This is a genomic window from Nocardia sp. NPDC003183 (genome assembly GCF_053590715.1).
In genome coordinates this window covers 1-115,343 of sequence record NZ_JBSFTG010000013.1, presented here as the reverse complement: position 1 = coordinate 115,343, position 115,343 = coordinate 1, and the positions used below count along the sequence as shown (strand labels likewise).

Genomic DNA, 115,343 nt, shown 5'->3' with positions numbered 1-115,343 from the left:
GCGGCTTACGTCGAGGTAGCCATCGGCGACAAGGTCGTCTGGGGCGTCGGCATCGCCACCTCGATCACCACCGCCTCGCTGCGAGCCGTCGTCTCGGCCGTGAACCGCGCGGCGCAGTAGCTCGCTCTATGGCGGCCGGGACCTGAGGTCCCGGCCGCTTTTGTGCCTGTGGATAGATTCTCGGGCCTGTGGACAACTTCGGTTCGCCCGGTCGGCCTCGTTCCGGATATACCGGTTGAGCTGGGAGCATTCGAATTCGCTCTGGGGCATGGGAGTTACTGCCCCCGACGCGCGAAAATTGCCTCCGTGTTAGCGTTTTAGGGCATATTCAGCGCCGAGCTTTCCTGCTCGTTCAGCGAGCAAGTGGGGGAACTGTGACCAACAACGACCATAATCCGACCTCGCCGCCGTGGCTGCAGAGTCCGTCGGCTGACGTGTCCGAAGCTGCGTCCGGTCCCTCCGGTGTGCAGACCGCGACCGAGGACGACATCGAGCCCGCCGACACCGCTGCCGAGCCGACCGGTGACGCCGTCGAGCCGTCGACCGGTGACCAGCCCGTCGCCGAGCCCGGCGCGGCCGGCCTCGCCGACCAGACCGTGTACCAGCCCGCCGGTTTCGCGCCGCCGGGCCAGTTCGCGCAGGGCGCGCCGTACTCGGTGCCGGATCCGTACCAGAACAACGGCGGGCAGCCGCCGGTGAACGGCCCCGAGCAGCAGCCGTGGCCGGGTCAGCCGGGCGAGCAGCCGTGGCTTCCTGGTCAGCCGAGCGCCGAACAGCCTTACCCCGGTCCGCACGCGACGGGCGAGCAGCCGCAGCCCGGCGTGCCGCCGCAGTACCCCGGCGCGGAGGGTCAGCCGTACCCCGGTCCCGAACAGCAGCAGCAGTTCCCCGCCCAGGAGCAGGGCCCGCAGTCCGAGCCCATCTACAGCTGGGCGCCTCCGCCGCCGCCGATGTACCAGCAGCCGATGCAGGGTGGGATGCCGCCCGGTCAGCAGCCGGAACAGCCGGGGCAGTTTCCCGGCCAGCATCCCGATCAGGGACAGTTCCCCGGTCAGCACGGGCAGTTCCCCGGCCAGCTCGGCCAGCCTGGTCCCCCGCCGGGTCAGCAGTGGGGCGGCGGCCCGGCTCCCCAGCAGCAGCAGCCGTTCCAGCCGCAGCACATGCAGGCACCGGGCCAGCCCGGCCATTCGGTGAACGACCTGAACCTGCTCAAGCGCGCGCGGAAGTCGCCGCGCAGCGGGTGGCGCAAGGCTGTGCACAAGGTGTCCGGCGGTGTGATCAACCCGGGTGAGTCGGCGGCGGATGTCGTCTACCGCGATCTCGGCGAACGGGTCAACCAGCCCGTGCGCGGCGATTACCGGATCGCGATCCTCTCGCTCAAGGGCGGTGTCGGCAAGACCACCACCACGGTCGGTCTCGGCTCCACCTTCGCATCCCAGCGTGGTGACCGCGTCATCGCCATCGATGCCAACCCCGACCTGGGCACGCTCGCCCACCGGGTACCGCGCCAGACCCGTTCGACGGTGCGCAATCTGCTCGAAGACCAGCAGATCACCCGCTACTCGGATGTCCGCGCACACACCTCGCAGGCCCCGAGCCGACTGGAAGTGCTTGCCTCCGAACAGGATCCGGCCGTGTCGGAGGCCTTCAGCGAGGCCGACTACCGCAAGGCCATCGGCATCCTGCAGTCGTTCTACAACATCATCCTCACCGACTGCGGCACCGGCCTGATGCACTCGGCGATGTCGGGCGTGCTGGACATGGCGAGCTCGCTGGTGCTGGTCACCTCCCCCGCGATCGACGGTGCGCGCAGCGCGTCGGCGACACTGGACTGGCTCGATCACCACGGCTACTCCAAGCTGGTCGAACGCACCGTCGTCGTCGTGAACGCTTCTCGCCGTGGCGCTTCCACGGTCGACCTGGATCAGCTGCGCAAGCTGTTCCTCGACCGCACCCGCGCCGTGCAGATCGTCCCGTTCGACGATCACCTGGCCGAGGGCGCCGAGATCGACCTCGAACTGGTCAGCAAGCCGACCAGGCGGGCCCTGCTCGAACTGGCCGCGATGGTCGCCGACGACTTCAGCTACCACGGTCAGCAGCACCAGCAGCAGCAGCAGCCGTATCAGCCGGGCCAGCCCTACCCGGGTCAGCAGTACCAGCCGGGTCAGTTCTGAGGTAGCACCGTCAGCGCGCGATCACCTCGCGCGCCGCGGCCTCGAACGCGTCGAGCACCGTCGCGATGGCGGGGCTGCGGTGCGCCTGCGGGCGGGTGATGATCTCGTAGACCCTAGCCGCGCGGACTCCGGCCAGCGGTAGCACCGACAAGTCGGGGTGGGCTACGGCGTAGCGCGGCATCAGCGCGACGCCGTAGCCGGAGACCACGAGCGTTTCGATCACCCGGAACTCGTTGAGCCGCTGCGCGATCCGTGGCCGTACCCCGGTGACGGTGGCGATGGACTCGAGTACGTCGTCGACCGGGAACCCGCCGCGCACGCTCACCCAGGTCTCCTCGGCGAGTTCTTCCGGGCGCACCGACGAGCGCCCGGCCAGCGGATGATCCGGTGCGACAACGACATCGATGGGCTCACGCATCAGCACCCGAGCCGACAATCTCGGCCCGGTCAGCGACGGCGCGCGTTCGTCGCGATGGGTGAGCACGATGTCGTAGTCGGCCAGCAGTTTCGACGCCTCACTCGGCGGGAGGTCCTCGTCGCCCGCGACCAGTTCGACCCCGCTGGTGGCCAGCGTGGCGAGCACGAGCGGCAACAGCAGTGCCGCACCGGACGGGAACGACGCCACCCGCACCTGACCCCGCGGTGAGCCCCGGTAGTGGGCCATCTCGGCGGTGGCCCGGTCCATCGCGGCGAGCACGTCGTCGGCCCGGAGCACCAGCGCCTGCCCCGCGTCGGTGAGCCGCACCCGGCGTCCGTCCGGTTCGAGCAGCGCGACCCCGGCCTCTCTGGCCAGCACCTTCAACTGCTGCGAGACCGCCGACGGGGTCATCGACAGCACCTCGGCGACGGCGGCGACTGTGCCGCGGTCGGCCAGCTCGCGCAGAATGCGCAGTCGCTCGATCGAGAACATGAAGTAAAACTACGTTATCCCTCCACATTTATTCGATTGTGCTGATCTTTAGCGGCCCGCACGATAAGGGCGTGACCTCCCGTGATCGCCTGCTCGGACTGACTGTCGTTGTGCTCTGGGGCCTGAACTTCCTGGCCATCCGCATCGGCCTCGACCACTTCCCGCCCTTTTTCTTCGTCGCGCTGCGCTTCGCCGTCATCGCGATCCCCGTGCTGATCTTCATTCCACGTCCGGCCGTGCGCACCCGCTGGCTGCTGCTCTACGGCACCGGCTTCGGCATTCTGCAGTTCGCGTTCCTGTTCACGGCGATGCGCACCGGCATGCCGACCGGCCTCGCCTCACTGGTACTGCAGTCCTCGGCGCCGTTCACGGTGATGCTGGGCGCGGTGCTGTTGCGCGAGCGCTTGCGGCCGGTGCAGGTCGCCGGACTCGCGGTGGCCGTGTTCGGCATGGTCATCATCGGCGCCGACCGCTTGGCCAACGCCACCCTGCTGCCGGTCCTGCTGACGTTGGCGGGCGGCCTGGGCTGGGCGTTCGGCAATATCGGCGCCCGTCAGGCCGGTGCCGACTCCCCCGGCTACAACCCCCTGCACCTGACGCTGTGGATGTCGGTGGTTCCCGTCGTGCCGATGCTGGCGCTGTCGATGGCTGTCGAGGGGCCTGGCACCGGTTTCCGCGCGGTCGGCGCCGCGTTCTCCGCCGACGGCCTGCCCGCACTCGGCGCCGTCGCCTACATCGCCGTCCTCGCGACCGTGTGCGGTTCGGGCCTGTGGACCTATCTGATGAGCCGCTATCCGGCGGGCACCGTGGCGCCGTTGTCGCTGCTCGTGCCGGTCGTCGGCATCGCGGCGGCGTGGGTGGTCCTCGACGAACAGCCGTCGGTGGCCGCGCTGATCGGCGGGGCGATCGTGATCGCGGGCGCCTTCGCGGCAACCACCGGCCTGGGCCTTCCGAAGGCGCCATCGCCCGCCCCCACCCCGGAATTGGCCCGAGCCTGAACCCGAATTCAGCCCACGACCGCTCGAGCTCTGGCTAGCATGTGACCGGTCGCCCGATGTGTTTCCGTGCGACCGGTCGGTTTTGAGCTCGCGAACGACGCACAGGTCGATACAGCCAGGTCTTCGCCGCGCTCTAGAGTGGTAGCAAATCCCAGGCAATACTCGAGCAAGGCAGCTGAACAGCGTATGGCGGAACAGCGGTGGCCCGTTTCGCGAAGGAACCTTCTTCGTGGCACGGTCGCAGCGGGGGTGATAGCGGCGGGGGCCGTGGCGGGAGCGCCGGGATTCGCCGCGCCGCCGGGGCGCCGGGTAGCGGTTCTGGGCGGCGGTGTCGCCGGGCTCACGGCCGCGCACGAACTGGCCGAGCGCGGGTTCGAGGTCACCGTGTACGAGGCACGCGCGCTGGGTGGCAAGGCCCGCAGCGTGGGGGTGCCGGGTACCGGCCGCGACGGCAGACCCGATCTGCCCGGCGAGCACGGGTTCCGTTTCTTCCCCGGCTTCTATCAGAACCTGCCCGACACGATGCGCCGCATTCCGCATCCGGGCAATCCCGACGGCGTGTGGAACAACCTCATCGCCGTGCCGGAGGCCCGGTTCTCCCGCCGTGACAGCGACGACATCACCCTTGCCCTGCCCGACAGCTTCACCGCCGCGCAGGCGACGCCGGACTCGATCCGCGAAACCCTGGCCGGCACCATCGCCACGACCGCCAAGATGTCGGCGGCGGAAGGCCTGTTCTTCGCCAATCGGCTGATGGTGTTCAACACCAGCTGCGATGCCCGCCGTTTCGGCCAGTGGGAGCACACCTCCTGGTACGACTTCGTGCACGGGCACGAACGTTCGCACGAATTCCGCGCGGTCGTGTCCCGGTCGCTGACATCGATCATGGTCGCCGCCAAGGAGAACCTGGCCAGCACCCGCACCATCGGCAGCATGGGCGAACAGTTCCTCGGCAACCCGCTCGGCCTCGGCAACGACGGCGGCCTCGACCGCGTGCTCAACAACACGACCAACGCCGCCTGGATCGATCCGTGGGTGCGGCACCTGCGTGAGCTGGGCGTGCGTTTCGAACTCGGCGCACGGGTCAGCGAACTCGAGGTACGCGACCGGCGGATCCGGGCGGCCCGGATCACCGACGCCACAGGCGCGCGCACCGTCGACGCCGACTATTTCGTGGTGGCGCTGCCGGTGGAACACGCGAGAAAACTGTGGTCGTCGCAGGTACTCGCCGTGGCGCCCGAACTCGCCGCGACGGAGCGGCTCTTCGTCGACTGGATGAACGGAATACAGATCTATTTCCGTGCGCCCCTGCATATTTCGCGCGGACACACGGCCTATGTCGATTCGCCGTGGTCACTCACCTCGATCAGCCAGAATCAGCTGTGGACCGATAAACTGCCGTCCTTCGGCGACGGCACGGTGGCCGATTGCCTTTCGATCGATATCTCCGACTGGAATTCGCCGGGAATGCTGTACGGCAAACCCGCCACCGCGTGCACCCACGAGGAGATCTTCCGCGAAGTCTGGGCACAGTTGAGCAGCCATCTCAACGATCGTGAACAATTGCTCCGGCCCGCCGATGTGCATTCCTGGTTTCTCGATCCGGGAATCACCTGGCAGGGCAGTCACAACGCGAATGCCGACCCGTTGCTCATCAATACCGCCGGCTCGTGGGATGCCCGCCCCGAGGCGCACGGGTCGATCGAGAATCTCTTCCTCGCCGGTGACTACGTGCGCACCGATGTGGACCTGGCGACCATGGAGGGCGCCAACGAGTCGGCCCGTGCGGCGGTGAACGCGCTGCTCGACGTGGCGGGCTCGCCTGCGCCGCGCTGCCGTGGTTTCCGGCTGCGCCGCACCCCCGAACTCGAGCCGTTGCGCGTCATCGACGCCGACCGCTACGCCAAGGGCATGCCCAACCTTTTCGACGAACCGACCTGACCCGGACAAGCTCACACCGCTCCCGCACGCGCGCCCGGACGGCGCGCACATAGACTCGCGGCGTGGCAGACATCTCGGTGCGTGGGCGCTTGGCCTTGCGAGCAGCGGCGGCAGCGTCGTGGGCTTCGCAGAAGGCGGGTCGCGGCAAGGGTTCGATGATCGGCGGCCTGATCGCGTTGAAGATCGATCCGTCGATCATGACGCAGCTCGGGCGCGGTCGGCGAACGGTGCTGATCACCGGCACGAACGGTAAGTCGACCACCACCCGGATGACGACCGCCGCGCTCGGCACGCTCGGCGACGTCGCCACCCAGGCCGACGGCGCCAATATGGACGCGGGCATCGTGGCCGCGCTCAGCCTGCACCCGGGTGTGGCGCTGGCCGCGATCGAGGTCGACGAGCTGCACCTGCCGCACGTGAGCGACGCGCTGGATCCGGCCGCCGTGGTACTGCTCAACCTCAGCCGCGACCAGCTCGACCGGGTCGGCGAGATCAACATGATCGAACGCAAGCTGCGTGCCGGGCTCCTGCGTCATCCCGACACGGTCGTCATCGCCAACTGTGACGACGTGCTGGTGGCCTCCATCGCCTACGACCACCCGAATGTGGTGTGGGTGTCGGCGGGCAGCGGCTGGGCCGTCGACGCGACGAGTTGTCCGCGCAGCGGCGAGCCGATCGTCTGGGAGGGCGAGAACTGGCGCTCGACCGGTGCCGATTTCCATCGCCCGCAGCCGGTGTGGTGGCTCGAGGGCGAAGACCTGTGCGGCCCTGACGGTTTCCGCGCTCCGCTGCATCTGGCGCTGCCGGGTCGCGCGAATCGCGGCAATGCCGCGCAGGCGGTGGCCGCGGCGGTCGCGATGGGCGCCGAGCCCGCGAAGGCGACCGATGCCACCGGCACTGTGCGCGAGATCGCGGGCCGCTACCGCACCGTCACCGTCGGCGACCACGACGCGCGGTTGCTGCTGGCCAAGAACCCCGCGGGCTGGCAGGAAGCGCTGTCGATGATCGACCCGGCCTCGGCCGGTCTGGTGATCGCGGTGAACGGTCAGGTGCCCGACGGCGAGGACCTGTCGTGGCTGTGGGACGTGCGGTTCGAGCACTTCGAGGGCGTGCAGGTGGTCGCCTCGGGCGAGCGCGCCACCGATCTCGCCGTGCGCCTCACCTACGCGGGTGTCGAGCACACGCTCGTCCCGGATCCCGTGCGCGCCATCGCCTCCTGTCCCCCCGGACATGTCGAGGTGCTGGCCAACTACACCGCGTTCCGCGATCTCAACCGTGACCTGGAGGCCCGCAAGTGAGCGAGTCAACCCTTCGTATCGGCCTCGTGCTGCCCGACGTGATGGGCACCTACGGCGACGGCGGCAATGCCCTGGTCCTGCGCCAGCGCCTGCGGATGCGGGGCTACGACGCCGAGATCATCGACATCACCCTCGCCGATCCCGTCCCGGATTCCTTCGACATCTACACCCTCGGCGGCGCCGAGGACTCCGCGCAGCGCCTGGCCACCCGCCACCTGCAGAAGTACCCCGGCCTCCAGCAGGCCGCCGCCAAGGGCGCACCGGTGCTCGCGATCTGCGCCGCCATCCAGGTGCTCGGCAACTGGTACGAGACCTCGGCGGGCGAAAAGGTCGACGGCGTCAGCCTTTTCGACGTCACCACCTCGCCGCAGAAGGTGCGCGCCATCGGTGAGGTCACCACCACGCCGCTGGTTCCCGGCCTGAAAGCGCCCCTCACCGGCTTCGAGAACCACCGGGGCGGCACGACTCTCGGCTCCGATGCCACCCCGCTGGCCCGCGTGACCCGAGGTGTCGGCAACGGCGTGGGCGACGGCACCGAGGGCGTGGTCCAGGGCTCGGTCTTCGGCACCTATCTGCACGGTCCCGCGCTCGCCCGCAACCCCGAGCTGGCCGACCTCCTCATCGCCAAGGCCCTCGGTATCCCCGGCACCGACCTGGCTCCCCTCGACCTTCCCGAGGTCGATCGCCTCCGCAAGGAACGCCTGCGCGCCTGACCCGACAGCGGATCGACGCCGCCGCGCGGACTTCCGCTCATCGCGACTTTTAACCTCCCGTAACCGCTACCTGCGCCGATAGCGTCTCCCTTCGCAGTGCTGGACGAATCCGCCCGGCACCGGAGGTGAGGAGTGCCGAGGTGACCGCAGTGGTGTCGACCGTGGACGCCGACGAAGCGGCCGGTGCGAAACCGAGCACTGCGAAGGCACCTCGGCGGGGTGGTTCGGTGCTGGCCGCGGTGGTGGCGCTCGGCGTCGTGCTGGCCGGCTGGACGGTGGTGACGGCCGCCGGATTGGTCGACCCGCTGTATCTGCCGTCGCCGAAGGCGGTGTGGGATGCCTTCGTGCGCGCCAATTCCACGCATCGGATCGCCGACGGCGTGGATCGGTTCGTGGTCGGCGAGCAGAACTACTACCTGTGGGAACACCTGCTGGCCAGCCTCCAGCGGATCGCGATCGGGGTGGGTGCGGCGATCGTGGTCGGGCCGCTGGTCGGGTTCGTGATGGGGATGGTCGCGCCGGTGCGGTGGGTCACCGAGCCGATCCTGAACTTTCTGCGCGCCCTGCCGCCGCTGGGTTACATCGGTCTGCTCATCGTGTGGTTCGGCATCGGCGACACCGCCAAGATCTGGCTGCTGTTCCTCGCCGCGTTCCCGCCGATCGTCATCGCGACGCTCGATGGCGTACTGGGCGTGAAACAGGACTACCTCAACGCGGCGCGCTCACTGGGTGCCGGTCGCGCACAGGTCATTTCCCTCGTCGTACTCCCCGCGACCCTGCCCAACGTGATCAGCGGTATCCGCATCGCGACGGCTTTCGCCTGGACCACGGTCGTGGCCGCCGAACTCAACAACGGCATCCCCGGCATCGGCGGACTCGCGTATATCGCGGGCACGCAACTGAATACGCCGCTCACCATCGCCTGCATCATCGTGATCGGCGTGGCGGCGATGCTGCTGGACGCGGTGATCGTGTTCATCGGCGCCCGAGCTGTTCCCTGGAAAGGCAAAGTATGAAAACCGCACTGCGCAGGGTCGTCGCGACCTCGGCCGCATTCTCCGCCGTTGTCGCTGTCACCGCGGGCTGCGTGGAATCGGGGCGCGAGGACACCGGCGCGGCCGCGAGCTGCCCGTTCGCCGCCGATCCGAGCGTTACCAGCACCGTTCGCCTCGGCTTCCAAGCCATCCCCAACGGCGATCTGGTGGTGAAGGACCGCAACCTGCTGCAGGCGTGCCTGCCGAACGCGAAGATCACCTGGAGCCAGTTCTCCTCCGGCGCCGATGTGGTGCAGGCCTTCGGCGCGGGCGGACTCGATATCGGCACGCTCGGTTCGAGCCCGGCGACCAAGGCGCTGTCCGCACCGCTGAACCTGCCCGTGCAGGTGGTGTGGATCCACGATGTGATCGGCACCTCGGAATCGCTTGTCGTGCGGGACAAGTCGATCACCAGCTTGGCCGGGTTGGCGGGCAGGAAGGTCGCCACGCCCTTCGGCTCCACCTCCCACTACAGCTTGCTCGCCGCGCTGGACAAGGCCGGTCTCACCGGCAAGGTGGAGCTGATCAACCTCGCTCCCGATGCGATTCCCGGTGCGTGGCAAGGCAATCAGATCGATGCCGCCTGGGTCTGGGACCCGACGCTGTCCAAGCTCACCGCGGCGGGCGGCACGGTGCTGACCAGTAGTGCCGAGACCGCGGCGGGCGGTGCGCCGACCTTCGACGTCGCGATCGCCGACAAGAAATTCCTCGCCGACAACGCCGCGTTCGCGAAGACCTGGGCCAAGGTGCAGGACTACGCCGTCGGTCAGCTGAAGAACCAGCAGGCCGAGGCCGCGGTGTCGATCGGCGCGCAGCTCGGTATCGCCCCCGACAAGGTCGTTCCGCAGCTGGCGGGCTACCAGTACCTGCCCGCCGCCGAGCAGGCAGGCGCGAAGTACCTGGGTGGCGGCTTCGGCGCGGACCTCGCCGGTACCGCGCGATTCCTGTTGAGCCAGGGCGGCATCGCCGCGGTCGGCACCGATCAGCAGTACCGCGACGGCATCTCCGCCACTGCCGCGGCGGGCGCGGGCTCGTGACCGCGGGGCCGGTGGCCGCCGATGCCGAGCGGGTGACGTTGACCGGGGTGAGCAAGAGCTACCCCGGTCCCGACGGCGACGTCGTGGCGCTCGCGCCGACCGACCTCACCATCGAACCCGGCGAATTCGTCTGCGTCATCGGCCCTTCCGGCTGCGGCAAGTCCACCCTGCTCAACATCCTCGCCGGATTCCTCCCACCGACCTCGGGTGCGGTGCGGGTCGGCGATCGGGTGGTCGACGGACCCGATCCCGACCGCGGCGTGGTCTTCCAGCAGGCCAACCTCTACCCCTGGCTCTCGGTCCGCGGCAATGTCGAGTTCGGCCCGAAAGTCCGTGGGGTGTCGAAGCAGACGCGGCGGGCCGACGCGCAGCGGCTGCTGGAGCTGGTCGGACTCGACCAGCTCGGCGACCGCAAGCCCTACGAGCTCTCCGGCGGCCAGCAGCAGCGCGCGCAGATCGCCCGCGTGCTGATCAACGATCCCGGCATCGTGCTCATGGACGAGCCATTCGGCGCCCTCGACGCGTTGACCAGGGAACGACTCCAGCGCGAACTGCTCACCCTGTGGCGCGATCGCCGCAAGACGGTGCTGTTCGTCACCCACGGCATCGAGGAAGCCATCCTCCTCGGCACCCGAATCCTGGTGATGGGCACCGAGCCCGGCCGGATCGTGCACGATGTCACGCCCACCTTCGAGGCGGGCGCCGACTTCGCCACGATCCGTGCCGACCCCGAGTTCAGCGCCCTCCGAGACGAATTGGCTCGCCACATCTACGCGGCGCACGCCTGATCTAGACGGCGACGCTCACCTGCCGGCGGGTGATGAGCCAGCCGACGAGCGCGGCGAGCGGGAACATCAGCACGCCGTAGACCGCTGCGGGAACGGCCAGCTCGGTGCTGTCGAGCACGCTGATCGCGATGGTGATGGCGATGGTGCTGTTGTGGATACCGACCTCGAACGAGCAGGCGATGGCCTGGCGGTCGGCGACGCCGAGCAGGCGCGGCAGGTAGTAGCCGACCGACAGGCTGATCAGGCAGAACACGACGGTGATGGCGCCGACGTCGGCGAGCGAGTCGGTCAGGGTCTCCCGCTCGCTGACGATGGTGCCGACGATCACCAGCAGCAAGGTGATCGCCGACCCGATGCGGACCGGCTTGTCCATCCGGTCCGCGAACTCCGCCGACCAACGGCGCACCAGCATGCCGAGGCCGACCGGAACCAGCACGATGGCGAACACCTGGATCACCTTGCTCAGCTGCAAACCGACGGAACCGTCCTCGCCGCTCGGCTCGAAGTAGCCGATGGCGAAGTTGGTCACCAGCGGCACGGTGACGACCGCGATGATCGAATTGACCGCGGTCAGCGACACATTCAGCGCCACGTCACCACGGAAGAGATGGCTGAACAGGTTCGCTGTCGTCCCGCCGGGCGAGGCGGCGAGCAGCATCATGCCGACCGCCAGAATCGGCGTCAGGTCGAACAGCAGCACCAGGCCGAACGCGACCACCGGTAGCACCAGCAATTGGCAGACCAGCGCGATGGCGACGATGCGCGGCGTCTTCGCGATGCGGGCGAAGTCGGCGCCGGTGAGCGAGAGCCCGAGGCCGAACATGATCACCGCCAGCGCCAACGGCAGACCGACTGATACCAGTGGAGAGTTCATAGCCACACACTTCTCGTCGAGCAGTCCGGGTCGAGGTACCGACCGGATTGAGACGCTCCGGTCTCAATCTCGCAGCGTAGCCAGCTGTGACGTTCGTCGCAGCGAAATCGACAAGGTATTACCCCGTCGAGACGACAGCCTCCGGAGCGGCGGCATGACTGCCGGTGCACAGATCGTGGACGAAGCGCATCTTCTCCAGCACCCGCTCCGGCAACACGAAGGGGTACAGGTCGTCGCGGCCCATCGAGCGGTTGACCATGTTCAGCGACCAGGTCAGCGGCAGCCAGAGCTCGATGATCTTGTCGAACCCGGCGCGGCCGATCTGTGGGCGGTCCAGCGTCGCGCCCGCCGGGGCGAGTCCGAAGGCGGCCGCCGTGTCGAGGGTGTCGCGGATGTGCAGGTAGTGGGCGAAGGTCTCGGCCCAGTCCTCGGCGGCGTGCATCGTGGCGTAGGAGGAGACGTGGTCGCGTTTCCAGCCGCTGGGCGCACCCTGGGAATAGTGGCGGTCCAGTGCCGCCTGGTAGTCGGCGAAGGGATCGCCGAACAGGTCGCGAAAGCGTTGCAGGGCAGCGTCGTCGGCGACGAGCACGGAGAAGTAGTAGTGCCCGGTCTCGTGCCGGAAGTGGCCGAGCAACGTGCGGTACGGCTCGGCCATCTCGATGCGCAACTGCTCGCGGTGCGGGTCGTCGGCCTCGGCCAGGTCGAGGGTGACCACGCCGTCCATATGGCCGGTGAGCACGCCGTCGGTCCGGCTGGACAGCAGATCGAAGGCCAGCCCGTGTTCGGGATCCTCGTCGCGGCCGACGATCGGCAGCCCGAGCTCGACCAACTCGAAGATCAGTCGCCGTTTGGCCGTCTCGGCCTCGGCGAACGCGGCGAGGCCGTCGGTGTCGGTGTCGTTGGGCCTGGTCCTGGTGAGCTTGCACGACACGCACAGGCCAGGACCGGACGCGTCACCGTCGACCAGCCAATTGCACTGCGCCACATGCAGGTTGTCGCACAGGCGGAAGCGATCGCTGTCGACGACGCCGGCCACGTGGTCGATCGCCTCGTCGCTCGGCGGGTCACCGATCACCACCAGCGCCCGTTCCCCCAGGCTGAAACCCAGTGCGCTGCGGCACGACAGGCAGACAGAGTTCTCGAAAGCCAGCTGCTGGCCACAGTTCGGACAGACGAAATCACGCACGGACTACACCTCCACCGGGGCCACATCGACCGATACCTTGATTGTGGACTGCTTCGCGTCGGTGTAGATGATGCCACGCAGCGGCGGAACGTCCTGGTAATCGCGACCCCACGCCACGGTCACGTACCGCTCGTCGGCGAACTGGTCGTTGGTGGGGTCGAAGGCGATCCAGCGGCCGGTGCGATCGGTGTCGTCGGCGCCGGGCAACCAGACCGCGGCCCACGCGTGCGTGGCGTCGACGCCGACCATGCGTTCCTTGCCCGGCGGCGGGTCGGTGGCGAGATAGCCGGAGACGTAGCGTGCGGCCAGGCCCTGCGCGCGCAGGCACGCCGCGCCGATTCGGGCGAAGTCCTGGCACACGCCTTCGCGGGCGGCGAACACGTCGGCCACGCTGGTGCTCACCGTCGTGGACCCGGAACGGTACTGGAAGTCGTGGTGGATGCGCGTGTTCAGTTCGGTCACGGCTTCGAGCAGCGGCCTGCCCGGCGGAAAACTCTCCACGGCGTACGCGACGACGTCGGGGGTGATCTCGGGCGGGAGCAGATCGAGGGTGAACTCGACGGCCAGCGGGCCGGTGGCAGACGTAGGACGCGCCGACTCCCATGGCATGTCGGCACCCGGCAGCGCCGCCGGGTCTTCGCCGTCGACATCGATGAGGGACTCGCCGGTGACCTCGAGGTTGCGATGCTCGGAGGTCACGTGGAAATACGTCGTGGTGTTGCCGTAGACGTCGGTGCCCACCGAGCGGTCCGAGGGCACCGGGTCGATGTAGATTTCGTGCTCGAGCAGGCGCTGACCCGGATATTCGCGCGGGGTGAGATACGCGCGACCGTAGGAGCTGGTCACCTCGTCGGAGTAGCTGTAGGTGGTGCGGTGCACCACCATGTATCGCCGGGTCATCCGACCATCCTGGTATTGCCCCAGAGCGGCTGAATACCCAGCGGGACGGTGAGTTTGGTGGCCTCGAACGATTCGGCCAGCTTGCGCAGTCGCAAGTGCACCCCCTCCAGCAGTTCCACCAGTTCGGTGCGCACGCCGTCGTCGTCGGTGTGTTCCAGGTCGGCCGGGTCGACGCGGCGCAGCATGCGCTGGGCGTCGGCGAGCAGGCGCTGCGAACGCGAGGCGCCGGAACCACCGGGCAGCGCCTGGAAGTCGGCCTCGAGACGGTCGAGCTGATAGATCAGCGACCGCGGGTTGCCCGGGTCGAACAGCAGCAGTCCCGCGAGCGCGGCCACGTGCGCCGAACCACGATGGCGGCGACGGTAACTCACCGCCGACTCGGTGGCGGTGAGCACGGCCTCCGCGACCACCCCTTGTACTTCGGCCGAACTCCGTCGCCCCAGCGCGGCATTGATCAGCGACGTCACCGCCAGCCCGCGCTCGATCCGTTTACCGATATCCATGACGTACCAGCCGGTGTCGCGCACCAGCGACTCCGCGCCGATCCCCGACAGCGACAGCAGTGCCGCCAGCGCCAGCGAATGCACCGACGACAACGCCGTCTCCTGCTCGGTACTGGCACTGCGGAATTCGGCCAGTGCGCGGTCGACGGCGCCGATGATCATCCAGGTGTCACCGGACAATTGATCGCGCACCGCTCGCGCGGCGGATCCGTAGTGATCCACCGCGTACGACAGCGACCCGGCCAGCTCACGATCACCGGTCAACGAGGCCAGGTACCCGAACCCCTCAGCCGAAGCTCCGGCCACCGCCCGCCGCGCGGCCACGCCGTCCTGACCACTGGAATCCATGGCTCGGTGGGTGAACTGGCCCTGCGCCTGTCGCGACCGAGCGAGCACCGGCTCGGGCTCGGGGGCCGGCACCGGCTCCGAACCACGCTCGGGCGTGACACCGGTGGTGCGCAGCGCGCGGGCCAGCGCACTGGTGCCCGCCCGCTCCCACGGCGCCTCTGCCTCGGAATCGGGTTCGGGCTCGTCCGCTGTGGGCTGATCCCGACCAGCGGACCGGCTCTGCCCCGCCGACTGTGATGCCTTCGGTTCAGCAGGCGCGTCGTGCTCCACCGCCTCCGTTCCTGCATCTTCGCTGACCGAGGACCGCGATGACCGCGTCGCCACCGGGTCAGGCGCTTCGGCGCCTACCGAATCACGGTGCCCAGCATCGGGGTTCGGATCTTCGGTTGCGACATCGCCGGATCGCACGGCCACCAGCTGACCGATTCCGTTGGGCAGCACCGACTGTGGAGCGACGGTGCCCGTGGTGATCGACAGGGCACGCATGAGGATCGGCAAGGCTTCGGCGCCATCGAGCCATGGTCGGTAGCGATAGTCCTGATAGACGTCATGGGTGGCGGCGAGCAGGCGGACCACCGACTCGGCGCGTTCGCTGTAGCGGCCCATCCAGAACAGGTCGTTGAGCACGCGCGGCGAGCTGATCGCCTCGACGACCGGCACCGCCCTGCGCAACCGCTCCTCGTGCGGCGCTTCGGAACTCGCCGCGGGCACGGCGGCCGGAGCCGCGCGGACCCACACGTCCTTCGCGGCCACTTTGATCACGCTGCGGGTCGGTTCGAGCCGCATGCGCTGCTGACCCAGGCCTCCCGACATCGCCGTATAGCTGCCCCGCCTGGCCAGCGAGAACAATCGCATGCCCACCGGTGCCGGCGCCAGCCCCGCCGGGCCGTCGACCGCGGGCGCGACCGAGAACTCGGCGGGCTCCTGCCCCACCCACTTCCATCGCTCGACCTCGATCCGGGCGGCGAGATCGGCGCGCTCGGCCGCCGACAGGCTCGGTCCGAAGATCGTCGAGCCGTCGACAGCGGAGCGGATCACCAGGTCACCGACGTGCGACACCAAGTGCGCGCGCTCAGTGTCGTCGCCACCCCAGTAGGTGGGGGTGGCATCGAGCAGCAGATCCTCGCCGAGCACCGAGCGGGCGATGCGCGGCAGGAACGGGCTCAGCGCGGGCGATTCCAGCAACCCGCTACCGAGGGTGTTCACCACCGTCACCGCACCGCGACGCAGCACCTCGACCAACCCGACCACGCCGAGCCGCGAATCGGGGCGCAGATCCAGCGGGTCGGAGAACTCGGCGTCCACCCGCCGCAACACCACGTCGACCCGTTCCAAGCTGCCGAGCGAGCGCATCCACAGCGCACCGTCGCGCACCACCAGATCGGAACTCTCCACCAGCGGGAACCCGAGCATCTGCGCGAGATAAGCCTGGTCGAAGGCGGTTTCGGAATGCGAACCCGGGCTGAGTACGACGACGACCGGCTCTTCCCCATCGGCCAGTTCGGGCGCCGCCTCCTCGAGCATCAACCGCATGGCCCGCGCGAACGGGCTGAGTGGACGCGGTCCCGCGTGCTCGAAAGCCTCGGGAATGGCCGAAGCCACCACACGACGGTCGGCCAGCGCGTACCCGGCGCCCGAGGGTGCCTGCGCCCAGTCGGCGAGAACCCGGAACTGCCCGTCGCTCCACCGGCTGATGTCGCAGGCGTGCAGAAAGAGCTGGTGGGTGCCGGGGATCGTGATGCCGTGCGCGGCCCGCACATACCCGGTATTGCCGAACACCACCTCCGGCGGCAACAGGCCCGAACTCAGCAGCCTGCGCGGGCCGTAGACGTCGGTGAGCACCTCATCGAGAACCAGCGAGCGCTGCACGAGACCGGTTTCGAGGCGGGTCCAGTCCTCGGCGGACACCAGCAGCGGAATCGGGTCCAGCCGCCACGGTTGCGGTATCGCGGTGTCGTCGTCGCCGCCCAGGCCGACCTCGGTGTAGGTGACACCGTCGTCCTCGATCTGCCTGCGCACCCGGTGATCGATCCGGTCGATCCCGCCGATCCCCTGGTCGATGAAGTCGGCCGACAGCTCCGACCACATCGACCGCACCCGCCCACGCCCGTCGACCAACTCGTCGTAATAGCCCCTGGTCGGCCTGCCGCACTCGTCGAAGCGCGCCCCCGCCGAACTGTCAGCCCGATACCGCGCGAACTGCTCGGCAACCTGAGCGCGAACGCCCGATCCCGGCCGATTCCCGCCCCGTTGCGCTTCATCGCGCTGAGCCACCGAGCCTCCTGTAATTTTTGCGGCTGGCGCCGCGGGGTTTTGCGGCCCCGATTGTCCCGATTCTTCCCTCCTCCGGTCAGTCGCTGCGCTCCCTCCCTCCGTCAGTCCAGAATCGGGACGGCCGCAAAACCCAAAGCCGGTGACTTCCATCGACTGGTGACCAGATCGGTGTGCTGGTCGCCCCGGCGTTCTGTGGCGCGCCGGGCCTCCCCTTTCCTACTGGCCCCAGACTGTTCGCGCGCGGCGTAGGTCCAGGATGCCTGGTGCTCCCACATCGGTCGACTGTGCCGCGATCTTCGCACGGAGTTCGGCGGGATCGATCGGGTTCACCGTATGACCGGCGGCCTCGAAACGGCGGTTACGGCGCGATTGAGCGGCGACGGCGTTGACGGGTGCGTCGTCGTAGGCGCGGCCGCCGGGGTGCACGACGTGGTAGGTGCAGCCGCCACGGGAGATGCCTGTCGCGACGTCTATCAGGTCGAACACCAGGGGGGCGTCGACGGTGATCGAGGGGTGCAGGGAGTTCGGCGGCTGCCAGGCGCGGTAGCGCACGCCTGCCACCTGCACGTCGGATTTGTCGGTGGCCAGCAGCGGTACCGGCATGCCGTTGCAGGTGAGGACGTAGCGGCCACGGTCGGCGCCGACCAGCCGCACCTGCAACCGTTCCACCGAGGAGTCCACGTAGCGAGCGGTGCCCTGGCCGGTGGTCTGTTCACCGAGGGTGAGCCAGGGTTCGATCGCCCCGCGCAGTTCCAGCTCCGCCTCACCGATCATGGCGGTGCCGATACGGGGGAAGCGGAATTCGGTGAAGGGGTCGAGCCAGGCGGTGTCGAAGTCGACGCCCGCCGCGCGCAGGTCGGCGGCCACTTCGGCGATGTCGTTCATCAGGAAGTGCGGCAGCAGATAGCGGCCGTGCAGGTTGGACCCGTGGCGGATCAGCGGCGCGCGCAGCGGCTTGTCCCAGAACATCGCGACCAGGCCGCGCACCAGCAGCGATTGCACCATCGCCATCTGGAAATGCGGCGGCATCTCGAAGCCGCGCAGTTCGAGCAACCCGAGACGGCCGCGCGCGGAGTCGGGGCTGTACAGCTTGTCGATGCAGAACTCGGCACGGTGGGTGTTGCCGGTGAGATCGGTGAGCAGATGGCGCAGTGCGCGATCGATATGCCAAGGGGCCGACTGGATCTCGGACGGCGTCGGCCCGTGGGCTTGCTCGGCGGTGAGCCTGGCGACCTCGGCGAAGGCGATCTCGAGTTCGTAGAGCGCGCCTTCGCGACCCTCGTCCGCGCGGGGCGCCTGCGAGGTCGGGCCGACGAAACGACCCGCGAACAGGTACGACAGCGCGGGATGACGCTGCCAGTAGGTGAGCATGGAGACCAGCAGGTCGGGGCGGCGCAGCATCGGCGAACGCGCCGGGGTGACCCCGCCGAGGGTGATGTGGTTGCCGCCGCCGGTGCCGCCGTGCGTGCCGTCCACGTCGAACGACTCGGTGCTCAGCCGGGCGAACCTGGCCTGCTCGTAGAGGGTGTTCAGCACCTCGGCCTGCTCGGCGAACGAGCTGGTGGGCATGATGTTCACCTCGATCACGCCCGGGTCGGGCGTCACCGAAAACGTCTGTAGCCGTGCATCACTCGGCGGGGCGTAGCCCTCCAGCACCACCGGCTGCCCGATCGCCACCGCGGCCGCCTCGACCTTGGCGATCAGATCGAGGAAGTCGTCGAGCTCGGCGACCGGCGGCAGGAACACGTGCAGCCGCCCCTGTCTGACCTCGGCGACCAGCGCGGTCGTGGGGGTGAAATCGGCGGGCTCCACCGCTGCGGGCGGCTCGGCCCGTTCCGCGCGCAGCGGTTTCTGATAGAGCGGGTCGCTGTCGGGCAGGATCGGCGGCGCGTGCCAGGACACCGACCCGATCGGAAGGCGAAGTCCGGCAGGCGAATCACCATCGGCCAACACGATCCGGCCGCGGCCGCCCTCGGCACGCCCGCGACGCAGTTGCCAGTCGGCACTGGCCCAGCCCGCGCCGTCGGCCCGTCGATGAATCGGCAGCACATACGCCGACGGCTGATCGACCGACTCCTCCAGGCTCTCGAGCAGTACCCGCCGCACCTCGGGCGAGTCCTCGGCCGGGTCGATGTCGGCGGGCGGCGGATCGCCGTACGGCGCACTCACGGTCGCGGCCAACCGCGCCAGCGGATCCTCGAACGCGGGCCGCACCTGTCCATCGGGCAACCCCAGGGTGCCCGCGATCTCAGCGATCAGCGCCTTGGCCGCACCGATATCGGCAGCGGGCGCCCGGTCGGGGATCACCCCGGCGGCCGAATTGATCGGCTGCGAACGGGCGAGCTGGATGGGCGGGTAGGCCGACTGCGGCGCACTCGCCTTGCCCTTCTTCCCACGAAGTTTGCTCTTCCGCAGCACTTTTCGCAGTGGGTCCTCGGCCTTCTCCGCAGCCTTGACCGACTCCTCGGCTTCCTTCGTCGGCTCCGCGGCCTTCGTCGGCTCCTCGGCCTTCGTCGGCTCTCCGGCCCTCTTCGGCTCCTCGGCCCTCTTCGCAGGGCGAACGGAACCGCCGGCTTCAGCGCTGGCCTGCTGACTCTCCGCGGCCCGGCGGTGCTCGGCGGCGACGAACTCGACGGGCTCGTCGATCAGCGCCGGTCCGTCGTCGAACTCCACCACCTCCAGTTCCACGGCTTCGAGAGCAGGTTCCGCGGCTTCCGCGAGATCGGCCTCGTCGACCACGTCGATACCGACCGGCTCGCTGTCGCGCCGGTCATCGTCATCGTCGGCGAGCCCCAGCGCGACGACGGCGGCAGCGAGTTCGTCACCGCCGACCCGACGGCGCGCGTCGAAGACCGCGACCATGTCGACCGGGCCAACGGGGGGTAGCTGCGCATCGAGCACCGACACCGCGTCGACCGGCCCCGGCACGTCATCGGCCGCGTTCACGCCGGACTCGTCCGCCAGACCCAGCGCGACAACTGCGGTCGCGACCTCGGCACCGGCCGGGGCGTAGCCGTTCGAGTGCCCGCCGGTCTCGGCGACCGGCTTCACCGGCGTGTGCTGCGAAATCGGTGTCCACGGGTCGGTGAGCAGGTCCTGACGCTGCCAGACCGGCTCGCCATCGGGCCGCCACGCGATCGCGATCTCCCAGCGGGGCAACGGTTCTCCGGGATACCACTTGCCCTGGCGATACTGCACGATGCCGGTCGGCGCGTAGATCGCGCGGAGCCTGTCGGCCAGGTCGACGGCGCGCTCACGTTTGTGTCTGCCGTCGGCGTCGGTGGTCCACTGGGCGCTCATCTGGTCGTCGATGGAGACGAAGGTGGGCTCGCCGCCCATGGTGAGGCCCACATCGGCCGCGGCCATCCGCGCGTCGATCGCGGCACCGGAGGCGACGATGCGGTCCCACTGGGAATCGGTATAGGGCAGCGTGACTCGCGGATCCTCGTGGATACGCCGAACCACATTGCTGAAGTCGAGGGTGGCCTCGGTGATCCCGGTCGCCCCGGTGATCGGGGCGGCGGCGCCGGGATGCGGGGTGGCCGCGAGTGGGATGTGGCCCTCGCCCGCGAACAGTCCGGAGGTGGGATCCATGCCGACCCAGCCCGCGCCGGGCAGATACACCTCGGTCCAGGCGTGCAGGTCGGTGAAGTCGGCGGTCGGGCCCGACGGGCCGTCCAGCGAGGGCACGTCGGAGGTGAGCTGGACCAGGTAGCCGGAGACGAAGCGGGCGGCCAGCCCCAGCTCACGCAGCACGCCGACCAGCAGCCAGGCCGAGTCGCGGCAGGACCCGAGCGCGGTGCGCAAGGTGTGATCGGGTGTCTGCACACCCGCCTCCATGCGCACGGTGTAGTCGACCGAATTGCGCAGCGCGTAGTTGAGTTCCACGAGGTAGTCGATGGCACGGGTCCGGCCCTGCGGCCGGTGTACCCGCGCCCACTCCCGCAACAACTCGCCGGGACCGCTGCCCGGCTCCGCCTCGTCGACGCGCCGCAGATAGGGCGCGAGATCCTCGGCGAGTGCGGTGTCGTACTCGAACGGGAAGAACTCCGCGTAATCCTCGATGAAGAAGTCGAACGGGTTGACCACCTCGAGGTCGGCGATCAACCCCACGGTGATCGACAACTCCTTGGTCGGATTCGGAAACACCAGGCGCGCAACGAAATTGCCGAACGCGTCCTGCTGCCAGTTGACGAAGTGCTCGGCCGGCGACACCTCGAGCGAATACGCCTCGATCGGCGTCCGCGAGTGCGGCGCGGGGCGCAACCGCACTTCATGCGGATGCACCTCGACGAGACGATCGAAGGAGTATGCCGTGCGGTGCTCGAGTGACACCTTGATGCCCATCCACCAAGTGGACCACACACCCCCGACACCGCGCGGGTCGACGAAACCTGAGTTTCCCGACCGGCCCCCCTTTCGAAACACGCTGGTAATAGCGCGGGGCAGGGACCACATCGATTACCGCCGACTCCGCTCCCCGTAGGCTGGCCGGGTGAGCTACGACCACATCCTCCTGCCGTCCGGCGTCGCCAGCTCTGTCGACGAGATCGACGCGTACCTGGCCGCCCAGGAAGGCGTGACCGAGTCCGCATCGATCGCCGAGATCGCGGCCGAACTGAACGCGCGCAACGCCGAACTGCCGGTGGACGACTCGTTCCTCAGCGTCGAATCCGTCGGCGGTCCCAGCGGCGACACGCTCTACATCCCCTCGCCGTACGACGCCATCGGCTTCGTCCGCAATCTGCTCTTCGACCTGGCCACCCCGCGCGGCTACGCCGTCTACGATCCGCAGCTGACCTGGCTCATCGACCCGGCAGGCCACATCCCGATCAACGTCACGCACGGCGGCGCGGGCGAATTCCCCTATCTCACCGAGGAATTGGCCCACCACTGGGTGGCCGGGCTCGCCGCGCCCAACCCGTATCTCATCGTCGAGCAGGGCGAACAGCGCTACATCCAGACCTATCGCGACCCGAACGGGCCCTACACCCTCGAATATCGCGACGGCGGCCCCGACCGGCATTTCGGCACGACCCTCGACGACCCGGCGCAGGTCGCCCGCATCATCTGGGAGTGGGCCAACGGCAAGCCCGCCACCACCGACGGCGTCGCCTGGACCCGCGTCGAGCTCTGATCCCGGGACGGACGTGACCGGCGGCGACCAGCGCGCCGCCATCCGTCCTACAGCGTCCGCCTGCCGGACAGTGCCCGTCCGAGGGTCAATTCGTCGGCGAATTCCAGGTCGCCGCCCATCGGCAGCCCGGAGGCCAACCGGGTGACGGTGAGCCCGGGGAAATCGCGCAGCATCCGCACGAGATAGGTGGCCGTCGCCTCGCCCTCGGTATTCGGGTCGGTCGCGATGATCACCTCGCTCACATCGATGCCGTCCTCCTGATTGCCGATGCGGGTGAGCAGTTCCCTGATCCGCAGCTGATCCGGCCCGACGCCGCTGAGCGGATCGAGCGCACCACCGAGCACGTGGTAGCGACCACGGAACTCGCGGGTGCGCTCGATCGCCTGCACATCCTTGGGTTCCTCGACCACACAGATCATCGTGCGGTCGCGGCGTGGGTCGGCACAGATCCGGCACAGCTCACCATCGGCGACGGTGCCGCACGACACACAGAACTGGACGCCGTCGCGCACCTTCTGCAGAGCGGCTTGCAGCCTGTCGATATCCGGCGGCTCCACCTGCAGCAGATGAAAAGCGATGCGCTGTGCGCTCTTCGGACCGACGCCGGGCAGTTTGCCCAGCTCGTCGATCAAATCCTGAACCGGCCCCTCATACATCAGAAGTCGGGCAGACCGGGCATCGAGCCGCCGCCGAGACCCTGCGACAGCGGGCCGAGGCGCTCGGCCGCGAGCTGCTGCGCATTGGCCATCGCGTCGTTGATCGCACCGATCACCAGGTCCTGCAGTCCGTCGACATCCTCCGGATCGACCACCTTCGGGTCGATCGTCAGCGCGATCACCTCGCCGCTGACCTTGATTTTGGCCTGCACCAGACCGCCGCCGGCCTGACCCGCCACCTCGGTCTCGGCGAGCTCGGCCTGCGCCTGCATCACTGCCTGCTGCATCTGCTGAGCCTGGGCGAGCAGTGCCTGCATATCGAACTGACCATCACCGGGTTGCACAACACTCCTGTGTTTTTTGGCGGCTGGCGCCGCGGGGTTTTCGGCCCTGGGGGCCTCGCACCCGAGGGACGATACTGCGCCTTCGGCGTTTCCGTCTCGCCCCTCGGGTGCGAGGCGGCCGAAAACCGTGGGATACGTCGGGTGCGGGGCATGGCCGCGTGCGGTTGCCAGTTTAGTCGTGGGAAACGGTCACTGAAACGATGGTTCCGCAGACGATTCGCGCATACGATCAGCCTAGGTAGGGCAATGATTCAGCAATCTCTAGGAGATCCGATGAATGTGTCCCGTGCGCGCCTGGCTTCGATGATGGCCTTGGGCGTATCGTTCTCCAGCCTGCTTCTTCTCGCACCCGCCGCCGTATCGGCCGATTCCGGGACCGGGATCAACGACTACGGCAACGGCTGCGTTCTTGATTCCGGCAATCGGGCGGCGACCGTTGATTCGTTGCGTTTCCGGTGCAGTGTCACCCAGCAGGACCAGATCTACCGGGACTCGCAGGCGGGCGCGGTGCCGGTGGGCCTCACCAACGGGTGGGTGACACGCCCGCAGCAGTTCAGAGGGGCCGCCGAGTCGCTGTGGATCGGCAAGGTGTTCCGCACCGGGCCCGACGGCGGCACACTGACCAACCGGGTCACCGGGGCCGGGATCGAGGCGTTTCCCGCCGATGTCTATCGCGCACCGTCGATCCTCGACGGCGCCCCCACCTGGGCGCTGAACTACGCGCCGTCACCCACCCCGCAGGTCTACGACGAGATCCGCGAGGTCACCCCCGGCGTCTGGTTCGGCTATTCGTGGTGGCGCGAGGGCTCGTGGCCGCTGCTCGCCGCCTTCGTGCTGACGCCCGCCTGATCGGTTCTTGACCCTCCACCCGCTGGAGGGTGTTCCCTGGACTTCATGACATCAACCGTGGCGATCGGCGAGTTCGCCCGCCTCACCCATCTGAGCGTCAAGACGCTGCGGTACTACCACGAGATCGAGCTACTCGAGCCCGCCGCGGTGGACGCGGGCACCGGCTATCGCCGCTATTCCACCGACCAGGTGGAGCGGGCGCATCTGATCCGCCGCCTGCGCGACCTGGACATGCCGCTGCCGGAGATCCGCACCGTGCTCGCCACCGCGGATCCCGCCGAGCGTGACACCACCCTGCGGGCGCACCTCACCAGGATGGAGGCGGCGCTGCAACGCACCCGTGAGGTGGTGGTCTCGCTGCGCGCCCTGCTCACCGCGCCCCCGCTGCCGATCGAGGTCGACTACCGGATCGAGCCCGCGTTCACGGCGCTCACGGTCACCGAACAGGTCGAGCGCACCGACATCGCCGACTGGTGCGGCACGGCGTTCGAGCAGCTGTACATGATTCTGCTGGAGTCCGGTGTCGATCCGGGAGGCGTTGCGGGCGCGACGTATTCGACCGAGTTCTTCACCGAGGCCAACGGCGAGGTCACCGCGTACGTGCCGCTGCCGCCCGGGGCCGAGTTCATCCCCACCCGCGGCCTCGCCATCGTCGACTTTCCCGCCCGCCACTTCGCCGTGGCGGTGCACGACGGCCCGTTCGAAGACTTCGACCGCACCTATGGCGCCCTCGGCAGCCACGTCGCCGAGCACGGCGCCGCACTGCCCGACGAGCCGGTCCGCGAGCGCTACCTCGTGGGACCGGACATCACCGAAAACCCGGCCGACTACCGCACCGAAGTGTGCTGGCCGATCACCGAAGGAGAAATCTGATGACCATCGCCCTGGCGAACATCACCATGGACTGCCACAACGCCACGGCCCAGGCCGAGTTCTACGCGCAACTGCTCGACATACCCGTCGACCCGGAGGCCTCGCAGTTCTTCGCCACCGTCGGCAGATCCGCCGGTCTCGCCCCGATCCTGATGTTCATCCAGGTTCCCGACAAGACACCTGGCAAGAACGTGGTCCATCTGGATTTCCACACAGCCGAGTGGGCCGACTACATCGAACGCGCAGTCAGCCTGGGCGGCAAGCACATCGGCGACTTCGACGAGTACGGCCTCCAGTGGACCACCCTCGCCGACCCCGAAGGAAACCTCTTCGACATCGGCAAGGACTGACCCGTGAACTGAGCTCAGGCCAGTTCGCGCGAGAGGTTGCCCAGCACCTCGGCCTGGATCTTCTTCAGGCCGAGCGGGGCGAAGATGCCCTCGAAGATGCCCGAGATGCCGCCCGCACCCTTCCAGGTGGTCTCGACGGTGACCTTCGAGCCGGTGCCGTCGGGGGTGACGGTCCAGGTGTTGACCATGGTGGAGTTGGCGTCGCGCTCGGTGAGAACCGAATCGGCCACCGTCACGGTCGCGCGCACGTTGCGTGAGCGCTTCTCGGTGGCCTGCAGCGTCCACTCCACCACGGTGCCCGCGCCGTTGCCGCCCTCGACAACCTTGTAGTCGCGGTAGTGCGAGGAAAGAATGCGCGGCCGGATCGTCTCGTAGTCGCCGATCGCGGCGAGCGTGCGCTGCGGATCCGCGGCGACGACGATCGAACTGCTGGCGCTGACCTGTCCCACTGTTGACTCCTTGCTGGGGGTGTGGCGATATCTCGACCGGGTTACATCCTGCCCTGTCCCCGACCGCTTCACCCGACCAGGTTCGGGCGGTGCGGGAACATGTGCGTGACATTTTGTCGCGGCGCGCAAGTATCCGGTGGCCCGGCGGACACGGTCGTACTAGCGTCAAAGGGTGGCAGTGAGTCTTTTGGGTAGGGCTGGTCACGAACCGGCCACACGCGAGTCCGGATATGCCGCGCATCGAGCGGGAGTGGAGCGACTGCTGGAAAGCTATCGCGCCATCCCACCCGGCGCCGTCGTCCGGCTGGCGAAGAAGACATCGAACTTGTTCCGGGCCAGGGCGGCACCCACCGCGCCCGGTCTCGACGTGTCCGGCCTCGGGCAGGTGATCGCGGTAGACCCGCAGGCCCGCACGGCCGACGTCGCGGGCATGACCACCTATGAGGACCTGGTGGCGGCCACCCTCCCCTACGGGCTGGCGCCGCTGGTGGTGCCCCAGCTCAAGACCATCACCCTGGGCGGAGCGGTGACCGGCCTCGGCATCGAATCCACCTCGTTCCGCAACGGTCTACCCCACGAATCCGTGCTGGAAATGGACATTTTGACCGGGTCCGGGGAGATCGTCACCGCGACGCCGACCGGCGAGCACGCCGACCTGTTCCACGGCTTCCCCAACTCCTACGGCACTCTCGGATACTCCGTCCGGCTGAAGATCGAACTCGAACCCGTCCTGCCGTTCGTGGAATTACGCCACGTGCGATTCCACGACCTGCGCGAACTGGAAGCCGAACTCGATCGGATCGTCGTCGAACGCCGCTTCCAGGACGAAGCTGTCGACTACATCGACGGCGTGGTGTTCAGCGCGAACGAGAGCTACCTGACCCTGGGTCGCCAGACCGACGAGCCCGGCCCGGTCAGCGACTACACCGGCATGGACATCTTCTACCGCTCCCTGCAGCACCCCGACGGCGTGATCCGGGACCGGCTGACCATCCACGATTACCTGTGGCGCTGGGATACCGACTGGTTCTGGTGCTCGCGCGCGTTCGGCGCGCAGAACCCGAAGATCCGCAGACTCTGGCCGAAGTCGCGCCGCCGCAGCAGTTTCTACTGGAAACTGGTCGCGCTCGATCGCAAGTACCACATCGACGACCGCAGGCAGGCCCGCAAGGGCAACCCGCCGCAGGAACGCGTCGTACAGGACATCGAGGTGCCGGTCCAGCACACCGCCGACTTCGTCGAATGGTTCCTGCGGGAAATACCCATCGAGCCGATCTGGTTGTGCCCATTGCGCTTGCGTGCGCTCGACGACGCGCCGGCGACGGACGGTGCGCGTCCGTGGCCACTGTATCCGCTCGAGCCACAGCGCACCTACGTCAATGTCGGATTCTGGTCGGCGGTGCCGACAGAGCGAGGTCAACCGGAAGGGGCGGCCAACCGCGCCATCGAGAAGATCGTGTCCGCGTTCGACGGACACAAGTCGCTCTACTCGGACTCCTACTACGACGAGGCCGAGTTCGCCGAGCTCTACGGCGGCGACACCTACACCGAACTGAAGACCCGTTACGACCCGGACCAACGACTGCTGAATCTGTATTCGAAGGCGGTGCAACGCAAGTGACGACATTCAAGGACCGATCCGAGGTATTGGCCGAGCTGGGCACCCGGCTCAACATCGCCGAGGTCGTCGAGAGCCTCGTAGACGGCGAAATCCCCGTCCGCCTGACCGCCTACGACGGCAGCGCGACCGGCCCGGAGGACGCGCCCTACGCGCTCGAGATCAAGACCCCACGCGGCATCAACTACCTGGCAGGCGCCCCCGGCGACCTCGGCATGGCGCGGGCCTATATCGCCGGCGACATGATCGCCGAGGGAGTGCATCCCGGCGACCCGTACGACATCTTGAAGGCCATGCAGGACATGAAGTTCCATCGTCCTTCGGCATTGTCGCTGGTCACCATCGCGCGCTCGCTGGGCTGGGAGCGGCTCAAGCCGATCGCGCCCCCGCCGCAGGAAACGCTGCCGCGCTGGCGCCGGATCGCGCTGGAAGGCTTACGCCACTCCAAGACTCGCGATGCCGAGGCGATCCACCACCACTACGACGTCTCCAACAAGTTCTACGAGTACGTCCTCGGCCCGTCGATGACCTACACCTGCGCGGTGTACGGCGACGAGGACTGGACGCTCGAGCAGGCACAGGAGAACAAGTACCGGCTGATCTTCGACAAGCTGCGCCTGAAGGAAGGCGACCGGCTGCTCGATATCGGCTGTGGCTGGGGCGGCATGGTCCGCTATGCGGCGCGCCGTGGCGTGAAGGTGATCGGGGCGACGCTGTCGGCCGAACAGGCCGCCTGGGCACAGCAGAAGATCGCCGAGGAAGGTCTCAGCGAGCTCGCCGAGGTCCGGCACAGCGACTACCGCGACATCCCCGAGGGCGAATTCGACGCGGTCTCCTCGATCGGCCTCACCGAGCACATCGGCGTGCACAACTACCCGTTCTACTTCGGCTACATCAAGGACAAGCTGCGGGTGGGCGGCCTGTTCCTCAATCACTGCATCACCCGCCACGACAACACCCGCACCACCAAGGCGGGCGATTTCATCGACCGCTACGTGTTCCCCGACGGGGAGCTGATCGGCTCCGGACGCATCATCTCCGATATCCAGAACGTCGGCCTCGAGGTGCTGCACGAGGAGAATCTGCGCGAGCACTACGCGCTGACACTGCACGAGTGGTGCAAGAACCTGGTCGCCAATTGGGACGCGGCCGTCGCCGAGGTCGGCGAGGGCACCGCGAAGGTGTGGGGCCTGTACATGGCGGGATGCCGACTCGGCTTCCAGCGCAACGTGATCCAGCTGCACCATGTGCTCGGCGTGAAGCTCGACGCGAACGGCGCCTGGGACGTCCCGTTGCGCCCGTGGTGGCAGCCGTAGGTCGCTGATCGCGGCCCGGGCCACCGGGCCGCGATCAGACCAGTAGTTCGTCGAGGAAGTGACCGGGCAGGGCGCGCAGGATCGGATGATCCTGCCCGTCATGGGATTGCGTGCGCAGTACGTGGAGCAGGCCCACGACCCCCGGCCCCGCGTCCAGCAGCGGTCTGGTCCAGCCCAGTTCGGCGCAGGTGCGCAGGACCGGAAGCACCAGCCCGGTCGCCTCCCCGACCCATCCCGCCGATGCGAGACACTCCGCGAGCAGCAAGGTCGCGTCCAATTCCGCCCGGGGACGGCCCTGTTCGAGTGTTTTCGCGTAGATCACCCGCGCATGGCGGGCCGCGCGATCATCGGCACGCAGGCGCTGTTCGGCCAGTAGCCGCCGAATGTCGGCGATGGCCCGCGCCTCGGTGATCAGCGCGGCGGCGCCCTTCTTGCGCCGTGCGCCGTTACCGGAGCTGTCGGGGACGAAGGTGTCTTCGCCGGTGGGGAATCCGAGCCTGGCCCGCTCGGCCCGCACATGCGCGTCCAGGCGAGCCAAGCCGTTCTCCGCAGCCACTCGCGCGCCTTCGTCGAGGCGGGCCGAGGCGGTGTACTGATCGCCGAGAGCCGCCTTCACCCTGGCACCGACCACGAAGGTCGCGATCAGGAAGTCGACGGGACCGACCCGGGTAACCAGCTCGTGGCTCTCGTCGAGGAGCCGATCGGCCAGCGCCAGATCGCCACGGCGATACGCCACTTCGCCGAGCAGGGCCGCCGCGATCCGCGCGGCGTCCGAGCGCGGCCCCGCCTTGGTCCGCGCGGCTTCGTATGCCTGCTCGAAAGAGGTGGTAGCAGAGGCGATGTCGAGGTGCTCGTAGGCGGCGTCGCCCAGCGCGCACAGCCCGAATACCGGACCGAGTGGGTCCTTCGACTGGGTGTGATAGTCGGCGGCCCAATCCTGGAGCTCGGTCACCGCGCTGAAGTCGAACTCGCACAGCCGAACGAACGACATCAGATTCGCGGCGGTCGACACCGTCCAGGCGGGCAGGTCGCCGGGTTCGTCCAGAATGGGTACCAGACTGTCGGCTACCTCGGTGATGTCATCGTGGGCTACCCGGTCGGCAGCGTCCAGCACCGTTGCGACACATCGCTGTTCGGTCAGTTCCGGTTCGCCGGGCGAGCTGCGGGCCAGCAGATTCGAGAGTCGGCCGAGCGCGTTGCGGGCCGTCCCCGTCTGCTGCATGTTCATATTCGCCCTGGCCACCGCCATCAACAGCTTCGACCGTGAGGTCACCTGCTGCACAGGTAGTTTCGAGACGGTGCCGAGCAGGGTGGCGAGCCGGGATCCGTCGATCAGGTCCATGCCCCCGCTCTCGAGCAGGTCGGCGGCGAGTTTGAGATCGGTCGCGGCCAGCGCGTGATCCACCGACTTGCGCAGCAGTTGATGCTCGGCGTACCAGCGTGCGGCCTTGCGGTGCAGCGCTTTCGAGCGCCCGGGATGTTCGCGGTCGAGGCGGGCGCGCAGATGCTCGGCGAACAGCGGTTGCATGCGGTACCACTCCGGATCGTGCTGGATCCGATGCAGGAAGAGCTCACGCTGCTCGGCCTGCTCCAGCATCGCCGCACCATCGGAGACATCGGCGAGCACCCCGGCCAGCGACCCGTTCACCCGCTCGACCACCGAGATCGCCATCAGGAACTCCAGTTGCTCGGGCGCCAGCGCGTCGAGCACGTTCTCGGCCAGATACTCGCGCATCCCGTGCCCGCCCTCGGCGAGCGAGGCGAGCAACTGGGCCGGATCGGCCTTGTCGCGCAGTGTGAGGCTCACCAGCTGGATCGCGGCGGGCCAGCCGTCGGTCGCGAGGTGGATCTGTTCGACCTGCTCGTCGGTGAGCGCGAAACCGTTGCGCTCCACCAGGATCTGCCGGGTCTCCGATTCGGTGAGCCGCAGCGCGGCCGCGTCCAGCTCCACCAGTTCGTCGCGCACCCGCAACCTGCTGATCGGCAAGCCGGACTGATCGCGGCTGGTGATGACGAACCGCACGTGGTGGCAGCCGTTGTCGAGCAGGGTCGCCATCGCGCGTTGCACGCCGGGATCGCGTACCCGGTGCCAGTCGTCCACCACGACGACCACCGGGCGCCCGCTCGCGTGGATCTCGTCGATCAGGGTGGCGATCACATAGGCGACCGCGTCGGCGGGCCGCTCCTCCAGCACCTGCTCGAGACCCGCGCCGACGTCGGGGCGCACCCGGCGGATGGCCTCGATGAGGTGGGCGAGGAACCAGATCTCGCTGTCGTCGTCCTGGTCGACGCCCAGCCACGCCACCGGAATGTCGCGGGTGGCCAGGTCGGCGCGCCACTGCGTGGCGATGGTGCTCTTGCCGAAACCGGCGGGCGCGTGGATCAGGGCGAGTCGGCGCTCGCCGCCCGCACGCAGCACGTCGAGCAGGCGCTGGCGCGGGAAGGGTTCGCGCGCGGGCGTGGGTGGGCGGAATTTGGTGGCGGCGGTCGGCGGAAACGTGCCGGTCGTCGAACCCGGCATGGGCACCGAGGCGCCTGCGGCCTGCAGGGTCAGCGGCCAGCTGCGGCGGCCGGTGACCGACTTCAGGACCTCCGGGGCGTCGTCGGTGGTCTCCTCGGACTCGAGCAATGCCATTTCGTCGGGCATCTGGCCGTGCGCACGCTGCACTTCGCGGAGCAGTTCGCCGAACTCGTAGGCCGAGGCCGGGCGGTCGGCGGGCTCGGGGGACATGGCCCGTTCGATCACTTCCGCCACGTCGCCGGGGATGTCCTGAGCGCGCAGGTCGGGGACATGCTGGGTGGTGATGCGCAGGAATTGCGCGACCACCTTCTCCCCCGCCTGGCGTTCGAACGCGGCATGGCCGGTCAGCAGGGCGAACAGCGTCGCGCCGAGACCGTAGACATCAGACCGCACGGTCGGTTCACTGCCCTTGAGCAATTCCGGCGCGGTGAACGCGGGCGAACCGGTGATCAAGCTGCTCGACGTCTGGAATCCGCCGGGGATGCGGGCGATGCCGAAATCGGTGAGTTGCGGTTCGCCATACCCGCTGATCAGCACGTTCGCCGGTTTCACATCCCGGTGCAGGATGCCCGCCCGATGCGCCGATTCGATCGCCGCGGCCAGCTTCACCCCGGCGCGCAGAGTATCCGACCAGGTCAGCGGGCCACGATCGTGGATGAGGCGTTCGAGTGAACCGCGCGAGGCGTAGGGCATCACGATCAGCGGCAGCCCGGTCGCGGTCACGTCGACCTGCAGGATGTCGACGATATTCGGATGTCCGGACAGCCTGCCCATCGCCTGTTCCTCGCGCAGGAACCGTTCCCGGCTCTCCACATCGATCTCCGAGGACAGCACCTTCACCGCGACCACGCGATCCAGCGCCGGCTGCAATGCGCGGTACACCACGCCGAATCCGCCGCGCCCGATCTCCTTGGCCCCCGTGAGGCCCATGGCATCGAGTTCCGCGATCACGGCCTCGTCGGGCACTCCCGGCGCCACCGTCCGCTGCGTATTGAGCTCCACCGGCGCCGCCTCGGCCAGGCCGCGCCGCATACGCGTCTGCTCCGGATCCATGTGACCACCTCTCACCATCGGCGTCACCGGCGTTTCGGTCGGCATGCGGGGAGGTCACCGACATCACCGCACATATCCAAGCTAGCGCGATCCGGCGTCTATCGGGTGGAGATTCGACGCTGTGGCGGCAACGGTTGTCCGAAACCCGCGGTTCAGCGCACCGCGAGCGCGATCAGCTGAGTGCGCTGTTCGGACGCGAAGTTGTTGTCCGCGACCAGCACCAACGTGCGCTCACCCGAGGGCAGGCGCGGGCCCCAGGTCATTCCCTCGATGTTGTCGACGGCCTCGATCCCCAGATCGGCGAGGTCGGCGACGAGCCGCTTGGCCACCGGGCGAGCACCCGCGATCGGCGCGTCGAGCACGGTACTCGCGGCCGTGGTGTCGATCTCGAAGATCCGCACCCGATTCCCCACCCCCTTGGCGAAAGCCCGTTCGACCACCAGGAATCGGGTCGGATCGAAGCTGTCGTCGGCGAGGATCGCGGTCACGCCGTTGCTCGCCTGCCCGGCCTCCGGCCGCGACTCGGCGAACACCGGCTCCAGCGGGTACGCGTACTGCGCGAGCACCGGCCCGAACCTGGCCTGGACGGTGATCCGCGTCGTGGCCCCCGCCGTCGTGGTCGCGCCCGGACCGTCTTGGAGCAGCGGCCCCTCCATCGCGGTCACGAACAACGCCCCACCGGCCGCGAACGTCGCCCCCTCGAGCGCCTGATTCTGCCGTGGCCCCGAATCAGCGCGCATCCGTTCGTTTTCCGGAATCGGCAGCTCCGCGACGAACCCGCCGTCCGCGCGAGCCACCCGTACCGAAGGATCGGCAAGCACCTCACCGGTCCGCTCGCCCTCCTGTGTCCAGAAGTAGTCTCCCGTCCACGGATCAACCCGAATGTCCTCGGGATCCACCGATTTCGGCGGATACACGCCGCCGTCCGCCCGCAGCAGCGGCTTCGTGCCGGTGACGCTCACGGGCCCGATACCCGTCTCCCCCACTGGAATCCGAGCCGTGTACACCCTGGCGGGCCCCTTTTCCGACCGGTCATCGCTGATCAAGACGAATTCACCGGCGTCGGCGCGATAGTCGATGCCCGACAGCCCGCCGACCACCGTCTCCCCGAATTCGACGTCGTGCCCCACGACCTGTTCCCCCAGCACCCGCACGCCATCGACCGCGGCCCCCGCGTCCGGCACCGCGCCCCCCGCGACGACAATTCCCAGAACCGCTGCAGCCACCCGACGTCCCATGACCGACAAGCTATCCACCGCACCACACCCCCAGGTGAACACCACCCGAACTGTCGGTCGCCGCCCTACCACCTCCGAAGTCCGAGCTGGACTCTTGGTTGGCCCCGACAACGGCGAACGCCCGCCACCTCGTTGAGGTGACGGGCGCCGACCCGGTGCGAAACCGGGAACTACCGACTTACTTGCGCAGCGAGGCCGGGACCTCGAAACGCGGGCCGAACTTCGCGGCCAGCTCGTCGGCGCGGGCCACGAAGGCCTCCTGGCCACCGGGGTAGCCGACGATGAACTGGTGCGAGCCACCCGACCAGGCCGGGAAGCCGATGCCGAAGATCGAGCCGATGTTCGCGTCGGCGGTGCTGGTGAGCACGCCTTCGTCGAAGCACTTCTGGGTCTCGATGGACTCGGCGAACATCATCCGGTCCTTGAGGTCCTGGAAGGTGACACCCTCCGGGAGCTCACGGCTCGAGCTGAAGATCTCGCGCAGCTCGTCCCACAGGCCGGTGGCCTTGCCGTCGACGTACTCGTAGAAGCCCGCGCCGCCCAGCTTGCCCTTGCGGTCGTACTTGTCGATCAGGGTGTTGAGGACCTCGGCGGTCTTCGCGGACGCGGCGTTGAGCTCACCACCGGCGGCAAGGATGGCCTCGGAGGTCTCCTTGTAGATCTTCTGCATGGTGGTGAAGTTCAGTTCGTCGCTGAGCTTCAGCGGCGCGGCCGGGTAGCCCGCCTGCAGACCGGCCTGCTCGACGGTGGCCGGGTCGACACCCTCGGCGACCATGGAGATGGCCTCGTTGATGAAGGTACCGATCACGCGCGAGGTGAAGAAGCCACGGCTGTCGTTGACGACGATCGGGGTCTTCTTGATGGCGAGGGTGTAGTCGTACACCCGGGCCAGCGCCTCGTCGGAGGTCTTCTCGCCCTTGATGATCTCCACCAGCGGCATCTTGTCCACGGGGGAGAAGAAGTGGATACCGATGAAGTCCTCGGAGCGCTTCACACCGTTGGCGAGCAGGGTGATCGGCAGGGTCGAGGTGTTCGAGCCGAGCAGGGCATCGGCGTCGACGATGTCCTCGATCTCCTGGAAGACCTTGTTCTTGAGGTCCGGGTTCTCGAACACGGCCTCGATCACGAAGTCGACGCCCTTGAAGTCGGCGGCGTCCGCGGTCGGGGTGATGCGAGCCAGCAGCGCGTCGGACTTCTCCTGGGTGGTCTTGCCACGCGAGAGAGCCTTGGCCTCGATGGCCTCGGCGTAGCCCTTGCCCTTGACGGCGTTGGCGAGCTCGACGTCCTTGAGGACGACGTCGTAGCCGGCCTTGGCGGAGACGTAGGCGATGCCCGCGCCCATCATGCCGGCGCCGACGACACCGATCTTCTTGATCTCACGCTTGGGCACATCCTCGACGGACGGACGCGAGCCGCCACCGTTGATGTGGTTGAGGTCGAAGAAGAACGCCTGGATCATGTTCTTCGCGACCGGACCGGTCAGCAGGCTCGTGAAGTAACGGCCCTCGATGGTCAGCGCGTTGTCGATGTCGACCTGCGCACCCTCGACCGCCGCGGCCATGATGGCGCGCGGGGCGGGCATGTTGGTGCCCTTGATCTGCTTGCGCAGGTTGGCCGGGAACGCGGGCAGGTTCGCCGCGAAGGCCGGGGTGGACGGGGTGCCGCCGGGGATCCGGTAGCCCTTCTTGTCCCACGGCTGCGCCGCTTCGGGGTTGGCCGCGATCCACACCTTGGCGGCGGGGATCAGTTCCTCGACCGTGGCGACGACCTCGTCGATCAGGCCGATTTCCTTGGCCTTGGTGACGCGGTGACGCTGGCCCTGCAGCAGCACCTGCATCAGCGCGTTCTGCAGGCCGAGCATGCGCACGGTGCGGGTCACGCCGCCGCCACCGGGCAGCAGGCCCAGGGAGACCTCGGGCAGGCCGATGGCCGAACCCTTGACGTCGGCCGCGATGCGGTAGTGGGTGGCCAGCGCGATCTCCAGGCCGCCACCGAGGGCAGCGCCGTTGATGGCGGCGACGACCGGCTTGCCGAGCTGCTCGAGGCGACGCAGCGGGGCCTTCACGTCGGTGACCATCTTGACGACCTCGGCCGCGTTGTCCGGGCCGACCTTCATCATGTTCTTCAGGTCGCCGCCGGCGAAGAAGGTCTTCTTGCCGGAGGTGATGACGACACCGGTGATGTCGTCCTTCTCCGCCTCGAGGCGGTCGACGGTGGCGTTCATCGACGCGAGGTACGCGTCGTTCATGGTGTTGGCGCCCTGGCTGGGGTCGTCGATAGTGAGGACGACCACGCCGTCGGCGTCCTTCTCCCAGCCGATGATGTTGTCAGTCATAGTTTTTCGTTCTCTCCTATGAGAAGTGAAAGTCGGCCGGAGCTCAGACGCGCTCGATGATGGTGGCGACGCCCATGCCGCCGCCGATGCACAGGGTGATCAGGCCGTAGCGCGCGTTGCGACGCTCCAGCTCGTCGAGCACCGTGCCGGTGATCATCGCGCCGGTGGCACCCAGCGGGTGGCCCATCGCGATCGCGCCACCGTTGACGTTCAGCTTCTCGTCCGGGACGTTCAGGTCCTTCTGGAACTTCAGCACCACGGAGGCGAAGGCCTCGTTGATCTCGACGAGGTCCATGTCCTCGATCGTCAGACCGGCCTTGGCCAGCGCCTTCTTGGCGGCCGGGGTGGGACCGGTGAGCATGATGGTGGAGTCCGCACCGGAGGTGGCGGTCGCGACGACGCGGGCACGCGGGGTCAGACCCGAGTTCTTGCCCGCCTCTTCGGAACCGATCAGCAGCAGGGCGGCGCCGTCGACGATGCCCGAGCTGTTGCCACCGTGGTGGACGTGGTTGATCTTCTCGATGTAGGTGAACTTCTGCAGCGCGACGGCGTCGAAGCCACCCATCTCACCGATGCCGGCGAAGGCCGGGTTCAGCTTGCCGAGGTCGGCGGCGGTGGTGCCGGGACGCATGTGCTCGTCGTTGTCGAGCACGACCAGGCCGTTGATGTCCTTGACCGGGACGATCGACTTGGCGAAGTAGCCGCCGGTGGTCGCCGCGGCGGCCAGGTCCTGCGAGCGCACCGCGTAGGCGTCGACGTCATCGCGGGTGAAGCCCTCGATGGTGGCGATCAGGTCGGCCGAGATGCCCTGGGGCACGAAGTAGCCGTCGTAGTTGGTGGCCGGGTCGAGCGCCCAGGAGCCGCCGTCGGAGCCCATCGGTACGCGCGACATCGACTCGACGCCACCGGCGATGACGAGGTCGTCGAAGCCGGAGCGAACCTTCTGCGCAGCCAGGTTCACGGCCTCGAGGCCGGAAGCACAGAAGCGGTTGAGCTGGAAGCCACCGACGGTGTCGGGCAGGCCGGCGATGGTGACCGCGGTGCGGGCGATGTCCATGCCCTGGTCACCGACGGGGGTGACCACGCCGAGGATGAGGTCCGAGATCTGGTCCTCGTCGAGGTTCGGGAAGCGGCCACGCAGCTCCTGGATCAGACCAACAGTCAGATCGATCGGCTTGACCGAGTGCAGCGAGCCGTTCTTCTTGCCGCGGCCGCGCGGAGTGCGGATGGCCTCGTAGATGTAGGCCTCTGTGGTCATATCGGAGTGTTTCCTTCCTTGGGGTGCGGTGGCCGCACGAACGCCACGACCAATTGTCTCGACGCCGTACAAATCCCGGCAAACACCAGCGGAGCATAGAACCATGCTCATCCGGTGAAACCGGCCACCCGTTCATACTACCGTGGTGTGCGAACTCCGGTTAACTTAACGCGGTACGGACGGTGGCTGTCAACCATCCAGACTCTTTGCTCCGAACTGTTCACGTAGCAACGCCAGCGCGACCTCGTCCGGGTCTTGACGGTCACCGGGAGCCACCGGCACCGCGGCGGCGGCCAGCATCTCCCGTTCTTCCTCCGGGGTCGGCGGGGCGAGAACGGCGGCGCTGCGCGCGGAATCGCCACCGGACCGGGACTCGGACCCCTCGTCCGGGCCGGGGTCGTCGGGGAGGTCAGGGAAATCCGGCGGCGGAATGTCATCGTCGGACGGCCGGTTCGCCCGGTTCGGCGACTGGTTGCCCGCCGCCTGGCTCGGCCGCGAGAACTTGGGGCGTCCCGCGGGCTTGCCCTCCGGATTTCCCGGCCCCCGCGCGGGCCCGGCCTTAGCGGCGGGCGCGGGTCGCGGCGCGGGCGCACCGGTCTCCCAGCGCACATCCAGTTCACGCCCGAGCACGGCCCGCACCGCCGAACGCACTGCTTCGATATTGCGCGGATCGGACAACCGCTGCGCCAACGGCGCGGCCGGATGCGCGAAAACGATCACCTCGCCCTCGACCCGCGACACCGCCGCCCCCGATAACAGCGCCTGCAAGGTAGCCCCGAACTCCCGCACCCTGCCCTTGATCTCCGGCCACGCGGCATCGACGATCCCGACCAGATCCTCGGTGGGTGCCGCGCCGACCGGCGGCTCCACCTGTGCAGAAGCAGTCTCGACCCGCGACGGCGCTTCGGCTTCACCCAGTTCGGGTTCCGGCTGAACCGGCGAATCCACCTGCGGTGCTACCGCTTCCGGAATCGAGTCGATGTCGGCTGCGCGCGAGCCGCTGCCGGTCAGACGGGTCGCCTCGACCTCGGGAGAATCTGCCGCGAGCCGCTGGGAAGCGACTCTTTCCGACGAGATGTCAACGGCACTGTGCCCGGAATCGATGGGCGGCGCGGAGGGCTCGAGCTGCGCGGGCGGTGCCGTCGGCGCGGGCGGTGCCGTTGGCGCGGGCGGTGCCGTTGGCGCGGGCGGTGCCGTCGGCGCGGGCGGTGCCGTCGGCGCTGCCTGCTCGGGTGATGCGGTCGGTGCCGACTGTGCCGTCGGCGCTGCCTGCTCGGGCGGTGCGGTCGGCGCTTGCGGTGCAGCCGGTGTGGCCGATGCTTGCGGTGCGGTCGGCGCACTGGGCGCAGACACTGTCGGGGACACACTCGGTGCGGACGTCACAGGGGCTTGCGGTGCAGCCGGCGTGGCCGCTGCGTGCGGTGCGGTCGGCGAACCGGGTGCAGACACTCTCGGGGACACACCCGGTGCGGACGTCACGGGTGCCGGCGGTGTGGCCGGGGCCGCGGTCTTCTGTTCCGCGACAGCAGGGCTCGCGGCGCCGGATGCCGACGATCCGCTGGTCGCCGCTTCCTTCTCGGCGCGCGCGGCGGCGAGGAGTTCCGCACCGCGGCGGCCACGGGAGGCCGGGACGGCCGGGCGTTCGGCGGGTGACTCACCCGCCGCAGGCCCCGGGCGGGCGGGCGCGGGGGCCGATCCGCTCGCGAATCCGCGTTCCAGCCGTTCCAGCCGTTGCAGGGTGGCCGACTCGGCGTCGGACACCGACGGCAGGAGCATGCGGGCGCAGATCACTTCGAGGAGCAGGCGCGGGGCGGTGGCGCCGCGCATTTCACCGAGGCCCTCGTGCAGGAGTTCGGCGTAGCGGGTGAGGGTGGCGGGGCCCAGACGTTCGGCCTGGTCACGCATTCTTTCCAGGACGTCGCCTGGACCGGAGACCAGGCCGCGGTCGGCGGCATCGGGGACCGCGCGCAACAGGATCAGGTCGCGCAGCCGTTCGAGCAGGTCGACGGCGAACCGGCGCGGGTCGTGGCCCGCTTCCATCACCGAATCGACCGTGTTGAACAGGGCCGCACCATCATCGGCGGCCAGCGCGTCGATGGCGTCGTCGATCAGCGCCACATCGGTGACGCCGAGCAGCGAGACCGCGCGCGGGTAGGTGACACCGTCCGGCCCGGCGCCGGCCAGCAGCTGGTCGAGCACGCTCAGGCTGTCGCGCGGCGAACCACCACCGGCCCGGATGACCAGCGGGTACACCGCCTCCTCCACCGGTACGTGCTCCTGCTCGCAGATCTTGCCGAGCAGTCCGCGCATGGTGGCGGGCGGCAGGAGCCGGAACGGATAGTGGTGCGTGCGTGAGCGAATCGTCGGCAGCACCTTGTCCGGCTCGGTGGTGGCGAAGATGAAGATCAGGTGGGCGGGCGGTTCCTCGACGATCTTGAGCAGCGCGTTGAAACCGGCCGTGGTGACCATGTGCGCCTCGTCGACGATGAACACGCGGTAGCGCGACTCGGCGGGCGCGTAGAAGGCGCGATCGCGCAGCTCGCGGGTGTCGTCGACACCACCGTGACTGGCCGCGTCGAGTTCGATCACGTCGAGATTGCCCGAGCCGCCCGGCCCGAGCGCCACACACGACGAGCACGTGCCGCACGGGGTCGACGTCGGCCCGTCCACGCAGTTCAGCGACCGCGCGAGGATGCGCGCGGACGACGTCTTACCGCAACCACGCGGCCCGGAGAACAGATACGCGTGACTGATCCGTCCGGTATCCAGCGCTGTACTCAGCGGGTCGGTGACGTGCTCCTGACCCACTACTTCTGCGAATGTCGCCGGTCGATACTTCCGGTACAGAGCCACGACCCACAGGCTACCGAGAGTGTCCGACAGGGTTTATCGGCGGCTGGCACTGTACCCGCGCGCGGTAACGAAGCCTTGATAATGATGTGATCTAAATCACATTGAATTTCGCGGTATGGAGCGTAGGTGCAAAGCGTGCCGCTAGGCGCAACGGCTGAGCTATCGACTGCCGCACACGTGGCGAATCCGCCATCGAACAGTCTGTTGATACTGGTTGTGACAGCAATCCAAACCAATTCCCCGATTGACGGCCCCATACCGGATGTAACGAAACAATGAACGGTCGTGACAGCGGCGCAAGTGCCTGGCTACCGTGGATCTCGGCAACTTCGGTGGCCAAACCTTCATCAGGTTGGTGACCCCGGCCGGTCCCTCATCCCGACCGGGGCACAACCTTCGCGCACCGATCGCTCCCCCACCGCACCGACCGGAGGAACGTTTCACCGTGCTGTCGTGTGATGACATCGCAACCGCCTGGCTCGCCCACACCGACTTCGCCGGCGACAACGCCGCAGTCGGGCTACTGAGCCGGGCGATCAGCCCACAAGACTTCGACATCAAACGCGACTCGTTACCCGTCGCTGCCGCAGCCGACCCGGCGACCGCCGACGCCATCCTGCAACTGCTCGAACGCGGGCAGGTGCCGACGATGGCGGCCATTCGCACGCTCACCGCGCAGAACGAGATGCGCCGCGAGGCCGAGCGGATCGAGCGGCTCGGCCGTCGCGCCCAGCGCAGCATCGACGAGTTCGGGCGCGTGCTGGCCCGCCTCGCCGCGGCGCACTGGACCGACCACGATATCGGCCCCACCAGGCGCGATATCCTCGCCGATGCCGAGGTCTGCACGCTCATCGCCGAACGGGTGGGTGAGATCGCGCCGTCGGCGGTCAAGCATCTGTGGCTGATCGAACGAGCGCAGCGCGCGGGCTGGATCGCCTCGAACGCGAGCCCCGGTTCGCTGTGCCCGGCGCGGCGCTGGCACACCACCAAATACGGCAACCGGGTCTCGCAGAAGCCGGTCAACATGATCGGCAAGCTGGTCGCGGGCTTCGTCGTGGAACACACCGCCGACCGGGGCAAGCCGCCGAGCTGGGCGGTGCTCGCCCGCGACGCGCGCGACGATCGCGGCCGCCGCCTGTTCTTCGACGTGGCCGACGCGCATGCCCAGCGCCGCTGGCTCACCACTGCCGAGTGGCTCGCCGACGGCGATGACCTGCCCGTTCCCGGCAAGCGCGGCGTGCGGGCGCTGGCCAAGGAAAACCGGGGCTAGCGCCGCCATCCGTGGTGAGTGTTCGGTAACTTTCTCGCAACGCATCCACGCGTGAAAGGAGTTACCGTGCCCGCAACGATCGACCCGGCGGCCACTGCTTGGCTACTCGCGGCCACCGCCATGGTGCTGTTGATGACGCCCGCACTGGCCGTGTTCTACGGCGGGATGGTGCGCTCGACCGGCGTGCTGAACATGCTGATGATGAGCTTCATCGCGATCCCGCTGGTCACCGTGGTCTGGCTGGTCGTCGGCTACAGCCTCGCGTTCGGCGACGACGCGGGTGGTGGTCTGATCGGCGATCTCGAGCATCTCGGGCTGGCCGGGATCAATCCCGACTCCGTCCGCGGCACCATTCCGGAGCTGCTGTTCGTCACCTTCCAGCTGACGTTCGCGATCCTGACCGCCGCCCTGGTCTCCGGCGCCATCGCCGACCGTGCCAAGTTCGCGGGCTGGATGGTGTTCGTTCCGCTGTGGACGCTGGCGGTGTACGCGCCGATCGCGCACTGGGTGTGGGGGCCGGACGGCTGGCTGCTGAACTTCGGCGCGCTCGACTACGCGGGCGGGCTGGTGGTCGAGATCGCCTCCGGCGCTTCCGCCCTCGCCTTGGCGCTGGTCCTCGGACCGCGCATCGGTTTCAACATCGATGCGATGCGTCCGCACAACCTGCCGTTCGTGCTGCTCGGTGCCGGTCTGCTGTGGTTCGGCTGGTTCGGTTTCAACGCGGGCTCCGCGCTGGGCGCCACCGGCACCGCGGCGGCTGTCTTCCTGAACACCCTGGTCGCGGGCAGTCTCGGTATGCTCGGCTGGCTCATCGTCGAACAGATCCGCGACGGCAGGCCCACCACGTTCGGTGCGGCTTCGGGCGCGGTGGCCGGTCTGGTCGCGATCACCCCGTCCTGCGGCGTGGTGAACACCCTCGGTGCGGTGCTGGTCGGCTTGGCCGCCGGCGTGGTGTGTTCGTTCGCGGTCGGCTGGAAACACAAAGCGGGCTATGACGATTCGCTCGACGTGGTCGGTGTGCACTTCGTGGGCGGCATCGTGGGCACGGTCCTGATCGGCCTGCTGGCCACCCAGGTGATGACCGGCGGCGTGAACGGGCTGCTCTACGGCGGCGGCCTCGCCCAGCTCGGCAAGCAGCTCGTCGCGGTCCTGGTGGTCGCGGCGTACGCCTTCGCGGTCTCGTGGGTGCTCGGCAAGGGCATCGACAAGGTCATCGGCTTCCGGGTGAGCAAGGAAGACGAAACAGCGGGCATCGACTTCGCCCTCCACGCCGAAACCGCCTATGCCGAAGGGGTGCACGGCTCCTCTCCCCGCCGCTTCGGCGAGGGCCACTACGGCAACTAACTGACCTCGTCGGCTGGTGCCAACCAGGTGTTGCATTCGAAATTGCGGTTCTTCGAGTAGCCCTGGTTGTACCAGTTGCCGTTGTGGTCCGGGGTGCCGTGATCGCGGTGGCGGCCGTCGCCGTCACCGCGGTTGTAGTTGTGCTTCACCGCGGCGTAGCCCTCCTGCGAGGTCCACGAACCGCCTGCTTCCGACGAACCGATGTACATGCCGCCGAAACAGCTGGCCTGCAGCTCCATTCGACGCGAGGTCTCCAGCCCGCCCGCCGACATCGTGCCCTGCTCGCGACGCTGGTTCGACGAGGCCTGCATCAAACCGGTGAGCCCCTGGATGTGGTGACCGTATTCGTGGGCGTAGACCGACAGCGCCTCCATCGGCGGATACGGGGTGTTGTGCAGCACCAACCCCTCCGTCGACATGTAGATGGTGCTAGAGGCACTGCAGTAGAACGCGTCGCTGGTTGAACCACCACACGGCGACGACAGCTGCGACGGCTGTTCCGCGACAACCAGACCCGGGCTCTGGAAGGGCAGATTCGCGGCGGTCAGATTCGACCGCCACATCTGATCGAGGCACACCTGAGCCGCCGCGAAGAACGCCTTGGCCACCGCCGCGGCGGTCGACCATCGCGGCAGATCGCAGTCCATGTTCGTCAGGCCCGCGTCGTCGTTGCTGAACAGCGGATGCTGACCGAGGGCGATAACAGGTTGCGGCCCCGCCGGTTTGGTCGTTGTCGGCGCCGTGGTGCGCGCGGTGGTCGTAGCGCGCGCTGTCGTCGGATTCGTGGTCGGCACCGGCGAATTCGAGCTGTAGGTGAAACTCGGCGGCGTCGTCTTGGCGACCGAGCCCGGCGAGCTCTGATCGGACAGGGCCACCGCGGCGACCAGCAACCCGATGACCCCGAACACGGTCAACACCGTCAACACCGCACCGACCGCACCCGAACCGCCCCGACGCGGCGGCGGATACCCCTGCGGCGCATAGCCGTAAGGCGGCGGCAACGGTCTGCCGTAGGGCGGCATCGCCGGCTGTCCATACGGCGGCATCTGTCCCCCATACGGCGGCATCTGCCCGCCATACGGTGGCGGCAGGGGCCTACCGTATGGCGGTTGCGGAGGAGGCGGGGGATACATGAAATCACCTGACAACTGGTCACGCGCGGATATGGGTAACTCACCGGGAACGGGCTGACTCACCCCGCGCCCCGCCGTCGGCCGCTCACGCTACCGGTGTGGCGCCCGAGCCCGGCAGGCGCGGAGAGGCGGGGTGCCTCAGTTCACTTCGCTCGCAGCGACGGTGAAGGTGTTGCACTGGGCCGTGAGGTTGCGGTCCAGGCCGGTTTCGAACCACTGGCCGCCGTGCTCGGCGGTGCCGTGGTCGCGCATGTCGCCGGGGCCGTCACCGCGGCCGTAGGAATCCTTGGTGGCGACCGTGACCTGCGAGGAGGTCAGCGAACCACCGCCCTTCGAGGAGGCGATGAACATGCCGTCGAAGCAGTTGGCCTGCAACTCGACTCGGCGCGAGAGCTCCAGACCCTTGGCCGAGCGGGCGCCCGCGTCGACGCGCTCGCTGTTGGCCTTGCGCAGGATGCCCGACTGGGCCTGCACGTGGTGGCCGTACTCGTGCGCGAACACCGACAGGTACACCACCCAGTTGTCGCGGAACTGCTCGGTCTGCAGCTGGCTGATCGGCATGTAGATGGTCTTGTTCGCCGGGCAGTAGAAGGCGGCGAAGTTGCTCGTCGACCCGGTGCACGGGGTGGTGATGCCGTCGGTGGTCGCGGTGACGCTGAGCGTCGGCGACTCGAAGGGCAGATTGTTCTCCGCCAGCAGCGGTTTCCATGCCGACTCGAGGCACTTGGCGGCCGACTCGAAGAAGGCGCGCGCCTTGTCCACCTGCGTGCCCCACGGCGCGTAATTGCACGATGCCGGGACCAGGGTGCCGTCGGAGTCGGTGAGCAGCGGGTTGTCGCCGGTCGCGGCGGGCGCGGTCCCCGGCTGCGGGGTATAGGTAGTGGTCGGTTTCGGACCGATCGCGCCGATCCCGAGGTCGACGCCGGTATTGACGGCGTACTTCACCAGCCCGCCGACCAGCAGGAAGATGACGACCAGGATTGCCGAGGTGAAGCCACCGCCCCGCTTACGCGGCGGCGGAGTCGGCCTGCCCGGCGGCCCGTAGGGCATCGGCGGCGGGCGGTAACCCGGCGGCGGACCATACGCCGGACGCTGCCCATAACCCTGTGGATAGCCCTGCGGCTGTGGATAACCCGGCTGCCCATATCCCGGTTGTGGCCGGTATCCCGGGGGCGGACCATAGCCGGGGGGTGGTGGAACCGGTCGTCCACCTGGGCCGTTCGGCCCATAACCGTACGGTGGTTGAGTCACTCCCCCGTACCCCCCTCGTCTCATGAGTCGTCGACAGCCGCTGACGCAGAATAGCAAGCTGTCTAGAGTAAGCACCCATGCTGACTTTTCGGGGGGGCGCCGCTGGCGCGCTGCTGCTCGCTGCGGCGGGTTTGCTCGTGGCCGCGCCGGTAGCCCATACGGAGCCCTCCACCTCCGGTGTTTCGATCACCGCCGACCTCACGCTCACCGAAACCGGTGTGCTCGAAGTCATCGAAACTGTCGCGGTACCCGCCGACGGAAATTTCACGATGTCGCTGCCGTTGCGCCTCAAGGTCGGTGACGACGTGGAACGGGTCTTCAAGGTCACCGATGTGACCGCGAGCGGTACGGGCACCGCCACCACTGTCAACGACCAGTTCGTCGTCGAGGCGAAGCCGGGCGAATCGAAGTTCACGTATACGGTGCACAACACCGTCTCCGACATGCCGGGCACGCAGGTGTTCCACTGGCTGGGCGTGCTCAACGCCGATATCGCCGTGCTCGACGTCTCGGTGATCAGCCCGAGCTTCCAAATGGGCATCGTCGACTGCAAACTCGGCTCCGCGGGCAATGCCAAGCCGTGCGCCGATGTCCACACCGAACCCGACGGCGTGCTGTATCTGCACCAGACCGACCTGCGCAAGGGCGATGCCATCGACCTCACCTTGCAGATGCCGCCCGGCACCGTGCCCGCGAATGCCGATGTGCGCGGCGGCGGTACGGGCCCGTTCGCCTTCACCACCCCCGTGCTCGCGGCCTTCGGCGCCTTCCTGCTCGCGCTGGCGGGCATGATCGCCTACGTACTGCTGGCGCGGAAGCGGGCTGCCGCCGCGGTGGCGGGTAGCGACACCTTCGATCCGCTGATCCAGCAGGCAGGCCGCGTCGAGTTCACCTCCCCCGACGGCGTGCTCCCCGGCGAAGCCGGCCTGATCATCGACGAACACGCCGATCCGGTCGACATCGCCGCCACCGTCGTCGATCTCGCCGTCCGGCGCTACCTGTGGATCACCCCCGTGAACGCGCGGGGCGAAGACGATTGGCGCATCAGCCGCGTCAACGCCCCCGACGACCAGCTGCGCGAATACGAGCGCACCGTCTACGACATGCTGCTGCCCGAAGGCACCGACACCGTCGCCGTCCGCGAACTGCGCGCCCCCGGCCGCCTGCAACTGGACCCGATCCGCGCCGCCATGCGCAACGACGCCGTCGCCACCGGCGCCTTCGCCGACCCGAAACAGCGCGCGCTCCCCCGCTGGATCGGCGCCGCCCTGATCGCCCTCGGCCTGATCATCACGGTCACCCTCGCCCTGACCGCGGGACACGCCCTGGTCGGCGTGGCCATCGCCCTGGCAGGCGGAGCGGCGATGCTGCTCCCCAACTACCTCCCCACCCGAACCCCACTCGGCGACACCGTCGCAGGCCGAATCCGCGCGATGCACCGTGGTCTCGACACCGTCGTGCGCGACCGGATCCCGCCCATCGACCAGGAGACGATCTTCTCCCGCGCCCTCCCCTACACGGTGATCAGCGGCCGAGCGGACAACTGGATCCGCACCTTCCGCGACATGAACCCCGCAGCCGACTCACAGCCCGGCCTCTACTGGTTCGCCGGCTACGACCGAGACCCCAACCTCCACCGCTTCGCCGCCCAGTTCCCGTTCTTCATCACCGCACTGGAAGGCGCCTTCAACCCGCGCTGAGCGACCTGGGCATACGAAAAGGCCCTGCCACTCATGAAGAGTCGCAGGGCCTTTCTCGGCTCTCACACCCGGCGGATAGCCGCCAACGGATCCGCGTACAGCGCGCTCAGCGAAGTAACCACCGCCGCGAACTCCTGGACCTTCCCCCCGAATCCACTGATCCGGATATCGGTGGCCGCCAACTGCGTGCTCTGCGAAAACGAGCGAGCCACATGCCCCAGCGCGGGCCGGTACCCCGTGAACGCCTGACCGCCCAGCACAACTCGATCCGGGTTGAGCATGTCGCGAACCAGCGCGACAGTCTGTCCGAGCATCGTCGCCCGCTCGGCGAGCAGTTCCCGCGCCGATTCGGACCCGGACTCGGCCGTCCGATACAGATCATTGATCGTGGTCCCGGCAGTCCCGTTGTGCGCCGGGATGATTCCGCGGCCGACAGCCCGCGCCTGCAGGGCCCGATCACCGACGGTCACTTCCAAGCATCCACGCCGGCCGCACGTGCACTGCACATCGGAGCCCGTCGGCAGATGCGCGATCGACCCAGGCCCGTTGCTCGGGGTGTGTACCCGGCCGTCGAGGGTGACGGCGATGCCCGCGGTCTCACGGACGTAGAAGTAGAGGCTGCTGCCGTGCTGAGCAGCGGGAAGTTCGGTATCGGGCTCGGGCCTGCGCGCGTCGAAGGTGGGCAGCAGCAGCTCCGAGGCAGCCATCGCCTCGACGTGCGGCGCGACGGAAACCGGCAGCTCGAGCACATCGCCGAGCACCTGCCCGATCGGCGCACCCTTCCATTCCAGCTTCGGATGGTCGACCACACCGCTCTGCGGATCCACCCGCCCACCGATGGCCACACCCGCCCACAGCGGCGTCCGCCGATGCCACCGCTGCAGGAACGCCTTGGCGCTGCGCGCGACGGTGGTGACCGCGAATTCCTGCCCGGTCTGCGGTGTGGCGATGGCGAGCCCGCCGAGAATGCGGCCACGCAGATCAGCGGCGACGATCTTCGTCGCCTCGGCGCCGATATGAATGCCCAGCGTCAGGTAGGCGTCGTGATCGATCTCGAAGGGCACCCGCGGCCTGCCGACCGCGCCCGCGGCGGTCAGATCGGGCCGCTCACGCAGCAGTCCGGCCGAAAGCAGCGACGCCACTTGCCGATTGACGGTGGCGATACTCAAACCCGTTGCTCGCGCGGCGTTGTCGCGCGAGACCGGACCGGAGGCCGCGGTACGCAGCACCGCTGCGGCGGGGTTGTCGCTACGCCGCAGCTCCGGCGGCACAACGGGGCGGGAAACACGAGGGCGACCGGCGCCCGTCCGGGAGACGGGGCGATCGATGATGGGAGCAGACATATGAAGTTCCTTGCCAAAAATCCCGTTATCCCAACGGGATTGCCTACACGTGGGGCGTGGCAGCTCGCGAACCTGAAGGGCTCAGCTGCAGAAGCAGGAACGACACAGTTCGCGCGTCAACGGCAACCGCAAGCCCAGAGCGGCGGTCACGTACGTGACCCGCTGGGCGGGGAGATGGTTGCTGGACATAACAATCAAGTTAACACCTAATCCCGACCCATCCAAGCCAAACCGGCGAATTGTGCGCTGAGGCACATCATCGCCGCAGGTCAGCGGGGGCACACGACAGGCGCAATGGGTACAAACGGGGGAAACCCTCTGCGGGAACCGAGTTCCCGCAGAGGGTTTCGACGATCCGGTCGGACTTACTTGGCCGGCGCGTTGAAGGGCGCGGAGATCGTGGAGAAGTACTGGATCGCAGCACCGATCGCCACCGGGGCGGTGATGAAGATCTGGCCCAGGATGACGCCGAGGGCGCCGATCGTGGTGGCGCCGACGACGCAGCCGCCGATGCCGCCGGGGAGGGCGCCGAAGATCGCGCCGAGCACGCCACCGGCGACCAGGCCGCCCGCCGCACCCGCGACGCAACCGAGCGCGGCGCCGCCGAGGCCACCGACCAGGGTGCCGATCGCGGCACCCAGCGAGATGGTGGAGGTCAGACGGCTCCAGGCGGCCTGCTCACGCTCGTACTCGGTCTTCCACGGCGCCTTGTCCTCGTAGGGCAGCGCGACCGGCTTGTAGACAGCCTTGGCCGGATCCAGCTGCGGGGTCAGGGTCGCGGTGTTGCCCGAGATCTCGGCCGCGATCGGCAGCTCGAACTCGTCGAGGCGGAAACTCAGGGGGGTGCCCGCGAGGGTGGCGCCGTTGGGGGCCTTGATCTTGAAGACACCGTCCTCTTCGACCAGCGAGCCGGCATCGGTGGTGATGACGGCCTTCGAATCGTCGACGACCTCGGCGGTGTAGTTGATCGGGGCGGCTTCCTCGGCCGGCGCGGCGTTCACGGTGCCTGCCGTGATGCCCGTAGCCACGGTCAGGAGCGCCGCGACAACGGCGAACTTCCTCATCTTCATAAAACTGCCAATCCCTCATCTGTTGTGGAGCTGTTCGAGATGCAAGCTTCGAGCAGATCCACCCTCGTGACGAGGGAAAAAAGCAGCTAGATCTTAACTAGGAATTCATTTCGAGGCTTTGGCCGCCGCCTTGGCCTGCTTCTTGAATTCTCGTACTTCCGACAATGTTTCGGCATCGACGACGTCGGCGACCGAGCGTCGCGACCCGTCGTCGCCATAGGATCCGGCCGCTTTTCGCCAGCCGTCGGGCTGCACGCCCCGCTGTTTTCCGAGCAATGCGAGGAAGATCTTCGCCTTCTGCGCCCCGAACCCCGGCAGGTCCTGCAACCGGCGCAGCACCTCCGCGCCGTCGGGATCACCCGCGGTCCAGATCTGCGCAGGTAGGCCGTCATAGTGCTCGATCACATACTGGGCGAGCGCTTGGGCCCGCCGCGCCATCGACCGCCCATAACGGTGAATCGCCGGTGGGGTGGCCGCGAGTTCCTCGAATTCGGCCGGATCCGCTTCGGCGATGCGGCGCAGATCGAATCCGCCCATGCGCTCGGCGAGTTTGCGCGGCCCACGAAACGCGTGCTCCATCGGATACTGCTGGTCGAGCAGCATTCCCAGCAGCAGCGCGAAATCGTCGGTGCTGAGCAGTTCGTCGGCCTCGGATTCCTGCGCGAGGCACAGCGTGCGAGTCATACATTCATCGTGACACATTTCACCAGTAGCCTCTGAGTCCATGCTCACGAGGACTGCTCCCACTCTGGCGGTGCGAATGACCGACTACACCCCACGCCCGGCCCGCTTCGACCGAGCGGCCCGGGATCAGCTGATCGACGCCCATGATCTGGAAGTCACCCGACCCGGTATGCGCGCGCTCGGCGCCTGGAGTCACACCGCGCTGGCGCTGCGGCCCGGCGAGAGCGCGCTCGACATCGGGTCGGGCACCGGATCGGAGGTGTTCACCTTCGCCGAGGAAGTCGGGCCCCACGGCACCGCGATCGGCGTCGAGCCGGATCCGCATCTGCTCGCCTCGGCGCAGCGCCGCGCGATCGAGTCCGGGTCGAGCGCGAGCTTCGTCTCCGGCGATGCCTACGGCTTACCGTTCGGCACCGATACCTTCGACGCGGTGCTGTGCGAACGGGTGTTCCAGCACCTCACCGCACCCGCGCGGGCGGCGGCCGAGATCGCCAGGGTGCTGCGGCCCGGTGGGCGCGCGGTGGTGGTGGACTGCGACTGGGCGACCGCGATCGTGCATCCCGGCAACCCCCGGGTGGTGAGCGCGGTGATCGACACCCTGATCTCCTCGACCACCAATCCGCTCTCGGGCCGACGCCTCCCCGGGCTGCTCAGCGGCACCGGCCTGGTGGTCGAGGAGATCGGCTCACACGCACTGGTGCAGGACCGAACGGTCGGCGCGGGAGCGCTGGTGCGCCGCATCGCGGACCTGGCCGCCCTGCGCGGGGCGATCACCGCGAGCGATCGCGATCAACTCCTCGCCGACCTGCAGGCAGGCGCGGACCGCGGCGACATCCATATCTCGGTCACCCTGTTCGGCACGCTGGTGACCAAACCGCACTGAGCGATCTCAGAGCAGCTTCTCCGTGGCCGCGAGCAGCACGCAGGTCGCGAGTCCGTCCATCGCCTTCTCCAGTTCCGGCAGCTGCGGGAAGCTGGGGGCGATGCGGATGTTCTTGTCCTCGGGATCCTTGCTGTACGGGAACGCCGAGCCCGCGGCGGTGAGCGCGATGCCCGCCTCCTTGGCCAGCGCGATCACCCGGGCCGCGGTGCCCTCGAGCACGTCGAGGCTGATGAAGTAGCCGCCCTTCGGCTCGGTCCACGACGCCACCTTCGACGCGCCGAGGCGGTCTTCCAGGATGCGGCGCACGAGCGCGAACTTGGGTTCGAGCAGCGCACGGTGCTTCTGCATGTGGTCGCGCACACCCTCGGCATCGGTGAAGAAGCGCAGGTGCCGCAGCTGGTTGAGCTTGTCGGGGCCGATGCTCTTCTTCGAGGCGTGCGACAGATACCAGTCGATGTTGGCCTGTGACGCTCCGAAGAAGCTCACGCCCGCACCGGCGAAGGTGATCTTGGAGGTCGACGCGAACACCAGCGGACGGTTCGGGTTGCCCGCCGCCTCGGCCAGGCCGAGTACGTCGACGACCGGCGCCGCGATATCGGTGAGCGGGTGCACCGCGTAGGCGTTGTCCCAGAACAGCCGGAAGTCCGGTGCCGCGGCGGGCAGCGAAACCAGTTCGCGGACAATCTCTTCCGAGTAGACGACACCGGTGGGGTTGGAGTAGTTCGGCACCGCCCACAGGCCCTTGATCTGCGGGTCGTTCGCCAGCAGCGTCGCGATGGCGTGGACATCGGGGCCGTCGTGGCGCATCGGGATGGTGATCATCTCGATGCCGAGCGCCTCGGTGATGGCGAAGTGACGGTCGTAGCCGGGGGCCGGACACAGCCACTTGATCGGCTCGTCGCCGACCCAGCGGCGCGGGGAGTCGGGGGTGCCGTAGAGCATCGAGAACACGATGATGTCGTGCATGATCTCGAGGCTGGCGTTGTTGCCCGCCAGCAGTCGCTCGACGGGGATACCGAGCAGTTCGCCGAAGATCGCGCGCAGTTCCGGCAGACCGGTGAGGCCGCCGTAGTTGCGGCAGTCGGTGCCCGAGCCGTCGCGGAAGTCGCCCTCGCCCGGCAGGGACAGCAGCGACGAGGACAGGTCGAGTTGCTCCGGCGAGGGCTTACCTCGGGTGAGATCCAGCGTGAGCTTCTCAGTTTTGAGCGTCGCGTATTTCGCGGTCTGGGACTCGTGCTCGGACACGAGTTCCTCGTGGCTCATCAAACCGATCTGCGTTTGCCGGGGCATCCTGGGCAGCCTTTCGAAGCAGCAAGGGGGTGCACGCTATGCGTGCTGACAGGCGCAACGTTACCCGGCGATTGCCCGCAATCGGCGGGGTATCGGGGCCGGGATCAGGCTCGCACGCTGCGAAGGTGCGTAGGCCGATCGGTCGGAGCGGGGACCCCTGAAATTAAAGGGGACCCCGCGCACCCGGCAGAGCCCGTTGACCCTTGCTGCCTTCCGGCCCTGGGGGAGTTCACAGGATGCTCGCCGCGCGGGATCCGTCGGCCAGTGTAGCGGTTGTTCGCGGTACTAGCGATTCCGGTCTTCGAACAGCAGGTCGGCGGCGCGCGTGAGGACCTCGACGCGGGTGCGGCCCGCGTGATCGGCGGCCAGGAAGTGGCTGCCGATGGTGGCGCAGAAGGCGAGCAGACTCCTGGCTTCGACCTCGTCGGGATCTTCGCAGAACACGCCGATTGTCTCGCGCAGCAACGCCATTCGCGTGTTGTCGACGCGGCGAAGGCGTGCGGCGACGTCGTCGTCGCGGCGGGCCCAGTCGCGGATCGCGAGGTCGATCGGGAGCAGTCGATTGCTGGAGAAGGTGAGCAGGCCCGCCACGCGCGCCTTGGTCTTCGGGTCGAGGGTTTCGACGCGTTCGAGCACCTGGTCTGTCGCTTCGCTCTCCCACACGTCGAGCATCGCGGTGAGTAGTGCGTCACGGTCGGCGAAGTAACCGTAGAACCCGCCTTTGGTCACGCCGATGCGCTTGGCCAGCGCCTCGACCCGCACGGCGTCGACGCCGGAGGACGCCAGTACGGCCAGGCCCTCCTCGACCCATCTGGCCCGGGGCGTTCGCGCGGTTCCCACGACGTGTTCCACCTCATATCCCTCGACGACGAGCGCATCCGACCGGTCGATACTCGAGTGTACGCAACCGTATAACCGCCGCGGCGACGGTGACGCTGGCTACGATCTATCCGATATCGGCAGCGGGGGTTCGGTGTTCCCCATGACTGGAGAGGGGGCCCAATCGTGACCGGCCCGAATCAGCGACCACCCGGCGACGGTGTGCCGCCGTCCGACCCCACCGTCGCATGGTGGGAACGACCAGGCGAAGGCGCAGGTCAGAACCCCGCCCAAGCCGACCCGACAGTGCTGCGCGGCAATATCGGCGCGCCCGGCCCGTACACCGCACCGCCCGGGCCCTATCAGAGCGGCGCGAACCCCCAGCCCTACACCGCGCCGCCCGGGCCTTATCAGAGCGGAGCGAATCCACAACCGTTCCCACAGCCGCAGCAGTACGCGCATCCGCAAGCGGGCGCCTATCAAGCGCCGCAGCCGCAATGGGGCGCACCGCCGCGGCCGCCCTCGTCGGGCAACAAGGCGGTCTGGTGGATCGTCGGTGGCGCCATCGTGGCGGTGGGCGCGCTCGTGATCGGGCTGATCGCGTTCACGGCCAACAAGGTCGACGACGACAACCCCTTCGGACCCGATCCGGACAAGTGGGCGGGTAGCTACGTCTACAAAGACGGCAAGAACGCCTGCGACCTGGTCGATCTCACCGTGCTGAACCAGTGGTCGTCCACGCGCGAGACGACCACCCACACCGAGCGTGGCCCGTCGGAGTACATCGGCGGCGGCTCCTACGACTGCGACGCCAAGAACCAGGAGTCGGGCCGCAACGCCAACGACGCGGCCCTGGGTCTCGAGGTCGAGTTCAAGACCGAGAGCGAGACCGAGTCCGACTACGCGCGCTGGAAGGGCTACGACACCAAGACCACCGGCAAGGACTACGACCACGGCCCGGTGAGCGGCCTCGGCACGGAGGCGTACTACGCCAGCGAGCAGCACACCTACGGCTCCATCCCGAGCGACTACTCCGTCGTGGTGGCCGCGCACGACAGCAACATCTCGGTGAAGGTGGAGATCGAGGTGTCGACGATGCGCACTGTCGACAAGGCGGCCATGCGCACCGCCGCCGAGACCCAGGTCCGCAAGGTACTGGCCGCTCTGAAGAAGTAGCAGGTCAGAAGCGGTCGCGGGGGCCCGGTTTGGCATCGACCCCCTGCGACCCGCTATGCTGCTCCACGGAGGATTCGCCTAGTGGCCTATGGCGCTCGCCTGGAACGCGGGTTGGGTTAACGCCCTCAGGGGTTCAAATCCCCTATCCTCCGCAACAGCAGGGCCCTGATCGGTTCGCCGGTCGGGGCCCTGTTCGTTTAATCGGTGGATCTGTCAGTGGGCATCCGTAGAGTGAGCCCCGATGGTGCGGGAGACCCCCACCACACCCACATACCGTCGTCGCCGCCCCAACACAGATGTGCGTGCCGACGCAGTCCAGTGGGTACCCAGCCTTCGCGCCGGTCCGGAGTTCGGATCGCGCCGGTCGATGCCACGAGCGCGTCGATCGCACAGAAATCAGAAAGTACAGAACGAAGTGAATACATCACCTGAAACGAGCATCGGGCGCGACGCGTCCGGGCCGATCCGGCTGATGCTGCGTGACCGCACAGCCACCACCGGGCCGATCGACGGCGCCTGGTGGCCGCGAACCGACCAGCCGATGACCGAGTTGCACCAGTTGGTGACCGCGGTCGGACCGCGGATCGGCAAGCTGGCCCGGCTCGGATTCGACTGGACCACCAGCGAATCCGGCGACAGCACAGCCCGCAACGACCAGGCCGCGCGCATCATGCACGTGGTCGGCAGCAACGGCGCCGCCCTAGCGCTGCTGGTCATCCCCGCGGCCACCGAGGCACCCGCGGCGCGCAGCCAGATGCGCTGGGCGGCAGGAAAACCACGCATCCAGGACCCGGCGCCCGCCGACACGGCCGCCGACGGGCCTCGCACCCTCGTGCAGATCTGACCAGCACCCTCGTGCAGATCTGAACTTCGCCGACCTACCTCATCGGTCGCTGGTGAACGACGGATCGAAGTCGCGCGGCGCACCACGACGACTCAGCAACCGGTCGAACCATTCACCCAGGATGACGCCCGCGGCCAGCGCGCAGCCGACACCGAACGCCCCGAGGATCTGCCCGAAACCGAGCAGCGTTTCGTCCTCGAGCAGGGCATACAGCCCGCGATATACCTTCAGACCCGGCAGCAGCGGCGTGATGCCCGCCGCCGCGACGACCAGGGGCGGGGTGAGCGCGCGACGCGCCATCAGACCACCGGCGAGGCCGATCACCGTGGCCGCCAGGCCGGCCGACACCACCGGCCCGAAACCGATGTCCTGCGCGCCGAGGAAGGCCATGGTGCCGCCCGCACCGCTGAGCCCGGCCGCGAACAGCGCCCGCCGCTCCGCGTAACAGGCCATCGCGAAGGCGATCGCCGCGACCGCACCGGCCACCAGCTTGATCGCCAGATCATCGGTGTCGCGGCCCGCGCTGGCCGCGATCTCGGGCACCGCGATCCCCATCATCGTCGAGATCCGCAGGGCCAGACCGATGCCCGCGACGATGCCGCCGGTCATCATCACCACTTCGAGCATGCGGGCGGCCGCGGTGATCGGCGCGCCGGTGATGGCATCCTGCACCGAACCCACCAACTGCTGACCGGACAGCAGCACGGTGATGCCCGCCGCGACGATCAGCGCCGCGTCGGAACGCCAGTGGTCGCTGATCGAGGCGAGCGCGATGGCCGGGATCGTGGCGATGACACCACCGACCATGTGCTGGAAGAACATCGGCAGACCGAGCTGATGCAGGTATCGGTTCACCACGTCGATCGCCGCGGTGCTCACGAAACTGATCGCGGCGAGAACGAACCCACCGCCGAGCAGCACCGCGATCGCCGCCGCCAGCAGCGACCAACCCGCCGTCGACACCCAGCGCGGGTAGGGGTGGCGCGACGAGATCAGTTCGTCGAGGGCGGCGTGCGCCTGGTCGACGGGGACGATCTGGCTGCGAATGCGGCGCGTCAGCCGGTCGACCGCGGCCAACCGCGTGAAGTCGAGCGAGCGGTACTTCACGACGCGCATATCGCTGGCCGGCGGCAGGCTGGGTCCACGGTCGGCCCAGATACGGATCGCGTCGAAGGTGACGTCGATATCGCAGCTGTTCAGACCGTAGGTCGAGGCGATGAAGCGGACCTGCGCTGACGTGTCACCGACACCGGTACCCGCGGAGAGGACGACCTCACCCACGCGCACGGCCAGGTCGAGTACCTGCGACACCTCGGCGTCGTCGGCGAGGTCGATCGGTTGCAGCGGGGTGGGTGCGGCGACGATGTTGTCGGCGGTGGCCCGTTGTGACGGCAGGACGAACGGCCTGCGCAAACGCCACCATCGCTGGCGCAGACCTGGGCGTTCGAGGATGGTGGCGCCGTCGCCTTCCGCCAAGGGGTCCACACTCATACCTCGACGGTAATAGCGATCGCAGCACCTTCGCCGTCTCGCAATCAGTTCGTCAACGTGTCGGGTCCGGATTCGCTGGTAGCCGAACGGTGACGACGTCCGAGGTCGCGCCGTAGGGTCAGATGTCGTCGATCAATCCGGTGCTGTAGGCCGTCGCCGCCAGGTGCTGTAGGCAGCGCGGGCCGCATCCGTTGTGCTGAGTCAGCACGAAACGGGCCTGCTGGAGCGAAGAAATGGAAGAATCGGCCAGACAGTCGGCATGTGCGGCGCGCCAGTGGTCTTCGTAGCGGAGGGCGGCGGCCCGCGATGTCGGCGGGTCTGGTGCGGAAGTGTCCAGCAGGGTGTGACGGGAGGGGCAGGCAATGGAGGCGATGACTGTATGAACACCGGGACGGGGAAGGTGATCCAGGAGCGGCGCAGGCTGCTCGGGCTCTCGCAGCCCGCGCTGGCCACCGCGATCGGGGTGAGCTCGCGCCAGATCACCAGGTACGAGTCCGAGGAGCAATCGCCGACACTGCCGGTCGCTGTCCGATTGGCCGACGCGTTGCAGGTCTCGCTGGCGGAGCTGGCGGGCATCGTCGACAACCGCGTCGACCTGGCGGGTGACTGGTGGGCAGCCTGGCAGAAACCGGCGAACCACGCGGACGAGGTCGAGGTAGCGGCGGTGACCATCCGGCACGAGGGTGACCATCTGATGCTCGACTCGGCCGCTGAACCGCCTGCGCCCGAAGCCGATCCGGTCGCCCAGGTACGTGGCGAGATGCGGATCTGGGAGGGCGAGGCGCTCACCGGCTGGATGCGCGGCATGGACATCGCGTTCCCGGTCGGCACCATCTACTACTCGCTGCATCCCCAGGGTGCTCATGCCGTCGGCTCGTGGACGACGAAATCGGGCCCCGACGGCCTGGTACGCGGCTGGAGCGTGCTGGCGCGGGAGAAATCCGACGCCGAGAAGCTGCTGGCGGAAATGCTGCGCACCGACGGCAATGTCGAGTCGTGGCCGGGTCCCTCGCGCTCGGCCTGAAGCCGCCGCCTGATCTCGGCGACGCTCGGGCGCCCGCGTTCGGCGGGCGGTGTGAGTAGTAGGTAGCGGCTCAGCGCCCCGAACACGAACAGCCCCACGGCAATCCACAGATAGATCTCCATCGGTTCCCCTCCGAACGAGTCAGTGCTTGCACGAGTGGCGCGGTATGGTGGTCGCCGAGCCGCCACGAGAAAGTATGGTCGCCGCCAAGACCTTTTGGACAGCAAAAAGCGTCTACAAACGTCTACAGTTCTCTACGATGAGCCCATGTCCAGTCGGGGCGAGCAGGGGAACGGCGTCGTCGGAGCTCGGTTGCGGCGATTGCGGGAAGAGTCGGGGTTGTCGCTGGCGGCGTTGGCCGCGCGCGTTCCGTACAGCAGGGCGGCGCTGGGACACTACGAAACCGGTACGCGAGCGGCGTCTTTCGAGGTGATCGCGTGGTACGAGCGGGTACACGCGCAATCGACGCCCGCGCTGCCAGGTACTCGTCGATGTGATCCGCGAGCTGCCGATGCGGCCCTCGCGACGGCGATCGCCGCGGCGCATCGAACCGGCCCGCTGATCGAGATCGGGCGACCACACCGGGGAGACAGCGGAACCGGATACTTCTGCCCGTTCCGGATCGACGGCGTGATCGAGGGTGAAGCCGCGGGAACCGACCCGGCGACGGCCTTGCACTCGGCGCTGCTCGCGGTGGGCGCGGAGCTCGATCGCGCGGGAAACAGCGTCGGCCACGGTCGACGTCGGTGAAAACTGGTCCTGCCCCGCGGATCAGCGGTGCGCGGCGACGACCGCATCGAGCGCGACGGCGAGCAATTCCAGGTAGCGGTCCGGATCGGACAGCACCCGCGGATCGGAATGCACGGACAGCGTGATCGTTTCGCCGATGCCGTGGACACCGTGAGTCAGGTGCATGACGGTACCGAGAGCCGGAAAACCGCCGGTGAACAGGACCGGGGCACCCGCGAAGGCGAGATCGGCCGGCCCGCGATACACACTGGACACGACGGTATTGCCATCGAGCGCCGCGGGGACATTGTCCAGTTCGGCCCGTTCGACATCACACACCGCCAGCACCGCGGGGACGACATCGCCGACTCGATCCTGCGCGGAGAGCAGCGGATTCAGCGCTCGTTCGCGGCGGGCAGCGAGTTCATCGGCGATGAGGTTCGCGCGCGTACGCAGGTCGGGTTCGTCGATGTGCAGGTCGATGGACAGTCCGCGGTAGTTGTTGCGGGCCGCACTCGGCCCCGGAAGCGCCATCGGTAGTGCGGTACCCAGCCGTTCCGGTTGCTCACCTCGTTGCGAGAGATAGTCGACCAGTGCCCGCGAAATCGCCGTCAGCGCAACAACAGTGACGGTTTTGCCCGGAATGCGGAGGTCGTCCGCATCGACGACGAGCATTCTCACGGTGTGACCGTCGACCGCGGTAGCCGGATTCAGCGCACAGGGCGCGAACCCGGTTGTGGCCGCGGGTACCTCACCGGCGGCCGTCCGGTCCGCCAATTCCCGCTGCGCGAGGTACGCGGCCCGCCCGCGCCACACCGTCGCCGCGACCTGCGCGGGAAGACGCAGCACCCCAAGCACTCTCGGATCGACTCGCCGAGCGATCCATCCACAGGGTTGTCCACAGGAATCCCCAGGCTGTGCAGAAGTTTTACCAGGTCCGACCGGGTGATCTGCCGAGTTGTCCACAGGCACATCGGGTGTGCTGTGGACAACAGCTTCATCCACAGCCATCCCGAAGAGCGCTCGCGCGATGGCGGCGGCACGGGTGCCGTCGGCCAGTGCGTGCGAAAGTTGCAGCACCACCACCACAACGGGCGCGGCCGACCGTGGTGCGGAGTGAACCGACCGGAAAACATGGACACGCCACGGAAATTCGGTCGCGACGACACCGGTTCCCAGGAGTTCGCCCAGATCCGCGAGCAACGCCTGCCACGACAGGCCGTCCGGCCTGTGGTGCACGAATTGCTGGGAGGTGAATTCGGCCGGAACCCAGCGCGGGTAGTCGAGATCGCCCGGAATCTCCTGCAACCGGATCCGCAGATCCGGAATGCGCGCGGCGCGCGCGGCGATGAAAGCGCGGAGTTCGTCGGTGGCGGAATCGGTTTCGGCGAAAGAGTAGAGCAGGAACACGTCGTTGGCGGTGCGCCGCGACAGCCAGTACATCGTCGCGTCACGCGCGGCCATCGTGGTCATCCGGCCACGATAGGCCACCCCGCCGAGATCACTGAGAAGGCCCCGAGTCCGCTCGACTCGGGGCCGGTATTGCCCATTCGAGATGCATCTCGCGGTTCAGCCCCGCGCGAACTCTCCCGCGGTGACATCGGCGAGGAAGGCTCGCCACTGCCCTGGACCGAAGGCCAGTACGGGTCCGCGACCACGATCCTTGGTGTCACGAACGGCGATGTCGCCGCCGGCGAGAAAGGCTACTTCGACGCAGTTCCCATCGGGTCCGCTGTAGGTGCTCTTCCGCCACACAGCGTCGGTTACATCAACTTCCACGGCACTTGCTCCTTTGGTTCATCGAGAAGAGGGGATAACTCCTGGAATCGTTGCAACATTCCGAAATCCGGCGCGACCGATGAGTTACTTCGTGGCACACAAGGCACTGCCACACGGCGCGCGCAACCGACCGGCACGAACCAGCGCATCGAGGCGTTTCCGCCTCCGGGGGCTGCCCCCGCGGAAGAAACACTAGCAGGTCTTCCGCAATGTTGCGGAAGAGAATTTGCTTTCCCATATCGTTTTGCCAACCTTGCGAAGCTTCACGTTTGCGGAGGCATTGCCAGGCCTCTTACCCATTCCCGATCTGGTTGACACATCCCCATTTACTTCCGTGTGATTAGTCCGTGATACGTCAATTTCTCGAGTACCTCAGCAGTCACATGAGCACCATCGAGGGCAGGCGTGGATCATGGGGGAATGATCTCCCGTGACCGTGACACCGCAGGTCGTGCCCGTAACGACCGTCCTCGCGATCGACTCGGCCGACCGCTGCCCCCCGGCAGTGCCGGAGTCGCCCGAATTCCCGACGACCTCGACCTCGGACCCCAGCAAACTCTCACCTTCGCTCAGCAACTGCTGGACGACGGATTGGCATTCAATGCCCACGAGGTATTGGAGGCGGCATGGAAGAACGGGCCGGTTGCCGAACGGATGCTCTGGCAAGGGCTGGCCCAATACGCCGTCGGCCTCACCCACATCCAGCGCGGCAACGCCAAAGGCGCGGGTACTCTACTGCGCCGGGCGAGCGAGCGACTCGGGTCCTACCCGGCGAATGCCCAGCAGCACGATGTCGACCGCGCCGGACTGATCGCGCACGCGCGGGAGCTGCTCGACGCGCTCGATGCCGGCGACGGCATCGCCGAGGAGCGGCTACGTACGCGGCTGTGCCGCGAGCCCACCTAGGATCGTGGAGTGCCAACGAGTCGAGGCGCGGGCCGCTACGCGCCGAGCCCTTCGGGCGAGCTGCACGTGGGAAACCTGCGTACCGCGGTACTCGCCTGGCTTTTCGCGCGAACTTCCGCGCGCGAGTTCCTGATCCGCGTCGACGATCTGGACCGAGTCCGGCCCGGCGCCGCCGCGGGTCAGCTCGACGACCTCGCCGCGATCGGCATCGACTGGGACGGCCCCGTGGTCTACCAATCCGAACGGCTGCCGAGCTACGCGGCCGCTGTGGCCGAACTGACCGCAGCCGGACGCACCTATGAATGTTTCTGCACCAGACGCGAAATCCAGCAGGCCGCCACCGCGCCGCACGGGCCGATGGGCGCCTACCCCGGCACCTGCCGTGAGCTCAGCGACGCCGAGCGCGCGGCCAAGCGGGCCGAAGGACGCGTCGGCGCAGTGCGATTGCGCGCCGACGTCACCGAGTACGAGATCACCGACCTACTGCACGGCCGATATCGGGGCGCTGTCGACGATTTGGTGTTGCGCCGCGGCGACGGTGTCCCGGCCTACAACCTCACCGTCGTCGTCGACGATGCCGCCCAGGGCGTCGACCAGGTGGTTCGCGGCGACGATCTGCTGCCGTCCACCCCGCGCCAGGCGTATCTCGCGGAACTGCTCGGACTCACCGCCCCGACCTACGCCCACGTGCCGCTCGTGCTCAACGAGGAAGGCAAGCGGCTGGCGAAACGCGATGGCGCCGTGAGCCTTTCGGACCAACGTGCCCTGGGCCACACGCCCGGAGACGTGGTGGCGGCGATCGCGGAGTCACTCGGGTATTCCGCGCGGACGACCGGCGAGCTGCGCGATGTTTTCGACCCAGCGCGTATCCCCGAGAAACCATGGATACTCGAGCCTATCGGGTTGTTCCGACCAGAGGGATGTCCGTAACGTACGCATAGACCGATCTAGAAGATCAAAACGAGGACTGAGATTATGACCAGCGGTGGTTACGACCCCAACCAGTACCCGCAGGGCGGTCAGCCCGGCGGCTACGGCCAGGACCCCTACGGCCAGCAGCAGCCGCAGCCCGGCTACGGCCAGCAGCAGCCGTACGGCCAGCCCGGACACGGCGGCGCACCCCAGCCCGGTTACGGCCAGCCGGACCCCTACGGCCAGCAGCAGCCGGCCTACGGGCAGGACCCGTACGGTCAGCAGCAGCCCTACCCGCAGCAGGGCCAGTACGGCCAGCAGCAGGGCTTCGGCGGGGTACAGGCCGCCGACCTGGGAATCCGGATCGGTGCGCGTCTGATCGACTACCTGATCGTCGGTATCCCCGTCGCGATCGTGCTCGGGCTCATCGTCGGTAGCGGCACCGGTGGCCAGATCGCCACCAGTTTGATCTTGTCGCTGGCCATCTACGGCTACTTCGTCGCCATGGAGGTCACCCAGCAGGGCCAGAGCCTGGGCAAGAAGATCCTCGGCCTGCGCGTACTCGCCCCCGGTGGCGCGCCGAGCCTGACGCCCGAGCAGTCCCTCAAGCGCAACCTGTTCACGATTGTCGGCCTGATTCCCTGCGTCGGTGGGCTCGTCAGCCTCGGCCTGGCGATCTACATCATGGTCACGATCAGCAACGACCCGAACAAGCAGGGCTGGCACGACAAGTTCGCCGGCGGCACGCAGGTCGTCAAGGGCTGATTCCCCACACCTGACGAAAACAACAGGGGCGCTTCCGGAATCCGGAAGCGCCCCTGTTTCGTTGTGAGATCAGTAGGTCGTGGACGAGTCGAGTCCACCGGCGATGCCGAGCACCACGAAGAAGAGAATGTAGAGGATCCAGCCCACGATCGCGGCGACACCGATCCAGATGCCTGCCTGCGCCATGCCCTTACCTTCGCCGCCGCGCTCCTTGATCTGGTTGAGCGCCATCACGCCGAGGATGATGCCGACGATCGCGCCGACACCGCAGCTGCACAGCCCGATCAGCGAGGAGACCAGCGCGCCGATCGCCAGACCGTTGGTGCCCTGCGGCTGCGGGTACTGCCCGTAGGGCTGGTACGCACCCGCCGCCGGATAGCCGCCGTAGCCGGGCTGCTGCCCGTAAGCGGGCGGCTGCTGCGGGTACTGCGGCTGATTGGGCTGCTGGTACTGCGGCTGCGACGGCTGCTGCGAGTACTGCGGCTGCGAGGGGGGCGGCGCCGGCTGCTGGGGATACTGCGGCGACGACGGATATTGGGAAGGCTGCGACGGCTGGGCGGTCGGATGCTGCGGCACCGAACCCGGCGCGCCGGACTCCGGGGACACGCCGGAGCCGCCGTACTGCTTCCACCACTCGTCGGAATCGCCGGGATTCGTCATTGCTACAGGGTATTCCACAACGGTGTTCCGTGGAACGCTGGGCGTTTCGAGGCGGGAAGAGGACATATCGGGCGCACCGGCCCCGGGTAGTGTACGGGCTGTGTTTTTGGAGCGCTGGCGCGCTCGAGCGGGGCCCTGGAGGCCCCGATCTTCCCTCCCTCCGGGTACTCCTTCGTCGCACCCTCCGGTCAGTCCAGATCGGGGCGGGCCCCTTGGGGTAGAGACGTATCGGGTTTAGCGGGCCCGGGTAGTGGACGGGGTGTTTCTTGGGAGAATGGGGCTCGTGACTGATACAAACTCGCTCGACAAACCAGCTGAATCTGGGCACCCCGCGCCGGAACATGCGGCATTCGCCCAGGTTGCGCGGGGGTTCTATCCGGTAATCGTCGCCCTGTTCACCGCGACGCTGATCATCTCCAATATCTGCGCCACCAAGGGTGTGGAGTTCTTCACCGACAGTTCGGTGATGCTGGGCCCGATCCAGATCCTGCCGATCGCGACCGACGGCGCCTTCTTCCTGTTCCCGCTGGCCTACATCCTCGGCGACGTGCTCAGCGAGGTCTACGGCTTCCGCGCCACCCGCCACGCCATCTACACCGGTTTCGCCGCGCTGCTGCTGACCGTCGCCTGCTTCTACATCGCCATCCAGCTGCCCCCCGCGGGCTTCTACGAGAACCAGGAAGCCTTCCGCACGGTCCTCGGCACCACCCCTCAGCTGGTGCTCGCCGGCCTCGCCGGCTACTTCGTCGGTCAGCTGCTGAACTCGGCCACCCTGGTACTGATCAAAGAGCGCACCAAGGAAAAGCACCTGTGGGCTCGCCTGATCGGCTCCACCGTTGTCGGCGAGTTCGCCGACACCCTGATCTTCTGCTCGATCGCCGCTACCGCCATCGGCATCAACACCTGGCAGTCGTTCATCAACTACGTCATCGTCGGCTTCCTGTGGAAGACCCTGTGCGAGGTGCTCGTCATGCCGATCACCTACCGCGTCATCGCCGTCCTCAAGAAGACCGAACCGACCTACGCTCCGGCGAAGGTCGACGCGCTGCACGACTAGCCCGCAGGGTGGGCGGCGGATCGGAAGGTCCGCCGCCTACTCCCCCGGCACCTTGATCCGGCCCCGCCACTGGCCCAGGAACTCCTTCTTGAACTCGTCGAAGTAGCCGCCCTCGATGCTGGCCCTGATCCGGTCGACGAGGCGAATCGTGAAGCGCTCGTTGTGAATTGTGCACAGCGTCGCCGAGAGCATTTCCTTGGCCTTGAACAGGTGATGCAGGTAGGCGCGGGTGTAGTGGGCGCAGGTGTAGCAGTCACAGTTCTCGTCGATCGGGGTGAAGTCGCGACGGAACCGGGCGGTGTTGATGTTGAACCGCCCCTCGTCGACGTAGATCGCGGCATTGCGCGCCACCCGCGAGGGATTGACGCAGTCGAACGTGTCCGCCCCGTTCTCGATCGCGGTGAACATGTCCTCCGGCTCGCTGATTCCCAGCATGTGGCGCGGTTTGGCCTCGGGCAGCTCATCACAGCACCACCCGACGATCGTGCCGAGATTGTGCTTCTCCAGCGCTCCGCCGATGCCGTAACCGTCGAATTCCGTTCCACCACTGCCCCGGATCGACTCCAGCTCACGACAAGCCTTGCGCCGCAGGTCTTCGTACTGCGCACCCTGGATCACCGCGAACAGCGCCTGATACGGCCGATGACCGCGCACCGCGGTGAGCCGTTCGTGCTCGTCGATGCACCGCTGCGCCCACTCGTGCGTGCGCTGCAACGACTTCTCCTGATAGCCACGGGTATTCATCAAGGTGGTCAGCTCATCGAAGGCGAACATGATGTCGGCCCCGAGTTCGTGCTGGATGCCCATCGACACCTCGGGTGTGAAGCGATGCTTCGAACCGTCCAGGTGCGAACGGAAGGTGACCCCGTCGTCATCGACGGTGGCCAGGCGCTCCTTGCCCGCCGCGATCACCTGATCGGACCGGATGTCCACAGCCTCCATGGCGAGGACCTTCTTGAAACCGACCCCCAGCGACATCACCTGGAATCCGCCGCTGTCGGTGAAGGTGGGCCCCGGCCAGTTCATGAACTTCCCGAGCCCACCCGCCTCGTCGACCACGTCGGCGCCGGGCTGCAGGTACAGGTGGTAGGCGTTGGCCAGCAGCGCCTGCGCCCCGATCTCGCGCATCGTCTCCGGCAGCACGGCCTTCACCGAAGCCTTCGTTCCCACCGGAATGAAGGCGGGCGTGGCGATCTCGCCGTGCGGGGTGGAGATCACGCCGGTCCGGCCGTGCCTGCCCCCGTCCAGACGGGTGCCTACTTCGAAGGAGAACTCGCTGCTGTCGGCCACCGACCCATCGTGCCAGGGCCTTACTGAGCGGCCGCGAACTGGGCGTTGTACAGGTTGTAGTACGGCCCGCGCTCGGCCAGCAGCCGCTCGTGGGTGCCGTGTTCGACGATGCGCCCCTTGTCCATCACGACGATCAGATCCGCGTCCCGGATCGTCGAAAGCCGATGCGCGATCACGAAACTGGTGCGATCGCGGCGCAGGGCCGCGGTGGCGTGCTGGACCAGCGACTCGGTGCGGGTGTCGACCGAGCTCGTCGCCTCGTCCAGGATCAGGATCGACGGCTTGGCCAGGAACGCGCGGGCGATCGTGATGAGCTGCTTCTCGCCCGCGCTCACCCCGCCGCCCTCTTCGTCGATGACCGTGTCGTAGCCGTTGGGGAGCGAGTGCACGAACCGGTCGACGTAGGCCGCCCTGGCCGCGGCCTGGATGTCGGCTTCCGGCGCCGTCGGATTGCCGTAGGCGATGTTCTCGCGGATGGTGCCCTTGAACAGCCAGGTGTCCTGCAGCACCATGCCGATGCGCGAGCGCAGGTGGTCGCGGGTGATGGTGGTGATGTCGACGTCGTCGATGGCGATGGTGCCCGCGTCGAGTTCGTAGAAGCGCATCAGCAGGTTCACCAGCGTGGTCTTGCCCGCGCCGGTCGGGCCGACGATGGCGACCACGTGGCCGGGATCGGCCACCAGCGAAAGCCGTTCGATGACAGGGGTTTCCGGGTCGTAACCGAACGACACCGCCTCGAACTCCACCCGCCCGCGATCCACCGGGCGCGCGATCTCCACCACCGGATCGGGGGACTGCTCCTCGGCGTCGAGGATCTCGAAGATCCGTTCCGCCGAGGCGACGCCGGACTGCAGCAGGTTCGCCATCGCACCGATCTGGGTGAGCGGCTGGCTGAACTGGCGCGAGTACTGGATGAACGCCTGCACGTCGCCGAGCGACAGATTGCCGGTGGCCACCCGCAGCCCGCCGACCAGTGCGATGAACACGAAGTTCACGTTCCCGAGGAACATGATGGCGGGCATGATCAGGCCGGAGATGAACTGCGCCTTGAAGCTCGCGTCGTAGAGCTTGTCGTTGCGCTTGTCGAACTCCTCGCCGACCTCGCGGCCGCGGCCGAACGCGGTGATGATCTCGTGGCCGGTGTAGGCCTCTTCCACCGAGGAGTTCACCTCGCCGGTGAATTTCCACTGGTTGACGAAGTGCGGCTTGGACCGCTTGGCGATCTGCGCGGTGACCACGATCGCGGCGGGCACCGTGAGCAGCGCGATCAGTGCCAGCAGCGGCGAGATCCAGAACATCATGATCAGGATGCCGACCACGGTGAACAGCGAGACCAGCAGCTGGCTCATCGTCTGCTGCAGGCTCTGCGAGACATTGTCGACGTCGTTGGTGACGCGGCTGAGCACGTCACCACGCGGCGCGGTGTCGAAGTAGCGCAGCGGCAGCCGGTGCAGCTTCTGCTCCACCTCGTCGCGCAGCCGCTTCACGGTGCGGTTGATGGCGATATTGAGCAGATAACCCTGCAGCCAGCCGAAGATCGCGGCGGCCACGTACAGCGCGAGCACGAGCATCAGCACGCGGCCGACGGCGTCGAAGTCGATGCCGGTACCGGGGATCACGTTCATCGCCGAGAGCATGTCGGCGCGGGTGGTCTCGCCCTGGCTGCGTAGCAGCTCGACGGTCTGGTCCTTGGTGAGGCCGGGCTCGAGCTGCTTACCGACGAAGCCGTCGAACACCAGGTTCGTCGCCCTGCCGAGCAGATACGGGCCGAGCGTATTGAGCACCACGGAAGTGATCACCAGCGCGACGATCACACCGACCGTGAACTTCTCGGGGGCCAGCCTGCTCACCAGTCGCTTCAGCGACGGACGGAACGACTTGGCCTTCGTTCCCGGCGCTCCGGGAACGGGTCCACCTGGCCTCATCGGGCTTCCTCCACGCTCAGCTGGGACTCGACGATCTCGCGGTACTCCGAGCAGCGCTGCATCAATTGGTCATGGGTTCCGATGCCGGCCATCGCACCGTCTTCGAGGACGACGATCTGGTCGGCGTCGCGAATCGTCTGAATCCGCTGGGCCACGATGATCACCGACGCGTCGGCGGTCTCGGGCTTGAGCGCGGCGCGCAGCCGGGCGTCGGTGGCGACATCGAGCGCGGAGAACGAATCGTCGAACAGGAAGATCCGCGGCCTGCGCACCAGCGCGCGGGCGATACACAGCCGCTGACGCTGACCGCCCGACACCGTGGTGCCGCCCTGGGCCACCGGAGTGTCGAGACCCTGCGGCATCTCCCGCACGAAGTCGGCTGCCTGGGCGACCTCGAGCGCGTGCCAGAGTTCGTCGTCGGTGGCGTCGGGGTTGCCGTAGCGCAGGTTGGTCGCGATGGTGCCGGAGAACAGATAGGCCTTCTGCGGCACCAATCCGATCCCACTACGCAGAAGTTCGAGGTCTAGGTGGCGTACATCGGTGCCGCCGACGTAGACCGCGCCGTCGGTGACGTCGATCAGACGCGGGATCAGGTTGATCAGCGTGGTCTTGCCCGCGCCGGTGGAACCGACGACGGCAGTGGTGGTACCGGGCGACACCTGGAATCGGATACCGCGCAACACCGGCTTCTCCGCGCCGGGGTAGGCGAATTCCGCGAACTGCAGGTCGACCGTGGCCTGGTCGCCCTTGAACGACTGCGGCAACCGCGGCGGGCGCACCGAGGACTCGGTCTCGAGCACCGCGCCGATCCGATCGGCGGAGACGGCCGCGCGCGGGGCCATCATCGCCAGGAACGAGGCCATCATGACGGCCATCAGGATCTGCATGACGTAGGACAGCATCGCGGTGAGCGAGCCGATCTGCATCGTGCCGTTGTCCACATGGTGACCGCCGAACCAGATCACGCCGACAGCGGTGAGATTACTGATCAACATCACGGTCGGGAACATCAGCGCCATCAGCTTGCCGACGCGCAGCGACGCGTCGGTGAGCGCGGTGTTGGCCATCCCGAAGCGCCAGATCTCCTGCCGCTCGCGCACGAACGCGCGGACCACCCTGATACCGGTGATCTGCTCGCGCAGCACGCGGTTGACTCCGTCGATGCGTTCCTGCATCTGCCGGAACCCCGGCACCATCCTGGCCACGATCGTGCCCATGGAGAGGGCGAGGGCGGGCACCGCGATCAGCAGCAACCACGAGAGCCCGAGATCCTCGCGCAGCGCCATGATGACGCCACCGACGCACATGATCGGCGCCATCACCAGGATTGTCACCGACATCACGATGAGCAGCTGGACCTGCTGAATGTCGTTGGTCGAGCGGGTGATCAGCGACGGCGCGCCGAACATCCCCACCTCTCTGGCCGAGAACGTCTCCACCCGGTGCAGCACGCCACCGCGCATGTCGCGACCGGCGCCCATCGCCGCCTGCGCGCCGAAGTACACCGACGCGGCCGAGGCCACGATCTGCACGCAGCTCACCGCGAGCATCCACAGACCGGTGGTCCAGATGAAACCGATGTCGCCCTTGGTGACACCGTCGTCGATCAGATCGGCATTGAGGCTGGGCAGGTAGAGCATCGCGATAACCGAGATCAGCTGGAGTACGAGGACACCCGCCAGCTGGGCGCGGTACGGGGCCAGGTAGGTCCGCAGCAGGGTGATCAACATGATGGTCGAAGGCTACAGCGCGCGGGTGAGCAGCGCCGAGCACTTTTACCTGCCCTGTGGACAACTCTCAGCCTGTGGACAACTTCATGTGCCTGCGGGTGTACGCGGCTCGCGACGCACCCAGGCGCCGGGGTCGGCGACCAGTTCACCGATGAAACCGGGCAGCCGGTCGGTGGCGACGTCGGCGATGGAGACGTTCTCCAGCACGGCCCGAATATTGACCCGCAGCGCGATCCATACCTGCTGCAGCGGTTCCGCCGCGCCCGGATACCGCACATCTTCGGGCCGCTGCCCGCGCACCGACGCCAGCGGCGACTCCACGGCGCGGATCACATCGGCCACCGAGATCTCGGTCGCGGGCCTGCCGAGGCGATACCCGCCGTCGGGCCCGCGCCTGCTCAGCACGAGCTCGGCGCGACGCAGTTCGGCCAGCACCGTCTCCAGCACCTTCGGTGGGATCTGCGCGGCGGCGGCGATGGCCTCGGACTTGACGACTCCGTCGGCCGCGGCGAGCTCGAGCAGCGTTCGCACCGCGTAATCAACCCTGGCGGTGATATGCACGGTGTCGAACTTACGCGGTGCTCCTGGATCGAGCGGTCAGCGGCCGGAGGCGGTAGCGAAGCGTCACCACGCGGGCCGCCCGCTCACGCCGAATTGATATAGCCGGTCAGTACGCAGGTTGCCGCGTCGAGGAGAGTCTTCTCGACCAGCTCGTCGGTGGCGCCCGGTGCCAGCTCCGAGGACAGCAGCGCCACTCCGAGCACCTCGATGGCGGCAGCGGCACGCAGCATCGAGTTCTGGGTCGGATCGGGCCCGGCCAGCCACAGCCGCAGCTCACGGGTGGGTTCCATCAGGTCGGGATAGCGATCGGCGATGGCGTTGACGATGGCCGCGGTGTCGCGCACGCAGAGCGCCCCCGCGTCGCGATGGCGGATCATGCCGCGCAGGTAGGTGCGCAGGACCGCGCGAATGCCTTCGTCGTTGTAGGGAACGGCCTCGATGTCCTCGACGATGTCGCGCATGTGATCGATGATCGGATCGATGATCGCCAGAAGCAGATCGAGCTTCGACGCGTAGTGGTAATAGAGCGAAGCCTTCGTGATTCCCACCACATCCGCTACCTCGCGCAGGCTCGTCTGTTCGAAACCCTTGGCGGCGAACAGCTGTACTGCGGCGTCGCGGATCGCCTGTTTAGTACCCCCACCTGCGGTGACGGTGTCGGCGATGTCTCGGGTGGGCATGGCGGCAATCCTCCCATGATTCGGTGTGACGGATCCGGCGCCCCCAATATTGAGGTTGCTCCTCCACTTATCCACTAGGTAGTCTACCTACCGCACGGTAGGCAGAAAACGATGTTGTGGAGGCGGGTCCCGCAGGGGTGGCCCGCGAGTGCTGTCTACGAGCCATGCCACCCACCCGTTCTTCGCGCTAGGAGCACACGCGTGTCCGTATACCTGTACAGATGGGGAAAGTTCGCTTTCCGCCGTAAATGGATTGTCCTGCCGGTCTGGCTACTGCTGTTCGTGCTGCTCGGCGGCCTCGGCGCCACCCTGAGCAAGCCGATGTCCAACGACTTCAGCATGCCCGAGCTCCCGTCGGCCCGCGCCAACGAGATCCTCGACAAGCACTTCGAAGGCATGTCGGAGCAGTTCTCGATGGATGCCGTCACCGGCACCTACGTGATCGGCGCTCCGGAGGGGCAGAAGCTCACCGACCCGGCCAACCGGGCCGCGATCGACGCGTTCATCGCCAAGCTCAACGACCTGTCGATCGTCGATCACGAGAAGAAGCTGGCCAGCCCCATCGCGGCCACCGAGGAGATGGGCTGCCTCGCCGCCCCTGACCCGTCGAAGTGTTCGTCGGCCCCGCTCAACGTGCTGAGCGAGACCGCACCCGGCACCGTCGGCGTACTCAGCGTCCCGTTCACCATCAAGGCCGTCACCGACGTGACCGACGCCGAGCGCGACGCCGCCTTCGAGGTCGGCGCCGAAGCCCGCAACGCCGGGCTGACCGTCGAACTCAGCGGCTCGATCGCGATGAAGCAGGAACAGCCGAGCGGCAAGTCCGAACTGATCGGCATGGGTGTCGCGCTGATCGTGATGGTGGTGGCCTTCGGCGCCATCGTCGCCGCGGTCGTGCCCATCATCACCGCCATCGTCGGCCTCGGCGCGGCGACCTCGCTGATCATGCTCGGTACCTCGGTGATGGAGGTGCCCGGCTTCACCACCTTCCTGGCCTCGATGATCGGTATCGCGCTGTCGATCGACTACGCGCTGTTCATCGTCTCCCGGTACAAACACGAACTGGCCGTGCGTGATTCGGCCGAAGAAGCCGCGGGTACCGCGCTCGGTACCGCCGGTTCGGCCGTGGTGTTCGCCGGTCTCACCGTCATCATCGCGCTCGGCGCGCTCGGCATCGTCGGCGTGGAATTCCTGACCTTCATGGGTCTGGGTGGCGCCATCGCCGCCGCGTTCGCCGTGCTCACCGCCGTCACCTTGATGCCGGCGCTGATGGGCGCCTTCGGCAAGTCGCTGTTCAAGCCGAAGCTGCCGATCGTGGCGCAGCACGATCCCGACGACGACACCTCGGTCACCAACGGCCAGCGTTTCGCCAAGCTGATCGCCAAGGCGCCGTGGGTCGCGCTGATCCTGTCGGTGATCGTGCTCGGCGCGCTCGCCGCGCCCGCCGCGGGCCTGAACCTCGGCCTGCCCGGTGACGACAGCATGCCGAAGACCTCCACCATCCGTAAGGCCTACGACCTGCGGACCGAAGGCTTCGGCGAGGGCAGCAACGGTGTGCTCATGGTGGCCGCTGACCTGAGTGCGACGCCCGAGGGTGAGCGCGAGGCCGCCGTCGGCGCGCTGCGCGCCAAGCTCGAGTCCTACGAGGGCATGGATTACGTCACCGAGCCGATGTGGAGCAAGGACAACCAGGGCGCCATGCTCAACGGTGTCCCGAAGTCCGGTCCGAACAACCAGGACACCAAGGATCTGGTCGCCGAAGCGCGTGGCGCGGAAGCGGATCTGAACGCGCAGTACGGCATGGAGTACGGCATCACCGGCACCACCGCCATCTACGCCGATGTCGACCATGTACTGCTCAGCAAGATCCTGCCGTACCTGGCGATCGTGGCCGGTGCCGCGTTCATCCTGCTGATCCTGGTGTTCCGCTCGATCCTGGTCCCGCTCACCGCCGCGCTCGGCTTCCTGCTGTCGATGGGCGCCACCTTCGGTGCGACGGTGCTGATCTTCCAGCAGGGCAAGTTCGGCCTGATCGAAGATCCGCAACCACTGGTCAGCTTCCTGCCGATCATGTTGATCGGCTTGGTCTTCGGCTTGGCCATGGACTACCAGGTGTTCCTGGTGACCCGCATGCGCGAGGAATTCGTGCACGGCAAGTCGGCCAAGGACGCGATGGTCGCCGGTTACCACCACGGTGCCCGCGTGGTGACCTCGGCCGCGATCATCATGATCTCGGTGTTCGGCTCCTTCATCCTGGAGACCGACGTCACCGCCAAGTCGTTCGGTTTCGCGCTGGCCGCCGGTGTGGCGATCGACGCGTTCATCGTTCGCATGGTCGTCGTGCCCGCGCTGCTGGTGATCATGGGCAAGTGGGCGTGGTGGATGCCGAAGTGGCTCGACCGCGTCGTGCCCGATATCGACGTCGAGGGTGCGAAGCTCGAGCAGCTGCGTACCGAGAACGTCGAAACGGTGAAGCACCCGGTTTCGGTCGGCTGACCCGAGACCTCGAGCACGGCCCCGCAATCCGCTACCGGATTGCGGGGCCGTTCGTTTTCGGCATCCGCGCTGCACCGGTGCTTGATATCACCGTTGCTGGGCACCAGACTCAGGGCTAGTTCGACCCGGCTACACCTCCGATCCGCGCTCCGCACCGATCCACGAGGAGAAGAACCGTGTCCATCTATCTCTACCGGTGGGGCAAGCTGGCCTTTCGCCGCAAATGGATTGTGCTGCCCGTCTGGTTGCTGCTCTTCATGGTGCTCGCGGGGCTGGGATCCTCGTTGCAGAAGCCGATGACCGATGACTTCAGCATGCCGAACCTGCCCTCGGAACGGGCCACCGAAATCCTCGACAAGCACTTCCCCGGTATGTCGGAGGCGTTCGCGTTCGACGCGGTGACCGGTACCTATGTTGTGGGAGCGCCCGCGGGCCAGAAGCTCACCGACCCGGCCAACCGCGCCGCGATCGATGACCTGATCGCCGACCTCGAGCAGCTCGACATCGTCGACCATGCCGAACCGATCGTGAATCCGATCACCGCGACCGAGGAAATGGGCTGTCTCACCGGGCAACCCGATCCGTCGACCTGCAGTGGCGCGCCCCTGAATGTGCTGAACGAGACCGCACCCGAGACCGTCGCGTACTTCAGTGTCCCGTTCGCGATCAAGGACTTCGCCGACATCACCGCCGACGAACGCGAGGCCGCCTACAACGCCGGCGACTCCGCCCGCGCGGCCGGGCTGACGGTCGAGATCAGCGGCACCATCGCGATGGAACAGGAGATGCCGAGCGGCAAGTCCGAGATGATCGGTATGGCCGTGGCATTGGTGGTGATGATCGTGGCGTTCGGCGCCATCGTCGCCGCGTTCGTGCCGATCATCACCGCGATCGTCGGGCTGGGCGCGGCGACGTCGCTGATCTTCCTGTCGACCTCGGTGCTGTCGGTGCCGAGCTTCACCACGTTCCTGGCCTCGATGATCGGCATCGCCCTCTCCATCGACTACGCGCTGTTCATCGTCTCGCGCTACAAACACGAACTGGCGGTGCAGGATTCCGCCGAGGAAGCGGCCGGTACCGCGTTGGGTACCGCGGGCTCGGCGGTGGTGTTCGCCGGGCTCACCGTGATCATCGCGCTGGTCGGGCTGAGCATCGTCGGGGTCAGGTTCCTGACGTTCATGGGTCTGGGTGGCGCCATCGCGGCGGCGTTCGCCGTGCTCACCGCCATCACCCTGATGCCCGCGCTGCTCGGCGCCTTCGGCAAGGCGCTGTTCAAGCCGAAACTGCCGCTGATCGCCCAGCACGATCCCGAGGACGACAGCGTCGTCACCAACGGCACCCGGGTGGCCAGGGGGATCGCCAAGTTCCCCGCGGTCACGATGATCCTGGCCATCGTGGTGCTCGGCCTGCTCGCCGCACCGGCGCTGAACCTGAACCTCGGCCTGCCGGGCGAGGACAGCCTGCCCAAGTCGACCACCGTCCGTAAGGCCTACGACCTGCGCACCGAAGGCTTCGGCGAGGGCAGCAACGGTGTTTTGCAGGTGGCCGTCGACCTCAGCGAAACCCCCGCTGACCAGCGGCAGGCGGCGCTGAATGCCTTGCGCGACAAGCTACAGTCCTACCCCGACATGGATCTGGTCACCGAGCCGCAGATGAGCAAGGACGGCGCGGGCGCCCTGATCAACGGCATACCCAAGACCGGGCCCAACGCGCAGTCGACGAAGGATCTGGTGCAGTCGGCGCGCGCTGCGGAATCCGATCTGAACGAGCAGTACAAGATGTCGTACGGCATCACCGGAACCACCGCCATCTACGCCGACATCGACCATGTCCTGCTGAGCAAGATCGTGCCGTACATGGCGATCGTGGCGGGCGCGGCGTTCATCCTGCTGATCCTGGTGTTCCGGTCCATCCTGGTCCCGCTCACCGCCGCGCTCGGCTTCCTGCTGTCGATGGGCGCCACCTTCGGCGCGACCGTGCTGATCTTCCAGGAGGGCGAGCTCGGGCTGATCAAGGATCCACATCCACTGGTGAGCTTCCTGCCGATCATGTTGATCGGCTTGGTCTTCGGCTTGGCCATGGACTACCAGGTGTTCCTGGTGACCCGCATGCGCGAGGAATACGTACACGGCGCCGACCCCACCGAGGCCGTGATCAAGGGTTATCACCACGGAGCGCGCGTGGTGACCTCCGCGGCGATCATCATGATCTCGGTGTTCGGTTCGTTCCTGCTGGAATCCGATGTCACCGCCAAGTCGATGGGCTTCGCGCTGGCCGCGGGCGTGGCGTTGGACGCGTTCGTCGTCCGGATGGTGCTCATTCCCGCTCTGCTTGTGCTGCTGGGCAAGTGGGCGTGGTGGATGCCGAAGTGGCTGGACCGGATCGTGCCCGATATCGACATCGAGGGCTCGCGGCTGCGCGAGGTCCAGGCCGAACAGCGGCAGGTCGCGCCGCTCCGCAAGGCTGAGCGTCGACGGCCGGGGAACTCGTGTTCCCCGGCCGTTTCGCTACTGACTCGGCTGCGGCACTTGACATTCGGTGACGCGCGGATTGAGCCCGATGTAGTTCGCGGGCCCCGCCGCGGCGGTGACCGCGATGGTCGCCCAGTCCGAACACTGCTTGGGCAGGTGAGCGAAGTGGTGCCGCTGGCCGGCCGCGAGCAGCCCGACAGCGACCCAGCCGAGCACGATGAGAACCAGAAGTTTTCCCCCGAGCCCGATTCCGGACTTCGCGGGTGGCGGCTGTCGCCCGCGCATAATCATCGTTCCTTCCCGGATTCGGTGTAACCCAGTCTATTACGCGAGGAATACACCGCAGGTCGGACGAGGTGAATACCCGACGACAGATCTTGCCGCTACCGGGTGGTCCGCGCTCCCCCGCACCGCGACTTCCGGCTTTCCGGCCGAGCCGCGACAGGTGGGCGGATGCCGTGCCGGATCGCGTTCGCGGTGTGGATTCCGATGGCGAAGTCCTTGAGTTGCTTCAACATATCTCCATGGTCGGACTTCCGTGTCATCGGGAGAAGTGGCATAGATGACGACTATCGCTAAGATTTAGACATGAGGTCTGTCTCCGTGCTGGCGTACGACGGGATGACGGCGTTCGAAACCGGCATCGTCATCGAGGTCTTCGGCCTGACCTGGCCCGATATCGAGCAGCCCTGGTACGAGCTGAAAATCTGCACCGAAACCCCCGAACCCGTCCGCGTGATCGGCGGCGCGACCATGACCAGCCCGTACGGTCTCGCGGAATTCGCCGCCGCCGACACGGTCGTGGTCCCGAGCGTCGCCGACCCGCGCGCGCGGACCTCGCCGGAATTGATCGACGCGCTGCGCCGGGCGCACCGCAACGGCTCCCGGATCGTGTCGATCTGCTCCGGCGCGTTCGCCCTGGCCGCCGCCGGCCTGCTCGACGGCCGCCGGGCCACCACGCACTGGCGATACGCCGACCTGCTGCGCGAGCGCTACCCCCTGGTCGAGGTCGACCCCGAGCCCCTCTACACCGACGAAGGCGACATCCTGACCAGCGCGGGCTGCGCCGCCGGGCTGGACCTGGCGCTCCATCTGGTTCGCAACGACCTGGGCGCGTCCGTCGCCAACGCCGTCGCCCGCCGCCTCGTCATCCAGCCCCACCGCGCGGGCGGCCAAGCTCAATACATCGAATCGCCCATGCCCCCCGAACCCCTCGACGCCCCCATCGCCCGCAGCCTCTCCTGGGCGCTCGAACACCTCGCCGACCCGATCGGCGTACCCGATCTGGCCCGGGTCGCAGGCCTCTCACCGCGCACCTACCTGCGCCATTTCGTCCGGGAAACCGGGGCGACGCCGAGCAAATGGCTGATCGCCCAGCGGATTCAGGCGGCACTGGCCATGCTCGAGACCGGCGACGCACCCATTGAGGAAATCGCGACCGCGGCCGGTTTCGCCACCCCGGTCACCTTCCGGCACCATTTCACGCGAGCCGTGCGCACCTCGCCGTCGTCGTACCGGCGCACCTTTCGGACAAGAAAAAGCCCCCCACCTGCGTGAACAAGTGAGGGGCTCGTGGCGGTGGCGGAGGGATTTGAACCCTCGGAGGGGGGTTACCCCTCACACGCTTTCGAGGCGTGCTCCTTAGGCCGCTCGGACACGCCACCGCCGACTACGGTACCGGAGTGGGTGCGGGATTGTTAAATCGGCTGGTCAGCGCCGGTTTTTGAAGAAGGTGTCGAGGAGGGCGACACAGTCCGGTTCGAGGATGCCGCCGCGGACTTCGGGGCGGTGGTTGAGGCGGCGATCGCGGACGACGTCCCAGAGCGAGCCGACGGCACCGGTTTTGGGTTCCCAGGCGCCGAACACGACCTTGCCGATTCGCGCCAGCACCAGGGCGCCCGCGCACATCGTGCACGGTTCGAGGGTGACAGCGAGGGTCGCGCCTTCGAGTCGCCAGCCGTCGCCGTGGACTGCCGCGGCCGCGCGCAAGGCCAGGACTTCGGCATGCGCGGTGGGGTCGCCGAGGGCTTCGCGCGCGTTGGTGGCGCGGGCCAGTTCACGACCTTGCGCGTCGAAGACGACGGCGCCGACCGGCACATCGCGCGGGTCGGCGTCGGCTGCGGCCGCCAGGGCGGCGCGCATCATCTCCTCGTCGGTCACCTCGGCATTTTGTCCAGGACCGCGGCGAATTCGTCGGCGAAACCGAGACGCTGGGCGATCATGCCGAGCTGCTCGTCGGGGTAGAGATCGGTGTCGGCGATGATCACACTGAGAACCGGTTCGGGCAGGCCCAGGTCGGCCAGGACGCCCAGGTCGCCCTCCTCCCACGGTTCGACGTCGTCGAGATCGTCGGGGTCGATGTCGGGAATCTCGACATTGAGCGCGTCGAGGACGTCGGCGGCGATGTCGTAGTCGATCGCCGCGGTGGCGTCGGAGACGAGCAGACGGGTGCCGCTCGGCGCGGGACGCAACACGATGAAGAATTCGTCATCGACGTCGATCAGGCCGAACACCGCACCTGAGCTGCGCAAAGCCTTCAATTCGGTCTCGGCGGCCGACAGATCGTGCAGGGCATCGGAGCTGAGCGGGCTGACCCGCCATGTGCCTTCTTCGCGGACCACGGCCACTGCGAACCCTTCGACGTCGAAGTCGTCATCCGACGTCGCCCTGTTCGTGCCCGAGCGCTGTGCTGCCATGGACCAAACGGTAGTCTGTCCCACCCCTAATGATGAACTCGTGTGCCAATCTGTTCGGATGAGCATCGACGAGCGTGGGGCTGTGTGCGTCCTCGGGACCGGCCTGATCGGCGGTTCGCTGCTGCGCGCCGCCGTCGCGGCGGGGTACCGGGCGTTCGGCTACAACCGCTCCGAATCCGGCGTCTCCGCGGCGTGTCAGGACGGTTTCGAGGTGTCCGGCGACCTGTCCGCGGTGCTGGCCCGGGCTGCCGAGCTGGACGCGCTGCTGGTGATCGCGGTGCCGATGCCCGCGGTCGAACACCTGCTGGCCGACATCGCCGTGCTCGCGCCCGGGTGCCCGCTGACCGATGTGGTGAGCGTGAAGGGGCCGGTGCTGGACGCGGTGCGAAAGCACGGACTCGAGGCCTTGTACGTCGGCGGGCATCCGATGACGGGAACGTCCCAATCCGGTTGGGCTGCCACTGATTCCGATCTTTTCCAGGGTGCGGTCTGGGCGGTCGGAGTGGACGAGGGAACGCGGGTGCAACCGTGGTCGCGGGTGGTGCGGCTCGCGTTGGACTGTGGTTCGGTGGTGGTACCGGTGCTCGCCGAGGAACACGATCGAGCTGTCGCGCGGATCTCGCACCTGCCGCATGTGCTGGCCGAAGCGCTGGCCGCGGCGGGGGCCGCGGGCGGGAAGCTGGCGCTCGGCCTGGCGGCGGGCTCGTTCCGAGACGGTACCCGCGTCGCGGGTACCGCGCCCGACCTCGTGCGTGCCATCTGCGAGCCGAACGCGACCGCGCTGGAACGGGTGCTCGACGAGGCCATCGAGACACTCGTCACTGCCCGCGAATCCCTGCGCGCGGACAGCCGTCTCGGCGAACTCGTCGAGACGGGTTTCCGCGGCCGCACCGCCTACGACGACCGCACGACCTGGAACATCACCGGCATCACGCCCGGCGCCGGCGACTGGCTCGGTGAACTTCACCGCGCCGGTCGTGACGGTGGGGTGCTCCGCGCGCTCTGAGTACTCGAGATCAGGCGCGTTCGGCCAGCCCCGGGTAGTCGAGGACGAAACCTTCCGGATCGACCGTCAGGGTGGCGCTCGAGACCGGCGATAGGACGTTGATCCCGTCGGACGCGCTCGAGTAGATGAGCTCGGCCTCCTGCACCAGCAGGTCGGGTAGTCGCACGTAGACGACGGGGACCTGGACGTCGCCGACGGCGTTCTGCAGGCCGAACCGGCGGATCGGCAGGGTGTTGAAGAACGGACTCAGCACCACGTCGACATCGAGTGCGCCGCCGAAGGTGGAGCGCACGTGCGTGCCGCCCGCGTCGACGAGCCAGTAGTTCTCCTCGTCGCGCGAGATCGAGGCATGGCGTTCACCGGCCGCCGTGGTGGTGCGCAGCGACAACCGTCGCGTCGCGCCCGCTTCGTCGGTGACCAGGTCGTACGACGCGCTGAATGCCGGGTGCTCATCGCCGGCGCAGCCGATCATCCGGCCCGCCGCCCTGATCCGATTGCCGTTCACCGTCACCCGCACCGATTCCATGCGGGTGTTGTCGTGGGCACGCCAGGTGAGCACCGCAGGCCACCGGGAGGCAGGTCTGATCTCGGTGGGGCCGTCGGCCGGGCCCGGGGCTGGGGTCGTCACCTCTCTACGGTAAGCGACACCAGCCCCGGCGCTGCACAACACGGGCGCATCACACCAGCGAATCCCGCCATGCGGCGTGCAATCCTGCGAAGCGGCCCTGGCCCGCGATCAGCTCGGCCGGTGCGCCGTCCTCCACGATCCGGCCGCCGTCGAGCACCAGCACCCGGTCGGCAATGGCCACGGTGGACAGCCGGTGGGCGATGATCACGGCCGTGCGGTCGCGCAGCAGGGTCTCCAGCGCGTGCTGCACCAGCCGCTCACCGGGGATATCCAGGCTGGAGGTGGCTTCGTCGAGGACGATCACCGCCGGATCGGCCAGGAACACCCGTGCGAACGCCACCAGCTGACGCTGGCCCGCCGAGAGCCTGCCGCCGCGCGTGCGCACGTCGGTGGCGTAGCCGTCGGGAAGCCCGCCGACGAAGGCGTCCAGCCCCACCGCGCGCGCGGCCGCGGTGACCTCGGCGTCGGTCGCCTCGGGCCTGCCGAGCCGGATGTTGTCGGCGATGGTGCCGGAGAACAGGTATGCCTCCTGCGTGATCATCACGACGTGCCTGCGCAGCTCGACATCGGCCAGGTGGCGCAGATCCACGTCGTCGAGCGTGATGACGCCACCGCTCGGGTCGTAGAACCGGGTGAGCAGTTTCGCCAGCGTCGACTTGCCCGCACCGGTGGCACCGACGAGCGCCACCACCTGTCCGGCCGGGATCTCCAGGTCGAATTCCGGCAGCACCGACGTGGTGTTGTAGCCGAACCACACCTGGTCCATCCGCACCGCACCGGTCGCCCGCTCGAGTGTCACCGGGCGTTCGGGTTCGGCGACCGCCGGTTCCTCCTCGAGCACGCCGGAGATCTTCTCCAGCGCCGCGGCGGCGGACTGGTAGGAGTTGAACACCTGCGCGAGTTCGTCGAGGGGGCCATAGAACTGGTCGAGGTAGAGCAGGTACGCGGCGAGCACACCGATCGCGAGGTTGCCCTCCATCACCTGCCAGGCGCCGACCAGCAGCACGATCACCGTGGTCAGCTTGCCGATGAAGTTGGAGAGCCCGACGTAGTCGCCCATCCCGCGGACCGCGGTGGTCGTCGCCTTCTGGTACGCCGAATCCTCGACGCCGAGGACCTCCTCGTTGCGATGTTCGCGCCGGAACGCCTGCACCGCCCGCATGCCGCTCATCGACTCGACGAACTGCACGACAACGCGCGAGATCGCCCCGCGCGTGCGCCGGTACCCCGCGCGCTGACGCCGCTGCGCCCACCGGGTGACCAGCACCAGCGGCACGAACCCGATCAGCACGATCGAGGCGAGCAGCGGGTCGAGCCAGATCAGCAGGGCCGCGATGGTCACCACCGAGATCACCGCGCTCAGCGCCTGATTCAGCGCGCCTTCGAGCAGTTCCTGGAGTGCTTCGATATCGCTGGTGAGCCGGGTGACGACCTTGCCCGAGGTGTACTTCTCGTGGAACGACACGCTCAATCGCTGCGTGTGCCGGAACGCGCGCACCCGCAGGTCGAACAGCACCCGCTGACTCAGCGACCCGGAGGCCCGCAGGAAGGCGAACGTGGTGAGCCCCGACAGCAACGTCACCGCGACGAATCCGGCGACGGTCGCGATCATCGGCGTCCAATTGCCCTGGCGGCCTTGGCTGATGCCGTGGTCGAGCCCGTAGGCGATGAACAGCGGCAGCGACACCTTGGCCGCGTTGTCGAGCAGGATCAGGACGAAGGTGAGAATCGCCTGCTTGCGGTAGGGCCGCACCAGATCGAGGAGCAATCGCCGGGATCGCCCGGCCAGCACCAGGTTTCCGGTCCCGGTGACGGCGTCGTCCTCCTTGGCGATACCGCGCCAGTCGGCCGCCAGATCGGCCTTCTCCTCCGGCACTTCCTTTTCCGTCGTCACCGTCTCGGTGCTCATGCTTCACCTCCCATCAGTTCGCGGTAGTGGCTGCTCGTGCGCAGCAGTTTCTCGTGGCTGCCCTCGGCGACGATGCGTCCGTCGGCGAGCAGCGCGACGCGGTCGGCCAGCGCGGCGGTGGACGGCCGGTGCGCGACGAGCAGAGTGGTAGCGCCGGAGAGCACCGCCCGCAGCTGATCCTGCACGCGCTCTTCGGTTTCCACGTCCAGCGCCGACAGCGGGTCGTCGAGGACCATGATCCGGCCGTGGGCGGCGGTATCGCCGGTGAGCACAGCTCTGGCCAGGGCCAGACGCTGACGCTGGCCGCCCGACAGACTCATGCCCTGCTCACCGATGCGGGTGTCGAGCCCCCACGGCAACGCGTCGACGAATTCGCTCGCCTGCGCGATATCGAGCGCCTGCCGCACGTCGACGTCGGTGGCACGCGCGTCGCCCAGTGCCACGTTCTCGCGCACGCTGGCCGAGAACAGCACCGGTTCCTCGAAAGCCACCGTCACCACCCGGCGCAGCTCCGCCAGGCGCAGCGTGGCGATGTCGACACCGTCGATGGTGATCCGGCCGCCGCTGACGTCGTAGAGCCGGGGAATCAGCTCGAGCAGCGCGGTCTTGCCGCTACCCGTCGCGCCGACGAGCGCGACCGTCTCCCCCGGCCGGATCCGCAGCGAGATCTCCTCCAGCACGGTGTGTTCCGGACCGCCCCCGGATCGCGGGTAGGCGAAGCGGACCCGGTCGATGACCAGTTCCCCGCGCAGCGGGTCAGGCAGTTTCGCCGGGTGCGGCGGGTCGGTGATGTCGAGCGGGGTGTCGATGATCTCCCAGAATCGATCGGCCGCGGTGCGCGCCTCGAACAGCTCCGACAGCAGGAAGCCGAGCCAGATGATCGGCCACTGCAGGAACGTGGCCAGCGTGATGCTCGCGACCAGCGTGCCGATCGTCATCGAGCCGTGCACCACCGAATAGCCACCCACCCCGAGCGACACCGCGATCGACACGGTCGGCAAGGTCACCAACGCCGCCCACAGCGTGGCGTCCAGGCGCACCTTCTCCATTTCCGTGCGCTGCAGCTCGCGCGAGAGCGCGGTGAAACGCGTCCCGAAGAAGCGGCCGCGCCCCAGCGCCTTGAGCACCCGCACGCCCTGCGCCGATTCCTGGGCGATGGTGGCCAGGTCGCCGGACTGGTCCTGCGAACGCCGCGAGGCCACCTCGAAGCGGCGGACGAAGCGCGCGCAGAACAGCGTCAGCGGCAGGGAGGTCACCGTGAAGATCAGTCCCACTTGCCAGTTCATCGCGAACAACACGATCAGCCCGGTGGGCATGATCACCCCGTTGACGATGAGGAACGGACCGGCGAACGCGACGAACCGCCGCAGCACCGACAGATCGTCGATGGCGCGCGAGAGCAGCTGACCCGACTGCCAGCCGTCGTGACGGCCGATCGAGAGGGCCTGCAGTTGCGTGAAAAGCTTGGCGCGCATGGTGATTTCGAACATCGTCGAGGGCTTGGACACCAGCCATCGCCTGCCCCACATACCGAACGATTCGAGTGATCCGAGCAGGAAGATCAGCGCGACCGGCGCCAGCAGACCGACGAAATCGCGCCGCGCGATCGGCCCGTCGACCACCCGTGCGATGACGAGCGGAATCGCGATCGCGGTGCTCGCGGTGACGATCGCCAGCGCGTTGGCCAGCAGCAGCGGCACCCGGTAGGGCCGGAGAAAGGGCAGAAATCGCCGCAGCGACCGCATTCCCCCACTCGACTGCGGCGACGGCCGCTCCGATCTGTCGGCCTCCGATTCGGCGGCCGCCAGCTCTGATGTGACAGACAAAACTCCCCCTTGATGTCCGGTCGGCTGGTTGGTTTTCCGGTACGGACGCCAGGTGATGTTCGCACTTGGGTCCGACAAGTTCGGCCCATCAAGAGTCCCAGAGCACCCCCACCCCCGGCCACCGATTTTCCTCGGCCCGAGCCCACCCGTCTACCCCCTGCCGAGCCACGCGGCACCCGTCGTCGGGAAGGATTCGTTCGCGGCCCGCACCTGTTCAGGGGACCGATACAATTCGCCCCAGGCGCGAGGGAACGGGTCGCTGAAGAGCGGACCACCCGGTGGCCGCTAACCCGAGCGCGCCGGCGCTCCGAAAACACAGGAGTCTCGTTGTCGCGGATGGTCGGGTTGTTCGCCGGGATCGGCGGGCTCGAACTCGGTCTGAGCAGGCATGGTTGGGCGTCGGAGCTGCTGTGTGAGATCGATCCCGGTGCCCAGGGTGTCCTCGCGGCGCGGTTCCCCGACACCGACCTGCACGGCGACATCACCCGCCTGCGGTCGCTCCCCGCGGGCACCGAGCTGGTCGCGGCGGGTTTCCCGTGCCAGGACCTCTCACAAGCCGGGCGCACCGCGGGCATCACCGGTCGTCGATCCGGCCTGGTCGACGAGGTTTTCCGGCTGGTGCGCAGGCAGCGCGGACCGCGGTGGCTGTTGATCGAGAATGTCCCGTTCATGCTGCAGCTGGGTCGCGGCGCGGCCATGCGCCACATCACCGCCGCGCTGGAGGAGCTCGGGTACGCCTGGGCCTATCGGGTCGTCGACGGTCGCGCGTTCGGCTTGCCGCAACGACGTCAGCGCGTGCTGATGCTGGCTTCGCGCACCGAGGACCCCCGCCAGGTGCTGTTCGGCGACGACGCCGGTCCCCGCGACTACGGCGATCCGGACTGCGATCCGTGCGGCTTCTACTGGACCGAGGGTGTGCGCGGCCTCGGCTGGGCGGTGAACGCGGTGCCGACCCTCAAGGGCGGTTCCGGTCTCGGCATCGCCAGTCCGCCCGCGGTCCGGTTGCCCGCGGGCGAGATCGTGACGCCGGGGATCGTCGACGGCGAACGATTACAGGGGTTCGACGCCGACTGGACCGCCCCCGCCCTCGATGTTCCCGGCGTGCGCCACGGTCATCGCTGGAAACTGGTGGGCAACGCGGTGAGCGTGCGGATGGCGAACTGGGTCGGCGAACGCCTGGCCGCGCCGTCGGACCCGCTGACCGTGGGAGAGCCGATAGCCGCGGGCCAGCCGTGGCCGAGCGCCGCCTGGGGACACGCGGGTGTCGTGCACCGCGTCCCCCTCTCGACCTGGCCGGTCCACGAGCCCTACGAGGACCTGAAGAACTTCCTCACCGAGCCCCGCCTGCTCTCTCCCCGCGCGACGGCGGGATTCCTGCGCCGCACCGAGATGGGAAGCCTGCGCTTCCCGCCCGGATTCCTCGACGACGTCCGGGATCACCTCGACCGCATGGGCGGCTGGGCGGCATGAGCGCGCGGCGGGCACACAACCGGGAATCGCCCGACGAGTCCGCCGCCTCGTCGAGGTCATCCGCTGCGCGCAAGCTCGTCACCGACGCCGCCACAAGCGCGCGCATGTCCAAGCAGCGACGCGCTGATACCGCTCCCGAGCTGGCACTACGCCGCGAATTGCACCGGGCGGGCCTGCGCTATTTCGTCGACCGTCCGCCCATCAAAGGTCAGCGCCGTCGCGCGGATGTGGTGTTTCCACGACTGCGCATCGCCGTCTACGTCGACGGCTGTTTCTGGCATCGCTGCCCTGACCACGCGACCGATCCGAAGAACAACGCGCAGTGGTGGGCCGACAAGCTGGCAGGCAATGTCGCCCGCGATCGCGCCACCGACATCGCCTTGACAGCGGCGGGCTGGGCGGTCATCCGGGTGTGGGAGCACGAAGATCCGCAGGCGGCGGCCGAGCGGATCACCGCACTGGTGAAACGCTCCAAACCTGACCGGTGACTATCGAGTTCTTCAGCGACGACGCGGACTGCGTTCGGCGCGAACCCGCACCCGTGCGCGCGACGACTCCGCCGCGACGAATCCGGACACGGCCAGCGCGAGGATCGTGGCAAAACCTGCCAGCGCGATCATGTAGCTCATCGAGGACCTCTCCGTTGGTTACCAAACACCCTGCACGGCGAACCTGACAGCAACCTGTGCGTGCCTGTGATGCCACGATGAAACCACGTCCCCGCTTTCGACGCGCCTGATCCGGGCGGTGGCAGCCGGACACGCACAATGGTCGGTGTGACCGAATTCGCACGGCACACCCGTGGCTACTCGTTGCTGATCGCGCTCGCGATCGCGATCGCGGGCCTGTGCTACTCGTCCTGGCTGCTGGAATTCGCGCTGCCGATCGGCACCGACCCGGTCAACGACTTCCTCAGCGAACTCGACGCCGAGGGCAAGCCCTACCGTGAGGTGTTCGGCACCGCCGACACCGTGGTCGGCCTGTTGCTGATCCCCGCGGCGCTGGGTGGACTGCTCGTTTTCCGGCGCCGCCGGCTGACCACGATCGGCTGGACAGCGCTGTTGTGTTTCGGCGCGTCCACCATCGCCGACGCCCTGCTCCCGCTCCACGACTGCGCCCCGGGAGACAGCGCGTGCGGCGGCGACAGCGGACTGTTTCCGCAACTGCATCAACCGCACGCGCTCACGAGCACACTGGCCGTCACCTCGATCGCGGTGGCGGCGTTCGCCTTCAGCGCCGCCGCCTACCGCTACCACCGCTGGCGGATCCTGCGGGAATTCGGTGTCGCCGTACTGGTTCTCGGGTCGGCGGCGACCATTTGGATGATGGTCGCCGACAACCTGTCCGGCTCCTACGCGCTCGGCATAGCCCAGCGAATCCAGGTCGGAACCATGTCGCTGTGGTTACTCGCCCTGGCCACCGCGGTACTCGTCGAAGCCCGCGAGTGGACTACTTGACGGTGATCTTCACCGTGTAGCCGTCGATCTTCGCCGGCAGCTTGGTCGTGTCCACCGCGAGCACCTCGCCGGTGTCCTGTGTACCGTTGGGCAGCGTCTTGGGCTTCAGCCCGAACGGGGGCTGTTCACCCTGGCTGGCGGCCAGGCCGAAGTCGCTGTCGTTGGCGATGTAGATGGTCTTGCCGCCGTCGAGGGTGGCGATGCCCTCGATCTTGTCGTGACCGAAGAACCTGCCCTTCTCGTCGAGTGCGGCGACCAGCGCGGAGAGGTCGAGGTTGCTCTTCTTCGCGACCGGGGTGACGCCCGCCTTGGTCAGCGCGGCGACGGCTTCGGTGGTCGGGGTGACCCCGATCAGCGTCTCCAGGGGCTTGCCGTCGATCAGCAGGCCGCCCTTCTCGGCGTCGTAAGTCGCGCCCGGCACGGCGGACTGCGGGCCGACATCGGTCGCGCCCGCGATGTCGATGGTCCAGATCTTCTTGTCCGACTTGGGCGCGAGGTTGCCGTCACGCTCGTCGACCAGGAACGTGGTGGCGCTCAGCGCGGTGATCTCCGAGACCGCGACCTTCGACTGCTTCGGGTTTTCCAGCGGGTACAGGAATTCCTTCTGCGCCTTGGTCTTCAGATCGACGGTCACGATCCGCGCGAACGGCACCTCCTTGGCCGAGCCGCTCAGTCCGGGGGTGTTGAGCGCGCTCTGCACCATGCCGACCAGGGTGCTGCCGTCGGGAGTGATGGTCAGCCCCTCCATGCCCTGGTTGGGTGTGCGCAGCGCGATCTCCTTCGGCAGGCCGCTGCCGGGCGCGAGCCGCTCGATCTCGGTGCCCGTGGCATCGAAATGCACCAGGAACGGACCGTATTCGTCGGAGATCCAGAAGGTGCCGTCGGCCAGTGCGACGAGGCCTTCGGGATCGATGCCGTGGTCGGTGGGCGGCAGGACATTGCCCTGGAGGTCCTTGATGGTCTCGCCGGTGCTCGCCGAGGTGTCGACCTGCCCGTTGAACGGCACGCCCGACTTGCTCCGCAGTTCGATGCTCGACTGCAGCACGGCCTTGGTGTCGACCAGCTTGAACCGGCCGATCTTGGGCACGAAACCCGGTGTGGGCGAGAGCTTCTCGTTCTTCGCCGGACCGTCGACGTTCGGGCCGCGGTCGGTGAGCCCGTAGAACTCGTCGGTGCTACCGGGCACCGCGGTCCAGGCCGAGCCGAACCCACTGCCCTGCACCGTGGTGCCACCGAACTCGCCGAGCACCGGAATATCGGTCGTGTAGAGGCGAACCGCGTCGGTGGTGGTGACGGTGAACTGGTCGAGACCGGTGTAGCCGGCGCTCGGGGTGTAGACGTAGGCGCCGTCGGCCCGGCGGGTGACATTGCCGTGCTCGGGCTCGAGGCTGACCCCCAGCACCGCGCTGGTACCCGCCTTGGCGACCAGGTCGTCGAGCGAGATCACCAGCGGCTGGTCCTTGCCGGCGGTGAAGCCGGCCGCGGAGTCCGGCGACGAGCAGCCCGCCACCACGGCGGCGGCGCACAAAGCTGCGGTGAGAGGGAAAAGACGAAGACCTGGACGCACGTTCATTTGCCATGCATACCGTCGCGATCCGACCACGAGACGACCGGGAAATGAATTGTCCTCCACCACGCGGTGGACCATTCTGGCAACCATGACCACAACTCGGGTGAACATTTCCTCAGCCTCCGATTTCGAAGATGTCGTCGGGTATTCGCGAGCGGTACGGGTCGGCGACCAGGTAGTCGTCAGCGGTACCACCGCCGCTGTCGCCGGTGGTGGCGCTGTCGGCGGCGACGACATCGGCGCCCAGACCCGTGAGGTCCTGGCTCGCATCGCCGCCGCGCTGGAGCAGGCCGGGGCAAGCGTGCGCGACGTGGTGCGCACGCGCATGTTCGTCACCGATATCGCCCGCTGGCCCGAGGTCGCGGCCGCCCATGCCGAAGTGTTCGGCACGATCCGCCCCGCGGCCTCCATGTACGAGGTCACCGCGCTGATCGCCCCTGACCTGCTGGTGGAGATCGAGGCCGACGCGATCATCGCTAGCTGAATCGTCACACGGAGCCGCTCCGGCGATCCGGCGTCGACGGCCGATCATCCCCAGTTGTCCACAGGTTCGGAGTTGTCCACAGAGCAGGTTCGACGCCGTCGTTCTCGCGTCCGCGGCGACGGCGGCGCACTACCCTCGAATCCGTGACCAGCGAAACGGCTACTCCCACCGACCTGCTCGATCAGGTCGCCGCCTCCACCGCGCGCTTCGACGCCGCCATCGGCACCCTCACCGATCCGGCGTTGGCCGAACCGTCCCTGTTACCGGGGTGGACGCGCGGTCACGTGCTGGCGCACATGGCACGCAATGCCGACAGCCTGTTGAACCTGCTGCTGTGGGCCCGCACCGGCATCGAGATGCCGCAGTACCCGAGCGTCGCCATTCGTGATGCCGATATCGAGGCAGGCGCACCCCGACCGCTGACCGTGCAGCACGCGGACTTCACCGCCACCGCGCACCGCTGGCAGGCCGTCGCCACCACCATGCCCGCCGCCGACTGGCAGGTCGAGGTCCGCAACCGCCAGGGCGGCACCCTCACCGCCGACCAGATCCCCTGGATGCGCCTGCGCGAGACCGAGATCCACCACGTGGACCTCGACGTCGGCTACACCGCCGCCGATTGGCCTGCCCCCTTCGTCGCGCGGCTTCTCCCCGAGACCATCGCGGACCTCTCCGCCAAACTCCAGCCCGAAGCCACCCCCACCTTCGACATCCAGTCCACCGACACAGATTTCATCGCCACCGTCGGCCCTGGCCGTCCCCACCACACCGTCCTCGGCCCCGCCACCGCCCTCCTCGGCTGGCTCGTCGGCCGTACCTCAGGTAGCGACCTGACCGGCCCCTTACCGCCGCTCCCGGCTTGGAAGTAGTCCCGACAGGGAAACCTCGCGACCTACGAAAGAACCTTCGCTCCAGCACAGTTCGGAGGTTCCACGTGGTCAGCGAATGCCGATTTTCGGGTCGGTGAAGCGGTTGGTGAAGATCTCGCCCGCTGTCAGCGCCGGTGGGATCGCCGCACCGCCTGCCACCAGGATCGGCCGCAGGTCCTCGAGGTTGCGCTGGGTTCGAGCCTGCTCGTAGGTGCCGAAGGAGCCGTCGGCCTCGTTGGCCAAAAGGCCGAGCTCGACGAGCTGCTTCGCGGCGAACTCCGCCTCACCTGCCGGATAGGGAGTGAATGCCGGTGTGCGAGAAACGATATCGACGACCTTGGCATTGGCGTCGGCTGGTGCGGAGCCGAAGTCGGCGCCGGCCTGCTGCACGATCGGTACCAACTTGGCCAGACACGGTGCCAGTCCGTCGACTGTGTCGGCGCGCACGGTGAGATTCGAGGCATAGGTGTCGAAGCCGGAGTTCTTGATCAGGTCGTAGGCCACCGGCTTGTTCCAGGCACGGGCCTCGTGCTCGTAGACGTACGGTTCCGCGCTGGCGAAACCCTGCTGGGCGATCGTCGGGTCGGCGACGAAGCGGGCCGGGGCGCCGTCGTATCCGGTATCGATCTGCGACTGTTTCAGCAGGCCCTTGGCCACCAGCCACTGCGGAAAGATCTGCTCCTTCGACACCACAACGGGCGCGTTCGAGCGGCCGATGTCGGCGATCGAACGCCAGTCCGGGTGACTCGCCGGATCCCACATCAGAATGGACGGGCTGTACTTCAGCAGCGGCGTGACAGCGACGACAGACTTGGCGGCACTCGCCGCGATCACCTGCTCGCCGTGCACCACCCCGAGCGTGACGGTGTCGTCGACGTACATGCGCGAGGGGACGGACTGGAAACCGATCGCGGGCCCACCCGCGCGCAGCTGCAACCGCACACCGGTGTCCTTACCGCCTGCCACCAGCGGCCCTTCGACCGACTTGGTCTCCTCGTCCACGCGGTACCCGGGCCCGAGCAGCTGGAACAACCCGCCCTGATCGGATTGCGGCTGCCACTGCAGCTGGATGGTGACCGTGTCCGGGCACACCCCGCGCAGTGTCTGCGCGGGCGCCGCGGGTTCGAGCGCGACAGCGGCGCCACCCTGATCCGGGGAATCGGTGCCGCAACCGGCGACGGCGAGCAGCGCCGCCAACAGCACTGCTCCCGAGGTCGCGGCGCGCCTGCGGTGTCGGTGGTTCTGCATGTCGTCCTCCTGGTCGTCGCGCCCTTCTGCGCGATGACTACATGCAACTTTTGGTCGATTTCCGGACCGTTACGTACTCACTACATGTCTGCTCTTCCATCAGTTCTGTAATGCGGAGGCAATACATGCAATAGACCCTGAAGAGATGACGTCCCCGTTCACCGTCCCCACCATCGACATCACTCCCTTTCTGACCGGCACCGACGATGCCGGTCGCGCGGCGGTCGCCGCCGAAATCGACACCGCTTGCCGCGAGGTCGGCTTCATGCAGATCGTCGGCCATGCCATCCCCGACGAGGTACTGGCCGGACTCACCGACGCGCTCGACGAGTTCTTCGCACTGCCACTCGACATCAAGAAGCGCTACCGGCGCTCGACCTCGGAGAACCGTGGCTACTCGCCGCCGAGGTCGGAATCGCTGAGCCTGAGTCTGGGACTGCCCACGGCGAATCAGATGAACGACTTCTACGAGGCTTTCATCGTCGGCACCCAGTCCACCGACTTCCCCGGCCTCGACCTACCCGCGTCGTCGTATGCCGCCAATAACTGGCCCGAGGCCGCGCCGGGCTTCCGTCCCGCGATCGACACCTACTTCGCCCACGCACAGCGGCTGTCGCGAATCCTGTTGCGCGCCTTCACCGCAGCCCTGCGGCTACCCGCCGACTACTTCGACACCCTCACCGACCATTCCATCGACGCGCTGAAGATGAACAACTACGCCCTGCCAGAGGGCGAACTGCGTCTCGACGGCGACATGACCGGCATGGGCGCACACACCGACTTCGGCATCCTGACCATCCTGTGGGCCGACCGCGTCCCCGGTCTCCAGGTGCTCGACAAACACGGCCACTGGCACAACGTGCAGCCCGCGCAAGGCGCTCTACTGATCAACCTCGGCGACGCGATGGCCCGCTGGACCAACGACCGCTGGATGTCCACCCTCCACCGTGTCGATCCGCCGATCATCGACGGCCACATCCGCCGCCGACGCTCCGCCGCCTTCTTCTTCGACGGCAACCACGACGCGGTGATCCAAGCCCTCCCCGGCACCCTCGCCCCCGGCGAACAGGGCTACCCCCCGATCACCGTCGCCGACAACATCAACGCGAAAGTCGCCGGCCTCAAAGGAATAGCCACCCCCGCCCCGACCGCCCGCGAAACCGCCAGAGTCCTGGCAGCGACCAGCCCGGATTGACCACACCTCCCACGAAAAAAAACCTCTTGATTGTTCCGTTGCTCTGCGGCTGTCTGCTGGCGTACCTCCAAACCTGCTGCTACCAGCGCCTTTTACGATCGTCGCTACGTCACCGTCTGCTGTCGTTTGTCCGAATCACCGGGGTTTGTAGTGGGAAAGTAGTGGGCGAGTCATAAGCCGACCCCGCAACCATCATGATGTCCGTGAGCGCCCCCCACCACCCTTTAGATGGACGAGGCGCCCACACGGGCTGCTTAGATGAGCGTCATGCACTTCTTTGGTTTGGGGCGGATCGTCAGTAGCGCCTTGGCGCTGTGGTTTACAGCGCTCGTAGCGGCAGTGACCTACGGACTGTTTCACCGATGGGGAGCTTCGCAGTGGGGTGACCTCGGAACATGGATTGCCGGCATTGGTACAACCGCAGCGGTAATCGTCGCACTTTGGCAGACCAAGCTGGCTCGCGACACCGCGACTGCAGCAACAGCGGCAGCTCAGGCTGAGATTGAGCGAGTCAACGAGCGTCTAGCACGTGAGCTACGGGCTGCGGACGATCGGCTGGCCCGCGAGCTCGACGCCTCGAGGCGGCTGGAGCAACTCCGAACACTGCCTCCGATTTGGGACCAGATCGGCGACCTCGCATTTCCGTTTCTTGCCTATCTGGATGCAGTCGGCGAGGCACACCTTCTAGTGACGCAGCAGGACGTCGACCGGTTCATGGAGGTGATGAATCCATGGATGGAAGCAATTCAACGCCTAGAACTCGTGTTCACCCCTGCTCTGATGCTGATTAGCGAGCCAAACACACAGGATGCGGTGACTCAGCTGTACAAGCGCACGAGACGGCTACAGGTGCTGAGCCAAGAAGCCTGCGGCACTGCCATGCGAGACAAGCAGCAGCCCGATTTGCAACCTCTGCGTGACCTAATGAAAGAGATCAATACAAGCAGAAAGACGATGACGAATATTGTCCGCGAGCATCTGACCGAAGCCGCTCCACTGCAGTCAGACTGAACACGCAGAGCATTAGTCGGCCGCGGCTTCTGACCCGCTTGATAGGGGTTTCGGGCCAACCCCGCAAGCGTGCCGATCCGTCGTCGTCCCCGCCTTCCTGATCGGGACCACAGACAGTCGACCCGGAAAGGAGTGGACCTCTTCGTCCCAAACGTTGCTCCGGGCTACCGTCTGGTACCTTTTCATGCCTCTGAGCTGGGTGGCAGGGTCTTGTGGCGCATTCCCGTACGGTCCTGTGCCGGGCATTTGCTGCCTTTCTGCTGCCTCAGGGCGTGAGATGCGAGCTCGCGCGTTCCTGGTAGAGGGCGAATGCCTTATTTGTCATCGTCGTTGCGGCAGCGACAGCTCCCGCGATCGCGACATAGTCGATCGCGTGCTCATGGTAACTGCGTCCATCTGGACCGACGAATGTCTGTGTAGGACGTTTGAGTAGGTTCGGCCAGCTCAGACCGTGCGCGTGACCTGAGTGAACTCGCCACGACATCATTATTCCTCGGTATGTATTGCCGCCGGTTGGATCGAGGTAGCCCGCTGCCGCAGAAACTATCGTCGTGTCAGATGGCCTGCCGTGCTTATTGAGCGTGAGGCCCAGACTGTTCTGAGCCAACTGCTTGAGGTCATCCATCTCGGACTGAACGTGACCTTTGGCGGCGATGGCGGCGGGGTCAGAAGGGGCATCCGCGCTGGTGCCCTCGATGTGGTTCATGAGGTTTCGTGTGTCGTCGTAGAGAACCCAAAGCGCTCGCTCCTGGCGGGTTCGGCGGCTGCTCGGACTAAGAATCCATACCGTTCGTGCCGCTGCGAAGAGCGATGCTCGCGCGAGCGTGAAGTGTGCGACTGGCCGTGCCTTGTCCGCAGACAGACTGTCGACCATTAGCCCGAGATGGTCGGTCGCCGCAATCAACCCTAGCCAAGCTGCGTTCCTGACCGGCTCTTTCGCGTGGATACGGTCGTCGCCTAACAGTGCGCTTGAGGGCTCCGCCGGATCGGGCGTGCTCAACCAGTCGTACCAACCGACAGTGGCGCTGCGGACCTTTTCAAGGCGTTCTGCCCAGTCAGGCACCGAATTCGAGGGATCGGTCATAGAACCGGCACAGTAGAGCAAATCCGGAATAGGCGACACTTGATTTTGGTAGGACCACGTCGCTGATGCACCGACACGTCGGAACCGGTGACTTCCCTTCCCTTGCTTCCTCATACTGGCCATCTCTGTGCTGAGGGAAGGGCTGGTCAAGGGGGCCGATGGCATCACGGAGTGACACCAAGCGCCCTTTACTCATCCGCACCGAAGTCAGATACTCGGGCCATCAGAGGAAGGCTGGGACGCCAAACCTCACCAGAGCGCGCGGTAGTGTCCGATCGTGTTCGTCGATAGGGGGTTCCCGCGTGGCCGTGCCCAATACTCATCCGGTCGTTAAGTGGTGGTCCAGCGGATCGGACAGTTGGTGGGACGTTCCCGTGGTCCTGCTGATCGTTATCGCCGGTAGCACCGCCGGGTTCGGCGCCTTCGAAGCCTGGAATCAAGGGCATTGGCCCCTGTTCGCGCTGCTCGCAGTTGTGGCGACCGCCTGCGTTGTGGCTGCCGGTCCGAAGTTGCTCGGGGAAGCTGTGGTCTACCTGCTGGTCGCGCTGCGGGTGTTGTCGCTACCGCTGATGGTGTTTCCGAAGCCTCGTGCCTGGTTGAATCGCGTCTGGGATGGCGTGGACGAAGAGCCGTCGAAGAAGTAGCCGGCCGCCGCCGACCTCACCGCGGATTCGTTCAGCAACTCGTCTGGGGTTGGTGCCCTGCCGTCCCGCGTAGGGAAGGCGTCGCCACGCGGGCGGCAGGGGTTCCGGCGAATCAGTGCGCCGGGTCCGGGCTGGGATCAACATCGTTGGCGATCCGCTGCCGACCTCGTTGTCGGTGCCCGGAAGGGTAAAGGGGGCCGAAGCCCCATTGGGCGGGTTAGGTGCCGTCGACGCCGCAGCCCATGCAGAGCAGGACGTAGCCGTCGAGGTACCAGACACCGGGCATGTCCCAGCAGCGGCAGTTGCGGGGCTCGAAGGGCCATTCGTGGTCGGGGAACATCGCCCGGCCGACCTGGACCGGGGTGCCATAGGCGCAGTCGGCGACGGTGACGGTGATCCACTCGCCGCCGAGGCTGGAGAGGTCGGGGAGTTCGTGCAGTGCGTAGCTCATGATCGGGTGCCTTCCTGCTGGGGTGGTCTGATTGAGGGCGTCTCGAGCACGGCTGTGGTGGGTGTCAAGGGTTGCGATAGCAATCACGTAGTGACGCCGCTAGGCGCCCTTGATGCCCGCCGCAGTCGTGCTAGCCCTGGATCGATCAGACCGCCACGGCAGGAAGGTGCCTGGGCGACCACTGCACGAACTCCTCGAGCACGGTGGTGATGGACCCACACACGTAACCCGATGAGGTACCCGGTCCGGCCGCGCGGTGGTCCCCGACCACGCATGGCCCTTCGAACCCCGCCCTACGCTGGGACGTGCCCGGTGTCTGGTACCTCGTCGTCGGATCCGGACCAGTAGCAGCGGCCGCGGCTTCTGAACCGTCCGAGGGGCTTCGGACCAACCCGCAACGTGCCGATCGTCGTCCGAGTCCGTCGCTTGCGCGGGACCACAGCCAGTCGACCGGGCAGAGTGCCGGCGGATTTGTCCTCGGCTGCGGGAGGTCAATCGGGTACGGCTCTCGTCGCGCCCACACTGCTCGGTTGATGCAAGAAGCGAGCTCGTAGAGGAATAGCCGCCTTCGGTATGCGCGTGCTCGTCGCCGATGTGCCGACGCGCCGGGCGGTGAGGTACGAGCAAGCCCGCTGCGCGTCGAAGCGCGGCGGCGGCGCGCATGCGCCGCCGCTAGGCGCTCTTGACTCTATATAGCGAAATTCAGCAACAACTCCGTGAAGGTGGCTGGTTCAGACCTTCGGGTGTCGGATTTGGCTGATCCTGCCCTTGGTCAGGCCGAGGCGCTGAGCAATCTCGGTAGCGGTGACACCGGCTCTGTAGGCGTCTTCGATGGCAACCTGACGGATGCTGGACAGCTCAGCCAGACGGATCTGATACTGGGTGCTCAGCTCGGTTGCGAGTTGGGCACGGCGAATTGGGTCGGCGATTGCGCGGATTCGTTCGGTCTCGCCGATTGCCTCTTCAGGCATCCCGGTGTCGTTGTCGTCCGGAAGCTGTTCGGCAACAAAGGCTCCTCGCCTTCGGATGGTTCGGACGAGCCCCCTCGACTTCAGTAGGCGAACTGCATCGCGGATGACGATGTTGGAAACGCCGTGGCGCTCAGCCATTTCAGCCTGACTGGGTAGCGGCGAGCTGGGGCTCAGTAAGCCTTCGTGAATCTGCCGCGTGTATTCATCAGCGATGCGTTCATAGGCAGGCTTGCGTCCAGCTCCGTCCTCGTCGATCTGTTCGAAAGGCGCAGGTTCAATGGTTGCGGTGCGCGGAGCTGTGACGATCCGGTGTGATCGGCTGCGTGCATGGACGTAGCCGTCGGCGATCAGTAGCTGCATGGCCTCGGTGACTGTGCGTGGGCTAGCTCGCCAATGCGCTGAGAGTTCGCGAGTGGTCGGCAATAGCTGTCCATCGCGGAGGGTTCCACTGTCGATGTCGCCCTTGATCGCCCGAGCGATGCGGGTGTGTGCCCGGTCGGGCGGGGAATCAGGGTTGGACACGCGGCCTCCTCGGGTGGCTGTGTCAGCTGAGTGTGCCACGCCTACAAGTACATCGGGCGCGTGTGGAGCTCAAGCGGGAAGCAGCCGAGATGTGTACCCGGCGTGGACAAGTCGGGTGAACGACTCCATGACGTCGTCGGGTATGTCTTGCTCGATCGCCCACCCCTGCTCGGGATACTTCCAGATTCGCTGCGTGTCGCCGACCAGCATGTCGATCACGCGTTCTGCGTCACCGATGGTCGCGATGTAGTCGTCCAGGGCGAGGGGCAACGACGAACAGATGACGTCGACCTCCGGCCACTGCTTGCGCAGAATCGCGTAACTGCGGCGCTGTTGATAGGGCCGAGAGACCACGGTTACAGATCGGATCGCGTCGGCCAAGCCCCGGCTCTCCAGCACGTTTCGGGTGAACTGGATGTTCTCGGTGGTATTCGTTGCTCGCGGCTCGAGGATGATTGCCTCGGCGGGCACACCCCGTTCGATGGCATGTTCCCTGTAGTGCACGGCTTCCCCTCGCGGAAACCGGGCAACAGTCGTAGGTACGTTCGCCCCGGTGAAGACAATGCGTGGGAACATGCCGGATCGGAACAGGTCTGCGGTGTGGGTGGCAACGCCCAAATCATGGCTGCCGAGGCCAATACCGACGTCGGTCGGTCGAATGTCATGGTGGAGTTGGTTGTACTGCCACAGCGTTTCGACATCGGCCCGAACCACGGCGGGATAGGCGGTTGTCGGCAGCGGAGGCACCTCTCAGTCGGGCAGCTTGACGTCGTACGTCCACGAGAACCTGTGGTCCGTGACGACCTCGGGCCGGCTCAAGCACAAGCCCAGTTGTCGCATGCGAAGCTGGATACAACCGAGCGGCACTACCTCGAACGGCGGACTGTCAGACCGGACGCAAGGAAGGCCCTCGACAAGTTCACGCAGGGAAAGTAGCGGATCGTTTGTAGGGGGAAAGTAGCGGATCTGGCGAGATTTCCCAGAAACGAAAACCGCCTCTCACCGGTAAACCCTGGTGAGAGGCGGTCTTTTTGTGCGCCCGAAGGGATTCGAACCCCTAACCTCTTGATCCGTAGTCAAGTGCTCTATCCGTTGAGCTACGGGCGCATGGTGGTGCATCTTCAGTTGTTACCCAGCAAGCTGGGTGTGGCGGAGGCGAGAGGATTTGAACCTCCGGTCCCCGTGAAGGGACAACTCATTAGCAGTGAGTCCCATTCGGCCGCTCTGGCACGCCTCCTGGAGCCTTCTCTTTCGAGGGCACCGGTCCTTGTCGAACCGCCGGGAATGAAGATTACACGAGCAGTGGTAGTAGTCCAAAACGCCTGGTCAATCAGCGTAAGTTGCTGTCGAACCAGTCGTAGATACGAGTCTGGGAGTCGACGCGAATGGCGGTGGCCGCCTCGTCTTCGGGATCGGATCGGTCGACACGGTGACTCAGGCCCGGATAAGTGATTGTGAGACTGGCCACATCCGCCTTCGCGGTGGCCTCGCGGAGGCGGTCGACCGCCTCGGGTGGGGTGGCCGGGTCGTCCGCGCCGAAGATCCCGAGCCAAGGGGCCTGGAGGTCGGCGGCGATGTCGATCAGGGCCGCGTTCTGGTCGGGAAGCGGTTCGGAGATGCCGGGGGCGGCCACGCTCACCGCAGCGCCGATCGGGCGGGTGGCGGCGACGAGGAAGGCCGCGGTGCCCGCGCTGTCGAAGCCGAGAACGCCGATCGTGTCAGGGAAGACGCCGCGGCCGGTGAGCCAGTCGAAACCGGCGTCGAAGTCGTCGAAGAGTTCGTCACCGAACACCTCGTGTCGCTGCGCGTCGGCGATGCGGTCGAACAGATGCGGCGCGACGACGATCCAGCCCTCGAACGACAGCGCCCGCATCAGATCGAGTAGCTGGGGGGAGAATTCCCGGGATTCGTGCAGGACAACGATGCCACCGCGGGCCACCCGTTCGGGCTCCACCACGGTGATCGGCACGGCAGTGCGCCGCGCGACGGCGGCCGTGTCGGCATCCACCGGCCGCAGGGGGGCGACGTCGTCGTAAGTGCCCGGCATAAACCCAGCGTAGGCGGCAGAACTGCACTTGGGTAGGTCTGGACGGCCGTGCCGCATGTCGCGGCAGCCGATCATCGTAGGGTGGAGGCGTGACCGCGCACATCCGCCCCGACCTCGCCACCATCCCGGCCTACGTTCCCGGCCGTAACCACCCGGATGCGGTGAAGCTCGCGTCCAACGAGACGACCTTCGGTCCGTTGCCGAGCGCGGCCAAGGCGATCGCGGAGTCCGCCGAGCTGGCCAACCGCTATCCGGACAATCAGGTCAGCGAGCTGCGGGCGGCGCTCGCCGAGTTCCTCGAGGTCACCGTGGCGAATGTCGCGGTCGGCTGTGGCAGCGTGGCGCTGTGCCAGGAACTCGTGCAGATCACCTGCGACGCCCCCGCCGACGAGGTGGTGTTCGCGTGGCGTTCGTTCGAGGCGTACCCGATCGTCACGCAGGTGGGCAACGCGACCGCGGTGCGGGTACCGCTGACCGAGGATCACCTGCACGATCTGGACGCGATGGCCGACGCGGTCACCGAGCGCACCAAGCTGATCTTCGTGTGCAACCCGAACAACCCCAGCGGCACCGCGCACGGGCGCGCCGAGCTGGAGCGGTTCCTCGACCGGGTGCCCGCGCACGTTCTCGTCGTGCTCGACGAGGCCTACTACGAGTACCTGCGGCTGACGCCCGAGACCCGCCCCGACGGCGTCGAGATCGGCCGCACCCGGCCGAATGTGGTTGTGCTGCGCACATTCTCGAAGGCCTACGGTCTGGCCGGGCTGCGCGTCGGCTACGCGGTGGGCGATCCCGAGGTGATCGCAGCGCTGCTGAAGGTCCACATTCCGTTCAGCGTGAACCGGATCGCGCAGGCGGCCGCGATCGCCTCGTTGCAGGCGCGTGGCGAACTGCTCGATCGCACCGATGTGCTGGTGGCGCAACGGCATCAGCTGCGCGAGGCGCTACTGGCCGCGGGCTACGAGGTGCCGCCGAGCGAGGCCAATTTCGTCTGGTTGCCGTTGCGCGAGCGCAGTATCGAGTTCGCCGAGGCGAGTGCCCTTGCGGGCGTACTGGTTCGGCCGTTCGCCGGTGACGGTGTGCGGGTGACGGTCGGCGATCCGCACGAGAACGAACAGTTCCTCAGCTTCGCCACCGCACCCGAAACGGCGGCCCGATTCCGTTAGTCCGGCGCACGGTCAGCAACCCTTGACGCGGGTTGCCGTGGGATTACCCCGAATTCGAGCACACCGCCAGCACACCGGTCGTAGGCTTGCCGAAGCTGATTTCGGGTCGACCGATCACCCGGTCGGCGCGCCACCGGTCGAGTGAATGTGTTCTCGGCGGGCAATCTTCCCGCGTCGGAGGGTGCACCCGCACGGCCCCGCACCCTGCTGCCCGACCGGAGATATACCGTGAATCAAGGCTCTCGCCCTGCCGTCTGCGAAAAATCAACCCCCACAGTGACTTTGGCGTCCGATGTCGATGTCGCCGTGCCGCCGCCGATCGAGCTGGATCGTCGCCTGCGCGACTGCGACGAGTTCTTCCGCTACCCCGAACTCGGGCACCTGCCCACCCAGCGTCGCCTCGGCGCGCTCGCCGAATTGCGCGATACCGGGACGTATACCCAGACCGCCGAGGAGATCTTGATCGGCGCGAAACTGGCGTGGCGCAACCACGCTCGCTGTGTCGGCCGCAAACATTGGCGATCACTGAAGCTACTCGACGCCCGCCGAGTTACTTCCGCACGGGAACTTTCCGAGGTGTGCTGGCAACATCTGCGCCTGGCCACCAACGGCGGCGCGATTCAGTCGATGATCACGGTCGGCCCGGCGGCCGAACCCGGCGGCGGCGAGTACCGGATCGAGAGCTCGCAGCTGATCCGCTATGCCGGCTACCGCAACGGCGACGGCACCGTCACCGGTGATCCGGCCAATATCGCGGCCACCGAACAGGCGCTGGAGCTGGGCTGGCGCGGGGCGCGCACGCCGTTCGACGTGCTGCCGGTGCTGATCACCACGCCCACCGAGGACGTGCAGTATTTCGACGTTCCGCGCGAATTGGTCCGCGAGGTCGACCTGATCCACCCCGACTACCCGTGGTTCGCCGCACTCGGCCTGAAATGGCACGCGCTGCCCGCCGTTTCGAACATGGATCTGGAGGTGGGCGGTGTTTGCTACCCCTTCGCTCCCTTCAACGGCTGGTACGTCGGCACCGAGATCGGCGCGCGCAACCTCAGCGACACCGATCGCTACAACATGCTGCCGCTGATCGCCGACATGATGGGTCTCGACACCTCGTCGGTGCGGACGCTGTGGCGGGACAAGGCGCTGATCGAGCTCAATCATGCTGTGCTGCACAGCTTTCGCACATCCGGCGTGCACATGGTCGACCACCACACCGTGGCCAAGCAGTTCTGCGATCACGTCCAGCGCGAGGAAGCCGCCGGGCGCGCGTGCCCGACCGACTGGAGTTGGGTCAATCCGCCCATCTCGTCCGGGCTGACGCCCACCTTCCACCGCTACTACGACGCGCCCGACCTGGACGTTCGACCGAATTTCGTCCGCCGAGACTGAGCTACGGCGGGCTGTTTGACTCGTGACCGACCGGGTATTTGCTGTGACGTAGCCGAATCCGGTCGTGCCGGACGCTACGCCCGATTGATCATCCAACAACCCCCAGCGGAGCCGACGAACGAGCCCAACATGCCCGCGACCGGCCTCCGTACCAGGTAGGAGGGATCATCATGAGCAAATCGGCCCTGGAATCGCTGATCGGCACCACCGCCTACGACGAACGCGGCGACAAGATCGGCAAGGTCAAGCAGATCTACCTCGACAACCAGTCCGGAGCGCCCACCTGGGTTGCCGTCTCGACCGGCTTCTTCAGCCACGACTCGCTGGTTCCGCTGGCCGGCGCCGAACATCTGCCCGACGACGACTCGCTCCGACTGCACGTGAACAAGGAGCTGGTGAAATCGGCGCCATACCACGACGGGTCCCGGATCAGCGCACAATCGGAACAGGAACTGTTCGAGCACTACCACGTCGATCCACGGGCTTCGGGCTGGAATGCCGAAGGGCGCCCGCGGATTCGACCCGAAGACGACCTGCCGATGACCCATGGCAACCCGTCGCGGACCGTGACCGGCCAGTCCGACACCGCTCGCTACGGTGACGACTCGATGGTGCGCTCGGAAGAGCAGTTGCGCATCGACACCGAGAGCGAAGAGGTCGGCACCGCACGGTTGCACAAGTCGGTGGTCACCGAGGAGCAGACGTTCAAGGTGCCCGTGACGCACGAGGAAGTGCACGTCGAACGCGAGCCGATCACCGACCGCACGGGGCGCACGACCATCGGCGAGGAGGACCGCGAGGTCACCCTGCACGCCGACCAGGTGCACGTCGAGAAGGAAGCCGTCCCGGTGGAGCGTGTACGGCTGGCGGTCGATGAGATCGACGACGAGAAAACGGTCTCCGAAACGGTCCGCAAGGAACGCGTGGAAGCCGAAGGGATCGACGACCGCCGCCGCCAGGAACCCTGACTCCGCGCGTCGACATCCCGCTCGGCCGAACCGGCCACCCACCCGGTGGGTGGCCGGTTCTCGACGGGTTACGCGCGGTCGGCGGCGAGCGTAGGGTTCTCGATACGGGCCGAATCGCCCTGGTCCGGCTCGTTTCGACGAGCGAGGGAGCCCCCGATGAGCACCGCATCCAGTTCGGGATTCGATGCCGACGCACTGCGCCGCGGAATCGAAAGCCGTGATGCCGCAACACTGCTGACGCTCTACAGCGACGATGCCGAGATCCGCATGGTCGACCACCGCGACCAACCGAGTCACCCCCGGGTGATGCACGGTCGCTCGGCGATCAGCGCGATGCTCGACGACGTGTGCTCCAGGGAGATGACCCACTCCCTCGACAGCGTCTTGATCGACGGCGACCACATCGCCTTCGTGGAATCGTGCCGATACCCGGACGGCACGCGCGTCCTGGCCCACTCGATGGCGAACCTGCGCGACGGTCGCATAGTCGACCAGACGTCGATCCAGGCGTGGGACGAGGAGTAGTCAGCGGAAATCGGCGACGTGGTCGGCTGCCCATCGGCGATAGTCGCGGGCCGGTGACCCGGTGACGTCGTGCACGGTGGAGGTCACCGAGCCCGGTGTGCCGACGAGTCCGGCGAGTCCGTGCAGCACCACGCGCGCGATGTCGGGCGGGAGCCAACCCATGTGCGCCACTGCGTCTTCGGGGCTGATCTCCTCCCAGACCAACGTGCGGCCGAGTGCGGCGCCGATCGCTTCGACCTGGTCGATTCGGCTCAGCGCGGCCGGGCCGGTCAGGTGGTACTTCGCCCCGGCGTGGCCGTCGGTGGTCAGTGCGCGCACGGCGACCGCGGCGATATCCGCCTCGTGCAGCAGGGGCATCGTGGCGGCGCCGTACGCGCCGCGCACGACGTCGCCCGCGCGAATCTGAGGTGCCCATTCGACCGTGTTGGTAGCGAAACCACCGGGCCGCAGGAAGGTCCATTCCAGTGACGACTCGGTGATCGGCTGCTCGATGAGGGCGTGTGCCCGGCCGATCGGGTGGTCCTGCTCATCCAGTTCGTCGCGGACCGAGGCGGAGGAGAGCAGGACGATGCGGCGCGCGTGTGCGGCGATGCGGGCAACGACCCGCTCCGCGATCTCCGCCGACAACATCGGCCAGGTCAGGTAGACCGCGTCGATGCCGTCAAGGGCACTGTCCAAGGTCTCCGGGACTGTCAGGTCGCCCTGCACCACCTCGATACCCGAAGGCAGCGACGCCGCGCGCGGGTCGCGCGCCGATGCCCGCACCCGCGTTCCGCCCGCGGCGAGCTGCGCCGCCACCTGACCGCCGACATGACCGGTCGCCCCGATCACCAGAACCCTGCTGATATCCGCCATGGGCCAACCGTAGGAAGGGGACTTTCCATTGGAAAGGGCATACCGATAGGTAAGCTCATGGCATGGCGGTAGGAGTCCCGGACAGCGACCGGCCCACACTCGGTCAACGTGACGTATTCGACAAAGAGTGTCCGGCCCACGCCATCCTCGGCAAAGTCACCAGTCGCTGGGGCGTCCTGATCCTGGCCGCGCTACTCGACGGCTCCATGCGCTACCACGTCCTGCGTGACCGAATCGGCAGCATCAGCGAGAAGATGCTGTCGCAGAACCTGCGCACCTTCACCGACTACGGCCTGGTCGAGCGCACCGTCGAACCCACTGTGCCCCCACAGGTTTCCTACGCCCTGACCCCGATCGGCCACGAGGCAGCCGAAAAGCTCCACGGACTGCTGGAATGGGTGAGCACCCGAGCCGAGGAAATCGAAACCTTCCGAACGGGTGGACCCGTGCCAGGACCGAAGCTCCTCGACCGATCCTGACCTGCGGGCCTTTGGCGGAGACGGAGGGATTTGAACCCCCGATGGTGTTACCCATGCTCGCTTTCAAGGCGAGTGCATTCGGCCGCTCTGCCACGTCTCCCTGGGAAGGATGGTAGCCGACCTGATCCGGCCTTCCGCAAGTCCGGGCGGACCCGGGCCGGGTTGTCTCGCGCCGGCGAGAACTGTCGGCGACATCGGCGCGGGGTTCTGGCTAGCGGCGGGGCGTGGGGAGAGGATTGGTGTCATGTACGCGATTGAGCTGAACGGGTTCGGTGGGCCGGAGGTCATGGAGTGGACCGTGACGATCGATCCGGAGCCGGGGCCCGGTGAAGTGTTGGTGGAAGTTGTTGCGGCGGGAGTCAATCGGGCCGATGTGATGCAGCGGAAGGGGTTCTATCCGCCGCCCGCGGATGCGAGTTCGATCCTCGGGTTGGAGTGTTCGGGGACGATCACGCGGTTGGGGGCGGGGGTGACGGACTGGCAGGTCGGGGATCGGGTGTGCGCGTTGCTCGCCGGAGGTGGGTACGCCCAGTTCGTGGCGGTGCCCGCGACGCAGCTGTTGCCGATTCCGGAGGGGATGGACGCGGTCGCGGCCGCGGGGTTGCCGGAGGTGGCGGCGACCGTGTGGTCGAACCTGGTGATGACGGCGGGGCTGCGATCGGGGCAGCTGGTGTTGATCCACGGCGGCGGTGGCGGGATCGGGACGCACGCGATCCAGGTGGCGCGCGGGCTCGGAGCGCGGGTCGCGGTGACGGCCGGCTCGGACGCGAAGCTGACCAAGTGCGCCGAGCTGGGGGCGGAGATCTTGATCAACTACCGGACCGGCGACTTCGTCGCAGCGGTCGCGGATCAGGGCGGGGCCGACGTGATTCTCGACAACATGGGTGCGAAGTACCTGGAACGAAACGTGGAGGCGCTCGCACCCTATGGGCAGCTGGTGGTGATCGGAATGCAAGGGGGCGTCAGCGGAACGCTGAATATCGCCGCACTGCTGCGTAAGTGGGGCACCGTGGCGGCGACCAACGTGCGCGGCCGTCCACGATCGGGGCCGGGGAGCAAGGCCGAGATCATCGCGGCGGTCCGCGCACAACTGTGGCCGCAGGTGGCCGCAGGCGAGATCGTGCCGGTGATCTCCACCGAGCTGCCGATCACCGAAGCCGCCCGCGCGCACGAACTGCTCGACGACTCGCAGACCTTCGGCAAGGTGATCCTGCGGGTTCGCGACTAGCGCACGCTATTCGAGGGCGCTGAGGGCACGGCCGAGCTGGTCGATCTCGTAGCGGGTCGTATAGGGCGCGAGCCCGATCGTCACCGCACCGCCCTCATCGTTCACACCCAGCGCGTCGAGTAGTCGGCTGCCGCCGTGCACACCGCTGACCGTCCCGATCCTGGCATCGGCCAGCTTGGCCGCCACCTTCTCCGCCTGCATTCCGGCCATCGTGAAACTGACCGTCGGGATGCGGGTGGAGGCCCGGCCGATCACGGTGAGGTTGTCGACCTTCTCCAGCACCTGCATGAGGTGATCGAAGAGCTGGTCGTGATAGTCCTGCAGCGAGGTGATCGACATCTCGAGGCGTTCGCGGCGGGTGCCCGTGGCGCGCTCGTCGAGCCCGGCGAGGAAGTCGATCGACTCGGTGAGCCCGGCCAGCAGCGCGTACTGATGCCCGCCCACTTCGAGGCGTTCAGCACCCTTGGCATAGGGGTTGAGCGACATCGAGGGGATGCGATCGAGGAACGCCGGGTCGCGGAAAACCAGTGCGCCCACCTGCGGTCCGCCCCACGACGGCGCGCTCAGCGCGACGACGTCGGCATTGAGTTCGTCGATGTCGATCAGCGCGTACGGCGCCGCGCCGAACGCGTCGGCCACCAGCAGTCCGCCCACGTCGTGGACCCGATCGGCGGCCACCCGGACACCGGGCGCCGACCCGACGATCGGAGACGCGGCGGTGAGCGCCACCAAGCGCGCGGTCGGCCCGATCAGCTCCTCGAACTGCCACGACGGCATCTCGCAGGTCTCGATCTCCACCTCGGCCCAGCGCACGTGCGCGCCGTAGCGGTTGGCGATGCGCAGCCACGGGGCGACGTTGGCCTCGTCGTCCAAACGGGAGAGCACGATGCCGGTGCCGAGACCGAGGCGTGAGCTCAGCGATTCGGCCAGCCAGGCCAGCAGAACCGCACGATCGGGACCGAGGACGACGCCGGCCGGATCTCCACCGACCAGATCGGCGACAGCTTCCCGTGCGGCGTCGAGGATCGCGCCGCTGCGCGATGCCGCACCGTGGCGGCCGATGTGGGAAAACGAAGAGGTGCGGAAACCCGTTGAGACGGCACGAGATACCGAATCGGGAACCAGCATCCCCGCCTGCGGGTCCAGATGGATCCAGCCGTCGCCCAGGGACGGTATCAGGCCCCGAACCCTCGCGACGTCATAAGTCATGGTGGCCACTTTAAGGGCAGGGGGCCTCCCGGGGTAACCGCGTGGGGGTTTTAGCGCGAACCCGGCGCACACGCAATGATGGGGATATGACGCACTCGGAGGATGTCCCCGAATCCATCGTCGTGATCGGTCCCGACGGCCGTCCACTGACCGTGCCCGCCGACGCCGACAACGCGTCCGCGTTCACCGCTCAGGTCGTGCCGGACGACGAGAAGGCCGCGAGCGAGTCGGCGGAGTCGCTGACAGACATGGTCGAGCAGCCCGCCAAGGTGATGCGCATCGGCACGATGATCAAGCAGCTCCTCGAGGAGGTTCGCGCCGCACCGCTGGACGACGCCAGCCGCTCGCGCCTCAAGGAGATCCACAAGTCCTCGGTGCGTGAGCTCGAACAGGGCCTCGCCCCGGAACTGCGCGAGGAACTCGAACGCCTCACTCTCCCGTTCACCGACGACTCGGTGCCCTCGGACGCGGAACTACGCATCGCTCAGGCTCAGCTCGTCGGCTGGCTGGAGGGCCTGTTCCACGGCATCCAGACCGCGCTGTTCGCCCAGCAGATGGCCGCCCGCGCTCAGCTGGAGCAGATGCGCCAGGGTGCGCTTCCGCCCGGAATGCACGCGGCGGACGCCAAGCCAGGCGGCCATGTGGGCGGCGGCCAGTACCTGTGAACCCCCCGAGTCTCTTGTTCGCGGCCCGCCTCGATCTGGACTGAGTGGAGGGTGCGACGAAGGAGTACCCGGAGGGAGGCGAGATCGAGGCCCCTCGGGGCCGCGACACCCGGCGCCAGCCGGAAAACAACACTGTAAGGTCGGGGACCGTGCCCGCCGCTGCCGCCCGTCCTGAATCGGTCTCCGATGAGGGTGACGTGCGTACCGAAGAGAGCCCCGTGCATTCTGACGACATTCCCGCCGACGCGGCGCTAGCCGAAGTCGCCGCTGCCGAGCACACCACCGATGCGCCGCTGCTGGTGAAGACGCCGATGGTGTCGGATTCGCAGACCTTCGGGCGTGCTTTCAAGGACATGCGCGACGGACTACACCAGCGCGAGCTGTGGTTGTCGCTGGGCTGGCAGGACATCAAGCAGCGCTACCGCCGGTCGGTGCTCGGTCCGTTCTGGATCACCATCGCGACCGGTTTGCAGGCGCTGGCGATGGGTCTGCTGTATTCGACGCTGCTGGACCAGCCGATCAGTGAGTACCTGCCGTATGTGACCGTCGGCCTGATCGTGTGGAACGTCATCAGTGCCTCGATTCTCGAGGGCTCCGATGTGTTCATCGCCAACGAGGGACTGATCAAACAGTTGCCCTCGGCGCTGAGTGTGCACGTGTATCGCCTGGTGTGGCGGCAGTTCCTGTTCTTCATCCACAACGCCGCGATCTACGCGCTGCTGGTGGTGGCGTTCTCGATCTGGCGTGACCTGGATCTGTCGTTCCTGCTGGTGTTCCCCGCGATCCTGCTGCTGTTCCTCAACGCGATGTGGGTGACGATCGTCTTCGGCATCTTCTCCACCCGCTACCGCGATATCGCCCCGATTCTGGGCTCGATGACGCTGATGCTGTTCGTGCTGACGCCGGTGATGTGGTCGACGAAGGCGCTGGAGAACTCGGTCGGCGGGGCGGGCGACCGCGCCAAGCTCCTCGAGATCATCCCCACCTATCACTACCTGGAGATCGTGCGCGCTCCCCTGCTCGGTGAGCCGTCGCAGTGGCATCACTGGGCGATCGTCGGTGCGATCACCGTCGTCGGCTGGGCTGTCGCGATCCTGGCGCTCAAGCAGTACCGTGCCCGCGTCCCGTACTGGGTTTAGGAGCAGTTCTCGATGAGCCGTGTGAGTATCGAAACCCATGAGGCGTGGGTCGAGTTCCCGATCTTCGACGCCAAGTCGCGGTCGCTGAAGAAGGCGTTCCTCGGCAAGGCGGGCGGCGCGATCGGGCGCAACAGCTCCGACGTGGTGGTGGTCGAGGCGCTGCGCGACATCAACCTCTCGCTCAAAGAAGGCGACCGGGTGGGCCTGGTCGGCCACAACGGCGCGGGCAAGTCGACGCTGCTGCGTTTGCTCTCGGGCATCTACGAACCCTCGCGCGGCAGTGCGCGCATCCGCGGCCGGGTGGCGCCGGTGTTCGACCTCGGCGTCGGCATGGACCCGGAGATCTCCGGCTACGAGAACATCATCATCCGCGGCCTGTTCCTCGGGCAGACGCGCAAGCAGATGATGGCCAAGATCGACGAGATCGCCGACTTCACCGAGCTCGGTGAGTACCTGTCGATGCCGCTGCGCACCTACTCCACCGGCATGCGGGTGCGGCTGGCGATGGGTGTGGTCACCTCGATCGACCCCGAGATCCTGCTGCTCGACGAGGGCATCGGCGCGGTCGACGCGGAGTTCATGAAGAAGGCCCGCACGCGGCTGCAGTCGCTGGTCGCGCGGTCGGGCATTTTGGTGTTCGCCAGCCACTCCAACGAATTCCTCGCCCAGCTCTGCGATACCGCGATGTGGATCGACCACGGTCAGATCCGCGAACAGGGCGGGATCGAGGACGTTGTGCGAGCGTATGAAGGGCCCGAGGCGGGTAATCACGTGGCACAGGTGTTGCGTGATCTGGAAACCGAGGGCGCACTCGGCGCGGCGGGCGAGAAGAAGCTGGAGCAGAATCAGGTATGAGCGGTCAACGTGACGAGGCTGCCCCGGCTGCCGTGCCGGGTGGGTTCAGCATGACCGACCGTCTCGAGGCGACGCCGGCACCCGTCGAGCCCGCCGCCGTGCTGCCCGGCGACGCGCTGCCCGCGGTGGTGCTGCCCGACGACGCGGAACTGCCCCCCGGTGCCGAACCCGCCGACATCACGACCGAGACCGGCCCGACCGCGCGGATCATCGCGGTGGTCGTCACGCACAAGCGTCGCGAACTGCTCGCCGAGTCGTTGAAAGTGCTCGCCTCGCAGACGCGTCCGGTGGACCATCTGATCGTTGTCGACAACGCCAACGAGGACGCGGTGGCCGAGCTGGTCGCGCAGCAGCCGATCGAGGCGACCTACCTGGGTTCACGCCACAACCTCGGCGGCGCGGGCGGTTTCGCGCTCGGCATGCTGCACGCGCTCACCCAGGGTGCGGATTGGGTGTGGCTGGCCGATGACGACGGCCGCCCCGACGGGCCCGAAGTACTCGCGACACTGATCGATTGCGCGCGCAGGCACAACCTGGTCGAGGTGTCGCCGGTGGTCTGCGATATCGATGAGCCGGACCGGCTCGCGTTCCCGCTGCGCCGCGGCGTGGTGTGGCGGCGGCTGCGTTCGGAGCTCGGCGACGAGGACTTCCTGCCCGGCATCGCGTCGCTGTTCAACGGCGCGCTGATCTCGGCGAAGGCCGTCGACCTGATCGGCGTGCCCGACCTGCGGCTGTTCGTGCGCGGCGACGAGGTGGAGGTGCATCGCCGCCTGGTCCGCTCCGGGCTGCCGTTCGGCACCTGCTTGCAGACCGCCTACCTGCATCCCAACGGCGCCGAGGAATTCAAGCCGATCCTGGGCGGGCGAATGCACACCCAGTACCCGGACGATCCGGTGAAGCGCTACTTCACCTACCGCAATCGCGGTTACCTGATGTCGCAGCCCGGTATGCGGAAGCTGTTGCCGCAGGAGTGGATCCGATTCTCCTGGTTCTTCCTGGTGACCCGCCGCGACCCGGCCGGCCTCAAGGAATGGTTCCGGCTGCGGTCGCTGGGCCGCAACGAGCACTTCGGTAAACCCGACTAGCCCCCGAAACTAGGGGGTAGTTCCCTCTGGCAACAATCTGCCGTTCGGTCTTACGATGCGAACCGTGACCTTCGCAAAGAGTTTCGCATCCGCCGCGGCGACCGTGCTCGCCGGCGCCGCGCTCTGTCTCGCCGCCCCCGGCACCGCCCAGGCGGACGACCAGTGCCAGCTCGGCTGGTCCAATGTCGGCCCGCGCTCCTGCGTGATGAACGAAGTCAGGACCGCGCCGGTGGCTACCCTGGGCAACGGCGTCTGCGTCGGCCTCCTGAACGTGGCGGGCACCGCGTTCGACGGACCGCTCAATTCCCGAGCGTGGCGCCAGGCGCCACCCACAGCATCGCCCTGCGCGTCTCGCAGGGCTTCTCCCCACTCGGCAACTGGGCGCCCACCGTGCTGGCATGCGATGTGAACGTTGTCGTCGACTGGAAGAACCTGGACAGCGGCGCCACCGGCTCGGTGACCCGCTTCATCCCGGCCACCAGCACCAGCACCTACCCGGTCCAGGACGTGATCGCGAACACCGGCCCCGGTCGAGTCCAGGTCACGGTCCGCACCGACAAGCCCAACATCCCCCAGTCGACCGAAGTTTTCGTGCCGTAGCCCCGAACGCCTACCTGCGGGACCGCAGGCGTGCCGTCATCGGGCCGCGCAACAGCGCGAGTTCGCCTCTGTGACGACGGCGCAGGACCGCGCACGGAAAATGAGTTGCCGGGTGTCGGCGTGGTCGGGCACAGTGGTGTTCGAACGTTGGAGAGGAGGTGGATGTCCGTGAGTACACACGTGTGGATTGCCGTGGCCGGGCGGCGCGATTGTGCGCCTGCCCAGGTTGCTCCGGACATCACCTCTACTCGCTGAACCCGTCGTTCGGGTTCGGCACCCGACGAAGGATTCCTTACGATGGTCGACTACGACCTGCTCGTCCCTTACGGCTGGACCGAAACCGTAGCTTCTGAATATCTGCCGCTGCTCGGCGATCTCGCACCCGCTCGCATCGTGCGGATGGACCGCAGCGAATGCGATGTGGTGACACCGCACGGCCCGGCGCGAGCCGCCTGCCCGCGCGACATCACCGGACTGTGCACCGGCGACTGGGTCGGACTCGATGCCGAAGGCACTGTGCGGCAACTGCTCCCCCGGCGCTCGGCGATCATGCGATCGTCGGTGTCGGGGCGCTCGGTGGCCCAGGTGCTGGCCACCAATGTCGATACCGTGCTGATCTGCTCTGCCGCCGATGGTGACGTCGACCTGGGGCGGATCGAACGAATGCTCGCCCTCGCGTGGGAGAGCAATGCCCAGCCGGTCGTCGTGCTCACCAAAGCCGATGCGGCGGAATATCTTCCGCTCGACGAGGTGCGTGCGGTGGCGCCCGGCGCGACCGTGGTGGCGGTGAGTGCCGCCGCCGCGGTCGGTCTCGAGGTGCTCACCGCGGTGCTCAACGGCACCGTCGCCCTGATCGGGCCGTCCGGAGCGGGCAAATCCACCCTCGCCAACGCACTGCTGGGCGCGGACGTGTTCGCCACCAACGCGGTTCGCGCGGTGGACGGCAAAGGCCGCCACACCACGGTGCACCGTGAGCTGCGGCCACTGCCCGGCGGCGGCACGCTCATCGACACCCCCGGCCTGCGCGGCATCGGGCTCTACGACGCCGCGGAAGGCATCGGCAAGACCTTCAGCGACATCGAATCCCTCGCTGCCGATTGCCGTTTCGCCGACTGCGTCCACGAGACCGAACCCGGCTGCGCGGTGCAGGCCGGACTGGCCGATGGCACCATCACCGAACGCAGGCTGACCAGCTATCGCAAACTCGCGAGAGAGAACGACTGGATGGCGGCCCGCACCGACAAACGCCTGGCCGCCGAACGCGAACGAGTCTGGCGCGACATCAGCAAACAGCAGCGGAGGAACTACCGCGAACGCGGCCGCCGCTGAGCCGGAGTAGTTGATCATCAGGCACGCACGCGAACACCGGCCGAGAGCCGAACCGCGTCAGTGCCTGATGATCTCGCTAATCCTGTTCGAAGGTGACGTGTGCGCGATGGGACACGGTGGCCTCGGCCAGATCGATGATGTAGTCGATGGTGCCCGAGTCGGAGCCGAAATGATTGCCGGCGTAGTAGGAGTAATTCACCATGAGCCGGCCGTCGTCGGTGGCCACCGCGAGCGCGGGACGGTTCTCCGCTCGTGACCAGCTGTGGTCGATCTCCAGCCCGCCCACCGTGCGCAACTCGCTCCCTGACAGAGCCAGCGTCCAGCGGTTCTCCGGGCCGTGACCGAGATATTCCTTGACATAGATCGTCCGGAATCGCGCGGTGATCACCCGGCCGTCGGGCAGCAGGATGAACGGAACCTCGCCCTCGGCGTACAGGTGGCCGGGCTCGGGATCGTCGTGGAGTTCGGTGTGCCACAGGTCGTCGAGTCGTGGTGCGGGCCAGCCTTTTTCCTCGGCCTCGGCACGCAGCGACGACCAGTGCCCGGCTCGAGCCCGCTCGTAGGCGAAGTCGATGACGTGGGAGCCGATGTAGCACTCCACGGTCGTGAACACATCCGGGTCGGCCTGGTTCGGCTCGCTCACCGCTACTCCTGCGGCGCTCGCTACCTCGTGGACGGCGGCGAGCAGGGCCGCGCCGGCACCTGCGCCACGCGAGGACTCCGTGATCAGGAATTCCGAGATCCGTAGCTCACCCGCCGACCACTTGCTCGGCTGGAACAAGTCGTAAGTCGCGAAACCGATCGGTGTTTCGTCTTCGACGATCAGCAGTGGCGCCGGTCGCCAGGCGGAGTAGTCGTTGTTGGCTAGCCGCCGTGTGCGGCGCATGATGTCGGCCGGACGGTGCACCTCGAAATGCGCGTGCAATTCGGCTTGCAGCCCGGCGGCCGCCTCCGCGTCAGCGGCGGAGGCGGCCCGGACGAAACGCGTCACGGGTCAGCTCGGGTCGATGCCGTACAGCCGCGCCCAGTTCTCCCGGCTCGTGAGTTCCGGTACGGCCCTGCGATATTCGGCCTGCAGTGCCGGGAGTTCCTTACGGAGCTTGCGCAAGGTGCGGTAGGCGCGGATGAGCAGTGCGCGAGCACGAGCCTTGTCCCGGCGACGTACCCGCACGCCGGACTGGGAAGCGTCGGTGACCACCACGTGCTCGAACAGGCCGATGTGCCACCAGTGCGCGTCCTCGCGGGTGACGCCGATCAGACCGGGCTGCGTGCGGCCGGTCCACTGGGTGATGGCGCGCTTGATCAGCACCAGGGTGACGCGGCTCGGTTCGCCGCTGGCCCGGCGAACCGAGATGTCGGCGGAGTTCACCGGCGGGGTGGCCGCGGGGTGCTTGATCGTCTCGGGGTAGTCGTTGCGGGTGCTGCGGGCGGCGGCCAGCGCGTCGATACCGCCGTCGCGCAACGCCTTCGGACCCTTCATGAAGTCCTCGATGCCCTGCAGCGTGGTGTGCACCAGCCCGTACTGCATGCCGACCAGGTGCTCGGCGATGTAGCGGAAGAACTCGCGCGTGATCGACTTGCCGTCGAGATCGGTGTGCAGGGCGCCGACGATGAGCGAGTTACGGGTGGAGAAGTACCGCGCCCAGTCGTCGTAGTCCTTCCAGTAGAAGTCGGCGTGCCAGACGGCGGCGTTGGGCAGCGTGACGGTGACGAAACCGTGCTCGCGCGCGCGGATGCCGTACTCGACGTCGTCCCACTGGAAGAAGATCGGCACCGGCAGCCCGATCTTCGACACCACCTCGGCCGGGATCAAACAGGTCCACCAGGCGTTGTAGCCCGCGTCGACCCGGCGCTCCTGGTTCTTCTTGAGCATGGAGGTGTTGCGCAGCGCCTTGGGCACCTTCTGGCCGTGCTTGAGCTCGTGCAGGTGCACCTCCTCCGCGCCGACATTGAGGTAGTCGGGGTTGAGCAGGAACAGCATCTGCGCGCCGACCAGGGTCGGTTCGACGGTGAGGTTGGCGAACGCCTGCAGGCGCAGCACGGTCTCGGGCTCGCAGAGGATGTCGTCGTCCATCAGGATGACGTCGGCGTGCTCGTTGGCCGCCGACACCTCGTAGAGGCCACGGGTGAAGCCGCCCGCGCCGCCGAGGTTGGGCTGGCGGATGTAGCGCAGTTTGTCACCGAAATCAGGACGGACCTGCTGGAACAGCGGGCGGTCCTCGACCAGGTCGGTGCCCTGGTCGACGACGTACACCGCGTCGATCGCGGCCAGCACGGTCGCGTCCGAGGCCAGCGCGGCGACGGTGTGCGCGCAGTCCTCGGCCCGGTTGAAGGTGCAGATCGCGATGGCGACCGGGCGCACCTTCTCGGGCGCCTGCGCGGTCCAGGCGAGTTCGGTGATGTCGAGTTCGCCCCCGACGGCGTCGAACTCGAGCCACAACGCACCGCCGTCGACGTACTGATCCAGCGGTGCCGTCAGCGAGACGACCCCGCTGCTCGTTGCCACCAGCGAGGCGATGATCCGGCGGTGCCCGGCGATATCGGAGGCGACCAGCCGCACATTCGCTTTGTTGCCGACCACCAGATGCGCACCCACCGATACCTCGGTGACGGTGGTCCAGCGCTGCCAGTAGCTGGCGGCGAATCGGCCGAAGTAGGTGTTGGTGTGCGCGGTCGCGCCCTTGGGCAGGTGCAGCGAGTGCCGTTCGCGGACGGCGGCACCCCCCTTGACGACGGCGTAGAGGTCGTCGTTCACCCGCGCCGAGGGCCCGGTGAAGATGCCTCGGGCCAGCACCAGCCGCTCGGGCGCTGAGTGTTCACCGCGCAACGATGCGGGCGCGGCCTCGCGCCGATCGTTCGATTCGGTCACGGCTTTGGTAGCCGACTGCTCCATGAAGTCCTCGAAATTCTCGGTATCGACTGCGCCGGCGCAGGCAGTCACGTAAAGAAGGGCGTCGCGGCGGGCGGGGCGAGGATATCAATCACACGCCACCCGCGCGTTGTCAGTGAGGAGTTGCCGCACTCCGCGCGTGTTGCTCATCGCTTGCCGATGAGCCGGTGAAAACGAATTTGCTGTAGGCCCAATAGCGGAATACGACCGCCATCGTCTGCCCGACCACAGTGGCGGAAATGTTGTCCGCCAGCGGTGACGACAGGTCGAGCACATATCGGGAAAAGCCGAGGCAGCCGAGTTGCAGGAGGATCGCTACGACATTGACGATCGCGTACAGAACATATTCCCGAACAGGGCTGCCGGACTTGCGGTGCGAGTAGGTCCACCACTTGTTGCCGAAGTAGGTGACCACCGTCGCCACCACGATCGCGATGATCTTGGCGACCAGCGGCGAGTGATAGAGCACACCTTCGGAGAAGGAGAAACCCCCACCCCAGAACACCAAAAGGTTGTAGGTCCCCGCGTCGACCAGAAACCCGATCGCCCCGACAACAAGAAACGCCGCACCCTGCCGCAAACCCGCTATCACCTTCGACACGAGGGGAACAGCAGGGGGTTCAACTGATTGCGACACGCCATGACGGTAGCCAACCAGCACCCCGACCCCTAGGGAGGGTCGGCCACGCAGTGGCCGGTTCGCGGCCGGGTCGCCGGTTAGCCGCCGTTGCGTAGGCGACGGAGGAGCAAGCAACGGCGGCT

The 115,343-nt window shown here is 67.4% G+C and carries 99 protein-coding genes, 5 tRNA genes and 1 other RNA gene (1 of these 105 running past the window's edge); 52 read left to right on the top strand and 53 right to left on the bottom strand.

Annotated features, from left to right (window positions below; all coding sequences use genetic code 11):
- Together leuA and ACWDXS_RS28050 are read left to right on the top strand one after the other, a co-directional pair.
- Positions 1-120, top strand: the final stretch of a protein-coding gene (gene leuA / locus ACWDXS_RS28055) for a 2-isopropylmalate synthase (protein ID WP_387445928.1). The gene continues 1,677 nt to the left of window position 1, outside the view; only the last 120 of its 1,797 coding nucleotides appear in the window; its start codon lies off the left edge, out of view; the stop codon is at positions 118-120.
- Between the two features lie 314 nt (positions 121-434).
- Positions 435-2,174 carry a nucleotide-binding protein gene (locus ACWDXS_RS28050; protein WP_449970125.1) on the top strand — a complete coding sequence of 580 codons (1,740 nt, stop codon included), beginning with the start codon at positions 435-437 and terminating at the stop codon, positions 2,172-2,174.
- 10 nt (positions 2,175-2,184) lie between these two features.
- Here the strand turns inward: ACWDXS_RS28050 and ACWDXS_RS28045 are convergent, their stop codons facing one another.
- Positions 2,185-3,084, bottom strand: coding sequence for a LysR family transcriptional regulator (locus ACWDXS_RS28045; RefSeq protein WP_449970122.1), 900 nt, complete (start codon positions 3,082-3,084; stop codon positions 2,185-2,187).
- A 71-nt stretch (positions 3,085-3,155) separates the two neighbouring features.
- Here ACWDXS_RS28045 and ACWDXS_RS28040 point away from each other — a divergent pair, with 71 nt between their 5' ends.
- From ACWDXS_RS28040 to ACWDXS_RS28010, 7 genes are all read left to right on the top strand, one after another.
- Positions 3,156-4,082 carry an EamA family transporter gene (locus tag ACWDXS_RS28040; protein ID WP_378994370.1) on the top strand — a complete coding sequence of 309 codons (927 nt, stop codon included), beginning with the start codon at positions 3,156-3,158 and terminating at the stop codon, positions 4,080-4,082.
- Positions 4,083-4,268: 186 nt separating this feature from the next.
- Complete coding sequence (locus ACWDXS_RS28035) at positions 4,269-6,023, top strand: hydroxysqualene dehydroxylase (protein WP_449970246.1); 1,755 nt, start codon at positions 4,269-4,271, stop codon at positions 6,021-6,023.
- A gap of 62 nt (positions 6,024-6,085) precedes the next feature.
- A complete protein-coding gene (locus tag ACWDXS_RS28030) occupies positions 6,086-7,321 on the top strand; it encodes a MurT ligase domain-containing protein (RefSeq protein ID WP_387445931.1) in 1,236 nt (411 codons plus the stop codon).
- A complete protein-coding gene (locus ACWDXS_RS28025; RefSeq protein ID WP_449970118.1) occupies positions 7,318-8,034 on the top strand; it encodes a type 1 glutamine amidotransferase in 717 nt (238 codons plus the stop codon). The genes ACWDXS_RS28030 and ACWDXS_RS28025 overlap by 4 nt, the downstream gene beginning before the upstream one ends.
- A 149-nt stretch (positions 8,035-8,183) precedes the next feature.
- Complete coding sequence (locus ACWDXS_RS28020) at positions 8,184-9,050, top strand: ABC transporter permease (RefSeq protein WP_387446168.1); 867 nt, start codon at positions 8,184-8,186, stop codon at positions 9,048-9,050.
- Complete coding sequence (locus tag ACWDXS_RS28015) at positions 9,047-10,105, top strand: taurine ABC transporter substrate-binding protein (protein WP_378994378.1); 1,059 nt, start codon at positions 9,047-9,049, stop codon at positions 10,103-10,105. The genes ACWDXS_RS28020 and ACWDXS_RS28015 overlap by 4 nt, the downstream gene beginning before the upstream one ends.
- Positions 10,102-10,893, top strand: a complete 792-nt coding sequence (locus ACWDXS_RS28010) for an ABC transporter ATP-binding protein (protein ID WP_449970115.1) — start codon at positions 10,102-10,104, stop codon at positions 10,891-10,893. The genes ACWDXS_RS28015 and ACWDXS_RS28010 overlap by 4 nt, the downstream gene beginning before the upstream one ends.
- 1 nt (position 10,894) lies before the next feature.
- On the opposite strand, the gene ACWDXS_RS28005 is transcribed toward ACWDXS_RS28010, so the two are convergent.
- The 5 genes from ACWDXS_RS28005 to ACWDXS_RS27985 form a co-directional block, all read right to left on the bottom strand.
- Positions 10,895-11,767, bottom strand: coding sequence for a bile acid:sodium symporter family protein (locus ACWDXS_RS28005; protein ID WP_378994381.1), 873 nt, complete (start codon positions 11,765-11,767; stop codon positions 10,895-10,897).
- A 118-nt stretch (positions 11,768-11,885) separates the two neighbouring features.
- Positions 11,886-12,953 (bottom strand): zinc-binding metallopeptidase family protein, encoded by a 1,068-nt coding sequence (locus ACWDXS_RS28000; protein ID WP_378994383.1) that lies wholly within the window; start codon positions 12,951-12,953, stop codon positions 11,886-11,888.
- Between the two features lie 3 nt (positions 12,954-12,956).
- Positions 12,957-13,853 (bottom strand): transglutaminase family protein, encoded by an 897-nt coding sequence (locus tag ACWDXS_RS27995; protein WP_379312832.1) that lies wholly within the window; start codon positions 13,851-13,853, stop codon positions 12,957-12,959.
- Complete coding sequence (locus tag ACWDXS_RS27990; RefSeq protein WP_449970110.1) at positions 13,850-16,978, bottom strand: circularly permuted type 2 ATP-grasp protein; 3,129 nt, start codon at positions 16,976-16,978, stop codon at positions 13,850-13,852. The genes ACWDXS_RS27995 and ACWDXS_RS27990 overlap by 4 nt, the downstream gene beginning before the upstream one ends.
- 216 nt (positions 16,979-17,194) lie before the next feature.
- Complete coding sequence (locus ACWDXS_RS27985; RefSeq protein ID WP_449970107.1) at positions 17,195-21,325, bottom strand: transglutaminase family protein; 4,131 nt, start codon at positions 21,323-21,325, stop codon at positions 17,195-17,197.
- A gap of 148 nt (positions 21,326-21,473) precedes the next feature.
- Here ACWDXS_RS27985 and ACWDXS_RS27980 point away from each other — a divergent pair, with 148 nt between their 5' ends.
- Positions 21,474-22,115: a hypothetical protein gene (locus tag ACWDXS_RS27980; protein WP_378638622.1), complete on the top strand. Its 642-nt coding sequence runs from the start codon at positions 21,474-21,476 to the stop codon at positions 22,113-22,115.
- A gap of 47 nt (positions 22,116-22,162) precedes the next feature.
- On the opposite strand, the gene recR is transcribed toward ACWDXS_RS27980, so the two are convergent.
- Both recR and ACWDXS_RS27970 read right to left on the bottom strand, forming a co-directional pair.
- A complete protein-coding gene (gene recR, locus ACWDXS_RS27975; RefSeq protein WP_056822003.1) occupies positions 22,163-22,771 on the bottom strand; it encodes a recombination mediator RecR in 609 nt (202 codons plus the stop codon).
- Entirely contained in the window at positions 22,771-23,088 is a 318-nt protein-coding gene (locus tag ACWDXS_RS27970; RefSeq protein WP_378994502.1) for a YbaB/EbfC family nucleoid-associated protein, read from the bottom strand. Before ACWDXS_RS27970 ends, recR begins: the two co-directional genes overlap by 1 nt.
- Before the next feature lie 300 nt (positions 23,089-23,388).
- On the opposite strand from ACWDXS_RS27970, the gene ACWDXS_RS27965 reads away from it, so the two are divergent.
- From ACWDXS_RS27965 to ACWDXS_RS27955, 3 genes are read left to right on the top strand one after another with little or no spacing between them, the layout of a single operon-like run.
- A complete protein-coding gene (locus tag ACWDXS_RS27965) occupies positions 23,389-23,964 on the top strand; it encodes a hypothetical protein (RefSeq protein ID WP_378994391.1) in 576 nt (191 codons plus the stop codon).
- A 45-nt stretch (positions 23,965-24,009) separates the two neighbouring features.
- A complete protein-coding gene (locus tag ACWDXS_RS27960; RefSeq protein WP_449970101.1) occupies positions 24,010-24,837 on the top strand; it encodes a MerR family transcriptional regulator in 828 nt (275 codons plus the stop codon).
- Positions 24,837-25,187 carry a VOC family protein gene (locus ACWDXS_RS27955; protein WP_449970098.1) on the top strand — a complete coding sequence of 117 codons (351 nt, stop codon included), beginning with the start codon at positions 24,837-24,839 and terminating at the stop codon, positions 25,185-25,187. Before ACWDXS_RS27960 ends, ACWDXS_RS27955 begins: the two co-directional genes overlap by 1 nt.
- Before the next feature lie 14 nt (positions 25,188-25,201).
- Here ACWDXS_RS27955 and ACWDXS_RS27950 read toward each other — a convergent pair whose 3' ends face one another.
- Entirely contained in the window at positions 25,202-25,636 is a 435-nt protein-coding gene (locus ACWDXS_RS27950) for an SRPBCC family protein (RefSeq protein WP_056822013.1), read from the bottom strand.
- 178 nt (positions 25,637-25,814) lie between these two features.
- Between ACWDXS_RS27950 and ACWDXS_RS27945 the strand changes: the two genes are divergently transcribed.
- On the top strand, positions 25,815-27,257 hold the full coding sequence (locus tag ACWDXS_RS27945) for an FAD-binding oxidoreductase (protein ID WP_449970243.1): 1,443 nt from the start codon (positions 25,815-25,817) through the stop codon (positions 27,255-27,257).
- Positions 27,254-28,570, top strand: coding sequence for a class I SAM-dependent methyltransferase (locus ACWDXS_RS27940; RefSeq protein WP_378994398.1), 1,317 nt, complete (start codon positions 27,254-27,256; stop codon positions 28,568-28,570). Before ACWDXS_RS27945 ends, ACWDXS_RS27940 begins: the two co-directional genes overlap by 4 nt.
- Positions 28,571-28,604: 34 nt before the next feature.
- Here the strand turns inward: ACWDXS_RS27940 and ACWDXS_RS27935 are convergent, their stop codons facing one another.
- The 5 genes from ACWDXS_RS27935 to ACWDXS_RS27915 form a co-directional block, all read right to left on the bottom strand.
- Positions 28,605-32,144 (bottom strand): protein kinase domain-containing protein, encoded by a 3,540-nt coding sequence (locus ACWDXS_RS27935; protein WP_449970093.1) that lies wholly within the window; start codon positions 32,142-32,144, stop codon positions 28,605-28,607.
- A 152-nt stretch (positions 32,145-32,296) separates the two neighbouring features.
- Positions 32,297-33,370: an esterase-like activity of phytase family protein gene (locus ACWDXS_RS27930; protein WP_449970090.1), complete on the bottom strand. Its 1,074-nt coding sequence runs from the start codon at positions 33,368-33,370 to the stop codon at positions 32,297-32,299.
- Between the two features lie 190 nt (positions 33,371-33,560).
- Positions 33,561-35,717, bottom strand: coding sequence for a 3-hydroxyacyl-CoA dehydrogenase NAD-binding domain-containing protein (locus ACWDXS_RS27925; protein WP_378994405.1), 2,157 nt, complete (start codon positions 35,715-35,717; stop codon positions 33,561-33,563).
- A gap of 43 nt (positions 35,718-35,760) precedes the next feature.
- Positions 35,761-36,975: an acetyl-CoA C-acetyltransferase gene (locus tag ACWDXS_RS27920; RefSeq protein WP_379219863.1), complete on the bottom strand. Its 1,215-nt coding sequence runs from the start codon at positions 36,973-36,975 to the stop codon at positions 35,761-35,763.
- Between the two features lie 189 nt (positions 36,976-37,164).
- Entirely contained in the window at positions 37,165-39,828 is a 2,664-nt protein-coding gene (locus tag ACWDXS_RS27915; RefSeq protein WP_449970085.1) for a DNA polymerase III subunit gamma and tau, read from the bottom strand.
- Between the two features lie 445 nt (positions 39,829-40,273).
- On the opposite strand from ACWDXS_RS27915, the gene ACWDXS_RS27910 reads away from it, so the two are divergent.
- Both ACWDXS_RS27910 and ACWDXS_RS27905 read left to right on the top strand, forming a co-directional pair.
- Positions 40,274-41,098 (top strand): hypothetical protein, encoded by an 825-nt coding sequence (locus tag ACWDXS_RS27910; protein ID WP_378994412.1) that lies wholly within the window; start codon positions 40,274-40,276, stop codon positions 41,096-41,098.
- Between the two features lie 66 nt (positions 41,099-41,164).
- Complete coding sequence (locus tag ACWDXS_RS27905; RefSeq protein WP_449970082.1) at positions 41,165-42,442, top strand: ammonium transporter; 1,278 nt, start codon at positions 41,165-41,167, stop codon at positions 42,440-42,442.
- On the opposite strand, the gene ACWDXS_RS27900 is transcribed toward ACWDXS_RS27905, so the two are convergent.
- Positions 42,439-43,488 carry a neutral zinc metallopeptidase gene (locus ACWDXS_RS27900; protein WP_449970079.1) on the bottom strand — a complete coding sequence of 350 codons (1,050 nt, stop codon included), beginning with the start codon at positions 43,486-43,488 and terminating at the stop codon, positions 42,439-42,441. The two genes, ACWDXS_RS27905 and ACWDXS_RS27900, sit on opposite strands and share 4 nt — an antisense overlap.
- A 225-nt stretch (positions 43,489-43,713) precedes the next feature.
- The gene (locus tag ACWDXS_RS27895; RefSeq protein ID WP_378994418.1) at positions 43,714-44,625 is read right to left on the bottom strand and encodes a neutral zinc metallopeptidase; all 912 of its coding nucleotides are present in this window, start codon (positions 44,623-44,625) and stop codon (positions 43,714-43,716) included.
- A gap of 278 nt (positions 44,626-44,903) precedes the next feature.
- On the opposite strand from ACWDXS_RS27895, the gene ACWDXS_RS27890 reads away from it, so the two are divergent.
- The gene (locus ACWDXS_RS27890) at positions 44,904-46,526 is read left to right on the top strand and encodes a DUF2207 family protein (RefSeq protein ID WP_387445940.1); all 1,623 of its coding nucleotides are present in this window, start codon (positions 44,904-44,906) and stop codon (positions 46,524-46,526) included.
- 62 nt (positions 46,527-46,588) lie between these two features.
- On the opposite strand, the gene ACWDXS_RS27885 is transcribed toward ACWDXS_RS27890, so the two are convergent.
- From ACWDXS_RS27885 to ACWDXS_RS27875, 3 genes are all read right to left on the bottom strand, one after another.
- On the bottom strand, positions 46,589-47,869 hold the full coding sequence (locus ACWDXS_RS27885; protein ID WP_449970075.1) for an ROK family protein: 1,281 nt from the start codon (positions 47,867-47,869) through the stop codon (positions 46,589-46,591).
- 365 nt (positions 47,870-48,234) lie between these two features.
- Entirely contained in the window at positions 48,235-48,939 is a 705-nt protein-coding gene (locus ACWDXS_RS27880; RefSeq protein WP_378638579.1) for a hypothetical protein, read from the bottom strand.
- A 105-nt stretch (positions 48,940-49,044) separates the two neighbouring features.
- The gene (locus ACWDXS_RS27875) at positions 49,045-49,623 is read right to left on the bottom strand and encodes an HhH-GPD-type base excision DNA repair protein (RefSeq protein WP_378994424.1); all 579 of its coding nucleotides are present in this window, start codon (positions 49,621-49,623) and stop codon (positions 49,045-49,047) included.
- A gap of 76 nt (positions 49,624-49,699) precedes the next feature.
- On the opposite strand from ACWDXS_RS27875, the gene ACWDXS_RS27870 reads away from it, so the two are divergent.
- Positions 49,700-50,506 carry a methyltransferase domain-containing protein gene (locus ACWDXS_RS27870; RefSeq protein WP_378994506.1) on the top strand — a complete coding sequence of 269 codons (807 nt, stop codon included), beginning with the start codon at positions 49,700-49,702 and terminating at the stop codon, positions 50,504-50,506.
- 6 nt (positions 50,507-50,512) lie between these two features.
- On the opposite strand, the gene ACWDXS_RS27865 is transcribed toward ACWDXS_RS27870, so the two are convergent.
- From ACWDXS_RS27865 to ACWDXS_RS27855, 3 genes are all read right to left on the bottom strand, one after another.
- On the bottom strand, positions 50,513-51,796 hold the full coding sequence (locus tag ACWDXS_RS27865; protein ID WP_449970070.1) for an aminotransferase class I/II-fold pyridoxal phosphate-dependent enzyme: 1,284 nt from the start codon (positions 51,794-51,796) through the stop codon (positions 50,513-50,515).
- 164 nt (positions 51,797-51,960) lie between these two features.
- Positions 51,961-52,055, bottom strand: an RNA gene (gene ffs / locus ACWDXS_RS27860) — signal recognition particle sRNA small type.
- A 26-nt stretch (positions 52,056-52,081) separates the two neighbouring features.
- Positions 52,082-52,636 (bottom strand): TetR/AcrR family transcriptional regulator, encoded by a 555-nt coding sequence (locus ACWDXS_RS27855; RefSeq protein ID WP_378660906.1) that lies wholly within the window; start codon positions 52,634-52,636, stop codon positions 52,082-52,084.
- 165 nt (positions 52,637-52,801) lie between these two features.
- Between ACWDXS_RS27855 and ACWDXS_RS27850 the strand changes: the two genes are divergently transcribed.
- The 3 genes from ACWDXS_RS27850 (at position 52,802) to ACWDXS_RS27840 (ending at position 54,635) form a co-directional block, all read left to right on the top strand.
- Positions 52,802-53,791: a hypothetical protein gene (locus ACWDXS_RS27850; protein WP_378994428.1), complete on the top strand. Its 990-nt coding sequence runs from the start codon at positions 52,802-52,804 to the stop codon at positions 53,789-53,791.
- Positions 53,792-53,858: 67 nt separating this feature from the next.
- Positions 53,859-53,943, top strand: a tRNA-Ser gene (locus ACWDXS_RS27845).
- A gap of 263 nt (positions 53,944-54,206) precedes the next feature.
- Positions 54,207-54,635, top strand: a complete 429-nt coding sequence (locus tag ACWDXS_RS27840) for a DUF5994 family protein (RefSeq protein ID WP_378638566.1) — start codon at positions 54,207-54,209, stop codon at positions 54,633-54,635.
- Positions 54,636-54,674: 39 nt separating this feature from the next.
- On the opposite strand, the gene ACWDXS_RS27835 is transcribed toward ACWDXS_RS27840, so the two are convergent.
- The gene (locus ACWDXS_RS27835) at positions 54,675-56,126 is read right to left on the bottom strand and encodes a threonine/serine exporter family protein (RefSeq protein WP_378994430.1); all 1,452 of its coding nucleotides are present in this window, start codon (positions 56,124-56,126) and stop codon (positions 54,675-54,677) included.
- A gap of 379 nt (positions 56,127-56,505) precedes the next feature.
- Here ACWDXS_RS27835 and ACWDXS_RS27830 point away from each other — a divergent pair, with 379 nt between their 5' ends.
- Both ACWDXS_RS27830 and ACWDXS_RS27825 read left to right on the top strand, forming a co-directional pair.
- Complete coding sequence (locus ACWDXS_RS27830) at positions 56,506-57,150, top strand: helix-turn-helix domain-containing protein (RefSeq protein WP_449970064.1); 645 nt, start codon at positions 56,506-56,508, stop codon at positions 57,148-57,150.
- A 267-nt stretch (positions 57,151-57,417) separates the two neighbouring features.
- Positions 57,418-57,900: a helix-turn-helix domain-containing protein gene (locus ACWDXS_RS27825; protein WP_449970061.1), complete on the top strand. Its 483-nt coding sequence runs from the start codon at positions 57,418-57,420 to the stop codon at positions 57,898-57,900.
- Between the two features lie 21 nt (positions 57,901-57,921).
- Here the strand turns inward: ACWDXS_RS27825 and ACWDXS_RS27820 are convergent, their stop codons facing one another.
- Positions 57,922-59,352 carry a wax ester/triacylglycerol synthase domain-containing protein gene (locus ACWDXS_RS27820; protein ID WP_449970058.1) on the bottom strand — a complete coding sequence of 477 codons (1,431 nt, stop codon included), beginning with the start codon at positions 59,350-59,352 and terminating at the stop codon, positions 57,922-57,924.
- A gap of 96 nt (positions 59,353-59,448) precedes the next feature.
- Positions 59,449-59,658 carry a DUF397 domain-containing protein gene (locus ACWDXS_RS27815; RefSeq protein ID WP_378638552.1) on the bottom strand — a complete coding sequence of 70 codons (210 nt, stop codon included), beginning with the start codon at positions 59,656-59,658 and terminating at the stop codon, positions 59,449-59,451.
- Positions 59,659-60,078: 420 nt separating this feature from the next.
- Here ACWDXS_RS27815 and ACWDXS_RS27810 point away from each other — a divergent pair, with 420 nt between their 5' ends.
- From ACWDXS_RS27810 to ACWDXS_RS27800, 3 genes are read left to right on the top strand one after another with little or no spacing between them, the layout of a single operon-like run.
- A complete protein-coding gene (locus ACWDXS_RS27810; RefSeq protein ID WP_378994438.1) occupies positions 60,079-60,564 on the top strand; it encodes a DUF309 domain-containing protein in 486 nt (161 codons plus the stop codon).
- Between the two features lie 9 nt (positions 60,565-60,573).
- A complete protein-coding gene (gluQRS, locus tag ACWDXS_RS27805) occupies positions 60,574-61,494 on the top strand; it encodes a tRNA glutamyl-Q(34) synthetase GluQRS (protein ID WP_449970053.1) in 921 nt (306 codons plus the stop codon).
- Between the two features lie 45 nt (positions 61,495-61,539).
- Positions 61,540-62,241 (top strand): RDD family protein, encoded by a 702-nt coding sequence (locus ACWDXS_RS27800; protein WP_378994442.1) that lies wholly within the window; start codon positions 61,540-61,542, stop codon positions 62,239-62,241.
- 69 nt (positions 62,242-62,310) lie between these two features.
- Here the strand turns inward: ACWDXS_RS27800 and ACWDXS_RS27795 are convergent, their stop codons facing one another.
- On the bottom strand, positions 62,311-62,901 hold the full coding sequence (locus ACWDXS_RS27795) for a DUF4190 domain-containing protein (protein ID WP_449970049.1): 591 nt from the start codon (positions 62,899-62,901) through the stop codon (positions 62,311-62,313).
- A gap of 274 nt (positions 62,902-63,175) precedes the next feature.
- On the opposite strand from ACWDXS_RS27795, the gene ACWDXS_RS27790 reads away from it, so the two are divergent.
- Entirely contained in the window at positions 63,176-63,958 is a 783-nt protein-coding gene (locus tag ACWDXS_RS27790; RefSeq protein WP_378994446.1) for a queuosine precursor transporter, read from the top strand.
- 36 nt (positions 63,959-63,994) lie between these two features.
- Here the strand turns inward: ACWDXS_RS27790 and tgt are convergent, their stop codons facing one another.
- From tgt to ACWDXS_RS27765, 5 genes are all read right to left on the bottom strand, one after another.
- Positions 63,995-65,248, bottom strand: coding sequence for a tRNA guanosine(34) transglycosylase Tgt (gene tgt / locus ACWDXS_RS27785; RefSeq protein WP_378994448.1), 1,254 nt, complete (start codon positions 65,246-65,248; stop codon positions 63,995-63,997).
- Between the two features lie 20 nt (positions 65,249-65,268).
- The gene (locus tag ACWDXS_RS27780; RefSeq protein WP_378994451.1) at positions 65,269-67,173 is read right to left on the bottom strand and encodes an ABC transporter ATP-binding protein; all 1,905 of its coding nucleotides are present in this window, start codon (positions 67,171-67,173) and stop codon (positions 65,269-65,271) included.
- A complete protein-coding gene (locus ACWDXS_RS27775) occupies positions 67,170-68,903 on the bottom strand; it encodes an ABC transporter ATP-binding protein (RefSeq protein WP_378994454.1) in 1,734 nt (577 codons plus the stop codon). Before ACWDXS_RS27775 ends, ACWDXS_RS27780 begins: the two co-directional genes overlap by 4 nt.
- An 84-nt stretch (positions 68,904-68,987) precedes the next feature.
- The gene (locus ACWDXS_RS27770; RefSeq protein WP_358102957.1) at positions 68,988-69,464 is read right to left on the bottom strand and encodes an RrF2 family transcriptional regulator; all 477 of its coding nucleotides are present in this window, start codon (positions 69,462-69,464) and stop codon (positions 68,988-68,990) included.
- An 83-nt stretch (positions 69,465-69,547) separates the two neighbouring features.
- Complete coding sequence (locus tag ACWDXS_RS27765; RefSeq protein ID WP_449970042.1) at positions 69,548-70,144, bottom strand: TetR/AcrR family transcriptional regulator; 597 nt, start codon at positions 70,142-70,144, stop codon at positions 69,548-69,550.
- A gap of 201 nt (positions 70,145-70,345) precedes the next feature.
- On the opposite strand from ACWDXS_RS27765, the gene ACWDXS_RS27760 reads away from it, so the two are divergent.
- The 3 genes from ACWDXS_RS27760 to ACWDXS_RS27750 all read left to right on the top strand — a co-directional run bounded on the left by ACWDXS_RS27760 (position 70,346) and on the right by ACWDXS_RS27750 (position 76,668).
- Positions 70,346-72,640 (top strand): MMPL family transporter, encoded by a 2,295-nt coding sequence (locus tag ACWDXS_RS27760; protein ID WP_378994458.1) that lies wholly within the window; start codon positions 70,346-70,348, stop codon positions 72,638-72,640.
- A 176-nt stretch (positions 72,641-72,816) separates the two neighbouring features.
- Complete coding sequence (locus ACWDXS_RS27755; RefSeq protein ID WP_449970038.1) at positions 72,817-75,426, top strand: MMPL family transporter; 2,610 nt, start codon at positions 72,817-72,819, stop codon at positions 75,424-75,426.
- Positions 75,427-75,699: 273 nt separating this feature from the next.
- Positions 75,700-76,668: a GlxA family transcriptional regulator gene (locus ACWDXS_RS27750; RefSeq protein WP_379318168.1), complete on the top strand. Its 969-nt coding sequence runs from the start codon at positions 75,700-75,702 to the stop codon at positions 76,666-76,668.
- Between the two features lie 16 nt (positions 76,669-76,684).
- On the opposite strand, the gene ACWDXS_RS27745 is transcribed toward ACWDXS_RS27750, so the two are convergent.
- The 3 genes from ACWDXS_RS27745 to ACWDXS_RS27735 form a co-directional block, all read right to left on the bottom strand.
- Positions 76,685-76,775: transfer RNA gene (locus tag ACWDXS_RS27745), tRNA-Ser, on the bottom strand.
- A 46-nt stretch (positions 76,776-76,821) separates the two neighbouring features.
- Complete coding sequence (locus ACWDXS_RS27740; protein WP_449970240.1) at positions 76,822-77,256, bottom strand: nucleoside deaminase; 435 nt, start codon at positions 77,254-77,256, stop codon at positions 76,822-76,824.
- Positions 77,257-77,267: 11 nt separating this feature from the next.
- Positions 77,268-77,807 carry a tRNA adenosine deaminase-associated protein gene (locus tag ACWDXS_RS27735; RefSeq protein ID WP_378638527.1) on the bottom strand — a complete coding sequence of 180 codons (540 nt, stop codon included), beginning with the start codon at positions 77,805-77,807 and terminating at the stop codon, positions 77,268-77,270.
- Between the two features lie 58 nt (positions 77,808-77,865).
- On the opposite strand from ACWDXS_RS27735, the gene ACWDXS_RS27730 reads away from it, so the two are divergent.
- On the top strand, positions 77,866-78,813 hold the full coding sequence (locus ACWDXS_RS27730) for a prephenate dehydrogenase (RefSeq protein ID WP_449970033.1): 948 nt from the start codon (positions 77,866-77,868) through the stop codon (positions 78,811-78,813).
- Positions 78,814-78,823: 10 nt separating this feature from the next.
- Here ACWDXS_RS27730 and ACWDXS_RS27725 read toward each other — a convergent pair whose 3' ends face one another.
- The 3 genes from ACWDXS_RS27725 to ACWDXS_RS27715 are packed head-to-tail and all read right to left on the bottom strand — an operon-like array spanning position 78,824 to position 83,176.
- Entirely contained in the window at positions 78,824-79,441 is a 618-nt protein-coding gene (locus tag ACWDXS_RS27725; RefSeq protein ID WP_378994471.1) for a putative glycolipid-binding domain-containing protein, read from the bottom strand.
- Positions 79,442-79,490: 49 nt separating this feature from the next.
- Positions 79,491-81,350 carry an ABC transporter ATP-binding protein gene (locus ACWDXS_RS27720; protein ID WP_449970030.1) on the bottom strand — a complete coding sequence of 620 codons (1,860 nt, stop codon included), beginning with the start codon at positions 81,348-81,350 and terminating at the stop codon, positions 79,491-79,493.
- Positions 81,347-83,176, bottom strand: a complete 1,830-nt coding sequence (locus tag ACWDXS_RS27715; RefSeq protein WP_449970027.1) for an ABC transporter ATP-binding protein — start codon at positions 83,174-83,176, stop codon at positions 81,347-81,349. Before ACWDXS_RS27715 ends, ACWDXS_RS27720 begins: the two co-directional genes overlap by 4 nt.
- A 336-nt stretch (positions 83,177-83,512) precedes the next feature.
- On the opposite strand from ACWDXS_RS27715, the gene ACWDXS_RS27710 reads away from it, so the two are divergent.
- A complete protein-coding gene (locus tag ACWDXS_RS27710) occupies positions 83,513-84,646 on the top strand; it encodes a DNA cytosine methyltransferase (protein ID WP_378638684.1) in 1,134 nt (377 codons plus the stop codon).
- Positions 84,643-85,134 (top strand): very short patch repair endonuclease, encoded by a 492-nt coding sequence (locus ACWDXS_RS27705; protein WP_449970024.1) that lies wholly within the window; start codon positions 84,643-84,645, stop codon positions 85,132-85,134. Before ACWDXS_RS27710 ends, ACWDXS_RS27705 begins: the two co-directional genes overlap by 4 nt.
- Before the next feature lie 12 nt (positions 85,135-85,146).
- Here ACWDXS_RS27705 and ACWDXS_RS27700 read toward each other — a convergent pair whose 3' ends face one another.
- Positions 85,147-85,275 (bottom strand): hypothetical protein, encoded by a 129-nt coding sequence (locus ACWDXS_RS27700; RefSeq protein ID WP_387445948.1) that lies wholly within the window; start codon positions 85,273-85,275, stop codon positions 85,147-85,149.
- Between the two features lie 147 nt (positions 85,276-85,422).
- On the opposite strand from ACWDXS_RS27700, the gene ACWDXS_RS27695 reads away from it, so the two are divergent.
- Complete coding sequence (locus tag ACWDXS_RS27695) at positions 85,423-86,103, top strand: DUF998 domain-containing protein (RefSeq protein WP_449970022.1); 681 nt, start codon at positions 85,423-85,425, stop codon at positions 86,101-86,103.
- Here ACWDXS_RS27695 and ACWDXS_RS27690 read toward each other — a convergent pair.
- Positions 86,096-87,676: an esterase-like activity of phytase family protein gene (locus ACWDXS_RS27690; RefSeq protein WP_449970019.1), complete on the bottom strand. Its 1,581-nt coding sequence runs from the start codon at positions 87,674-87,676 to the stop codon at positions 86,096-86,098. The two genes, ACWDXS_RS27695 and ACWDXS_RS27690, sit on opposite strands and share 8 nt — an antisense overlap.
- Positions 87,677-87,761: 85 nt before the next feature.
- On the opposite strand from ACWDXS_RS27690, the gene ACWDXS_RS27685 reads away from it, so the two are divergent.
- The gene (locus ACWDXS_RS27685; RefSeq protein WP_379312399.1) at positions 87,762-88,157 is read left to right on the top strand and encodes a Rid family hydrolase; all 396 of its coding nucleotides are present in this window, start codon (positions 87,762-87,764) and stop codon (positions 88,155-88,157) included.
- 143 nt (positions 88,158-88,300) lie between these two features.
- The gene (locus tag ACWDXS_RS27680) at positions 88,301-89,026 is read left to right on the top strand and encodes a maleylpyruvate isomerase family mycothiol-dependent enzyme (protein ID WP_378994486.1); all 726 of its coding nucleotides are present in this window, start codon (positions 88,301-88,303) and stop codon (positions 89,024-89,026) included.
- Between the two features lie 69 nt (positions 89,027-89,095).
- Here the strand turns inward: ACWDXS_RS27680 and ACWDXS_RS27675 are convergent, their stop codons facing one another.
- Complete coding sequence (locus ACWDXS_RS27675) at positions 89,096-90,274, bottom strand: nitrate ABC transporter substrate-binding protein (RefSeq protein WP_378994488.1); 1,179 nt, start codon at positions 90,272-90,274, stop codon at positions 89,096-89,098.
- Between the two features lie 145 nt (positions 90,275-90,419).
- On the opposite strand from ACWDXS_RS27675, the gene ACWDXS_RS27670 reads away from it, so the two are divergent.
- Positions 90,420-91,469, top strand: a complete 1,050-nt coding sequence (locus ACWDXS_RS27670; protein WP_449970014.1) for an isopenicillin N synthase family dioxygenase — start codon at positions 90,420-90,422, stop codon at positions 91,467-91,469.
- Between the two features lie 258 nt (positions 91,470-91,727).
- A complete protein-coding gene (locus tag ACWDXS_RS27665; protein WP_449970012.1) occupies positions 91,728-92,480 on the top strand; it encodes a hypothetical protein in 753 nt (250 codons plus the stop codon).
- 265 nt (positions 92,481-92,745) lie between these two features.
- Here ACWDXS_RS27665 and ACWDXS_RS27660 read toward each other — a convergent pair whose 3' ends face one another.
- The gene (locus ACWDXS_RS27660) at positions 92,746-93,564 is read right to left on the bottom strand and encodes a hypothetical protein (protein ID WP_449970009.1); all 819 of its coding nucleotides are present in this window, start codon (positions 93,562-93,564) and stop codon (positions 92,746-92,748) included.
- Between the two features lie 374 nt (positions 93,565-93,938).
- Here ACWDXS_RS27660 and ACWDXS_RS27655 point away from each other — a divergent pair, with 374 nt between their 5' ends.
- Positions 93,939-94,208 carry a hypothetical protein gene (locus ACWDXS_RS27655; RefSeq protein ID WP_449970006.1) on the top strand — a complete coding sequence of 90 codons (270 nt, stop codon included), beginning with the start codon at positions 93,939-93,941 and terminating at the stop codon, positions 94,206-94,208.
- Positions 94,209-94,425: 217 nt separating this feature from the next.
- Here ACWDXS_RS27655 and ACWDXS_RS27650 read toward each other — a convergent pair whose 3' ends face one another.
- From ACWDXS_RS27650 to ACWDXS_RS27625, 6 genes are all read right to left on the bottom strand, one after another.
- On the bottom strand, positions 94,426-94,659 hold the full coding sequence (locus tag ACWDXS_RS27650) for a hypothetical protein (protein WP_449970003.1): 234 nt from the start codon (positions 94,657-94,659) through the stop codon (positions 94,426-94,428).
- A gap of 731 nt (positions 94,660-95,390) precedes the next feature.
- A complete protein-coding gene (locus ACWDXS_RS27645) occupies positions 95,391-96,152 on the bottom strand; it encodes a GntR family transcriptional regulator (protein WP_449970001.1) in 762 nt (253 codons plus the stop codon).
- A gap of 69 nt (positions 96,153-96,221) precedes the next feature.
- Positions 96,222-96,866 carry a YdcF family protein gene (locus ACWDXS_RS27640; protein WP_449969998.1) on the bottom strand — a complete coding sequence of 215 codons (645 nt, stop codon included), beginning with the start codon at positions 96,864-96,866 and terminating at the stop codon, positions 96,222-96,224.
- A gap of 320 nt (positions 96,867-97,186) precedes the next feature.
- Positions 97,187-97,259, bottom strand: a tRNA-Arg gene (locus ACWDXS_RS27635).
- Between the two features lie 40 nt (positions 97,260-97,299).
- Positions 97,300-97,389 (bottom strand) — tRNA-Ser (locus ACWDXS_RS27630).
- Positions 97,390-97,482: 93 nt separating this feature from the next.
- Entirely contained in the window at positions 97,483-98,199 is a 717-nt protein-coding gene (locus ACWDXS_RS27625; RefSeq protein WP_449969995.1) for a dienelactone hydrolase family protein, read from the bottom strand.
- 89 nt (positions 98,200-98,288) lie between these two features.
- On the opposite strand from ACWDXS_RS27625, the gene hisC reads away from it, so the two are divergent.
- The 4 genes from hisC to ACWDXS_RS27605 all read left to right on the top strand — a co-directional run bounded on the left by hisC (position 98,289) and on the right by ACWDXS_RS27605 (position 102,247).
- Positions 98,289-99,365 (top strand): histidinol-phosphate transaminase, encoded by a 1,077-nt coding sequence (gene hisC / locus ACWDXS_RS27620; RefSeq protein ID WP_378996822.1) that lies wholly within the window; start codon positions 98,289-98,291, stop codon positions 99,363-99,365.
- A gap of 276 nt (positions 99,366-99,641) precedes the next feature.
- Positions 99,642-100,754, top strand: a complete 1,113-nt coding sequence (locus ACWDXS_RS27615) for a nitric oxide synthase oxygenase (protein WP_378996820.1) — start codon at positions 99,642-99,644, stop codon at positions 100,752-100,754.
- A gap of 170 nt (positions 100,755-100,924) precedes the next feature.
- Complete coding sequence (locus ACWDXS_RS27610) at positions 100,925-101,722, top strand: DUF2382 domain-containing protein (RefSeq protein ID WP_449969991.1); 798 nt, start codon at positions 100,925-100,927, stop codon at positions 101,720-101,722.
- A 156-nt stretch (positions 101,723-101,878) separates the two neighbouring features.
- The gene (locus tag ACWDXS_RS27605) at positions 101,879-102,247 is read left to right on the top strand and encodes a nuclear transport factor 2 family protein (RefSeq protein WP_449969988.1); all 369 of its coding nucleotides are present in this window, start codon (positions 101,879-101,881) and stop codon (positions 102,245-102,247) included.
- Here ACWDXS_RS27605 and ACWDXS_RS27600 read toward each other — a convergent pair whose 3' ends face one another.
- A complete protein-coding gene (locus ACWDXS_RS27600) occupies positions 102,248-103,102 on the bottom strand; it encodes an NAD(P)H-binding protein (protein ID WP_449969985.1) in 855 nt (284 codons plus the stop codon).
- A gap of 62 nt (positions 103,103-103,164) precedes the next feature.
- Here ACWDXS_RS27600 and ACWDXS_RS27595 point away from each other — a divergent pair, with 62 nt between their 5' ends.
- Positions 103,165-103,581 carry a winged helix-turn-helix transcriptional regulator gene (locus tag ACWDXS_RS27595; protein ID WP_378996810.1) on the top strand — a complete coding sequence of 139 codons (417 nt, stop codon included), beginning with the start codon at positions 103,165-103,167 and terminating at the stop codon, positions 103,579-103,581.
- Positions 103,582-103,593: 12 nt separating this feature from the next.
- On the opposite strand, the gene ACWDXS_RS27590 is transcribed toward ACWDXS_RS27595, so the two are convergent.
- Positions 103,594-103,681: transfer RNA gene (locus ACWDXS_RS27590), tRNA-Ser, on the bottom strand.
- A 144-nt stretch (positions 103,682-103,825) separates the two neighbouring features.
- Between ACWDXS_RS27590 and ACWDXS_RS27585 the strand changes: the two genes are divergently transcribed.
- Positions 103,826-104,809, top strand: coding sequence for an NAD(P)H-quinone oxidoreductase (locus ACWDXS_RS27585; protein WP_378996807.1), 984 nt, complete (start codon positions 103,826-103,828; stop codon positions 104,807-104,809).
- Positions 104,810-104,815: 6 nt separating this feature from the next.
- Here ACWDXS_RS27585 and ACWDXS_RS27580 read toward each other — a convergent pair whose 3' ends face one another.
- The gene (locus ACWDXS_RS27580; protein ID WP_358185869.1) at positions 104,816-106,018 is read right to left on the bottom strand and encodes a cysteine desulfurase-like protein; all 1,203 of its coding nucleotides are present in this window, start codon (positions 106,016-106,018) and stop codon (positions 104,816-104,818) included.
- Positions 106,019-106,104: 86 nt separating this feature from the next.
- Between ACWDXS_RS27580 and ACWDXS_RS27575 the strand changes: the two genes are divergently transcribed.
- The 6 genes from ACWDXS_RS27575 (at position 106,105) to rsgA (ending at position 111,691) form a co-directional block, all read left to right on the top strand.
- Positions 106,105-106,683: a bacterial proteasome activator family protein gene (locus ACWDXS_RS27575; protein WP_387445954.1), complete on the top strand. Its 579-nt coding sequence runs from the start codon at positions 106,105-106,107 to the stop codon at positions 106,681-106,683.
- Positions 106,684-106,994: 311 nt separating this feature from the next.
- Complete coding sequence (wzm, locus tag ACWDXS_RS27570) at positions 106,995-107,822, top strand: galactan export ABC transporter permease subunit Wzm/RfbD (protein ID WP_379301792.1); 828 nt, start codon at positions 106,995-106,997, stop codon at positions 107,820-107,822.
- Positions 107,823-107,834: 12 nt separating this feature from the next.
- Positions 107,835-108,677, top strand: a complete 843-nt coding sequence (gene wzt / locus ACWDXS_RS27565; RefSeq protein ID WP_378996804.1) for a galactan export ABC transporter ATP-binding subunit Wzt/RfbE — start codon at positions 107,835-107,837, stop codon at positions 108,675-108,677.
- A complete protein-coding gene (glfT1, locus tag ACWDXS_RS27560; RefSeq protein ID WP_378996802.1) occupies positions 108,674-109,762 on the top strand; it encodes a galactofuranosyltransferase GlfT1 in 1,089 nt (362 codons plus the stop codon). The genes wzt and glfT1 overlap by 4 nt, the downstream gene beginning before the upstream one ends.
- 312 nt (positions 109,763-110,074) lie before the next feature.
- A complete protein-coding gene (locus tag ACWDXS_RS27555) occupies positions 110,075-110,362 on the top strand; it encodes a hypothetical protein (RefSeq protein ID WP_449969976.1) in 288 nt (95 codons plus the stop codon).
- A gap of 297 nt (positions 110,363-110,659) precedes the next feature.
- Positions 110,660-111,691 carry a ribosome small subunit-dependent GTPase A gene (gene rsgA, locus ACWDXS_RS27550; protein WP_387445955.1) on the top strand — a complete coding sequence of 344 codons (1,032 nt, stop codon included), beginning with the start codon at positions 110,660-110,662 and terminating at the stop codon, positions 111,689-111,691.
- A 76-nt stretch (positions 111,692-111,767) separates the two neighbouring features.
- Here the strand turns inward: rsgA and ACWDXS_RS27545 are convergent, their stop codons facing one another.
- The 3 genes from ACWDXS_RS27545 to ACWDXS_RS27535 all read right to left on the bottom strand — a co-directional run.
- Positions 111,768-112,682 (bottom strand): GNAT family N-acetyltransferase, encoded by a 915-nt coding sequence (locus ACWDXS_RS27545; protein WP_387445956.1) that lies wholly within the window; start codon positions 112,680-112,682, stop codon positions 111,768-111,770.
- A 3-nt stretch (positions 112,683-112,685) separates the two neighbouring features.
- The gene (locus ACWDXS_RS27540; RefSeq protein ID WP_378996792.1) at positions 112,686-114,584 is read right to left on the bottom strand and encodes a glycosyltransferase; all 1,899 of its coding nucleotides are present in this window, start codon (positions 114,582-114,584) and stop codon (positions 112,686-112,688) included.
- Positions 114,585-114,693: 109 nt separating this feature from the next.
- On the bottom strand, positions 114,694-115,343 hold a 650-nt coding region (locus ACWDXS_RS27535; protein WP_449969971.1), incomplete at its 5' end, for a GtrA family protein.

Excerpts from the sequence above, each read along its gene's own strand:
- ACWDXS_RS27870 (WP_378994506.1), top strand. The coding sequence starts at position 49,700 with ATGACCGACTACACCCCACGCCCGGCCCGCTTCGACCGAGCGGCCCGG.
- ACWDXS_RS27685 (WP_379312399.1), top strand. The coding sequence starts at position 87,762 with ATGACCACAACTCGGGTGAACATTTCCTCAGCCTCCGATTTCGAAGAT.
- ACWDXS_RS28015 (WP_378994378.1), top strand. The coding sequence starts at position 9,047 with ATGAAAACCGCACTGCGCAGGGTCGTCGCGACCTCGGCCGCATTCTCC.
- ACWDXS_RS27790 (WP_378994446.1), top strand. The coding sequence starts at position 63,176 with ATGGGGCTCGTGACTGATACAAACTCGCTCGACAAACCAGCTGAATCT.
- ACWDXS_RS27880 (WP_378638579.1), bottom strand. The coding sequence starts at position 48,939 with ATGAAGATGAGGAAGTTCGCCGTTGTCGCGGCGCTCCTGACCGTGGCT.
- ACWDXS_RS27610 (WP_449969991.1), top strand. The coding sequence starts at position 100,925 with ATGAGCAAATCGGCCCTGGAATCGCTGATCGGCACCACCGCCTACGAC.
- ACWDXS_RS27600 (WP_449969985.1), bottom strand. The coding sequence starts at position 103,102 with ATGGCGGATATCAGCAGGGTTCTGGTGATCGGGGCGACCGGTCATGTC.
- ACWDXS_RS27765 (WP_449970042.1), bottom strand. The coding sequence starts at position 70,144 with ATGCCCACCCGAGACATCGCCGACACCGTCACCGCAGGTGGGGGTACT.
- ACWDXS_RS27650 (WP_449970003.1), bottom strand. The coding sequence starts at position 94,659 with ATGAGCTACGCACTGCACGAACTCCCCGACCTCTCCAGCCTCGGCGGC.
- ACWDXS_RS27885 (WP_449970075.1), bottom strand. The coding sequence starts at position 47,869 with ATGTCTGCTCCCATCATCGATCGCCCCGTCTCCCGGACGGGCGCCGGT.
- ACWDXS_RS27895 (WP_378994418.1), bottom strand. The coding sequence starts at position 44,625 with ATGCCCTACGGGCCGCCGGGCAGGCCGACTCCGCCGCCGCGTAAGCGG.
- ACWDXS_RS27965 (WP_378994391.1), top strand. The coding sequence starts at position 23,389 with ATGAATGTGTCCCGTGCGCGCCTGGCTTCGATGATGGCCTTGGGCGTA.
- ACWDXS_RS27925 (WP_378994405.1), bottom strand. The coding sequence starts at position 35,717 with ATGACTGACAACATCATCGGCTGGGAGAAGGACGCCGACGGCGTGGTC.
- ACWDXS_RS27670 (WP_449970014.1), top strand. The coding sequence starts at position 90,420 with ATGACGTCCCCGTTCACCGTCCCCACCATCGACATCACTCCCTTTCTG.
- ACWDXS_RS27675 (WP_378994488.1), bottom strand. The coding sequence starts at position 90,274 with ATGCAGAACCACCGACACCGCAGGCGCGCCGCGACCTCGGGAGCAGTG.
- recR (WP_056822003.1), bottom strand. The coding sequence starts at position 22,771 with ATGTATGAGGGGCCGGTTCAGGATTTGATCGACGAGCTGGGCAAACTG.
- ACWDXS_RS27585 (WP_378996807.1), top strand. The coding sequence starts at position 103,826 with ATGTACGCGATTGAGCTGAACGGGTTCGGTGGGCCGGAGGTCATGGAG.
- ACWDXS_RS27955 (WP_449970098.1), top strand. The coding sequence starts at position 24,837 with ATGACCATCGCCCTGGCGAACATCACCATGGACTGCCACAACGCCACG.
- ACWDXS_RS27830 (WP_449970064.1), top strand. The coding sequence starts at position 56,506 with ATGAACACCGGGACGGGGAAGGTGATCCAGGAGCGGCGCAGGCTGCTC.
- ACWDXS_RS27865 (WP_449970070.1), bottom strand. The coding sequence starts at position 51,796 with ATGCCCCGGCAAACGCAGATCGGTTTGATGAGCCACGAGGAACTCGTG.
- ACWDXS_RS27665 (WP_449970012.1), top strand. The coding sequence starts at position 91,728 with ATGAGCGTCATGCACTTCTTTGGTTTGGGGCGGATCGTCAGTAGCGCC.
- ACWDXS_RS27935 (WP_449970093.1), bottom strand. The coding sequence starts at position 32,144 with ATGGATCCGGAGCAGACGCGTATGCGGCGCGGCCTGGCCGAGGCGGCG.
- ACWDXS_RS27700 (WP_387445948.1), bottom strand. The coding sequence starts at position 85,275 with ATGAGCTACATGATCGCGCTGGCAGGTTTTGCCACGATCCTCGCGCTG.
- wzt (WP_378996804.1), top strand. The coding sequence starts at position 107,835 with ATGAGCCGTGTGAGTATCGAAACCCATGAGGCGTGGGTCGAGTTCCCG.
- ACWDXS_RS27960 (WP_449970101.1), top strand. The coding sequence starts at position 24,010 with ATGACATCAACCGTGGCGATCGGCGAGTTCGCCCGCCTCACCCATCTG.
- ACWDXS_RS27575 (WP_387445954.1), top strand. The coding sequence starts at position 106,105 with ATGACGCACTCGGAGGATGTCCCCGAATCCATCGTCGTGATCGGTCCC.
- ACWDXS_RS28045 (WP_449970122.1), bottom strand. The coding sequence starts at position 3,084 with ATGTTCTCGATCGAGCGACTGCGCATTCTGCGCGAGCTGGCCGACCGC.
- ACWDXS_RS27970 (WP_378994502.1), bottom strand. The coding sequence starts at position 23,088 with ATGCAGGCACTGCTCGCCCAGGCTCAGCAGATGCAGCAGGCAGTGATG.
- glfT1 (WP_378996802.1), top strand. The coding sequence starts at position 108,674 with ATGAGCGGTCAACGTGACGAGGCTGCCCCGGCTGCCGTGCCGGGTGGG.
- ACWDXS_RS27705 (WP_449970024.1), top strand. The coding sequence starts at position 84,643 with ATGAGCGCGCGGCGGGCACACAACCGGGAATCGCCCGACGAGTCCGCC.
- ACWDXS_RS27605 (WP_449969988.1), top strand. The coding sequence starts at position 101,879 with ATGAGCACCGCATCCAGTTCGGGATTCGATGCCGACGCACTGCGCCGC.
- ACWDXS_RS27660 (WP_449970009.1), bottom strand. The coding sequence starts at position 93,564 with ATGACCGATCCCTCGAATTCGGTGCCTGACTGGGCAGAACGCCTTGAA.
- ACWDXS_RS27750 (WP_379318168.1), top strand. The coding sequence starts at position 75,700 with ATGAGGTCTGTCTCCGTGCTGGCGTACGACGGGATGACGGCGTTCGAA.
- ACWDXS_RS27920 (WP_379219863.1), bottom strand. The coding sequence starts at position 36,975 with ATGACCACAGAGGCCTACATCTACGAGGCCATCCGCACTCCGCGCGGC.
- ACWDXS_RS28005 (WP_378994381.1), bottom strand. The coding sequence starts at position 11,767 with ATGAACTCTCCACTGGTATCAGTCGGTCTGCCGTTGGCGCTGGCGGTG.
- ACWDXS_RS27820 (WP_449970058.1), bottom strand. The coding sequence starts at position 59,352 with ATGACCACGATGGCCGCGCGTGACGCGACGATGTACTGGCTGTCGCGG.
- ACWDXS_RS27890 (WP_387445940.1), top strand. The coding sequence starts at position 44,904 with ATGCTGACTTTTCGGGGGGGCGCCGCTGGCGCGCTGCTGCTCGCTGCG.
- ACWDXS_RS27540 (WP_378996792.1), bottom strand. The coding sequence starts at position 114,584 with ATGGAGCAGTCGGCTACCAAAGCCGTGACCGAATCGAACGATCGGCGC.
- rsgA (WP_387445955.1), top strand. The coding sequence starts at position 110,660 with ATGGTCGACTACGACCTGCTCGTCCCTTACGGCTGGACCGAAACCGTA.
- wzm (WP_379301792.1), top strand. The coding sequence starts at position 106,995 with ATGGTGTCGGATTCGCAGACCTTCGGGCGTGCTTTCAAGGACATGCGC.
- ACWDXS_RS27835 (WP_378994430.1), bottom strand. The coding sequence starts at position 56,126 with ATGAGTGTGGACCCCTTGGCGGAAGGCGACGGCGCCACCATCCTCGAA.
- ACWDXS_RS27825 (WP_449970061.1), top strand. The coding sequence starts at position 57,418 with ATGTCCAGTCGGGGCGAGCAGGGGAACGGCGTCGTCGGAGCTCGGTTG.
- ACWDXS_RS27735 (WP_378638527.1), bottom strand. The coding sequence starts at position 77,807 with ATGGCAGCACAGCGCTCGGGCACGAACAGGGCGACGTCGGATGACGAC.
- ACWDXS_RS27795 (WP_449970049.1), bottom strand. The coding sequence starts at position 62,901 with ATGACGAATCCCGGCGATTCCGACGAGTGGTGGAAGCAGTACGGCGGC.
- ACWDXS_RS27730 (WP_449970033.1), top strand. The coding sequence starts at position 77,866 with ATGAGCATCGACGAGCGTGGGGCTGTGTGCGTCCTCGGGACCGGCCTG.
- ACWDXS_RS27625 (WP_449969995.1), bottom strand. The coding sequence starts at position 98,199 with ATGCCGGGCACTTACGACGACGTCGCCCCCCTGCGGCCGGTGGATGCC.
- ACWDXS_RS27690 (WP_449970019.1), bottom strand. The coding sequence starts at position 87,676 with ATGAACGTGCGTCCAGGTCTTCGTCTTTTCCCTCTCACCGCAGCTTTG.
- ACWDXS_RS27710 (WP_378638684.1), top strand. The coding sequence starts at position 83,513 with ATGGTCGGGTTGTTCGCCGGGATCGGCGGGCTCGAACTCGGTCTGAGC.
- ACWDXS_RS27740 (WP_449970240.1), bottom strand. The coding sequence starts at position 77,256 with ATGATGCGCGCCGCCCTGGCGGCCGCAGCCGACGCCGACCCGCGCGAT.
- ACWDXS_RS27985 (WP_449970107.1), bottom strand. The coding sequence starts at position 21,325 with ATGGGCATCAAGGTGTCACTCGAGCACCGCACGGCATACTCCTTCGAT.
- ACWDXS_RS27900 (WP_449970079.1), bottom strand. The coding sequence starts at position 43,488 with ATGCCGCCGTATGGACAGCCGGCGATGCCGCCCTACGGCAGACCGTTG.
- ACWDXS_RS27775 (WP_378994454.1), bottom strand. The coding sequence starts at position 68,903 with ATGTTGATCACCCTGCTGCGGACCTACCTGGCCCCGTACCGCGCCCAG.
- ACWDXS_RS27875 (WP_378994424.1), bottom strand. The coding sequence starts at position 49,623 with ATGACTCGCACGCTGTGCCTCGCGCAGGAATCCGAGGCCGACGAACTG.
- ACWDXS_RS27595 (WP_378996810.1), top strand. The coding sequence starts at position 103,165 with ATGGCGGTAGGAGTCCCGGACAGCGACCGGCCCACACTCGGTCAACGT.
- ACWDXS_RS27810 (WP_378994438.1), top strand. The coding sequence starts at position 60,079 with ATGATCTCCCGTGACCGTGACACCGCAGGTCGTGCCCGTAACGACCGT.
- ACWDXS_RS27580 (WP_358185869.1), bottom strand. The coding sequence starts at position 106,018 with ATGACTTATGACGTCGCGAGGGTTCGGGGCCTGATACCGTCCCTGGGC.
- ACWDXS_RS27800 (WP_378994442.1), top strand. The coding sequence starts at position 61,540 with ATGACCAGCGGTGGTTACGACCCCAACCAGTACCCGCAGGGCGGTCAG.
- ACWDXS_RS27780 (WP_378994451.1), bottom strand. The coding sequence starts at position 67,173 with ATGAGGCCAGGTGGACCCGTTCCCGGAGCGCCGGGAACGAAGGCCAAG.
- ACWDXS_RS28035 (WP_449970246.1), top strand. The coding sequence starts at position 4,269 with ATGGCGGAACAGCGGTGGCCCGTTTCGCGAAGGAACCTTCTTCGTGGC.
- ACWDXS_RS27995 (WP_379312832.1), bottom strand. The coding sequence starts at position 13,853 with ATGACCCGGCGATACATGGTGGTGCACCGCACCACCTACAGCTACTCC.
- ACWDXS_RS27720 (WP_449970030.1), bottom strand. The coding sequence starts at position 81,350 with ATGAGCACCGAGACGGTGACGACGGAAAAGGAAGTGCCGGAGGAGAAG.